The sequence below is a fragment of the Natrinema amylolyticum genome (genome assembly GCF_020515625.1).
Classification (GTDB): domain Archaea; phylum Halobacteriota; class Halobacteria; order Halobacteriales; family Natrialbaceae; genus Natrinema; species Natrinema amylolyticum.
This window is the reverse complement of record NZ_JAIWPJ010000002.1, coordinates 109,570-221,308: the sequence shown is the minus strand read 5'-3', so window position 1 is coordinate 221,308 and position 111,739 is coordinate 109,570. Positions and strand designations below refer to the sequence as shown.

The following is a 111,739-nucleotide window of genomic DNA, read 5'->3' as shown; positions in this document are numbered from 1 at the left end:
GCAGTGTGACGGACCCGCGATAGCTCATCGTCTCGGGACGGCTTACGTCTCTTCGACGTGGCGGATCTCACAGGCGATTCCGCGCGTGCTCTCGGCCATCTCGCGGCCGAACATCTCGGCGCGGCCGACGGCGAAGGCCTTCGGCCCCTCGACGACCACCTCGTCGCCGACGCGGATGTCCTCGTCGGCGTCGACGACGCCCGGCGCGAGCACGCTGCCGTGGGGGACGAAGCCGTCGATCTCGACGCGCTTCGTCGGCGCGTCGCTCTCGAGCCAGCGGCGCGCGCCCTCGAGCGTAAAGGACAGCGTCCCGTACTGGGGGACCATCGTCGCGAGCTGGATGTCCTCGGGGTCGCGAACCTGAATCTTCGGATAGCGGCTCGTGGTCTGGATGTCCTCGAAGAGGTCGTCGCCGGCACCGTCGCCGAGGAGGTAGTCCGCGAGCGCGCGGACGGTGTTGTGCTCGCGCTCGCGCTTGGAGTACTTCAGTTCGCCTGACAGGGCGCTCGAGAGGTTCGCGAGCGACTCGTCGTCGGTCGGATGTTCGGCGACGGTGTAGGTGATATCGAGGTCGAGTCGCTCCTCGACGCGCTCGACGATGTCGCGGTAGCCTTCGTCGGGAACGTGAGCGATGATTTCCGGATACTCGTTGCGCTCGAGGTAGCGCTGCAGGACCGTACTGACGAACTGCTTTTCGTCCTCGGACCACCGACCCGTGACGACGGTATCGTAGTGTTGTGCGGGGTAGGTCGTCTCGAGTTCCTGGGGGACGACGCCGATAGGGCTGGTCATCGAGACGAGGTGGGCTCGCCACTGGATGGCGTCGTGGAACTGACGGTGGCTCTGGGACTCGCTGTAGGGTTTGGCGGCCGAGCAGGGGACGAGCACGAGCGGGTTCCGGAACCGGTTGCGATACCGCGTCGTCACCCGGTCGGCGAAGCGCTGGATCTCCACGCGTCGCAGGGTATCGCTGCTCGCGGCGCTGATCTGGGCGTCGCGCAGAATCGGCGTCCGCTCCTCGAGGTAGCCCCACTGCGAGTCGAGTTCGCGCATCGCGGCGGTCAGCCACTGGTCGTGGCGGGCCTGGCCTTCGACGTAGTCCCGAAGTCGGCCGTCCCGGATCCGGCGGCGGACGATCGCCAGTTCCGACTCGAGGGCGTTGACGTTGTGTTCGGCGCAGTCCTCGCGGGTGAACTCCTCGCGCGGCTTCCGGCAGGCCGGACACGAGCAGGGTAATTCCTCCAAGTCCTCGAGGAAGTACGCCTCGTCGGTCGTGAGATAGCGGCCCTCGGTCCCCTTCACGACGGCGGCCGTTTCGTCGAACAGGTCGACGCCGGCGTAGGCCAACAGGGCGACGTTCCGCGGCGTCGCCACTCCGGAGAACAGGAGGGCGGTGTCGGCGGGGACGGTCTCGCGGACGTCGACGACGGCCTCGACGAGCGCCGCGCCGTGGCCCATCACGGACTGGACGTTCGAGAGAGCGTACGCGTCTGTCCCCTGGGACTCGACGCTCTCGCTCGAGACGACCGCGACGCTGGGGTAGTCGACGTCGGGAGCGTCGACGGCGAACGATTCCTGTACTTCGTCGGCGGTGCCGCCGGGGAACGCCCGATGGGGGAGCACGGTGAGCCGCGAGTCGTCACCCTCGGGGAGTTCCCGGTCTCCGCTCCAGAGCGAGCCCGCGTCCTCGAGGACGTCGTCGACGAGCGCGGGCGTCGTCAGCGGCGAGGAGAGGCGAAGTTCGCCCACGCGCGCGGCCCCGTCGCGCTCGTGTACTTCGAAATAGTCGGTCATACTCGATATGGCCGGGGCGAGCGAAAGAGGTTGTCGATAGCAGGTGATCGGGCGCTCGAGCCGAGTATCCCTCGTATATCGTGACTGTCTGACGCTGTATTCCTCAGCCCTCGATCGCGGATACATCGATCGATATTTTGGAAAATTAATCTTTATACGGTAGCAGTCGGAAGTTCGACTATGCCATCGGACCGAAAACCAGACTCGAGACGGCGCCTGAAGAACGGCACGAGAGCATTTCTCGTCGTTCTTCTCGTTGCAGCCGTCGGTGTAGCGACGATCGGACTGCCGGCCATCTACGGCGGTTCGACGACGACCGCCGAAGCGACGGAGGGATCTGTCGAATCGTACGAGACGATCTCGCAGGCCGAATCGGACCTCGATCCGGCTGACGAGGTCTACCTCAACGATGACGGCACTGCCGTCCTCCGCTATGACGATGAATCGGACGTCAACCAGCTCGACCTAGGCATGAACGCCAGTGAAGGACTGGTCTACATGCTGGTCGCCGACGATATCGAGGACGAGTTCGAAGGCGAAGAGTTCGAGGAGGGAAGCTTCTCGGCGATCCTCGACCAGCAGGGGTTCTCCGGTAACGGCTCCCTCGTCATGCAACAGCCGGACGAGGTCACGGACCTCTCCGTCGACGTCTCCGGTGAAGTCTCCGACGAGACGAACCAGTTCGATGCGACCGCGACCGGGACCTTCGAGAGCGATTCCGCGTCCACCGGTGAGGTCACCACCGACGGGCACGTGACCGCCTCGGCCGATAGGCTCGAGACGGCCGGCACCGTCTCCGCCGAGGACCCGACGATTGCGGCCGGTGACGGAACGTCTATGGAGATCTCCCTCGAGGACACGAGTGACGGCTATACCCTCGACATGGCCCAGGAACAGGACGTCTCCGACTGGGAGGCGGATCGGTGGGAAACTCGAGAAGCGGCCGAACAGACACTGCAAGAGCAGTACGGTATGATCGCGATGCAGATGGGTGGGACGAGCGACATCCAGATCTCCGAGTACGAGTTCGAGGAGCGATCCTCCGGTCAACACCGACTCACGCTCGACTTTACCGTCGAATACACCGGGATCGACGCCGGTATCGAACAGCAGCTCGCGGCCGCCCTGGCGAACGACCAGTCGACGGACATGAGTCAGGCGGAAGCTGAGGACGTTGCGGCGAGCGTCACTGAACTCGAGATCGAGACCTTCGAGTTCACGATGAGCGAGAGCGACGGTGCGGTCAATGTCGAGTGGGAGATCGCACTCGCGAACTACGACGAACTCACGCTCGCGATGCTCGACGTGGCCGAGTCGAGCGACATGAGCGGTGAGATCCCGCAGGAAGACATCGAGAACGCCCGCGCGGCGATCGAGGCACAGCAGGCGGCCGACCTCACGTGGGACATCCAGTGGGACGCCTCGGTCGAGCAGACGTCCTCCAACGAGCTCGAACTCGACGCCGAGCTCACGAGCGACACGGAAAACTGGGAAGCGTATATCGCCGAACTCGAGGCGAACGACATCGAGACGCCGAACGACGTTACGTTCAGTCTGACGGCCGAAACCGACGGTGACCAGCTCGCGGTCGACGGACAGTTCGAGATCGACGGCGAGGATCTGGCCGGACAGGCGATCGACGCGATGGCCCAGTCCGCCCAGAGCGGCCCGACGGGGTCGACGGACGCGGAGACCGAGCAGTTCCTCACGGCGCTCTCCGAATCCGACCTCGAGGTCGCCCGGATCGACGGCGATATCACCAGCGACTCGGTTCGAGTCGAAGCGGGAGCGAAGTTCGAGGACATGAGCAAGGTCACCGAAACGTTCAGCGACACCGTTGGCATTAGCGGCGTCGCGACCGAAACCACCGACAACACCACGTCCACGTACGTCTACGTCGACGACATGGGTGACGTCGATACCGCGTCGGCGAGCAAGTCCGATATCGAACACCTCAGCGTGGTCGATTCCGAGACGACCGTCCACGAGGCCGGCGACTGGGACGAAGAGTTCCCGGAGGTCGACACTGACGGCATGCGAAACTATCTCGGTCTCGACGCGGCAAGTGCGGAAGAAGAGGAGGGCGAGGACGACTCCGATAGCGTTCCCGGCTTCGGGCTCGGTGTCGGGCTCGCTGCGATCGCCGGACTGTTGACGACGCTCGTCCTCCGACGACGCGAGTAACGCACCAAACTCCGGTCGACTACCGTCGATCCGTTCGACGCGTTCCTTCTATTGACTGATGTGTAGCGCCGACTCACACCGTTCAGACGGTCTCGAGGTGCGTCGCCGTCGCCGACGTGTGGCCGCGATTGAAGGAGAGAATCTTGATTCGGATCACGTCGGTCACTTCGCAGGCCTCGGGGACGTCTTCGACGAAGACGACGAACCCTTCGACCTTGCCGACCGCTCGCCGCTCGCCGGAGTGATGGTCGGTGAACTCGCGAATCGCGACCTCCTCGACGTCGCCGATGTCGACCGGCGGGTCGCGTTCCGTTGCCTCTCTGTGGCGTTGCCGTGACTGCCGTTCGTCCGCGGAGCCGCCGCGAGCGCGTTTGAACACCCACGATCCGATCACGAGGGCGACGAGGACGCCACCGCCGACGACTGCTGGACCGAGCATACCGCAACCGGATGTCGCCTGGGTCTTCGATGTTCCGGTCCGGACGAGCGATCGGGACCCCGATCGCACAGAGCCACGACGACCGTCATCAGTTCGAGACCGGTACCGAGTAAGGGCGGTTACCAACTATCGGTGTCCTCGGCGGACGGCGGTCGCTCGAACGCAGCCGAGATAGTGAGCGAAAACGCGCTCTTCGACGGTAAATCTCGAAAACCAAACCAATATCGATAGTAGTTCGATATCTTCGATTCGGGCAGTAGTCTTTTATATACCCGAGCGTTGGAGTACGTCGTGAATAGTTCATTCAGCGGGTCGTTCGGCGACGGTGTCCACGAATCGGTGAGCGTTGCCGTCGTTACTGCGGTCGCGACACACGGGGACGCGGACCCGACTGAACTCCCGCCCCTCTACGAGTGGATCGATCCGGACGCGCTGGACGCCCTCTTCGCGCCGACCCGGAGCGGCGGCCCCCGCAGCGGTCGACTCGAGTTCACGTACGACGGCCACGCGGTCGCGGTGGACTGTACCGACGGCGTCTCGATCTCGGTCGACGGCTCGCCGGTCGCCGAGGCGATTTCGGCCGGCCTCGAGCAGGCGACCCGGACCGACGCGTAACGACGGCCTCGCTGCGTCCCCGATCGCTCACGGGACGATTTTTGACGTTTCGACACGAGAGCGAGAGAGCGACGGGTCCGATCAGTTCGCGGTGAGATTCACGAGCGCGACGTCGTCGGGGACGCGCTCGAGGACGGCCACCGGCCACCCCTCGTGAGCGAGGGTAAACGCCGTGTCGGGGTTCGTCGCGACGAGGCGAGCCACGCCGTCGGCCGCGGCCTCGCGGGCGGCCCGATCGGTCCGTTCGGGGACTTCCGCGGTGAGCGGGTAACTTTTCGAGAGCGCTCGCGGGAAGGGACCGAACGGCGGTTCGATTCGCCAGGAGTCGTCGAACTCGTCGCTCCGCGGAGCGTTCCCCTCCGTGAGAAGCAGGGAGTCCGGGACGGACAACCGCTCGAGACGCTGGTGGTGGCGAACGACTTCGGGTCGGCGAGCGCTCTCGTGGGAGGTATAGAAGAAGGAGCCCTTCGAGACGGGATCGCTCCGCTCGAGTTGGGCGGCGTGATCGAGCAGCGTGCGGTAGCCGTCGAGCATCGTCGGGTGGGCGCGGGCGCGTTGTTCGACGAGTTCGAGCAGGTCGCCCGCGCGGATCGCCTGCTTGATCCGGCGGATCTCGGCGAAGGTGACGTGGAGGTTGTGGGCGGCGAGTTCGGACTCGCGCTCGCCGTCGGGCAGGGCGCGAAGCTCGTCCGGCGAGTGGTCGGTACAGACGGCACAGGAACAGGGGAGGTACTCGAGGTCGTCGAGCGCACGGGTGCCCCGGACCGTCAGGTAGCGGTCGTCGCGGGCGTACAGCGCGTAGGCCGCGGAGTCGAACAGGTCACAGCCCATCGCGACGGCGAGGGCGAACATCATGGGGTGGCCGGCACCGAAGAGGTGGACGGGCGCGTCGGCACCCAGTCCGCGCTTGGCCGCGGCGACGACGTCGATCATGTCGTCGTATCGGTACTCGTTCATCAGCGGGACGACCGCGCCGACCGGGAAGACGTCGAGGTCGGTGCCGTCGGCGTGACGACCGGCCCGCTCGCGGAGTTCCGGATAGGTCGATCCCTGAACGGGCGCGCTGACGAGCATCTCACCCGTATCGGCGGCCTCGGCGACCGCGAGTCGTTCCTGGGTGGTCTCGAGATCCGACTCGGCACGTTCGCGGGAGACGTCCGGCGGGGTTGGAATGTCGATAGGGGTAGCGATATCGGAGCCGATCTCGCGCTGGAAGGTGAGGATTTCCTCCGTCGTGACGTCGATAGAGCCGTATTCCGACAGCTGAAACGAGCCGGAGTCGGTCATGATCGCACCGGGGAAATCGAGCAGTTCGTGGAGTCCGTCCGCGAGCGCACGCTCGCGGAGGTCGTCGTCGCCGTGAATGATATAGGAGTTCGTGATGAGGATCTCTGCACCGAACTCGTCGGCGAGTCGGCGAGGGCTGATCGTATCGAGATTCGGATTGATAACTGGCAGCAGGGCCGGGGTTTCGACGGTCGTCTCGGCGCGGGGCACGGTGAGTTCCCCGATGCGGCCGCCGGCGTCGGTGTCCCGGACTTCGAAGGACTCGCGCATTGCTCGAGGGTTGGACCGTCGGACGTAAGTCGTGACGGTTTTCGACCGGTGGCAGGTCGACCGTCCGGACACCGATAGCCGACGGAATCGCGAGCGAGCGGGGAACGATCCCGTCTCGGTCGACGATGTGCTCTCGGCGGTCGCGAACACGATAGCCGCCTCCCGCGACGGGCGATCACCCAGCGCAGAAATGAATTTTCATTGACTTCTGTGATCGTCATCGGTCTGGATAGATGAATCGGAGATTAGAGACCGTTGCGCGGTTCTAACACCGATTTTCTCCGAGGCAATTCTGTAACAGTCACATCGTTTTAGCCCGGTTCCGGGGGTAGACGAGAGCGCATGGTTTCACGACCGCAGAAAATCGGCGTCGTCTTCGTCGCGCTACTGGTCGCACTCTCGGGGGGTCCCGCCCTCGCCGGTGCGACAGGGGCCGCGGGCGACGACGCCGGAGACATGGGCGAATCGGAATCGAGCGCAACGCTCGAGAACGTACAGGTCAGCACACTCGAACTCGATAACGTCACCGTCGAGAACGCGACGATCGAGGAGCTGAACGTCGAGGAGTTCGACGCGGACGTGCAGGCGCTCCAGGACGAACTCGACGGCAACGAGTCCGCGACGGACACCGAGAGCGGTGTCGACGCCACCGAGGAGAACGAAACTGACACCGAGAGCACCGAGTCCAACGAGAGCAGCGAGGAAGTGACCCTCTCCGACATCCAACTCGAGGAGCTCGAGCTCGAGGGCGTCTCGCTCGAGGACCTCGAGCGTGACGGCGGAGACAACGCGTCGGACCACGTGGAGCGGACGGAGTCCCCCGGCGCGGAGATGAACGAGTCGGACGACGGTGAAAATGAGACGGAAACCGACATCGAGGTCGAAGACGGAGAGAACGACACTGCGACGGACAACGAGAGTACCAGCGACAACGAATCGCTGATCGACGAGAACGCCAGCGAGGTCACGATTCACAACCTGACCGTCGAGACGATGGACGTCCAGACGCTGACCATCGAAGAGCTGACCGCCGGTGAGGACGCTGGTGACTCCGAGATGGCCGACAACGAGTCGGCCGACAACGAGAGTGCCGACCTCGAGATCACTGACGAAGCGGACAACGAGACGGCCGAGGACGACGACCTCGAGGTCACCGAGAGCCAGGACAACGAGACGGACGACGGTGACGAGGTCGAGATCACCGACGAGGACAACGAGTCGACTGAGATGGCAGACAACGAGTCGACCGAGACCGAAAACGAGTCCCAGGAGATCGAGGAACTCACGATCGAACAGTTCGACGTCGACGAGGTCACGATCGAATCGATGAGCGTCGACTCGGTCGAGGAAGCGGATGACAGCGCCGGCATGGACGCCGACGAAAACGCGACCGAAAACGAGAGCACGGACCTCGAGATCACCGACGAAGAAGATGACGCGACGAACGAAAGCGACGATCTCGAGGTCACCGATTCGGACGACGAAACGGAATCGAACGTGACGGAAACCGACGAGATGGACTCCGAGAGCGATGCCGGCTCCGGTGAGACCATCTCCAACCTCTCCGCATCGTCGATCACCATCGAGAACGCGACCAGTGACACGCTCACGCTCGGTGACGCGAGCGAACTCGAGGACATCAGTAGCGAGAACGCGACGATGGAGTCGGACGACGAGATGACCGAAGCGAACGAGTCGGACGACGAGATAACCGAGTCGGACGAGGGTGACGACCTCGAGGTCACGACTGACGACAACGAGACCGACGCCTGACCTGCGTTCCGAGGCGACTGAACACTCCGTTTTTCGGCACGTGCGTATCGGAGCGGAGCGACTGGTGTTTCTACCGCGTGAGATCCGACTCCCTGTGACACCACACTGAGCGACGGCTTCGGGGCGGTCACAGACGAAGGCGCTTTACGCTCCGGGCCGCTTTCGTCCCCTAATGAGTAAACCCACGCCCGAGGTCTACGAGCAGGGCAAGGGCATGGACGCCCACAATCAGGCGATGCGGGAGATCCGCTCGCGAAAAGAGGCCAGTTACGATCCCCACGAGCCGACCCGCGTCTGGCTCGACGAGGACAACACTCCCGACGGCGTCAAGACGAGCCTGACGATCATCTTGAACACCGGCGGCTGCCGGTGGGCTCGCGCCGGCGGCTGTACGATGTGCGGCTACGTCGCCGAGAGCGTCGACGGCGGCTCCGTCTCCCACGACGCCCTGATGGACCAGATCGACGTCTGTCTGGCCCACGAGGCGGACAACGCCGACGACCCCGCCGATCTCATCAAGATCTACACCTCCGGATCGTTCCTCGACGAGCGCGAGGTCGGCGCGGAGAGCCGTCGAGCGATCGCCGACACCTTCGCCGACCGCGACCGGATCGTCGTCGAGTCCCTGCCCGATTTCGTCGACCGCGAGAAGATCGGCGACTTCACCGGCCACGGACTCGACACCGACGTCGCGATCGGTCTCGAGACGGCAACCGACCGGGTGCGCCACGACTGCGTGAACAAGTACTTCGACTTCGCTGACTTCGAGGACGCCTGCGCGGAAGCCGCCGCCGCAGACGCCGACGCCGGCAGCGACGCGAAGGCCGGTATCAAGGCCTATCTCCTGATGAAGCCGCCCTTCCTCACGGAATCCGAAGCCGTCGACGATATGATCTCGTCGGTCGAGCGCTGTGCCGATGTCGCGGGCTGTCACACCGTCTCGATGAACCCCTGTAACGTCCAGCGCTACACCATGGTCGACGACCTCTACTTCGAGGACGGCTACCGCCCGCCGTGGCTCTGGTCGGTCGCCCACGTTCTCGAGGAGACGGCCGACGTCGACGCCATCGTCGTCTCGGACCCCGTCGGCCACGGGTCCGACCGCGGCCCGCACAACTGTCAGGAGTGCGACGACCGCGTCCAGAAGGCGATCAAGGACTTCGACCTCCGACAGGATCCGTCGGTCTTCGAGCAGGTGTCCTGCGAGTGCGAGCTGACCTGGGAGACGATCATCGAGCGCGAGCGGAGCTTCAACCAGCCGCTGACCCGGTAACCCGGCTCGCCCGGCCGCCACTCACGCGGCGGGTTCAGGGCGACGTACTTTACTGCGAGGCACTGACGATTCTCTATGGCACTCCCGTCGTTCTCGAGCTATTGGAACGAACTCGAGCCAGCTGTATTGATCGTCGTCGGCTTCCTGTTGTTCGTCTTCCCCGAGCCCGCGACTTCCGCGCTGGGTGCGGGGCTCATGCTCTTGGGCGGTAGCTGGTGGTTCTACGAGTGGGGCCGCTGAGGCGGACTAATCGCCGGTCGCCGGTTCGTCCGACGCCGGCCCGATCGCCTCCGCGTCGGCGCGGGGGATCTCGAGGGTCACCACGGTGCCCCGCGGCTCGTTGTCTCGGAACGAGAGCCGACCCCCGGCCTGAGTGACGACCCAGTTGACCAGCCAGAGCCCGAGACCGCTCGCGTGGCGGAGTTGCGTGATCTCTCGCTCACCCTCGAGCAGTTCCTGCTCCTCCGGAGGGATGCCGGGGCCGTCGTCGGCGATCGACAGCGACAGTACCTGGTCGTCCGGCCGGTCTGATACCGCGACGTCGATGGTCGGCCGCGATCGGTCGTTGTGTTCGACGGCGTTCTCGAGTACCTGAAAGACGGCCGTCTGGAGATACTCGTCGGCGCGAGCGAAGACCCGGTCCGGCAGCGAGCAGGTGACCTCGACGTCGGGGTGGGCGCTCTCGAGGCGGTCGACCGCCCCCTCGACTGCCTCGGAGAGGTCGGTGGGGCCGGTCTCGACCGTCTCGCGGTCGAGGACGCGCTCGACAGCTCGGGTCTTCTCCGCGAGGCCGATGAGTTCGGTCGCTCGGTCGTGAATGGTTTCGACGTACTCGCCGTTCGCATCGTCGACGACGTCTGCGAGCATCTCCGCACAGCCGTCGATGATGTTCATCCCGTTTCGCAGGTCGTGGCGCAGGACGCGGTTGAGTATCTCGAGGCGTTTCTGTCGCTGCTTCTGGGCGGTAATATCGGTGTAGAGGGCGAAGGCGCGGTCCGACGAGCCGTCCGTCTCGATCGGCACGACCCGCAGCCTGAAATCGCGTAGTCCGTCTGCGGTCTGCCGTTTGACCTCTGCCTCGCCGATCTCACCGCAGCTCCCCCGTCGGTTGAGCGTCTCGGCGTTCGCCCGGCTGTCCGGCGGCACGATGATCTGATCGACCGGTTTTCCGACGAGTTCCACCTCGTCGGAGCCGAATATCCGTTCGAAGGCCGGATTGACTTCTTCGATGATCGGATCCTTCTCGAGCCCGGTGACGCTGACGACGGCGTCGGGGACGTTCTCGAACAGCGCCGCGAACCGGTCGCGTTCGGCCCGCAGTCGCTCCGCGAACGCGATCCGATCGAGCGCGTCGGTGACGTGAGACAGCAACAGTGCCGTCAGTTCCTCGTCGGCCGCGGTAAAGGCGTTCGGCTCCGCCGAAACGGCCTGAAACACGCCGTGGTCGCCGATCGGAACGCTCAGTACCGACCGGCAGTCGTCGATGGGGAGCGTGATGCCGTCGTCCGAATCGATCTCGTCGACGCGGTACGGGCGTTGCGTCCGATAGGACCGCCCGGCGATTCCCTTGTCGATCGGGCGTCGCTCTCCGCGATCGATCTCGAGGTCGGACGACGCGGCTTCCGTGACGAGAGACTCCCCGCTGACCCCGTCGACGAAACAGCCGTCGAAGTCGAGGACGTCTTCAGCCGCTTCGACGGCCACGTCGTAGATCGCCGCCCGACTCTCACAGCCCTCGAGCCGAGAGGCGACGGTGTGGAGCCCTTCGATCTTCGCCTTCCGATCGACCAGTTTCCGCTCCATTCGCTTGCGATCGCCGATGTCGCGGGCGATGCCGACCGTTCCCTCGACGTCGCCGTCGGATCGCAGCAGCGACGTGCTGACTTCGGCGGGGATCCGTTCGCCGTCGGCCCCGGTTAGCGTGACTTCGTACGTTGCGATCCGTCGCTCGTCGTCGGCCGCGAGTTCCCGGACGTGTCGTCGTCCGCGTTCGACGCTCTCGTCGGTGAGAACCCGCGAGACGTGCTCGCCGATGAGTTCGTCTCGATCGTAGCCGGTCTCGTCTTTCATCCCATCGTTGACCGTGACGAACCGGCCGTCGCGGTCGAGTCGGTAGACGCAGTCGCCGACCGTCTCGACGACGGTCTTCGTCCGCTCGAGTTCGCGCTCGCGTGCCGCTCGATCGAGCGCCGCTTCGGCGGTCGTCGCGAGGACGCGGATCAGGTGCATATCAGCGTCGTCGAACTCGTCCGTTCCGACCGACGCGACCGCTAACACGCCGTGGTCACCGAGCGGCTGGAGGACGGCGTCCCCGACGTCGACATCGATCTCGTACGGAACCCAGTCGGCCGCGGCGTTCTCGACGACGATCGGCTCGCCGTCGGTGTAGGCGTCCCAGAGAACGGTGTCGTCCGGCCCGATCGACGGGATATCGTCAGTGTTCGCGTCGAGCAACGACGTTACCCCGACGAGCTCGAGCGTCTCGCCGTCCTCGTCAGCGAACCTGATCGCGCCGAGCGCTCGGTCGATCACGTCCTCCGTCGCCGTCATCACGATGTCGGCGATCTCGTCGGCCGACTCGGCCCGAAGGAGCTCCCGCGTCGTCTGCTGTAGCGCCTCGAGCGCGTTCGCACGCTTGCGTTCGGCGGTGACGTCCCGTGCGAACGAGAGGATGCTGACGACCTCGCCCTCCTCGTCGACCAGCGGCGTGTTCAACCACTCGCAGGTGACCGTCGTCCCGTCCTCGCGGACGTTCGGGTCGATCCGATAGAACGAACCGCTGTCGAGTTCGCCGTCGGCGATCCGTTCTCGCAACTCGCGGACGGTGTCGCGATCCGATTCGGGGACGATCAGTCCGACGGCGGATTCGCCGATCGCCTCCTCTGCAGTGTAGCCGAACAGTTCGGTCGCCGCCGGATTCCAGTCTCGGACCTCGTACTCGAGCGTCCACTCGATGACCGCGAGCGGCGACTGTTCGATGAGTGACTCGAGGCGGTCCGCGGTGGCGTCCGCAGACGCCGGCGGTGCAGCGTCGATCGCGGTCGCGTCCGCAGAGCGGCCGCCGGGAACCGATCGATCGGCGAGTAACTCGTCGAGTCGTTCGATGAGCGTCTCGACTCCCTGCGAGCGGGGGACGTAGCCGTCGGCCCCTGCCGCGACGACCGCGCCCGCGAGCCGTTCGCTCCCGTCACGCGGAAAGACGACGATCGGGACCGCGGACCGGCGGTCCCGTATCGCCCTGCAGCAATCGACGAGATCGGCGTCCGGAAGCGGCCCCTCGATCACGACGCCGTCGGCACTCGAGAGCCGGTCGAGACAGGCGTCGGTCGTCCGAACCGTCTCGGTCGTGAGACCGCGCTCCGCGAGGGCGCGTTCGGTGACGGTTCCGGCGTCGGAACCGACGACGACGATTCGGGTATTCGGTCCGCTGTTCGTGCCCATCCCCTGTATTCCGAGCGGTACAACGCACCCCGGTACTATTAGTCTTCGACTCGGCTCACGGACTGAGTCGTCTCCGCGCTCGAGCGAACACTCCTCGAAAACAGCCGCCTGCGAACCTATGCGCCGTTTGCTGCCGATTCGAACCCGCGCAAAACGCCCTGTCCGTCGGTTGGGCCGATATCGGGCAGCGTCGCGCGTTCGGGGTGGGGCATCAACACCGCGACGGACGCGCGCTCGCCGAGGACGCCGGCGACGCTGTGTTTGGACCCGTTCGGGTTCGCCTCGGGAGTCGGTTCGCCGCTCTCATCGCAGTAGCGAAAGAGGACTCGACCCTCGTCCTCGAGTTCGGCGAGTTGGTCGTCGTCGATCTCGTAGCGCCCCTCGCCGTGGGCGATGGGGACTTCGATGACCTCGCCCTCCTCGTAGGCGGCGGTCCAGGGCGTGTCCGTGCGCTCGACGCGTAGATAGACGTGTTCGCACTGGAAGCGCGCACTCTCGTTGGTCGTGAACGCGCCCTCGGTCAGCCCGGACTCGCAGCCGATCTGGGCCCCGTTACAGACGCCGAGGACGGGAACGCCGTCGGCGGCGGCCTCGCGGACCTCGGCCATGATCGGCGAGCGGGCCGCCATCGCTCCCGCGCGGAGATAGTCGCCGTAGGAGAACCCGCCAGGGAGGATGACCCCCGTCGTGTCCTCGGGGAGGCCGTCCTCGTGCCAGACGATCTCGGCGTCGATGTCCAGGTGTGCCAGCGCGCGTTCGGCGTCACGGTCGCAGTTCGAGCCGCCGAAGCGGATGATCGAAACCGTCACAGTCGCCACCCCGTGGGGTTGCGACCGACGGTTTCGATCAGTGTGTATGCGACTGTCATCTACCGTTCGGCGACCTCCACGTCGTAATCGTGGATGGTCGGGTTCGCCAGCAGCCGTTCGGCCATCTCGTCTGCGCGCTCGCGCGCGTCGTCCGCGCCGTCGGCCTCGAGGTCGACCTCGAAGCGGTCGGCCGACCGCAGGTCCTCGAGTTCGAAGCCCAGTCGCTCGAGGGCTTGCTTCGTGGTCTCGGCCTCGGGGTCCAACACGCCCCGTTTGAGTCGAACCGTCACCGTCGCGGTGTAGGCGGTCATTACCTGTTACCCCGTAACCGTGCTCAAAAACGCTTTCGCCTTAACTCCGTAATGCACGTTCGTGGATACAGAAGGGGGCCACGCGGCGATCGGTCGCGGCGCGATCAGAGCGGGCAGTCGCCCGACGGCCGATCACGTCGCTCGCGCGACGACGATGTCGCCCGAGCAGCGATAATCGCGAGCGCTCGTCTCGGTCGGCGCGAACCGACCACTATCTTCATTGCGCTCTCCGTAGAATTTTTCCGATATCTATGTCGAACAACGAAGGGAGTGCGGGTAATTCGCACGCTTCACTCCGGAAAGCAGGACTTTTAGCCGCCCGTAGACTGCAATCCGTCGTGATGGATCGCAATTCGCTCGAGCGGAGGTGGCAGCGATGACGACCGACGTAACCGAAATCACGGTGATCGGGGACGACGACACCGGACTGGTCGCGAACGTGACCAGCCTCCTGTTCGAGCGCGGGGTCAACATCGAGGACCTCGATCAGGCGGTCCGCGACGGCGTCTTCCGGATGTATCTCGCCGTCGATACCTCCGAGATGGTCTGTACGGAGGAAACGCTCCGCGAGGACCTCCACGAACTCGGCGACGACCTCGGATTAGACGTTCAGGTCCGGTTCCCCGCCGACCGCGAAACGCAGCAGATCGCCGTCCTCGTCACGAAGGAGAGCCACTGTCTCGAGGCCCTGTTCGAGGCGTGGGCCAACGACGAACTCGGCGCGGACATCGGGGTCGTCATCGGGAACCACGACGACCTCCAGCCGCTGGCCGACCACTACGACGTGCCCTTCCACGATATCGGCGACGAGGGCGGGCAGCAAAACGAGGACGAACTGCTCGAACTCCTCGCGGAGTACGACGTCGACCTGATCGTCCTCGCGCGATACATGCGCATCCTCAGCCCTAATGTCGTCTTCCGCTACGAGGACCGCATCATCAACGTCCACCCGTCCCTGCTGCCGGCGTTCCCCGGCGCGGAGGCCTACCGACAGGCCGTCGAGGAGGGCGTTCGCGTCGCGGGCGTCACAGCCCACTACGTCACGACCGATCTCGATCAGGGGCCGATCATCACCCAGCGCGCGTTCGACGTCCCCGACGACGCCGACCTCGCGGAGATGAAACGCCGCGGCCAGCCCCTGGAGGCCGACGCCCTGCTCGAGGCCGTCCAGCTTCACTTGAACGGCGACGTCTCGGTCCACCGCGGTCGGACGTCGGTCCGAGAGAACGGCACGCAGTACCAGCTCGGACTGCCCGACGAGATCGAGGAGTTCACGCCGGACCGACCGGTCGACGGGATCGGCAGCGCGGTCGCCGACGATTCGTAAGGGTCGCTACCGACGATTAGGAGACCCATCGCCGAACGGTTCTGTTCCGTTTCGACACACGAAGAGCGCCGCGTTTTCCGCCCATTCGCTCACGTCCTCTTCGCGCAGTGAGCTGCGCGAATCGGCCGATACCGGTCGCCGCGGCGCTGCCGACGGTGTCCCGCTCACTCGAGGTGCGTCGTGAACCAGTCGGCGGCGTGGTCGGCGACCGCCTCGAGTTCGCCCTCGCCCTCGAAGAGATGGCCCGCGCCCTCGACGATTCGGAGGTCGCGTTCGACGGCGAGCGCCTCGTAGATCTCCCGGTTCAGTTTCCGAATCGACTCGTCCTCGCCGCCGACGACGAGCAGGGTCGGCGCGGTCACCTCGTCGACGACGTCGGCCGCCATGTCGACCCGGCCGCCGCGCGAGACCACCGCGTCGATCGTCGTCTCCGGTCGGGCAGCGCCGCGAAGCGCCGCCGCGGCTCCGGTACTGGCACCGAAGTAACCGATCGAGTGCGTACTCGTCGCCGGCCGTTCGCGGACCCACTCGGTCGTCGCGACGAGCCGGTCGGTCAACAGGGGGATGTCGAACCGGTTCTCCCGATGCCGGACTTCGGCCTCGGTCAGCAAATCGAACAGGAGCGTCCCGAGGCCCCGTTCTCGCAGCGTCTCCGCGACGAAGTTGTTTCGCGGACTGTGCCGACTGCTCCCGCTCCCGTGGGCGAAGACCACGAGCCCGCTCGATTCCGGCGGCACGACCAGTTCGCCCTCGAGCGTCACGTCCTCGAGAGCGATGTCGGTCTCTGTCTGGATTCCGTCGGACGCCATGCCCGGCGCTCCGCGTCGCGCGCGGTTGACTGTTCGGATCAGTAGCTCGGTTGATCGGTTCGGTCGACTCGAGAAGTAGGTCGCGGTCGTCACACGAGTCACGGACGACGCGATGCGAGGCGGTATGCCAGTCAGGCCGCGTTCGACGACTCCCACTGTTCGCGGCAGTCGTCGCTACAGAAGTGGCGGTAGACGGCCGTCCCGTCTTGGACACTCGTCACGACACGGTGTTCGGAAGACGGTCCGACGGGGCTCCCACACTGTCGACACTCGGGCGAATCTTCGTCCGGCGAATCAGTCATCGGTTGACAGGTGGGACGAGACCCACTTGAACGAATCCATTGCGGCGTATTCGGCCACGGTCGCCCGAACCGATTCGCGTAGCCGGGAGACGACGGCAAACGCGGCGAACGACGGCCGGTTTCGACTGGTCAGCAAAACCGATCCACCGTCGGTCCGCACGGACCGATCAAACGTTTTCCCGGTCGATCGTGACGCCCTCGAACAGCGGATCGAGCTCGTCGTCGAGCTGGGACTTCAGATCCTGTAGCTCGCCGTCGGTCAGCGCGACCGCGAGGGCGTCGGTGACCGCGTCGGCGTACTGCGACGCATCGTCGGGTTCGACGTCCGTGCCCCGAAGCTGATCGCCCACCCGTTCGACGAAGTCCTCCCGATCGTAGCCGGCACCGTCGTGGTCGGCGTCCTCGACGATCCCGGCTAGTTCGTCGGGGAGCTGTGCGGCGACGTTCTCGGCCTCGCCGCCGGTCAGCGTCTCGCCTAGCGTCTCGAGGACGGCCTCGGTCGCGGCCTGCGCGCGGTCCATCGTGTCGAGGTGGCCCGCTTCCTGTACCAGTCCGTAGAACTCGTCTTCTTGCATGTGCGGGGCTTTGCCGGTGAGCGGCATGCGGGTTGGGCCCTCAGTTGCAAGCCCCTACCGCGCTCCCTCGCCGTCGGCGAACAGCGCCTCGAGGTCGTCGGGAATCTGCGAGCGGAGCCCCCGCCGTTCCTCGCGGGGGATCGACCCCTCGAGCGCGTCGGTGACGGCGGCGACGCGGACATCGATCTCCGTCTCCAACTCGTCCTCGATGTTCCCGGCCGCGTACTCCCGTTCGCGCTCCCAGACGCGCTGCAGAAACTCCTCGCGGCCGAGGGACTCGACCTCACGGCTTCGCCGTTCGCTCTCCGAGACGCGGGGCGTCTCGCCCGCCCCATCGCTGCCGGTTCCGCCCGCCTCGGCAGCGGTCCGTTCGCCGCCCTCGCGCAGCGACTCGGCGCACTCGTCGGGCAGGTAGTCGGCGACGTCGTCCGCCTGCCCGCTCGAGAGCGCTTCGCCGAGCGTCTCGAGGGTCGCGTTCGTGATCGGTTCGTGGTCGTCGACCGGTCCCGCCTGCGTTACCCGGTCGTGGAACTCGGAGTCGCCCATGCGGAGTCACCTCCGGCGGTCGATAGGACGGCCACGAGGCTCCCTTCCGTGCCATCGACTGCAAGCGTCGGAATCGTGCCGCCGCCGCAGTGACCGACCACGTCGCTGCGGTGGCCGTCATGACTCGCCGACGCGACTCGCAGCCGCCGTTGAAGATTTTTTCGAGACGGGGCACCGCTCACGGTCGGTTCCGGGAGCAGTAGCCTTATCGCCGTCAGCGCCGTATCTTGGTATGTTATGGCACAGCGAGAAGTACAACAGGAGCTGTACGTCGACCGGTACACGCTCGGCCTCGTCGGGCCCGATCAGGAGTGGGCGGGCACCGTCGCGGACGGCGGCACGATCGAGACGTACACCCCACCGGGCTGTTGGGGACCGATGGTCACGCCCGAGTTCCGCGGCGGCCACGAGGTGACACGACCGATCCGCGTCGAGGGCGCCGAGGTCGGCGACGCCGTCGCGCTCCACATCCGGGACGTGGAGGTGACGAGCATGGCGACGAGCACGGGCTCGATGGCCGAGCGCGAGGACGCCTTCTACGACGATCCGTTCGTCGATCACCGCTGTCCCGAGTGCGGCACCGAGTGGCCCGAGACGGTCGTCGAAGGAACCGGCGAAGAGGCGATCAAATGCGCCGAGTGCGGCGCCAACGCCTCCTCGTTCGGCTTCGAGTACGGCTACACGGTCGCCTTCGACGACGACAACACCGTCGGGATCACGCTCGATGAAGACGGGGCGCACGAACTCGCGAAGGACGCCGACGAGGTGATGGACATCCCCGAGAACTCGCGGCAGCATCCCATCCTGCTGTACGAGCCCGGCGAGATGCCCGGCACGCTGGGGCGACTGCGACCGTTCATCGGAAACGTCGGAACGACGCCGCCGATCACGATGCCCGACTCCCACAACGCCGGCGACTTCGGCCAATACCTCATCGGGGCCGAACACGACTACGGCGTCGAGAGCGAGGAAGACCTCAAGGCCCGAACGGACGGCCACATGGACATCCCGCAGGTCCGACCGGGCGCGACCCTCATCTGTCCCGTCAAGGTCGACGGGGCCGGCGTCTACGTCGGCGACTTACACGCCAATCAGGGCGACGGCGAACTCTCCCTGCACACGACCGACGTGAGCGGCACCGTCCGGATGGACGTCGAGGTCATCGAGGACCTCGAGCTCGACGGACCCGTCCTGCTGCCGCCCGAGGAGGACCTGCCGTTCATCAGCGAACCGTACAGCGACGAGGAGCGCGAGGCGGGCCGCGAGCTCGGCTCGGAACACGGCGTCGACGTCGAGACGGAGATGGGCCCGATCCAGGTGATCGGTTCCGGCGCGACGGTCAACGACGCCACGCAGAACGCCTTCGACCGCGCGACGAAACTGCTGGACATGACCGAGGGCGAGGTCCGCTCCCGGTGTACGTTCACCGGCGGCGTCCAGATCGGCCGCCTGCCGGGCGTCGTCCAACTGGACATGCTCGCACCGCTGGACGTCCTCGAGGAGCGCGGTATCGACCGACTGGTGCGCGATCAGTACGATCTGTAGGCGCCGCCGCGTTTCTCCCTCCCCCTCGTCGGTGACCGAACGCTCGCGGGAGTCAGAGAGCCGCGGCCGACAGCGGCTCCCGTCCGGAGATCGCCGTCGCAGCGATACTGCTACCGACACCGATCGGCGCGCTATCGACAGCGTCGCCGACCTCGTCGCAGGGACGACTGTCTCCGCGATGACAGAGCGACCGCTGTCACGCGGCCCGAAAAACGAGTCGCCGTCGGCTCGATCGCTCCGGCCGACGCGTCGTCGGCCCTTACTCTTCGGCCTCCTCCTCTCGCTCGTCCAGGAACTCGTGGGCGTCCTCTAAGATCTCTCGAGGTCCGTCCTGCGTGACGGTGTTGATCGCCTGTTCGTAATCGCGCCACTGGAGGTCGCGATGTTCGTTTGAGAGTTCCGCACTGGCCTCGAACGACTTCGCGATGAAGAGGTGAACGGTCTTATGGATCGTCTTGCCGTTCGCCTCGAAGACGTAGTCGTAGTCCTTTCGGAAGCCGTCGAGTAGTCGGAACTGTTCGATACCTGCCTCTTCCGTTACTTCGCGGATCGCCGTCTGCTGTAGTTCTTCATCTCCTTCGACACCGCCCTTGGGAAACTCCCAATCGCCTGGGCGGCTCTTGAGTAGAAGATACTCGCGCCGGCCCCGCGTATCGCGGAAGAGGATCGCGCCTGCGCTCGTAGCTTCGACTGCCATTAAGTGAGCTAATAGGTGCGACGTTAAGAGAATATCGGACTGTTCGTCCAACGAACACTGATTTCGTATTCGAATGTCAGGCTCCTGGTAGCCGGTCGACTGCGCTCGTGGACCGACGAGTCGGCGGCGGCCCATCTCAGCAAGTTTTTACGCGCCCGCCGCGGACGTATTCGACAGCACCAGCCATGACCTTCGTCACCCGTCTCACCCTCCAAAGCGGCGATCGAGCCGCGCTCGATAGCATCGTCGATGACATCAAATCCAACGCGGAGCGAAAGGGAGCGGCGCTGAAAGGGCCCCACTCCCACCCGCCCGAGACGTTCTCGGTTCCCCAGCGCTGTCGACTCCACGCCGACGACGACCGCAGCTTCTCGTCGTGGGAGTACACCGTCTTCACCCGCGAACTCGAGATTCACGGCCACGACAGCCTCGCGCGCAACATCGCCTCGCAGAGCTTTCCCGACTCGGTCCACATCGAGGCCGAGGTCGAGCAGATCCACGGCGCGGGTCGCAGCAACTGACCGGATTCTATCGTCTCGCATCGAGAGCGTCGACAGGGCTTTTTACCGTTCCCGACGAGGACAGCGTATGACCGCGGACGACCTCGTCTCGCTGCGTCGAGACCTCCACCGGAGACCCGAACCCGCCTGGCGCGAATTCTATACGACCGCACGGATCGTCGACGAACTCGAGTCTCGACTCGGCGACGACCTCGCTGCCCTCCACGTCGGCCCCGATGCCGTCGCGGGCGACCACCGGATGGCGGTCCCCGACGATGCCGAACTGACCCATTGGTACGAGCGGGCCCGAGACGCGGGCGTCGACGAGGACGTCCTCGAGCGACTCGAGGGCGGGTACACGGGCGCGGTCGCCGTCCTCGAGCGCGGCGAGGGACCGACCGTCGGGCTGCGGGTCGACATCGACGGCCTCCCGCGCCGGGAGTCCGACGATCCGGAGCATCGGCCCGCCGCAACGGGCTTTCGCTCCGAGCACGAGGGCGCGATGCACGCCTGCGGCCACGACGCCCACGCGACGATCGGAATCGGCGCACTCGAGGCCGTCGCGGAGAGCGACTTCCGGGGCACGCTGAAGGTGTTCTTCCAGCCCGCCGAGGAGGTCGTCGGCGGCGGCAAGTCGATGGCCGAGAGCGAGCACATCCGGGATATCGACGCCCTGCTCGCGGTCCACATCGGACTCGACCATCCGACCGGTGAGATCGTCGCGGGGATCGACGGCTTTCTGGCAGTGAGTCACCTCGAGGCCGAGTTCACGGGCGAGTCGGCCCACGCGGGCGGTCACCCCGAACAGGGCCGTAACGCCGTCCAGGCGATGGCGACGGCCGTTCAGAACCTCTATGGGATTCCGCGACACAGCGAGGGGAAGACCCGCGTCAACGCGGGCGTCGTCGAGGGCGGGAGCGCCGCCAACGTCATCCCGGACGAGGCCCGGATCCTCGCCGAGGTCCGCGGCGAGACGACCGAGCTGATGGAGTACATGAAGGGGCGAACCCGGCAAGTAGTCCGGAGCGCCGCGCAAATGCACGACTGCGAGGTCTCGTTCGAGACCGGCGCGGAGGCCCCGAGCGCGACGAGCGATCAAGAACTCGTTTCGATCGTCACCGACGTCGCGGGCGACGCGGCGGGCGTCGATCGCGTCCTCGAGCGCGACGAACTCGGCGGCAGCGAGGACGCGACGTTCCTGATGCGGGCAGTGCAGGAAAACGGCGGACACGCCTGCTACGTCGGCGTCGGAACCGACCACCCAGGCGGCCACCACACCGCGACGTTCGACGTCGACGAAGACAGCATCCAGCACGGCATCGACGTGCTGGCGGGGGCGATCGAGCGGATCAGCCGCGAACGACCCTGATCGGTCGTCTGCACGGGGAGCAGCCGCTCAGTTGTCCATCACGACCTCGAGGTCGAAGGCCTCGTCGGCGGGGGCCGAGCCGGGCTCGAGGTAGCCGACGGCGAAGGCCGTGTAAACGCTCCCGCCCTCGGGCGCGACGTCGAAGGTGCCGACGATATCGCCGTCGTAATTCTCGGTCGCCGGTCGAACCTCGAGCGCGTACTCGTCGCCCGGGACCTCGGTCGTCGCCGCGTCGCCGAACTCCGCGCCCTCGAACAGCACCGTCTCACCGTCCCCGACCGTCACGTCGACAGCGGGGGCGTCCGGTGAGGCGTGGACCAGTCGCACCCGCGCGTCGTCGCCGGGATCGCTGACGTCGTCCTCGAGGACCGCCGGTTCGAAGGGCTGGTTCTCCTCGCTCAGTTCGCCCAGCGCGGCGATGGTGAACTCACCTTCCGGGATCTCGAGCTCTTCGTCGAAGACGACTGTATCGGCGTCGCCGGCGGCCGTGATCATCACCTCGTAGGTGTCCGGCTCGAGCTCGAGGTAGTCGCTGACGTCTCGGTAGGGAACGTCCTCGAGGACGGGGTCGCCGCCGACGTAGACGTCGACGTTCGGCGCGTCGGGCGAGAGGTGAGCGACGCGGACGTTCGCCATTGATTCCGCCATGTCGTCGTCCGTTTCGTCGCCTTCCATGCCGCCGTCGTCCGCTCCGCCGTCGCTCATCCCGTTGCCGGAATCGTCGCTCATTTCCTCGTCTTCGTCGCCGCCGCCACCCATGCAGCCGGCGAGTGCGATACCGCTTGCGGTGCCGATCGCTGCGAGTGCACGTCGTCGTGTGTGGTTCTGTACCATCATAACCCATTATTTGACGGCCAGAAAAGTCGAGATGCCCTAACAGCGTAGGGGTAAAATCACGAATATTGGTGTTTCACAGTCAGCTAGATAATACCGGAACCGGGTGGGAATCCTCGTTCGGACGCGAGTTACTCGCGTGCCAACTGGCCGGGAGCGGGCTCCGAGCATCGCGAGGAGCCCGCGACCCTACGGAAGAGCAAGCTCTTCCGAACATCGCGGAAGCGAACTTCCGCTCAGCGGGGGAGGGCAGGCAGTTCACCGACGTTCACCGCGAGCGAGTGAAACGAGCGAGCGGGCCGACGACTGACCCGCAGGGGAGGGAGGAGTGCTTTTCATCAAAGTTTTGCCGAGTGCGGTCGCGAAGCGACCGCACGCAGCGCAAAAGTTTGGTTCTAGTACTTCGGCTCCGCGCCCGTCGTCTCGTAGACCTTCTCCATCAGTTCGTCGCGGCGGTCCTGCCAGCCCGCCAGCCCCTCGGGACTGGTCGGGTAGTTCTCGTAGTGCGAGAGGAGTTCGTCGGCGCGGCGCTTGGTCTTGTAGAGGTTCCAGATCGTGTCCCAGTGCCCGCGGCTCTTGACCAGCGCCTCGAGTTTGAGTTTGAGCCCGATGTCCGTACTGCCGGAGTAGAGCGCTTCGGCGAGCTTGTCGCCGGGCATCGCGGCGAGCAGCCCCATCAGGTCGTCGACGTCGACGGCCGTCGAGAGGATGTTGTAGACGTCGAGGGCGGCGTAGCGCGCGCCGAAGTGGTCCATCACCTTCTCGTTGTACTCCCAGAAGGTCTCCTCGCTGTAGTCGCCGGTCTCGAGGGCTTCGATGGCCCGCTCGGCGGCGTACTTGCCGCCGTAGGCGGCCCCGGCGATGCCGCCGCCCGTGGTGGGGTTGACGTGGCCCGCGGCGTCGCCGATGGCCATGTAGCCCGGGTGGACCGCGGAGTCGTAGGGTCGCCGCGTCGGGAGCGCAGCGCCGAGTTTGTCCTCGACCTCGGCACCGTCGAACTCGGGGCGGTTCTCGAGGTCGCGTTTGAGGTCGTCGACCAGCTGCATCGGCTCCTCGGTCATCTGGAAGCCGAGGCCGGCGTTGATCTCGGTGTCGGTGCGCGGGAAGTACCAGAGGTAGCCCGCCGCGCGCTCGGTCGGCTTGAAGACGAGCGCGTCGTCCCACTCGACGGGCTCCTCGACGTGGACGATCTCGCGATAGGCCGAGCAGAAGTGGCTGTAGTCGACGTTGGTGTCGAACGTGGAGTCGGAGAAGTCGACGTTGTCCTGCAGCACCGACAGCGAGCCCGCGGCGTCGATGACGATGTCGGCCTCGTACGTGATCGGGTCGCCCTTCCGGATCGCCTCGACGCCCGTGACGCGACCGTCGTCGTTCTGGACGACGTTTTTGACGACCGTGTCGTAGTGGAAGTCGACGCCGGTGTCGCCCGCGCCGTCGATGATCCGCCGGCCGTACTCCCAGCGGTCGATGACGGCGAGTTCGCCCGGCACTGGAATCTCGAGGACCGTGTCCTCCTGGGGAATCTCGAAGCGGCCGTGATCGACGCCCGTGTTCGTGAAGGCGGGCTCGAGTTTCGACTTCGGGATCGCCTCGGGGAAGGCGTCGGCGCCCTTCAGGGCGTCGCCACAGGCGATGTGGCCCGCTTCCGCCTCGTCCTTTCGCTCGAGGACGACGACGTCGTACCCCTCCCGTGCGATGGTCGCTGCGGCGTAGCACCCTGCCGTTCCGGCCCCGACGACGACCGCGTCCGGCGACCGCGTCGTCGCGGCGGCGGCCGACTGCTCCTGCGTACTCATACCAACACTGTGGACACCGCGGCAAGAAAACGTTTTATGGTCGGTTCGCCGGAGTGTCGCTCGCGAAATCACGTGGCGGAACTGACAAGCGAATCGCCATGCGAGGCGGTGCGACGCGCCGAAAACGGCGCGCTTGTTTCCTCGCGATGAGATAAAGAGTTTTAGTGAGGTCTTCCGTACCGGGCCGTATGACTGAGTACACCATCGAGTTCGTCGGGACGGGTGAGACGATCACCTGTACCGACAAGGAGACGATCCTGAGTCGGTGCCTCGAGGCGGGCATCGCACAGGAGTACTCCTGCCGGGTGGGGATGTGTCTGGCCTGTTCGGCCGAGATCGTCGAGGGAGAAGTCACCCAGCCCGCCGCCCGCGGACTCACCGACGAGGAGGCCGAGAACTACGCGCTGACGTGTATGGCGCGCCCGCAGTCGGACCTGAAACTCGACCGCGGGAAGTACCCGCCGAGCATTGAGGGCGACCTCGAGGCCGACGGCGCGGACGAGGGTGCGGTCGCCGACGACTGAGACGGGCTGCTGTCGCCGGCACTACTTGACGACTGAGACGGGCTGCTGTCGCCGGCACTACTTGACGACTGACAGGGTCGTCTGCGTCAGTCGGCGACCGCGCAGTTGTTCGGCCCGAGTTCGAGTTCGAACGCCGTTTCTTCGTCAACCGTCTCGAGCCCGAGATTCGCCGCCACGATGCGCTCGTGGTTTGACGGCCGCGGCGGGAGGTCGCTCGTCGCGTGGGCGAGGAACTCGTCTTCATCCATCGAGAGCGCCGCGAGCCGGTCGCGCAGGGTCTCGAGTCGGGCGGCGTAGGTCCCGTTTTCGCCCGGGTCGGCGGCGTCGCTGTAGTGGCCCGGCGCGATCGTCGTCTCGCCCGGCAGCTCGAGGATGCGGTCCCGAAGCGTCTCGTACAACTGCTCGGCGGCGGCCGTCGCGCCGTCATCGCCGCGTTCCAGGTCCGGCCGGCCGACCCCCTCGAGAAAGAGCGTATCGCCGGTGAACAGGGTCTCGGCGTCGCCGCCCTCGAGACGGAGCGAGATCGATTCGGTCGTGTGGCCCGGCGTCGCCAGAACGGTCAGCGTCGCGTCACCGATTCGTAGTTTCGCGGCGTCCTGTTGCGCTTGCGAAGCAGGGTTCGCGGAACTGCGTTCCGCGGCGTCTCCGACGGTCATCGCGTCGAACGCGAGGCCGCGATCCGTCGCGCCCTCGGGGACGACCGCCGCCGCGTCGGTCCGCTCTGCGAGCGTGCGGACGCCGCTGACGTGGTCAGCGTGGACGTGGGTATCGACGACGTATCTGATTTCCGCGTCCCGCTCGGCGGCATCGTCGACGTACCGGTCGGTGAACGCCCGCAGCGGGTCGATCACCGCCGCCTCGCCGCCGCTGTAGATCGTGTAGGCGAGACAGCCACTCGAAGGGCGGTCGTACTGGACGACCGTCGCGGGCGCGTCGACCTCGAGTTCGCGGGCGACGTACAGGTCGGCCCAGGCGTCCATCCCGCCGGCGAGGTTGGCCGCGTCGACGCCCGCATCCCGGAGGAGGTCGACGGCGTGGGCGCTCGCTTCGCCGCGGCCACAGACCACGAGGATCGGTTCCTCGAGGTCGGCCGCGAGGTCGGCCACGTCGCCGGTCGCCTGTGCTTGGATGAACTTCATATGCGGGATCTGGACGGCCTCGACGCCCTCGCCCGTGAGATGCCAGCGTTCGAACTCGTCGCGGTCGCGGACGTCGAGGACGGTCAGCGGATCGCCGGCCCGCAGTCGCTCGGCCAGCGCCTCGGGAGCGATCGAAGGGGTCTCGTCGGCTGAGTCGTCGGCGTCGCTCCGGTCGGTCATGTCCGTCGATACGCGCTCGAGGCGGGTAACGGTCGCGGCCGGGCCGGACCGCCACCAACGTTCAACACGCTGCGCGGTGTCGTCCGGGTATGGACGCTGCCGAATTTCGGGAGTCGATCGAGGAGTCGATGAGCGTCGAACTCGATCGCCTCGGCTCGTCGAAACTCCTCGTCGCGCTCACCGACGCCGACCTGACGGAGGAACGGGTCCTCCGGACCGCCGCGGAGAGCGAGCGGGCCGCGACGGAGACCCTCGAGACGTGGGCCGACGACGAGGAGCACGAGGACGCGCGACGGGCCTTTCGCGAGTATCGCGAGCAGGAGCGCGACCACTACGATCGGATCACCGCCATGCTCGTGGACGACGAGTTCGACGCCGGGGACGCCGGACCGATGCACGCGGAGCTCCGCTCGCTCGAGACGACGACGGCTCGGCTGGGCGGGCTCGTCGGGCGAGCGCTGGTCGCCGATCGGACCCATCTGCAGCTGATCAGTTTCTTCGTCAACGAGGGCGACGAGGAGCGCGCCGACCGCTTCCGGGAGTTACGGAGCGAGACGGCCGCGCAGGGCGACCGAGCGGCCGAGTTGCTCGCGGACGTCTGCGAGGAGAGCGACGACTGGGAGCGCGCGCGGACGGTCGCCGAGGACGTGATCGACATTGCCTACGACGCGTACGCCGATTCACTGGACGAGCTCGGTCTCGATCCGAAGCCGATCTGTTGAGCGGGACCGATTCGAACGGCCGACCGACGCCGCGGCTGTCGGGTCGCTGTCGTCGACCGGAGAGAAACGAACGCGAACGAAACTGGGACTCGAATCGTCGACGCGGAGGCGGCTCGATTACTCGACGAAGTCGATGTCCTCGCCCTGCGCGGGGGCCTCGGGCTGGACCGGTTCCTCGCCGTCCGGTCGACCGTAGATCTGGGGCGATTCGACGCCCGTCACGACGATCATCGTCCGCATGCTGCCCTCGAGGCTCTCGTCGATCGAGGTCCCCCAGATGATGCGGGCGTCGGGGTCGATGCGGTCGTAGATCTCCTCGACGACGCCTTCGGCCTCCTCGATGGCCATGTCGTTGCCGCCGGTGACGTTGACGAGGGCGGAGCTCGCACCGGAGATGTCGACGTCCAACAGCGGCGAGCGCAGGGCGGTCTTGACCGAGTCCTCCGCCTTGGCTTCGGAGTCGGCTTCGCCGAGGCCGATCATGGCGACGCCACCGCGCTCCATGACGGTGCGAACGTCGGCGAAGTCCAGGTTGACGAGGCCGGGTTTCGTGATGAGTTCCGTGATGCCCTTGACGGAGCGCATCAGCACTTCGTCGGAGACTTTGAACGCCTGCCGGACGGGTAGCTTCCCGACGGAGTCGAGGAGGCGGTCGTTGGGAACGACGATCACGGTGTCGGACACGTCGCGCAGGCGCTCGAGGCCGGCTTCGGCGTTCGTCCGGCGGACCTCGCCCTCCGCGGTAAAGGGCGTCGTGACGATCGAGATCGTGAGCGCGCCGGCCTCGCGGGCGGCCTTGGCGACGACGGGCGCGGAACCGGTCCCGGTCCCGCCGCCGAGGCCGGCCGTGACGAAGACCATGTCGGAGCCGTCGATGGCGTCGTAGATGTCCTGCTGGCTCTCGAGGGCGGCTTCCTCACCCACTTGCGGGAGCGAACCGGCTCCGCGGCCGCCGGTCTTCTCCTCGCCCATGAGGATCTTGGTGTCGGCCTCGATCTCTACGAGGTGCTGGACGTCGGTGTTGGCGGCGACGAGTTTCGCGCCGTGGATGCCCTCCTCGTGCATGCGGTTGACCGTGTTCCCGCCGGCACCGCCGCAGCCGACGACCGTGATGTCGGTCTGGAGGTCTTGCAGAACGTCCTCGAGTTCGTCGTCGGTCATCGTCCCGGTCGTTCGGCCGTCCGACCCGTCGCCGCCGGACGGCTGTTCGTCCCGTGGCGCGCCGTCGTCGGGGACCGCGGCCTCCCCGTTTTCGGCCTCGTCGATTGCGTCGTCGATTAGAGAGTCCATTCTTGGTCCTGTCTAAACAATGGAGCATAATTACCTTTCCCCTACTCGTCAGCCACCTGTCTGACACGTTAATATATTTTTACGTGTGCGAGCGGGGAAAGCACCGCATTCACCGGATGAAGGCGAGTAATACCGTATTACTGTCATTCGCCGAGCCGATCAGAGCGGAAACCGGCGCGTCCGCTCGGTCCGAACCCTCTCGGGACTGACCGTTTCCCCGTCGACGGTGACCGGGTCGCCGTCGGCGAGCGCGCCGAACTTCGGCCCCTCCGGCACGCCGACCTGCCGCGCCAGCGCGGGATCGAAGGCCGTCTCTTCGGCGACGACGGCGTCGTCTTCGACCCGCACCGCGTCGTACTTCGCCTCGAGCACGGCGGCCAGTTCCTCGACGATCGTCCGTCGCGGCTCGCTCGCGTCGGCCGCTCTCTCGTCTCCGATATCGGGGATCGCCGCCCGCGAACCGACGCGGCTGCCGCCGTTTTCGGTCGTGAACGCCGCGGTATTCTCCTCGACGATCGTCCGGACGCGGTCGGGATCGATTCCCTGTGCGGTACGCACGAGATCCGCCGGGAAGTCGACGACGGTGAACGATTCTGCGAGCCGCTCGCCGAACCGGACGCCGTCGTCGACGGCTCCGAGGTCGGACTCGACCGCGTCGACGGCCTCGAGCGGCCGGTCGTCGACCTCGCGTAGCCAGGTCTCGGTGACGACCCGACAGTCCATCTCTTCGAGGGTCTCCTCGAGGACCGGCCACTCGCCGTCGAGCAGCGCGATATCGGCGTCGCTGGCGTCGAACGCCCGCGCTATGACGTCGCGATGCGCCGTCGGGTGGTCCATCGCCTCGAGCGCCCAGTCGGGGGCGACGTGGCCGACCGCCCACGACGTGTTGCGGACGATCCGCTCGAATCGCGGCGCGTAGTGGTTGCCGCCGAAGCCGACGACCTGTCTGTCGCGGTGCGGATCGGTGTTCCGCAGGTCGAGGATGGCGCGCGCGACGGCGTCGGCACCGGCGGGGTCGTCCCACTGTTCGTCGCCGCTGCCGAGTTCGGCGAAGAGCGACGGACGGCCGACATCGGTCGGGCCGTGGTGGGTCCCCTCCATGCCGATCTCGTACCCGTCGGGCGCGTACTCATCGAAGGCCGCGAGCAGGCGGGCCAGAGCGTTCGGGGCGGCCTCGGCCAGCGCGTCCGGCTCGCCGCCGAACTCGGCCGGACCGAAGTTCCCCGTGAAGTGACCCGTCAGCAGCGCGCCGGTGTCGCCCGAGTGTCGCGAGGCGAAGACGAGCAGATCGGGGTCGCAGTCGAACGCGTCGGCGGGCCGCTCGAGTTCGATGTGCAGATCGTCGAACGAGCGCAGTTCGGCCCCCTCGGTCCGATAGTAGGTGCCACCGCCGTCGGCGGCCGAGCGGGCGTCGTCGGTCCGTTCCGTCCAGTCCGCGCGCTCGCGGAGCCGGTCGCAGATGTGCTCCGAGGCGCGGTCGGCGCGACTCTCGACGATCGCGAGCGTGGTCATACCCGTGTTCGGACGGTGGGGCCGTTAACGTCGCCGGTTCGGACCGACGACCGTTCCCCTCGTTCGAACGCGGGCGTAAAAGACCGTGGCGAGAGCGACCCCCGCTTTTTCGAGTGTGGGCCGTGAACACATACCATCGTGGTTGGGTGGCCGAAATGAGCGACGATCCGGCTGATCGAACGGAATCGATGACCGAACCGAACCGTAACGCGACGAACGGCGAGCAGTCCGACGAGCGGAGCGACCGTCGCCTCGACATCCACGCGCTCAGCGCGCTCGCCGCCGACTACGCGATCGCGCGGTTTGGCCCCGACGGCCACGTTAGCGAGTGGAACGACGGCGCGCGTCGGCTCACGGGATACGACGCGGAGGGGATCGTGGGTTCTCACTACCGGACGTTCTTTCCACCGGACGCGCGTGACACTGACCGGCCGGAACAGGTTCTCGAGCGCGCGCGATCCGACGGGATGGCGGAGAACGAGGGGTGGCGCGTCCGGAACGACGGCGGTCGGATCCGGGTCCACGAGGTGATCGCGCCGATTCGCGGGGATGGCGAGATCGGCGTCCCCGTCGACCGGGCGGGCGATTTGACTGGGTACGTCTGGTTCGTCCACGACCGCACCGAAGTCCACGAGCGCGAGCGGGAACTCCGCGAGGAGAAGGCCTTCGCTGAGAGCGTCTTCGAGGCCCAACCCGACGTCGTCTACGCCTTCGATGCGGACGAGAACCACCTCGAGTGGAACGATCGCGTGCCGGCGGTGACGGGCTACACCGACGCGGAGTTGGCCGAAATGGCGCCTCTCGAGTTCATCGCCCCGGACCACCGAGAGCGAATCGCCGCGGCGATCCGACGGGTCCTCGAGGAGGACGAGTACGTCACCGTCGAAGCGGACCTCCTCACGAAAGGGGGCCGGCGAATCCCCTACGAGTTCAACAGTGCCCGGATCATCGACGACGACGGCACCGTCCTGGGATTCACCGGGATCGGCCGCGATATCAGCGATCGCAAGGCACGCGAGCGAGCGCTCCGCGAGGAGAAGGCGTTCACGGAGAGCGTTCTCGAGGCACAGCCGGACATCCTCTACGCGTACGATACCGAGGGGAACCTGATCGAGTGGAACGACCAGTTCCAGCGCATGACCGGCTACGAATCGGACGAACTCGTCGGCATGCATCCGCTCCGATTCATCGCACCGGAGGACCGGGACCACATCAGCGACGCGATCGATCGCATTCTCGAGGAGGGCGAGCGCGTGACCGCCGAGGGGCGGATCCTCACCGCGGACGGCTCCCGGATTCCCTACGAGTTCAACAGCGCCCGGATCACCGACGACGACGGCGCCGTCCTGGGATTCACCGGCGTCGGCCGCGACGTCAGCGATCGCAAGGCCCGCGAACGCGAACTCGAGCGCCTCGAACGGCTCAACGCGATCGTTCGGACGATCGACGAGACCGTGGTCGCGGCCGAAACTCGCGACGAGATCGAGACGGCGATCGTCGAGGAGTTCGCGGCCGACGACGCGTACCGGTTCGCGGTCATCGGACGGGCGGACCCCGACGCGACGACCGAGGGCTACTCGTGGGAGCCGACGGCCTGGGCGGGGATCGACGCGACCGCAGTCGAGGGCGTGCTCTCGTCGTTCGTCGATCCGCCGGCCGACGCGCCGGGCGCGTCGCCGTTCGAGACGCGGTCGGCCCAGCGGTACCGTCACCTCGGCGAGAGCGAGATCGACGAGTGGCGGGCCGACGCCCGCGAACGGGGCTACGGATCGGTCGCGGTCGTGCCGATCGTCGCGGCCGATCGCCCCTTCGGCGCACTCGTCGTGGCCGCCGACGAGCCGTCGGCGTTCGCCGACCGGGAACGGGGGGTCCTCCAAGAGTTCGGCGGCACGGTCGGCCACGCGATCAACGCGATGGCGGTTCGGCGACTCCTCTACCTGGACACCGCCGTCGAACTCGAGTTCGAATCGACCGACCGGGGGGACGTCTGCATCGACTTCTCGCGCGAAGCCGGCTGCGACCTCGCGATCGATCACGTGCTGCCGTTGACCGACGAGGAGTTCGTCTACTATCTCACTGTCTCCGATATCGATCCGGAGGCCGTCCGAGAGATCGCGCGGGACAATCGCTCGATCACGGAGTTCCGCCTTATCGACGCCGGCGACGACGAGAGCGACTGGGAAGTCGTCGTTCGCGGCTCGACGCTCACCGGACTGCTCGGGGAGTACGGCGCGCGGCTCCAGTCACAGGTCGTTCGCGACGGCGTCGCAGCGGTGACGGTCCACGTGAGTCCCGACACGAACCTGCGCGAACTCGTCGGGGCGATTACGTCGACGTTCCCCGACACCGAACTCGTCTCGAAGCGGACCGTCGATCGACCGGTCCAGACGCACGGCGACTTCCGACGAACCGTCGAATCGATGCTGACCGAGAAACAGCGCCTGGCCCTCGAAGCGGCCTACCACGGCGGTTATTTCGAGTGGCCGACGCGGAACAGCGACGCGACCGAAATTGCCGATCGGCTCGATATCGCCCGGCAGACGTTCCACCAGCACCTCCGAGTGGCGCAAGCGAAGCTGCTCTCGGCGTATTTCGGGACAGGGGAATAACATCATCACTCGGCGATACCAGAGCATGCTGGTACACTTCTTTCACCCACCCATCGTCTCTATCCGGCAATGAGTTCACCCTCGGACACCGAACTGACAACAACTGCCTTGGATGTCCTCGCGGAGCCGCGCCGGCGATACCTCCTCGCCGCGTTGCTCGATCGCGAGGACACGTCCACGGTTGACCCCCCGTCGACGGCAGCGTCGATGTCGCTCGCCGCGCTCGCGACCGAGGTCGCGACCAGCGAACACGGCTGTCCGATCGTCACCGACGATCAGTGCGAGCAGACACACATCGCCCTGGTTCACGCCCACGTCCCGCGACTGGTCGATATCGGCGTCCTGACTCGAATCGACGACGGCGACGCCGCAACGGTCGCGCTCGCCGACCACCCGCTCCTCGAGGCTGAGTGGGTCCGGACGCTCCTCGACGACCCGACGGGTGAGGCGTTCGCCGCAGACGAAGCGACGCTAAACCGGACGCTCGACGTGCTCCACAATCCGCGCCGTCGGGCCGTCTGTATGGCGCTCGCGATGCGCCGCGGCACCGTCTCCGTCTCCGATCTCGCCGCGGCGGTCGTCGCTCGAGAGGGGGACGACGGCACGCGATTGATCGACGTCACCGAAGACGAGTGTGCGTCCGTCATCACGGAACTCGCCCACGATCATCTCCCTGCGCTGTCCGACGCGGGGCTCGTCGAGTACGACGACGCGGCGACGAGAGCCGCGATCGCGACCGACGCACCGCAGTGGGAGAGCGATTGGGTGCTCGAGGGGCCGCTCGCCGACGTCGCTGAACTCGTCCGCGAGTTTCGGGGGCCGTCCGTCACGTCGTCCGCTACCGACGTCGTCTCGAACGCAACCGGGGACGAAACGCCCGAGAACGGTGGTCACGGCGGTGACCACGTTCTCATGGACACCTGCGAGACGATCGAGGGAGCGGAGACCGTCTTCGCTCGCGGCCACGAAATCGCCGACGGTGCCGACGAGGAACTGGTCGTGACGGTTCCGGACGGCGATCGGATCGGTCGGAAGTGTCTCGAGCGCTGGCGCGCCGCGGCCGAGCGGGGCGTCGACGTCTACGTCGGGTCGCGATCGCCGCGGGTCCGCGATACCGTTCGATCGGCGGTCCCGGGCGCCACCGTCTGCGAGCCCCAGTTCGACTGGCTCAACTTCCCGATCGAGGAGACAGATCACGGACACATCGTCTTCGCCGACCGCGAGCGAGCGCTGCTCGTGACGACCGAGGAGTCCGAGTCAGGCGGGGAGCGACGGATTGGTGCGCTCGCTGGCGACAGTCGTGGAAACGCGCTGGTCTCGATCCTCTGTGATCACCTCGGGCCGCGCCTCGACCGGCTCACGACTGTTCGCGAGGAACGCGACGTGCAGGACGGAACGCCGCTGCCGATGTGAAAACCGGCGCGGCGATCGTCGGCCCGCCGAACGAGACTCTCAGGGAACGAGGAGGAGGATGAATCCGACGTAGCCGGCGACGAGAATCGCGCCGTCGATCCGGGTGAGTCGACGGCCGTATCCCATCATGCCGACCAGTACGACAGTGAAGGCGACCATGATCGGAAGTTCGAATCGGAGCGTCGCCGGCTCGATCTCGATCGGGGTGATCAGCGCCACGATCCCGAGCACCGCGAAGATGTTGTAGATGTTCGAGCCGACCACGTTGCCGATCGCGAACTCCGTCTCGCCGCGGACCGCACCGACGACCGAGGCGGCCAGTTCCGGCAGCGACGTGCCGAGCGCGAGCACCGTCAGTCCGATGACGAGGTCCGATACCCCGAGCGCCGACAGGAGCCCGGTTCCGCCGGCCACGAGCCATCGGGACCCGACGACGAGCGCGACCAGCCCGCCGATCACGAGCGCGACGTCCCGCAACGAGATCCCGTCGCCGGCGTCGGGGTTCTCGGTCACCGGTGCGGGATCCGCGTTGACGTAGTACAGCAGAACGGCCGTGAATCCGGCGAGGACGAGCAGAAAGATCGCCCCCTCGAGGCGGCCGATCCGGCCGTTCGCACCGAGTCCGATCAGGAGGATCGCCGCAAGTACCATCGTGGGGACGTGTCGCCGCATGACCCGGTCCGCGATCGGGAGCGGTTTGATCAGCGCGGCGACCCCGAGCACCAACCCGATGTTCGCGATGTTCGAGCCGACGACCGCGCCCAGACCGATATCGGTCGAGACGTTCAGCGCGCCGATCGTCGAGACGAACAGTTCCGGCGCGGTCGTCGCGAACGCGATCACCGTCACGCCGACGGTCGTCGCTCGCAGCCCGATTCCGAGCGCCAGCCGGCCCGCGCCCGCGACCAGCAACTCGGCACCGCCGTACAGCGCGACGATACCGGCCGCCAACAGGAGAATAAAGAGTGGGGTTCCGGAGAGCATGGGGGCGGCTACTCAAGTCGGACCTAAAAGCGACCCGAAACGGACGCTCGTCCGCGAGACAACGCCCGCCGAAGCCAGACCCATTATATCCCCGCCGAGACGAGTGACGGAGAGAGCAATGGCTATGGACGTATACGGTCTGCTGGGCAACCCGGTCGGCCACTCCCTGTCGCCGCCGATGCACGAAGCGGCCTACGACGAACTGGGCCTCGAGGCGCGGTACGCGACCTTTGAGCCCGATCCCGACGACATCGACGACGCGATTCACGGGGCCGACGCGCTCGGAATCGCGGGGCTGAACGTGACGATCCCGTTCAAGCAGGCGGCCCTCGAGATCGTCGCGCCCGAAGATCTGGCGACCAGGATCGGCGCGGTCAACACGATCGACTTCTCCGGGTCGGGGCCGCCGACCGGGTACAACACCGACGCCGTCGGCGCGTTACGCGCGCTGCGCGACCACGACGTCGCGATCGACGGCGAACGGGCGGTCGTCGTGGGTGCGGGCGGTGCCGGCCGGGCGGTCGCCTTCGGCCTCGCCGACGCCGGTGCGACGGTCGCCATCGCCAACCGGACCGAGGCGACGGCCCGCGAGCTGGCCGACGAGGTCCCCCGCGCGACCGGTCACGGGCTCGCGGACCTCGAGCAACTGCTGCCGGACGCCGACGTGCTGGTCAACGCGACCAGCGTCGGGATGGAGGAGGACGCGACGCCGGTGCCAGCCGACGCGCTCCACGGCGATCTGGCCGTGCTCGACGCGGTCTACCGGCCGCTCGAGACGCGACTGCTTCGCGACGCGGCCGACGCCGGGGCGACGACCGTCGACGGCGCGTGGATGCTCCTCTATCAGGGCGTCGAGGCATTCGAGATCTGGACCGATCGGGACGCACCGGTCGACGTCATGAACGAGGCGCTGCGCTCGTGGCTGTAGGCGGACGACGCTCGCTGTCAGTATCAGGCGAATTTAAGTGGTGGAACCGACTACCACGAGATAATGGCAATCCTCCAAAAGCTGAAGTCCCTGTTGGGGTTCGACGAGTCGGACTCGGAGCGGGGAGGCGCTCGAGAGGTCGGGGTAACGGTCGAACGGGAAGGGTCGACGGACGACGCGCGCGACACCGATCGAGACGAGACGGCGGCCGACGGTGTGACCGCGGAACCGACCCCATCGGCGGCGACCGACTCGAGCGCGGCGGAGTCCTCGGAACCGGCGACGGAATCGACGGACGCCCCGGAGGAGGCCGACGTGCCGTCGGAGTCGCCCATCGAGGAGGCCGAACCCGACGCCGACGTCAACGCGACTGCGGAAACCGAACCCGCGGAGACGGACGTCGCTCCCGAGACCGAATCCGAGACGGAGCCGGAACCGGACGCGGACGCAGCCGCTGCCGAGGACACCGAGTCGGCTCCCCTCGAGTCCGACGCGTCCGATTCCGAACCGTCGGCCGCCGACACGACCGAAACCGAATCCGAACCCGACGAGACTGACGAAACCGACCGGGAACCAGTCGACGTGATCAAAGGGATCGGCCCGGCCTACGCCGACCGGCTCGCCGGTGCCGGCGTCGACACCGTCGGCGAACTCGCCGGCGCGGACGCCGCCGAGCTGGCCGAGCAGACCGACATCTCCGAGAAGCGCATTCAGGGCTGGATCGACCGCGCTGAAGTCAGATAACGCCCCACCACCGACTCGAGTCCGACTCGCAGACCCCAACACTTCTCGGTTCGCTCGTCTCTCGACGCCGAGCTCGGCGTTCGACTCGCCGTCTGCGGCGTCATCGTCACCCCGGAAATCGCAAGAGGATTACTCGCTCGCCTCGTCTCGAGAGCCATGAGCGACCCCCGCGTCGTGACGACGCTGGATTCGTTTCGCGCCGCCGTTCGCGACCGCGACAGGGACCCGTCCGAGACGGGCGAAACTGGGCCGACGCACACCGGACACCGCGTCCCCGTCGAAGTTCGCGTGACCGCGGACGACCCGTTTCTCGCCTATCGACGGGCGCGCGACGGCGCTGATGGGACCGTCTTCCTCGAGACGACCGGCGGCCAGCCGGGCTGGGGCTACTTCGGCGTCGACCCCGTCGACCGGCTCACCGTCGGCTCCGACGCGGTACGGCGAACGCGCGACGCCAACCGGTCGCCGACGCTGGCCGCGCTCGAGGGGCTGCTCGCGGGCGAGGCGATCGCCCGCGGAGACTGTGACGTGCCCTACCCCTGCGGTGCCGTCGGTTGGCTCTCCTACGACATCGCCCGCGAACTCGAGGCGTTACCCGACTCGGCCGTCGACGACCGGGAACTGCCTCGTCTCGAGGTCGCGGTCTACGACCGGCTCGTCGCCTGGGAGGAACCGACCGACGGCGAGGTGACGCTGCGGATCACGGCCTGTCCGCGGGTCGGTGTCGGTAACGAGGACCCCACTGACGCCGACCTCGAGGCGGCCTACGAGCGCGGCCGCGAGCGGGCGATCGATCTCGCGCGAGCCGTCCGCGACGGCGATCCCGAGATCGGCGAGCCGCCGGTCTCAAGCGCGGAGGCGACGTTCGAGAGCGACTGCGGCCGAGCGGCCTTCGCCGACCGCGTGCGCCGAGTCAAGGAGTACGTCCGCGACGGCGACACGTTTCAGGCGAACGTCTCCCAGCGGCTGGTCGCGCCCGCCGCGGTCCACCCCGTCGCCGCCTACGACGCCCTCCGGCGAGTCAATCCGGCGCCCTACTCCTGTCTGCTCGAGTTCCGATCGGCCGACCTGGTGAGCGCGAGTCCCGAGTTACTGCTCGAGCGCGAGGGGGAGTTCGTTCGGACGGAGCCTATCGCCGGCACCCGGCCGCGCGGCGACACGCCCGCGGACGACGACGCGCTCGAGGAAGATCTGCTGACCGACGAAAAGGAGCGCGCGGAGCACGCGATGCTGGTCGATCTGGAGCGAAACGACCTCGGGAAGGTCTGCGAGTACGGCTCCGTCGACGTCGACGAGTACCGCCGGATCGACCGCTACTCCGAGGTGATGCACCTCGTCTCGAACGTGACGGGGCGACTGCGCTCGGACGAGACGCTCGCCGACGCGGTCGCGGCGACCTTCCCCGGCGGCACGATCACCGGCGCGCCGAAGCCGCGGACGATGGAGATCATCGACGAACTCGAGGCGACTCGGCGCGGCCCCTACACCGGCAGCGTCGGACTCTTCGGCTTCGACGGCCGAGCCACCCTCAACATCGTCATTCGGACGTTGGTCCGGCACGCCGACGAGTACCACCTGCGGGTGGGCGCGGGCATCGTCCACGACTCTGATCCGACCCGCGAGTACGACGAGACCCTCGACAAGGCCCGCGCGCTCATCGCGGCGGTCGACGACGCGCTGGGCGAGCGGGCCGAACTGGGGCTCGAGGCGGAAAGCGGAGGTGATGAGTGTGAGTGACGAGCATAGCGTCCGCGAACGAGCGAACGCGAGTGAGCGGCCCAACGACCGACCGGAGGGAGGGAGGCAGGGTTTTCATCAACGTTTTGCCAGGGAACGAGCGTCAGCGAGTGACCGCAGCAAAAGGTTGCTCGTCGTCGACAACTACGATTCGTTCGCCTACAACCTCGTCCAGTACGTCGGCGAAGTCGCGGACGAGGTGCTCGTCCGGCGCAACGACGAGATCGATCTCGCGGGCGTTCGCGACCTCGAGCCGACCGGGATCGTCGTCTCGCCGGGGCCGGGAACGCCCGAGGAGGCCGGGATCTCGATTCCGCTGTTCGCCGAGACCGACTACCCGATTCTGGGCGTCTGTCTGGGCCATCAGGCCCTCTGTGCGGCCAACGGTGCGCCGGTGGTGCACGCTCCCGAGGTCGTCCACGGGAAGCCGTCGACGGTCGGCCACGATGGCGAGGGACTCTTCGACGGCCTGCCTGAGAGCTTTCAGGTCGGGCGCTACCACTCACTGGCAGTCGATCGCGCGGACCTGCCGGCCTCGCTCGAGGAGACCGCCTGGACAACTGACGAGCGCGGCGTCCTGATGGCGGTCCGCCACCGCGAGCGGCCCCACATCGGTGTGCAATTTCACCCTGAGAGCATCCTCACGCGCGGTCACGAGGACGCCGCGCGCGACGACGGTATCTCGCTCGAGCTGGGCAAGCGACTGATCGCGAACTTCTGTCGGTTCGCCGCGACTGCCGACCGGCGTCCCGACGGTCGCGACGAACGGAGCGGAGGGGCCCGGAATGAGTGACGACTTGCGCTACCACGTCGACGGCGACCTCGTGCCCGCCGGCGAGGCCACCGTCAGCGTCGACGATCGGGGCTTCCGGTACGGCGACGCCGCCTTCGAGACGCTCCGGGCCTACGGCGGGACAATCTTCGCGTGGGACGCCCACGTCGAGCGCCTTGAGCGAACCTGCGAGGCCCTCTCGCTCGAGCACGGACTCACCGCCGCAGATATCCGGGAGCGGATCGACGAGACGCTCGCGGCCAACGACCTCGCGGACGCCTACGTCCGCCTCTCGATCACGCGCGGCGTTCAGCCGGGGAAACTCACTCCGCAACCCGATGTCGATCCGACCGTCGTCGTCTACGTCAAACCGCTTCCGCGGGGCGGCCTCGAGAGCGACCCGGTCTGGGACGGTCCGGCGACGGTCGAGACGGTCGAAACGCGACGGGTCCCCGACGAGGCGATCCCGGCCGCGGCCAAGACGCACAACTACCTGAACGGAATTCTCGCTCGCGCGGAACTCGAGGACGAGGCGGACGAAGCGCTCATGTGCGACCTCGAGGGGCACGTTACGGAGGGGGCTACGAGCAACCTATGGTTCGTCCGCGACGACACGCTCCACACGCCGACGACCGACGGGCCCGTGCTGCCAGGGATCACCCGCGATATCGTGCTTGAAATAGCTCGCGACGCCGGATTCCCGGTCCGCGAGGGACGGTACGAGCCGGCCAACGTGCTCGAGGCCGACGAGGCATTTCTGACGAATCGAACGTGGGAGCTGCGTCCGATCGCGACGCTCGACGGGCGGGAAATCGGGGGCGGCCCCGTGACGGATCGACTGTCGCATCTGTACGACGAGCGCGTCGAGAAACGGTGCTACGAGTGACGGCTCCTCGGTCTCACCGCTTCCGTCCCAACAGCGACGACAGCGTCCAGCCGGCGATGGACGCCCCGCCGAAGGCGAGTACCCCGCGGTGGGTCGGATCGGCGAGCACCGTCCCGGCGAGCAGATAGCCACCGGCGAACAACCCGGTCGCGACGGCCGAGGCGGCAACGGTCCACGCCACGTCACGCGACCGGGACCGGTCCTGGGGCCGATGCGCTTCGTGTGCGGCGGGGACGAGCACGCCGATCGTCACGAGCAGGAGTACTCCGCTGGCGGACTCGCCCCAGTGCGATGCGCTCCCGAGCGCGACCGCCATCGCGATCGGCACTGCGGTGGGCAGGACCGGCAAGGAGCCGGAGTGCAAGTCGTCGCTGAACCGTTCACGAAGGGTCGGCCGATTGGAGGGCAGCTGTAGCTACGACGACCTGTTGGTTTAAAATGTCTTTCCAGTGTCTGGTCCCGTCAGTCGTCGGACTCGGCGACCGGTCGATTCATCTCGCCGGATTCCGCCGGCGCGTCTACGAGTTCCCGCTCCGTCCCCGAGAGCTCGAGGACGAACTCGCTCCCGAAGGCCGACGCGGGCGTCTGAAATCCGTTCGGGATCCGACCCACATCCCGGAGAACCCGTTGGGCGGCCGTCACCGCAGACTCGGCGGTGAGCGCGTAGGGGTTCGGCGTTCGGAGCCTGGCGCGCGCCCGTCGACCGGTGGCTTCGTCGATGACTTCCCCCCAGACGACGGCGCTGCCGGTCGCGAGCTCCCGTTCGTTCGGGCCGTCGAGGCGAGCGTCGATCAGTCGCTTCAGGACCCCCTCGACGGGCCGGCGCTCGAAGAGCCAGGCGAGGGAGTCGGCCGCCGAGAGGGCCCGGCTCGCCCACGACGGCGCGGCGGCGTAGACCTCGACCGATTCGATACCGGTGCTATGGGGGGCGGTGACGACGTCGCCCCATGGGATCGTAACGGCGTGTTCGGGGCCGTCGCCGAAGTCGACCTCACGGGTTCGGAACGCGGTCGGCACCTGGATGAGTCGTCCGTTTCGGCGAACGACGCCGCCGCTACCGAGTTGGTCGACGAGCGTTCGGGCAGTCCCCCGCGAGAGGCTACCGCCGCCTTTGATCCCGAGTGCCAATCGATCTGCGTCGGGAAGCTGGTCGGCGAGAAAGGCCGCCAGACAGTCGGAGGGCACGACGTCGAAGCCGACGCCGGGGAGCAGCGTGATCTCCGCCTCGCGAGCCGCGGGGCCGCGCTGGCGGAGCCGCTCGAAGACGGAGAACTCGCCCGTGATGTCCAGATAGTCCGTCTGCGTCTCGAGACAGGCCTCGACCAGTGGACCGACCGTCTCGGCGAACGGTCCGGCGCAGTTCAAAACCGCATCGAAGGGAGCGATAGACGCGTCGAGATCCGCCGACTCGAGGTCGAAGGTCTGCCCCTCGACGCCGAGGTCGTCGGCCTGCGCGGCGACCGCGCGGCCGTCGCGGCCGGCGACGACGGGAGAGCCGCCGCGCGCGACGGCCTCGCGCGCGATCAGCCGCCCCGTGTAGCCGTAGGAGCCATAGATGAGAAGCGAGTCCATAGGCGGCGTTTGGGAGAGAGGTGTTTAAAACTCAGTCAGACATTTGCTCGCCAGTGGTCGTAACGTTCAGGACGACCGACCGGTAAACGGTTGATAATGGACGCAGGACGGATCACGGCGCTCGCGGACGTTCCCGACGACTCGACGTTCCTCTTTCGCGTCGCCGACGAATCGGGCGAGGAACGGGAAGCGATTCTCGTCGTCGACGGGGTGGCAGCGACGGACGGCGGTAACCCGACGGATCCAGCACCGGACGGCGGCGACCAGACGGATCCGGCGGCGGACGCTGACGACAGGATCGCCTGTTGGCTGAACTACTGCCAGCATCTCACGCACATCAAACTGGACAAGGGCTCGGGTGCGCCGATGCGAGACGGCGAACTCATCTGTGCGAACCACGGCGCGTACTTCGAGGCCGACTCCGGACGCTGTACCTTCGGCCCCTGTGAGGGGGCGTACCTCACCGATCTCGAGATCACCGTCTCGGACGGCGACGTCTACCTGACCGACGAGGAGTACGAGTTCGTCGGTACCGGCCCCCTCGAGAGCGACGACCTCGATCGGGCCTCGACCTCGAACGTGGAGTTTTAGACTGCAGTCGGAGCGACCAGATCCCGCTCCTGATCGTACTCGAGCAGGCCGGCGTCGACGAGCCGCGGCAGGTGATCGTGATAGAGTGAGAGATACACCTCCCTGACCCGTTCGGCCGAGATGTTCGTCACGTTGTGTCCCGTTTCGCGAACGGCGACTTCCTCGGCCGCGTCCGGCAGCGTCAGTTCTTCGCCGTAGGTCCGCATGACTGCAAGCAGCAGTCGACGACGCTGGTCGGCGAGGAGGGCGAAGGCGTCGTCGAGCGACTCCGCCGACGCGTCGGCTCCGTCCTGTTCGTCGAGCCAGTCGAGGACTGTCTGTACGGACTCGACGCAGTCGCGCTCCGAGTGGGGTCTGGAAGTCATATGTGCTCCGTGGTCTCGAGTCGAACGGTCGCGACGGCGAGCGGACGGCAGTCGCCGTCGATCGGACGCGGAACCGCCGTTCGCTCGAGGGTTCGTATCGGGTTCTCGCTTGCACCGTAAATATTAGTATCGGATCGGAGTCGGAACGAGAGAGCGGGCTGACAGTCCGCCGTCGATGACTGTCAGTGCTCACTCGATGGTGAACGTCGGCTCGTCGATCGACTCGCTCTTACAGTCGGGACACCGCGAGGGGAGGTTCAGCAGGTCGTCGTAGTCGTCGAATCCGCAGTCCCGACAGGTCGGCGGCGCGACGAGCAGCCGTTCGTCCGTTCCGTCGACCGACTGCGAGACGTGTTCGACGTGGCGGACCACCGCGTGCGGCGTGAGATCGAACCGGGTCGCGAGCTCGCTCGGCGTCGCCGGCTCGGCGCGGAGCGCGTCGGCGAGCTTCTGTCGCGTCGTTTCGTCGGCCTCGCGCATACGTTGGCTCACGGGGGTCTCGCATTTATACTCCCGGCTGCGAGTCCGCCGGATCGAAGCCAGCCTCGTGACCGACGACCCGTCGAACCTCGGTTTCGGGTCCCCTGAAAGGGCAAGTAACTTACCGCCGCCAAGTGAAGTCCGGTTCATGAAGGCCGTCGTCCTTGCAGGCGGGTACGCGACGCGAATGTGGCCGATTACCAAACACCGGCCCAAGATGTTCCTCCCGATCGGTGAGTCGACCGTCATCGATCGCATCTTCGCGGAGCTCGAGGCTGACGAACGGATCGAGGAGGTCTACGTCAGCACTAACGAGCGGTTCGCACCCGACTTCGAGGCCCACCTCGCCGACAGCGAGTTCGACAAGCCAACGCTCTCGATCGAGGACACGACCGAGGAAGACGACAAGTTCGGCGTCGTCGGTGCGCTCGCCCAGCTGATCGACCGCGAGAACGTCGACGACGACCTGCTGATCATCGCCGGCGACAACCTGATCAGCTTCGACATCGCCGAGTTCCTCGACGACTTCCAGGAACGAGACGCGCCCACGCTCGCCGCCTACGACGTCGGCTCCCGCGAGAAAGCCACGTCCTACGGGTTGGTCGAACTCGAGGGGGACCGCGTCGTCGACTTTCAGGAGAAACCCGACGATCCGAAGAGCACGCTCGTCTCGATCGCCTGCTACGCGTTCCCACAGGACTCGCTCTCCCTCCTCCCGACCTACCTCGAAGACGGCAACAACCCCGACGAGCCGGGCTGGTTCGTCCAGTGGCTCCAGAACCGCGAAGCCACCTACGCCTACACCTTCGAGGGTGCGTGGTTCGATATCGGCACTCCCGAGAGCTACCTCGACGCCGTCGCCTGGCACCTGGACGGCGACTCGCTGGTCGCCGACTCGGCGACGCTGGAAGACGCTACGATCGGCGAGAATGTCCACGTCATGGACGGCGCAACCCTCGAGGGAACCGACCTCGAACACACGGTCATTTTCCCGGACGCGACGGTTCGAAACGGCGACATCCGCCGCTCGATCATCGATCAGGGGACCCACATCGAGGACCTGGACCTCGCGGGAGCGCTCATCGGTGCGCACACGACGATTACCAACGGCTCGGAGTAATCCCCGTCCCCGTCCGCTTCGACTCGGGCTCGAACTCCGGCAACGACGCGCACCGCCACCGTGACGGCGCGAATCGACCCCTGCCGTCTCGAATCGGTCGACACAGCTATCAGTCCTCGATATGATATCTTCGGACGACGCGCATGAATCCCGACCAGTCGGTACGGGCGGTCCTCGAGCGGTACGCAGACGGCGTTCCCTGTGAGGAACTCGCGGCCGAATACCGCGAGCACCGGCGCTGGACCGGTGACGAGCCGCTCTCGCTCCTCGCCGAGGCCGCCGCGTCGACGACCGGCCAGCGCTTTCTCGGCGGCATCGAGCCCGCCGTCGCCCGATTTCGCGACGCGTTCGTCGCGACCGGCCGCGTCGACTCGTTTCGGAACCTCGCCGCGCTCGACCGCGAGGACGACGAACTCGTGGCCGCATTCGGTGCCGAGCGAAAGCGCCGCGTTCTGCTCGAGGCCGCCCGCGTCCTCGCCGACCGGCCCGAGTCCGACGATCTGGTGTCGCTGATCGGCTGGGCGGAATCGGTCGACCACTACCGCTACGACGAGGACCCCATCGGCTCGATCGCCGGCGTCGGCCCCTCGACGGGCCAGTACCTGCGCCAGCTCGCTGGCGTCGAGGCGATCAGACCCGTGCCGGCGGTCGTGGACCTAATCGACGCTATCGACGAGGACCTCGCGTCGTCGCCGCTCGACACCGCGACGGCACTGCGGACGATCGCGTCCGTCGAGTGGCTGGCGATCGAATCGTCGTACACGCCGCTCGAGATCGACCGCCTCGCGTGGTGGCTCGGGACGGACGCGACCGACCGCGAGGCGACGAGCGACATCCACCGGCGGGGTATCGGTGCGGCGACTGCTCGGTTTCGACCGACCGACTCAGGCCGTTAGCTCCCTGACTTCCGCGAGCCCGTTCTCTGCCTCCGCCTTCGTCGTCTCGAGCGGGTCGACGATCGCGGCGGGCAGGTTCATCCGATCGGCGAGCGTCAGCAGCGTCTCGAGCTTCGTGATCTCGAGGCGTTCGATCCCCCGCCCCAGTTCGGTCTCGACGAGATCTCCCAGCACCGGATCGTTCAGATCGTTGACTATCTCCTCGCGGTCCGTTCGCAACCCCTCGAGCGCCGGGTTCTCGACCGGGGCGGGTTCGGCTTCGATCCCCTCGAAGATGGGCTCGAGACGACCGATCTGCTCCGTCGTAGCCTCGCTGTGCGCCATGAAGAACTCCTCGAGCTCCTCGTCGGTCGCGGCCTCGGCCAGCCCCGACTGGAGCTCCTCGAGTTCGCGCTCGATGTGGTAGAGCTCCCGCAGCTCCCGGACGAACAGGTCTCGATCGGTTTCGATCATAGCCGGACCGTCGACGCACGAGCGCATAGCGGTTGGCCCGTCACTCGAAACGTCCCGACGCCGACTCGAGTCGTGCATCCGTAGAGGGCGTCATCGAACGGATTTTGGTCCCTCTTGTGCCAGCTACTGAATCCCTCAGTAGTACGTGTCACGCCGAATCGGCCACTCGTCTGCGGTGGCGCGCGCTGTGCTGCGGTGAGTCAGAGACGAACCGCAGCTCGAAGCCATGCGAGGGATGAGCGAGCGGAGCGAGGCGCGAACACTGTGAGCGCCTCGGAACGCGAACGGTGACCGACGGGAACCGTGAGCAGCGAGCGAATCGGTTGGGGAGGGCGTGGCGATTCCCTGTTGCCACGGTAGCAGAATACTCTCCGCTACCAGTTTCATTTCCGGATCAGATCATTCCGGGACGTTGACTGTTACTCGAGCCGTGCGTCCGTGATCCGCAGTCGCCCACGCGTCCACTCCACTCGCGCTCGTACTCGAGATCGATCCGCCGGTCCATGTGCGGTCCGTCCACCACGAACGTCTCAGAATCACCTTTTTCCGCTCGGGTTCGGTCGCGTCGCTCCCTCACCCCTCGCGCAAAAATCTGTCTGGCGAGAGCCAAGCTCTCGCTGACCTTTGCTCACTTTGTTCGCAAAGAGATCAAAAAGCCGCTCGCTCACTGACTCGCGGCCGGGGCCGCTCGTCTTAACGCGGCGCGTAGCGCCGCGCTTCCGTTCGCTCGCGGTACACTGCCCTACACTAATTTCGCGTCCGTAATCCGCAGTCGCCCCCGCGTTCCCTCCCATTCAGTCTCGTACTCGAGGTCGATCCGCCGATCCATGTGCGGCCCGTCCACCACGAACGTCTCGAACTCGCCGCCCTCGCCCAGAATGTGGACGCCGTACTCCTCGTGGAGGGCCTCGAGGTCTTCGATCGCCGCCCGGTCGAGCGTTCGTCCGAGCCACGACTCGTCCAGCCCGTGGGCCGCGACCTGAATGATCGCGATTTCGAACCCGGCATCGAGCATCGCGTCGGCCAGTTCGCGGGGCTCTTCCTGCCAGAGCGGGGCGAAGAGGTCGCAGTCGAGGCGGTCACACATCCCCTGAATGCGGCTCGTCTGGTACTCGCTCTCGACGGCGCCTGCAGTGACGCCCGCGATGCCGCCGGGGAGTTCGCGATCGAGGTCCTCGAGCGCGGCCTCGAGGGGCTCGAGTTCGTCGTCGCCCTGCGCGCCCGAATCGGTGGCCGCGTCGGCCTCGAAGTCCTCGGGTTCGACGTCGAGCAGTTCGATCCCGATGCTCTCGGCCGCCAGCGCGGCCAACTCCGTCGCGGGGACGTGATACATGTACGAGTCGCCCGCGGGGTGGACGGTGACCAGTCGCTCGACGGGAAGGCCCTGCTCGAGGGCCCGATACAGCGCCCACGAGGAGTCCTTGCCGCCCGAAAAGAGGCTGACCCACGTGCCGTCTGCGTCGCTCATAGTCAGTGGTCGCTCGGCGCGGGTAAATGAATACCGAGTCGGGATCGAGTCAGGGGTCCCGATCGCCGGCGTCAGAACCCGGGTTCGGGTCGGAACTCGGGTTCGCGTTAGCGCCCCGGTTTGCATCGGCACCGCCGTCGGTGAGTTCGGGGTCGCGCCGGTCCGGCCCGGGCTCCGACTCGGGATTCTCGACCGCGTCGGACGGGGCTTCGGGGTCGGGGTCGACGCCCGCTTCGGCCGCCGTTCCGCCGTTAGTGAGCTCCGGCTCCGAACCGCCGTCGCTCCGTTGGGCGGCCTCGGCCGAACCGCTGAGCGAGGACGCGATCCGCGCTCCGACGAGGCTGATGACGATCGCGGTGACGACGAACAGGGCGAGGCGTTCGCCGGCGACCATCACGAACCGCTCGTTCGAGAAGATGAGGAACTCGTTTGCCGGGACGACAAACGGCTCGATCACGCCCTGTTGCTCGAGGAAGTACGCGGAGAACCCGCGAACGACCAGACTCACCGCGACGACAATAAACGGGAGGTTGAGAAAGGAGGTCCGGACCGGATCGTCACCGATCGCCTCGTCGAGCAGTCGGCCGGCACTGGCGGTCAGCGCGGCCATCGCCAGCCAGGGGATGCTGTCGAAGGCGAACCGCGTCGCCGGGATCACCACGCCCGGCGTCTCCCCGAGGTTCGAGACGCCGAGCGCGCCGACGAACAGGCCGACGAACGTCAGTCCCGCGGCGACCACGTAGGTGACGACCGACACCTGCCCGGAGTACAGCGATTCCTGCGTCTGGCGGGCCAACCGAGCCAGGCGCTCGTCGACGTTGAACCCTTTGTAGAGCAAGAAGAGGCCGATGACGGCGGTGATCGCGGCCGCACCCTGTGCGGGGCCGACCGTGGTCGCGAGCAGCGGGAAGACGAGCAGGGCCAACCCGATCGGGACGAGGACGGTCTGGCGCAACTCCTCGTCGGCGAGGAACTGCTTGAGCAGGTAGTAGGTCGACTCGATGTCGCGGGCCTGGCGAACGACGACCCGATCGACGGAGTCGACCTGAACGCGGCTCTCGACGATCGGAATCAGGCGTTCGTCCTCCGCACTGTCGGTCACCACGACCGCCGAATCCGGGTCGTACTCGGCGATGAGATCGTCCAGTTGCTCGGCGACCGCCCGATCGGCCGACACCATCGACTCGTGGTCCCCCGAGACGACCGCGACGACGACCTCCTCGTTCTCGTCGCGTAAGTTCTGGGCGACCCGCAGCGACTCGAGCAGCGTGTTCACTCCCGAGTCCTCCGGATCCGCGAGGCCGACGTCGGTCACGAGCGCGCGGACTGCCTCCCAGCCGACGACGGGCGACCGGAGACCGGTCTTGCGGCCCACGTCGTCGGTCCGATCGAGGCAGACGACCAGCGTTGTCACGGTAGGCGATGCATTCTGTGCAACGATAAAACCACTCACTCGTTCGAATACGTTCGCGCCGGTATCGGTTCCGGAAGCGTGTCGACCGCTGAGCGGGAGCCACCTGGCTACGCCGACGCGGCCGACGCGGTCGACGCGACCGACGCAGTCACTGCGAGCGCGGGAGCGCCGCGGTCAGCTCCGCAGTCGAAACCCGCGTCCGTCGCCGAGGCCGGCGATCCCGGCACCGAAGGCGTACGCGACCTGCTGGGCACCCGCGCCGACGCGAGCCATCAGCGGTCGCTCGGGTTCGAACTCCTCGACGGCCACCTCGTCGGTGTCGAGACGGTCGGCGAGTTCGTCCTCGATCTCCCGTCGCGTCCCGAGGTGGTCGACCAGATCCATGTCGTAGGCCTCCTCGCCGAGATAGATCCGCGCCTCGGTGTCGCGAACGAACTCCGGCTCGAGATCGCGGCCGTCGCTGACCCGCTCGACGAACGTCTCGTAGTAGTCGTCGATCAGTCCTTGCAGGTACTCGCGTTCCTCGTCCTCGAGTTCTTTCAGCGGGGTGCCGGCGTCCTTGAACTCCCCGGCGGCGAACCGTTCGTAGGAGAGGCCGACCTTCTCGGCGAGGTCGCTGGCGTTGACCCGCGAACCGATGACGCCGATCGAGCCGACGATCGATCCCTCGCGAGCCCAGAGTTCGTCACAGCCGCTGGCGATCCAGTAGCCGCCGCTGGCACAGACGTCGGTCGCGTAGGCGACGGTCGGGCCGTCGAAGCGCTCGGCCGCGAGACGGATGTCGTCGCTGGGGACGACCTCGCCGCCGGGCGTGTTCAGCTTCAGGAGGAGTGCTCGCACGTTCTCGTCGTCGTTCGCGCGATCGATCTGGTCGACGACGTCGTCGGCCGGCGTCGCGCCCGGACTCGTCGGGAGCGGGCCGCCACCGCCGTCTCGACTGATCGGCCCCTCGACGGCGACCTCGGCGACGTCGTAGGTCGGAAACAGCGAGTCGGCTGCGTTGCTCGCGAACCGCAGACCGACGAGGACGACCGCGAGCGCGACCAGCACGCCCAACAGATCCGCCAGCGTCTCCGGGTAGACGATGAAGAGGGCGATGGCGACCGCCGCGGACGCGAGTCCACCGAGCACGACCGTCAGGAGTCGATCCATCCCGCCGCTACTGACCACGGACAGCACCTCGATTCATATCGATACCTGGGAGCGGTTCCCGTTAAGCGTTGACGTTCCGAGACGACGAATCAGCGCCGTCGACCGATTTCAGGAGACACTCGGCGGGCCGTTCGCGCTCGGATCGGATGCCGATCTCACCGGGCGAGCGGGCGAAATGGCGACGGACGGGTACGCGGGTCCGGCGCGCTAGGGTCGCCGCGAGTCGGACGTCGACCCGCCGTCGGTCTGGGCCGACCGCGTCGGGTCCCCGTCCGCGACCGGCTCCGTCTCGGTCGATTCCGTCGCGTCGTCCGCGATTTCGGGCTCGATCTCGGTCTCGAGATTCGCGTCGGTCGCAGCGGCCTCCTCCTCGTCTTCGTCGGACCGACTGTCGAGCCACGCACGCACGAGGTTCACGCCGTCCTGGAAGAACGGCACCGGATCGTCGGCGACCGCGTAGTCGAATCGGGGATGGCGAACGAGCGACGTGGCGACCTCGCGGGCGGCCGCGCCGAACGACGGCCGCTCGACGAGCGGGTACTCCTGGGTCGCCACGCTGTGCAGGTAGCTGAGTTCGCCCCGCAGCAGATGGCCGCCCATCCCGACCTCGTAGGTCGGTTCAGACCTGATCGGCTCGTCCATCGCCAGCTGCCAGTAGTAGTAGGGGAAGTCGGCACCTGCCCGGACCGAGAACGGCAGGGACGACCAGAACCGCGGATTGATCTCCATCAGCTTGAACTCCCCGTCCGCGGGATCGCGCAGGAACTCCACCATCGCGAGCCCGTGCCACTCGAGTTCGCTCAGGAGCGCGCGACCGGCGGTCTCGAGCTCCGGAATGTGGACCGATTCTCGGTAGGCGCTGGGGCCGCCGCAGTACTCCCAGCCCCGACGCTGACAGTGCTGGAACGTCGCGACCGGCTCGCCGTGGTCGTAGAGCGCGAAGAAGCCGAACTCCCTCGAGTCGGGGATCCGCTCCTGGACGAGCGGGGTGTGGCCGCGTTTCTCGACGACCGTCTGCGGGTCCGGCCGCGTCCCCGGCCGCTGGTACTCGGTCGACCCGATCTCCGCGTCGTCGAACCGCGCTCCGAGATAGGTGGGCGACGCCACGGTGTAGCGCGGCTTCACGATCGTCTCGCGGTTCCAGTCGTCCCACTGATCGAGGAGTTCGGTCTCCGGAGCGCCGACGCCGGCCGTCTCGGCGGCCGCGAAGAGTTCGACGCGATCCTGGACGCGTCGAAGGGTCTCGAAGTCGGGCCACGGCGTCGCGATCTCGTCGGCGAACGCCGCCTTTCGCTTCGAGAGAACGTAGATGTCTTCCTCACGGACCGGAATGATCGTCCGAACGGCTGGGCGTTCGGCGAGCGAGAGCAGCGCATCCCCGTATGCAGCGAGATCCGTTTCCGGATCCGGTAACGTAACGAACTCGTCGCGGTAGGCCGAGCTGGCCGCCGGCGTCGACCGTGACTCGGAGCCCACGATGGTCCGGACGCCTCGCGGGTGCAGTGAGCGGAGACAGGCAACGGTGCTCGGTGCGTCGATCCCGGGCACGAGCACGCTCGCGTCGTCCCTGTGACGTTGCATGACCGATACCTGGGAGTCTTGTTGCATTGTTATAGATCGGATAACCCGAGACGTCGTTCGCGGCTCCGGTTTCGATCGGGATACGCCGTGTTAGGCATCGAATACCCGCTGCTCGAAGGCGGTATCCCTGTAGGCCGTACACCTCTGTATCCGTCCGTCTCGAGCCTCGAACACGTGAACGAACCCGATGTCGAAGTCCCGTCCGTCGATCGTTCCGACGTAGGCACCCGTTACGATCATCGTTTCACCCGCGTCGACGAACCGCTCGGGAAGCGCTTGGAGATGATCAGCGTGCCGACCGGGGGCCGTCACCGCGCTCTCGAGGACCGCGTCGATTCCCGTTTCCGTTCGCGCGGCGCGATCGCCGGTCGTAGCATCGGTCCAGGTGACGTCGCCTTCCAGTATCGCTGCCAGTTCGTCCGTTCCGCCCCGATCCGTGACGGCGCGATTGAACGCGGCGTAGAACTCGGTGAGGCGCTCCCGCACCGTCGTTTGTTCGACCGACCGTTGTCCGTTCGTTGTCATGACTGTGTTCGTTCCCGTCGAAAACGTGAACGGACAAAAGAGTCCGATCCGGTCACACGCGGTGAGAACGTCGCGGCGACAATCACCCCCGTTCGGCCGGAGACGGGAGCGAGCACTCGCCGACGTTCCGGACGATCTGCGGGAAGCCGTCGCTACGCGAGCGCTCGAGACCCCCGAAGACTCGGGGAGAAAAATCGCGGTAGACGGAATCGACTTAGAGCAGCCCCGTCTTCTGGAGCTTCATCAGGTCCTCGGTGTCGAGGGTTTCGCCTTCCTTGAACTTCTGATAGATTTCCTCGGCCTCCTCTTTGGCCTCTTCTTTCTTCTTGTCGCGTTCGGACTTGCGCTCCTCTTCTTCCTGCTTGTCCAGTTCGCGCAGGCGCTTCTGGACGCGGACGAAGTCCTCGTGGTGGCGGTCGGCCGCCTCCTGGGCCTCGACGAACTTCTCGTGCATCTCGTCGGCCTCGTCACGGATGTCGTCGGCCTCGCGATAGGCCTCGATCATCTGATTGTGATGTTCCTGGGCCTTGTCCGCGAGCTCCGTCACCTTCTGGTGGTGCTGGGAGGCTTCCGATCGCACTTCCTCGGCTTCCTCGACGAGCTCCTCGAGATCCTCGTTCTGATCGAGTTTCTGCTTGCGCTCCTCGTACTCCTCGCGCTTGCTCTCGATCTTTTCGATGAGTTCCTTCTCTTCCTCGCTCGAGAGGACCTCGGTCTGCTGTTTGAACTCGAGGTCCTCGATCTCTTCTTCGAGCTCCTCGAGGTCCTTGCCCTCGTCGAGCTCCATGTCCGACTTGAGCTGCTCGACCTTGTCGAACAGCTCGTTCGCTTCGGCGTTGAGCTCGTTACGGCTCTCCTTGTGTTCTTGGACCTGCTCGTTGAGCTCGTCGCGTTTCTCGCGGTGCTCTTGGGCTTCGTCGACTTTCTCGCGGGTCTTCGCGTTGAGATCGTCGCGCTTGGAGGCCCGATCGGAGGCCATCTGGTTCAGCTCGTTTCGCCGGTCCCGCAGTTGACCGGCCATCTTGATGAGCTGTCCTTTCGATTTGTTTTCTAAGTCGTCCTCTGTCAGTTCGATGTTCTTCGATTCGTCTACCATGTTAGTCAAACCTCTGTGCCATACCCGCACCGGAGGAACGGTCTGACGGCGGTCCGAGTCGTTTGCCGACCGCTGGGCGAGTGACTCGGGGATAGCCGTCTGACCGTTCGAAGCGGCTGCTCACGATCTGCGAAACCTCGGTGAATAAGATTTCCTGTCATCGATCGTCGAGCGATACGCGCCCCGGTGGCGTTCTGGTGACTGATACTACTGGCCGCTATAGTTTAAATGTACCGGTCACGATATCCCTGAAAACCGTTAGCAGGGACCTCGTTCCCCTGTGTTGGGAAGTACCATGGGCTGACGGACGTATATAAGTACCATCGTGGACGAGTCGTTCGGCGACCACGGCGGCGACTCGTCCCTCTGAGAGAGGCGTTTCGGCAGTTCGGTGCGACTAGAACAGGTTCTCGAGCCGATCGTCGGCGAACTCCTCGGCGTGGTCCGTTGCGCCCGCCTCCTGGGCATCTTTCGCCTCGCGAGCGCGTTCCATGAACGCCTCGATCCGGTCGGACCGTTCCGCGCCGCCGAGCAGGACGAGCGCGCCGAGTCGGTCGCTGTCCAGCGGGAAGTCACCGCCGCGGACCTGCATGCTCCCGGTCTCGTCCTCGAGCCAGCGGCGGGCCCGCTCGACGCCCTTGCGTGGGATCGCATCGGGTCGGCCCGCGATGACGAGCAGCGCCGAGTCGGCCGTCGTCGCGTCCGGCAGGCTCGTTCCCGTCAGCAGCGCCTGTCTCGAGACCGTCATCGCGGTGGTGATGTTCTCGCTGCTGTCCTCGCTGGCGACTTCGGTGGCGTAGCCCAACGTCGCGACGCCGCCCGAGCGAAGGGTGTTGATGACCTCGCTCGAGTCCACCACGCTTTCCCCGACCCCTTCGACGGCCTCACCGGAGGCGAAGAGCAGGCCGACCCGCTTGGCGATCCGTTCGTTGATCGTTTCGAATGCGCTCTCGATGCTCTCGCCCTGTTCGTGCCAGGCATCGTTATCGATCAGCAGCGTCGAATCGGCCTCCCGGAGGAGCGTCTTCAGGGAGCGACCGGCGTTGGCCTGATAGAGCGCCCCTTCGTTCCGTCCCGGCAGGACGCCGAGCGCGTAGACCGGGATATCGTAGATCTGTTGGAGGTGGTGGACGAGGACCGGCGCGCCGCCGCTGCCGGTGCCGCCGCCGAGGCCGGCGACCACGACGATGGCTTCCGATTTCGAGGTGATTCGACCGTCGAGACCGTCCAGCACTTGCTGGATGTCCGACTGCATCACTTCCGTACCGAGTTCGTTGTCGGCACCGACGCCGTGTCCGTTCACGCGGTCGGCACCGATCAACTGCGTCTCGACGAACTGGAGGGACTGGAGGTCGGCTTCCGCGGAGTTGACGGCCAGCGCGCCCTGTACGGCTCCGAAACCCATGTCCGCGTCGAACCGGGCGAGCCGTTCGGTGACGTTTCCGCCGGCCTGACCGACTCCGATCAGGGCTACCTTCATACCAGTTGCATCTCTGCCAATCCTGTTGAACGTTCCGGTGATTTGATACGCTGATCTCGGCTCAAGCGGGTCCGATCGCAGTTTCGACCGATGCGACACCGCCTGTCCGACGGTTGGCGAAGGTCACAATACATTTCAGCCGGATTCCCCTCCGTTCGAGTATGTTCTACGAACAGCGGATGACCGTCCCCGACTCGCCCGCCGACCTCCGGGCCGAGTACGAGGACGACCTCGCAACGATCGTCGAGCGACGCGGGACCGAGACCGTCGCGGCCGAGACCGACCTCGAGCGGGAGACGCTCGAGGCGCTGACCGCGGGCGAGTCGCCGGCGCTGACGCTCGAGCAAGCGGCCCAGATCCAGTCGCTCGGAGACGGGGAGCCGGACCCGGAGACGATAGTGACGATGGCGCTCGAACACCTGCTACTGGGGATGTCGACGGCGGTGCTCGACGTCGACGCGGTCGAGAGCGACCTCGAGATCGATCTGGATGCGAAGGAGGTCCACCAGAAGATCGAAGGGCGAGCGCCGATGTCGTTCGAGGAGTTCGTCCACGTCCAGTACGTGATCGCGGACGGCGCGCCGTAGGGACGACGCGTCGCGAATAGCCGAACGCACCCCCGACGTTTATGCGCCGCAGCGGTGTCCGTGTGCCATGTCAGATTCGGAGCGAAGCGAGAACCGGCGACGGGAGGTCGACGCCATTCTGGATCGCAAACCCGGCACTGCGTCCGTCACCGACCTCGAGGATCGATATCGGGTCGTCGGCGCCGACGACCGGGGCACCTACGCGAACTGGCTCACGCCCGTCGACGAGCACTACGTCTGTCACCGTAACGAGACGCTCGAGCCCGACGCCGACTCGTGGTCGGTCGCGCTCACCGGCGCGGTCGAGCGCGAGGGCGACCTCGGGATGGACGCGATTCGAGACGCGTATCCCACGGTCGCCGTCGCGCACACGATGGAGTGTGCGGGCAACGGCCGCGGCTACTTCGAGCCCGAAACGGGCAGCGTCCAGTGGGAGTACGGAGCCGTCAGCACCGCGTTCTGGACCGGCACGCCGCTGCGCTCGATCCTCGCCGATCACGGTGCGGCGACCGACGACGACATGTGGCTCACCGCGGTCGGCGGTGACCGCCCCGAGGTCGAGGGCGAGAACGACCTGTTCGCCCGCTCGATTCCGATGCACAAGATCCTCGAGGACTGTATCCTCGCCTACGAGATCAACGGACAGCCGCTGCCGCCCGAACACGGCTACCCGGTCCGGTTGCTCGTTCCCGGCTGGTACGGCGTCAACAGCGTCAAGTGGGTCACCGAACTCCGCGTGATGGAGAAGATGGTCCACGGGCCGGAGTGGACGGACCGCGACGGCGACGACTACACCCGGTGGCAACAGTCCTCCTACCGGATCCACCCCGAGGGCGTCGACCCCGAATCGAACGCGACGGTTTCGACGTACGACACCTGGGAGCAGTGGGAGTCCGACGAGATCGACTATCCGTACACGTACGACGAGAACGTCAAGTCCACCATCGGCTACCCCGACGACGGCGCGACCGTCTCCCCGCGGGAGGACGGCACGATCGAGGTCGTCGGCGTCGCCTGGGCCGGCGACGACGACGTGACGACGATCGAGGTCTCGACCGACGGCGGAGAGAACTGGGACGACGGCTCGTTCTTCGGGCCGAACTACGACTGCGCGTGGCGACTGTTTCGCTACCTGTGGGAGCCGTCGACCGGCTCGTACACCCTCGTCTCCCGAGCGACGGACGAGCACGGCCGCCGCCAGCCCGCCCGAATCTCGCGGCCCGGTGAGGGCAGCGAGGACTTCGCGGACGCGGCCGACGACTATCCGTGGAACGAGGGCGGCTACGCGGAGAACGCGTTCCGTCCCCACGCGGTCGAGGTCACCGTGGAGTGATCGCAGTGGCGCCCGACGCGGCACCTCTCCTCTCCCTCCCCATCCTTCCCACTCTCCCCGGTCGGTAGCTCCGCCGCTCGAGAAAGAGAGAGAAAGTGAGAGTTGACGATACTCGAAAAACCGCGGCGAACGGACTGCAAATCCGTCCTCGAGCGGTGAAATTATGTATAACCGACCGCGAGTACGGCCATGAACGTTGCAATTCTCGGCTGCGGACACGTCGGTATCGAACTCGGCCGACAGCTCGCGGCGCGAGGGCACGAGCCGATCGGCGTTCGCCGATCCGCGGAGGGAGTCGAACGGATCGAGGACGCCGGCTTCGACGGAGTGCGGGCGGACGTCACCGACCGCGAGGCGCTCACAGCGGTGCCGGACGTCGACGCCCTCGTCTTCGCGGCGAGCAGCGGCGGCCGGGGTGCCGAGGCCGCTCGCGACGTCTACGTGGAGGGGTTACGGACGGCGATAGAGGCGTTCGGCGAGCGCGAGAGCGCGCCCGACAGACTCGTGTACACCTCCTCGACGGGCGTCCACGGCGACCACGACGGCGACTGGGTCGACGAGGAGACGCCGCTCGAGCCCACCACGGAAAAGACCGAGGTGCTCGTCGAGGCCGAGCGGATCGCGCTCGAACTGCCCGACGAGTACGGCTTCGACGGCACCGTCGCGCGCTATGCGGGCCTGTACGGCCCCGGCCGTTATCGGCTCGAGCGCTACCTCGACGGGCCCGTGACGGAGGGGTATCTGAACATGGTCCACCGGGACGACGCCGCCGGTGCGGTCCGGTACCTGCTCGCGGAAGACCTCGCGCGCGGCGAGGTCGTTCAGGTGGTCGACGACGAACCGGCCTCGAAGTGGGAGTTCGCGGACTGGCTGGCCGACGAATGCGGCGTCGAGCGGCCGCCGAAACAAACGAAGGCCGAGCGCCTCGCGGACGACGACGTCTCCGAGGCGGGTCGGCGACGGATCCTGACGAGCAAGCGCTGCTCGAACGAGAAGCTCCGGGAACTCGGCTACGAGTTCGCCTATCCCACGTACCGCGAAGGATACCGCGACGCGATCGAGACCTACCGTAACGACTTCGACAGCTGACGATTCCCGCCGATATCGGGGTAAATCGGGGGAAATTTCTTGGTGGTTCGATTTGATCTCCTGATATGAGCTATCGGAGCGTCCCGACCGACGGTGCCGTCGTCGGGGCGGAGCCGCTGGTAACCGAGTCGCTCGGCGACTCGGTCCGATCCCTCGAGCCGCTCGTTCTCTCGCTTCTCGTTCTCGTCGTCGTCGGCCTCGTTCTCGGTGGGTGGTGGGTGATTCGCTGGTTCCGTCGACCGCCGGGCGCGCGCCTCCAGCGCATGCTCGCCAATCACGACGAAGTGACGGTGTTGATGCATCCGAACCCCGACCCCGACGCGATGTCGTGTGCGATGGGCGTCGCGCGGATCGCGGACTCGGTCGACACCGACGCGACCCTGCAGTACTCCGGCGAGATCCGTCATCAGGAGAACCGCGCGTTCCGCACCGTCCTCGATCTGGACATGGAATCCGTCGAGGCGAGCTCCCAGCTCGATTCCGACGCGGTGGTGCTGGTCGATCACAACACGCCGCGAGGCTTCACCGGCGCACAGACCGTCGAGCCGATCGCGGTCGTCGACCACCACCCCGGCAACGGGGCCGGGACGAAGTTCACCGACGTGCGGACCGACTACGGCGCGGCGTCGACGATCATCGTCGAGTACCTGAACGACATCGGGGCGTCGATAGCCGACGAGGACGGCTCGAGTGGCCTGCAGGTGTCGCCGGAGCTCGCGACGGGGCTGCTCTACGGCATCCAGTCGGACACGAACCACCTGACCAACGGCTGCTCGCGGGCCGAGTTCGACGCCTGCGCCGCGCTGTTCTCGGGGATCGACGAGGACCTGCTCGACCGGATCGCCAACCCGCAGGTCAGCGACGACGTATTGCAGGTCAAGGCGACGGCGATCACCGAGAAGCGGATCGAGGGTCCCTTCGCCGTCTGCGACGTCGGCGACATCGGGAACGTCGACGCGATTCCCCAGGCCGCGGACGAACTCATGCACCTCGAGGGGGTCACGGCGGTCGTCGTCTACGGCGAACACGACGGGACGCTCCACCTCTCCGGCCGGTCACGCGACGACCGGGTCCACATGGGCGAGACGCTGCGCCACGCCATCAGCGACATTCCGATGGCCAGCGCGGGCGGCCACGCGCGGATGGGCGGCGGCCAGCTCTCGGTCGATCACATGAACGGGATCGGCCCCTCCGACGGGATCAGCCGCGCCGAGTTCGAGGAGCGACTCTTTTCGGCGATGGCGGGCGAACGTTAGTCCGACTGCTCGAGCAGCGAGCGCACCGCCGCCGGATCGGCAGTCTCGCCGGTTCCGACGAAGCGCGCCGCACAGGCGTTCCCGAGCGCGAGCGCCGTCTCGAGGGGCCAGTCGCGGGCCAGCCCGCAGGCGAGCCCCGCCGAAAACCGGTCGCCGGCGCCCGTCGTCCGCTCCGGTTCGTCGAGGTCGAGCATCTCGACTGCGACGACACCGTCTCGCGTCGCCCCGACGGCCGCGTCGGACCCGTGGGAGACGACGCCGGTGACGTCGATCGCGGAGCGAAGCGCCGCAGTCCGATCTCGAGTGCGCTCTCGTGACGAGCCCGCGGTCGGGCCCTCGCTGTCGTCCGCTCCGTCGTCCGAGACGCCGATGGCCGCCGCGGCGGCCGCGAGCTCCGTCGGATTCACGCTCAGGAACGCCGCGAGCGGCGCGTCGGCGGAATCGGCCCGCGACAGCGCGTCGAACAGGTCCTCGAGCGCCGCCGGATCGACGGCGTCGATCGGCCCAGGATCGACGATCACCGGAAGCGCCGCCTCGGGCGGATCGGACGCCAACCGGTCGAAGACGGCCGTGAGACCGCGGACCGAGACCCAGTTCGTACAGCACAGCGCGTCCGCGCCGACGATCCGATCCCAGTCGACGACCGCGAGCAGGTCCCCGAGACCCCAGTTCTCGGCCGGTCCCGGTTCGGAGAACTGGAGTTCGTCCGCTCCGAAGTCGACGACGCGAACCGTCGCCGGCGTCCCCATCGAGTGCGTTTCGAAGGGGAACCCGGACAGCACCGGATGCTCGAGGTGGCCGACGAGCGTCGCCGCCTCGCCGAGCGCGTGAATTTGCCTGGCCGCGTTGACGGCCTGGCCGCCCGGCCGCGCGTCGATCGGTTCGAGCGAGAACGAGCGGCCGCCCGCTGCGAGCTGATCGGCGAACGCGTCGGCCGCCTCGAGGCGGTCACCGCCCGCCCCCGAGAGCGCGTACCAGCGGTCGACGCTCCCGTCGGGCAGCGCGACGAGACGGCGCGCGTCGTCGGTCTCGAGGTCACAGAGGCGGTCGCGGAGGTCGTCGTCGCTCACGGTCGAACTGCGTCGCTCGTCGGCAAAAAGGAACGGCTGGCACGACGACTCGAGCCGCGACCGCGCGAGGAGATACCGGCCGCCTAGCGAATCTCCTTCCACTCCGCCCCGCAGTCGGGGCAGATGCGGACCGTCTTGATCTCGTCCGGGTCGTTTTCGGTCTTCAGCGGCTTCTCGCACTCGCCACAAACGAGCCGATCGTAGGTGTCCTTCTCGAGGTCGCCGGCGCGGAGCGCCTTCCGGACTGATTTCATGTTCGCTCTGTAAGCAGGAGGGGAAGAAAAAGACCGGTGCTTTATCCGGTCCCGACTCGGCCTCCGCGTTCGGTCGCGACCGAGCCCCCTCGAGGCCGATCCGGACGACCGTCGGCGCGAGCGCGGCCGCCGTGGGCATCGGCGACCTCTCGCTCGTCACGCTCGCCCTCGCCGCTGCCGGCCGGCGACGGGCGCGAACGGCTGACGCCGCCGGCCGACAGTATATCTGGCCGCATCCGTGGCCGTTTTACCGGTCCGCTCGAAGACCCCACCGATGGAGTACGTCCAGGAGCGGATCGCCACGCTCCACGAGTTCGGTGACGGGGACGGGGGCGCGGGTGGCGACCTCGCCCGCGAAGCCGCCGCTGCGGTCGCCGAGACGGCCGTCATCGTCCCGATGACCGGCCGCGAGTACGAGAGCCCCGCCGCCGAACGCGTCCTCGCGGAACTCGAGCGCCTCGAGCCGGCACCCGCTGCAGTCTTCGTCCCCGTCCGAGCCGAATCCGACCGAATCGGGCCGTTTCGAGAGTGGCTCGGCTCGTTCGCACTGCCGACTCGGGTCCTCTGGTGTAACGCGCCCGGCGTCGACGACGTGCTCGCCGACGCGGGACTGGGCGGCGAGTTCGGGAAGGGACGCGATGTCTGGCTCGCGCTCGGTCCCGCCGCGGACGCCGCCGACGCGGTCGTCGTCCACGACGCCGACGCCCGCAGCTACGAGGCCGACCACGTCCGTCGCCTGCTCGCCCCCCTGACGATGGGCTTCGACTTCTCGAAGGGGTACTACGCGCGCGTCGAGCGCGGTCGCCTCTACGGACGCCTCTTCCGACTGTTCTACGAACCGTTACTCCGAGCCCTCGCGGACGCCCACGACGCACCGATCGTCGACTACCTCGGCGCGTTTCGGTACGCGCTGGCCGGCGAGTTCGCCGCGAGTTCCCGCCTCGCGCGGCGGCTTCGCGCACCCCGGGCGTGGGGGCTCGAGGTCGGGACGCTCGGCGACGCCTACGAGATCGCCGGCTTCGGCGGCTCCGCGCAGGTCGATCTCGGTCGTCACGAACACGACCACCGCGCGGTCGCCGGGGACGCGGGCCTCGAGGGGATGAGCCGGGAAGTCGCGGCCACGCTGTTGGGCGTGCTCGAGGAACGCGGCGTCGATCCCGCGTACGAGACTCTGTCCGAGCGGTATCGGGCCGCCGGCGAGGAGCTGATCGACCAGTATCGCGCGGACGCCGCGTTCAACGGACTGGAGTACGACCCCGCGAGCGAACGGGAGCAGGTGTCTCGCTACGCCGAGTCGATCGCACCGCCGGGTCCGGACGCGCGCCTGCCGCGGTGGACCGACGCCCCGTTCGCACCGGGCGACGTGCTCGCGGCGGCCCGACCCTGGCGAGAGCACCGCGTCGGCTCGCGCTCGCAAGACTAATCCCGCTATCGGCCGTTGGGCCGCGTATGGACGCGACCGCCGACGAACTGGCCGGCGTGGTCGACCTCTTCGGCGGGTTGACCCGCGGAGAACTCGAGCGGGCGCTCGCCGAGGCCGCCTACCGCGCCGACGGACGGTCCGTCGAGGACGCGGCCCTCGACGCGGCCGTCGACGCGGCCCTCGAGTCGTTCGCGCTCGTTCGGTACGCTCCCGCGGGCGCGGACGACCCGCCGACCGCGGACGACGAGGCGCTGCTGGTCGCCGGCCCGACGGCCTTTCCGACGGTGCCGGACCACGCGGAGGACGTGCCCCACATCTTGGACGTCGAGCGGCGGCGACTCGATCGCGAGGCGCTCGGCGAGACGGCCCGCGAACGCGTGCTCGAGGCCGCCGACGAGGCCGTCGCCGCGGCGGATGAAGACCGGATCCGGACCCTGATCGACGTCAGTTACGACGTCGAGGCGTGGGCCCCGGTCGATCTCACGGACGAACGGCGGCGACTGGAGGACGCCCTCGAGGAATGACGGGCCGGAGACTGACGCTCGAGCCGGTCGCGGACTACGAGCCGACCGAGATCGGCGACCAGGAGTACGACGCGGCGGTTCTCGCGCCGATCGTCGACCGCGACGGCGAGGACCACCTGCTGTTCACCCGACGAGCCGACCACCTCGGGGAGCATCCCGGACAGATGAGTTTTCCCGGGGGCGGAGCCGAGCCAGAAGACGAGACGATACTCGAGACCGCGCTCCGGGAGGCCAACGAGGAGATCGGCCTCGAGTCGAGTGAAGCCGAAATCGTCGGCCAGCTCGACGACATTCGGACGGTCACCGAGTACGCCGTCACGCCGTTCGTCGCCCACGTCCCCGATCGGGAGTACGTCCGCGACGAGAGCGAGGTCGCCGAGATCGTCGTCCTCCCGCTGTCGGGGCTGCTCGACCCGGCCAACTACGAGTACGAGCGCCGCTCCCATCCCTACTACGGCGAGATCGTCATCCACTACTTCCGCGTGAACGGCTACACCGTCTGGGGTGCGACCGGCCGAATTCTGGTGCAGTTGCTCGAGTTGGCGACGGATTTCGAAGCGCCCGAGAAGGTCGATCGGTCGGAGTTCTGAGCCGTCACGCAGACGACCACCGTTCGTTCAGTATATCGTCTCCGTTATACGCGGATCGGCCGGCTATACGCAGCGGCGCGCGCTGAGCCGCGGTAAGTGCGAGGCCCGACGGGAGCAATCGGTAGCGCGGGACCGTCGGTCCCGCGAACCATCCAAGCGGGTGCGTCGCATCCGTGCGGAGAAATCGGCTGGGAGGACGTGGCATTCCTCAGTGCCATGGAAGCAGGACGCTCACTGTCGGTGATTCTATCCAGTTCGAAACATGACTCGAGCGGGTCCCTCCGTTCGGAGAGCCACGAGAAACCGTCCGACAAACTACCGTTAGAGTCCCTCGAGCGACCGCAGCTTCTGCTCGACGTCCGGCGGCGCGGCGCTGGGGCCGTCGCGCACGCGGTGGTCGGGAATCAGGAGCGGGGCCGGATTCTCGTCGAGCGCGGTTCGGACCAGGATGATGTCGTCTTCGTCCCGGTGATCGAGCCCGGAGGTCATCCGGGCGAGCGTCTCGACGGTGACCTGATCGCCGTACGGGATCGACTGGACGCCCTCGAGGACCGCCCGTTGGTCGGTCGGCATCGTCATCGCGACCTGCACGTCGTCGAAGGTGATCTCCTCGAGGCCGTCGAGGTACTCGAAGATTCGATCGAGAATTGGATGGTCGTCCTCGGCGTTGTCGTCGGGGATCTCGGGGAACGAAACGCTCAGGACCCGTCCGCTGGCGGCTCCGAGCTGGACGTACCGGTCGAGATACGGCGATTCCCGTGCGTAGATTCCAGCGTCCGTAACGTCCTCCATAGACCGCCGTAAGTGGGCCGGGCTTGAATAGCCGCCGGTCCTCGTTTTCGAGTCCCGATCCACCGCACGCGAGCAGAGTTCGGCCGATATCCGCCGCCGTCGTCCCGTGTGACGCCATGACGCAAGCCTTATGTACATATGAGTACGTCGATGTACAATAATGAACTCCGATACGGAGCTCGCCCCCGCGGTGCAGTCGATACTCGAGGCCGCTCGGGAGCGCGCCGGCGGTGAGGGCGTCGTCGACGTGGACGCGCGCTCGCTGCCCGACGCGCTGGCCGACGCCGAGGCCGACGGGCGAGTCCCAGTGATCGCGGAGGTGAAACCGACCAGTCCGACGGCCGAGGGGACTCGAGACGACGACCCCGTCGAACTGGCGCGAGCGATGGTCGACGGCGGCGCGGCGGCGATCTCGGTGCTCACGGAGCCGACCCACTTCGGCGGCTCGCCCGAGGCGCTGACCCGCATTCGGGAGGCCGTCGACGTGCCGGTCCTGCGCAAGGACTTCGTCGTCGAGGAGGACGGGATGGACGTCGTCGAAGCGGACCTGTTACTGCTGATCGTCAGGTTCGTCGATGACCTCGAAAACCTCGTCGCGGCCGCCCGCGAGCGCGGCTTTCAGCCCCTCGTAGAGGTCCACGACCGCGCGGAACTCGAGACGGCGCTCGAGGCGGGCGCGGAGATCATCGGCGTGAACAACCGCGATCTGGCGAAGCTCGAGGTCGACCTCGAAACCTTCGAGTCGGTCGCGCCCGATGCTCCTGATGACGTGACGCTGATCGCCGAGAGCGGCGTCGGCTCGCCGGCGGACGTGCGACGGATGCGGGCGGCGGGCGCCGACGCCCTCCTGGTCGGCAGCGCCATCATGGACCACGGCGCGGGCGACAGCGACGTGACGGCGAACACGCGGCGACTCACGCGAGCGGAATCGGCGGACGCTGCGGACTCGACGGAGACTGAGACAACATGAGCGAGCACGACGGAGAGACCCAAACATGAGCACGGAACGCGAGCGCGACGGCGAGAGTGACTCCGGACGGACGGGCACGTTCGGAGAGTACGGCGGTCAGTACGTCCCCGAGGCGCTGATGCCGGCCGTCCAGGAACTCGAGGACGCCTACGAGCGCTACGTCCTGGAGAACGAGGACGGCTTCATGGACGAGTTTCGCGAGCGGATGCGCGATTTCGGCGGGCGGCCGACGCCGCTCCAGCGAGCGGATCGGCTGAGCGAGCGCTACGACCGCGAGATCTATCTCAAGCGCGAGGACCTCCTCCACGGCGGGGCCCACAAGCTCAATAACGCGCTCGGGCAGGTCCTGCTGGCCAAGTACATGGGCAAGGAGCGGATCATCGCCGAGACCGGCGCGGGCCAACACGGCACCGCGACGGCGATGGCCGCGGCCCACCTCGACATGCCCTGCGAGATCTACATGGGCCGAACGGACGTCAACCGCCAGCGTCCGAACGTCTACCGGATGCGGATGAACGGGGCCGAGGTGAACCCAGTCGAGGCCGGCAGCGGCACGCTGAAGGAGGCGATCAACGAGACGATGCGCGACTGGGCGACCACCGTCGAGCGGACCCACTACGTGATCGGCTCCGTCGTCGGCCCACATCCGTTCCCGAAGATGGTCCGGGACTTTCAGGCCGTCATCGGCGACGAAGCCCGGAAACAGATCCGAGAGAAGGCCGGACGACTGCCCGACAGCGTCGTCGCCTGCGCGGGCGGCGGCTCGAACACGATGGGGACGTTCCACGCGTTCGTTCCGGACGAAGCGGTCGACCTCTACGCCGTCGAGGCCGGCGGCTCGAGCCTCGAGATCGACGAAGACGAGGGCCTCGCGCCCAACTCCGCGACGCTCTCGACGGGCACCGACGGCGTCCTCCACGGCGCGATGACGAAGCTCCTCCAGAGCACCGACGGCCAGATCATGGAGTCCCACAGCGTCAGCGCGGGGCTGGACTACGCCGGCGTCGGCCCCGAACTCTCGCATCTCGTCGAGACCGGCCGGGTCACACCGGCGAGCGTCGACGACGAGGACGCGCTCAACGGCTTCCACCGGCTCTCGCGACTCGAGGGGATCATCCCGGCGCTCGAGTCGAGTCACGCGCTCGGGTATCTGGAGCGCGCGGCGGGAACCGCCGCGGATACGTCGAGCGGGCAAAGCCCGCGAGACGAGGCACACGAGGACCTCGGCGATCTCGTGGTCGTCAACGTCTCCGGCCGCGGGGATAAGGACTTGGAGACCGTGTTAGAGGAGACCGAGAAGCGCGATCTCGAGGCCGCGCCGGACGTCGAGGTGTTCGACTCGTGAGCGAGTACGACAGCGACGTCGAAGCGGCCATCCGCGAGAACCACCCCGCGCTGATCACCTACATCACGGCGGGCGACCCCTCGCTCGAGGACACGAAGGCGTACGTCGAGGCCCTCGACCGGGGCGGCTCGGACCTGATCGAACTCGGGCTTCCGTTCTCGGAGCCGATCGCGGAAGGGGCGACCATTCAGGCCGCAATCAACCGCGCACTCGCCGCCGGCACGACCCCCGAGGGCTTCTTCGAGTTGGTCGCCGACCTCGAGACAGAGGCGCCGCTGCTGGTGATGACGTATTATAACATGATATTGCAGTACGGTGACGAGCCCGACGTGAGGCCGTTCGTGGAGCGGGCCGCTGAAGCCGGCCTCTCGGGGATCATCGTCCCCGACCTCCCCGCCGAGGAGGCGGGCCCGCTGCGCCGCGCCTGCGACGACAACGGTCTCGACCTCGTCTTCATCATCGCGCCGACGACCGAGGGCGAGCGTCTGGACGCCATCATGTCCCAGGTCTCCGGCTTCGCCTACGTGCAGGCCCGCCTCGGGACGACCGGTGCGCGTGCGAACGTATCGGGTGCGACCCACGACAGCCTCGCGCGACTCTCGGAGTACGACGTCCCCAAAGCGGTCGGGTTCGGCGTCAGCGAGGGGGACCACGCGGCCGAGATCATCGAGGCCGGAGCCGACGGCGTCATCGTCGGTAGCGCACTCGTCGACATAATAGCCTCGAGCGACGATCCGAGCGACGCGGTCGACGCACTCGAGGCCAAAGCCCGAGAACTCAAACGCGGTGCGCGTCGCGGCGCGGATGCCGTCACGGACGATCCTGAAGAACGACCGGAACCAGAACAGCCATAACCGCAAGCTTGCTACACTCCCGCAATGACCACAGGAATTGACGCACGACTCGACCGAATCGGGACAGACGGATCGTACGTGATCGTCCCAATGGACCACGGCATCACGATGGGTGCCGTCCAGGGACTGAAAGATATCGAATCGACGATCGACGGCGTGACCAGCGGCGGGGCGGACGCGGTCCTCACGCAGAAGGGGATCGCACCGCGCGTCCACGACAACAAGAACGGCAAGGGCTACATCGTCCACCTCAACGGCTCGACCACGATCGGGCCGGACGAGGAGGACAAGCGGATGACCGGAACCGTCGAGGAGGCGATCCGCGTCGGTGCTGATGCGGTCTCCTTCCACATCAACGTCGGCTCGGATCACGAGCCCGACCAGATCAGCCAGCTCTCGGAGGTCACCGAACGGGCCCAGCGGTTCGGGATTCCGGTCCTCGCGATGGCCTACGCCCGCGGCCCCGGCGTCGACCCGGAGGATCCCGAAGCGCTCGGCCACGCGGTCCGCCTCGCCGAGGAGCTCGGTGCCGACATCGTCAAGACGGGCTACAGCGGCGACGCCGAGAGCTTTGCCCACGTCGTCGAGTCGACGCGGCTCCCGGTCGTCATCGCCGGCGGCTCGAAGGGAACCGACCGCGAGACGATCGAGATGGTTCGCGGCGTGATGGACGCCGGCGGCGCCGGTATCTCCATGGGCCGCTCGATCTTCCAGCACGAGGACCCGGAGGCCATCGCGCGAGCGGTCGCCGGCGTCGTTCACGAGGACCTCTCGACCGACGAGGCGCTGGCCGAAGCGGGACTGGCGCTCGAGGCTTGATTTCCCCTCTCAGCTCTTCTCTCTCACTCGCGGCGTTCGACCGCTCGCAGCACCGGCTCCGGGCGCTCGAGATGCGTCACCGCTCAGTGGCAGTGCGTATCGAGGTGGACGTCCCGATCGGCGTAGCGGGGGCTCAGTTCGACGGTGGCGTGATCGACGCCGTGGCAGTCGAGTTCGTCGTGGACGCGGCCGACGATCGACTCGGCCTCGGCCATCGTCTCGACGCCGGTCTCGACGTGGACCGTCGCGACCGTGATCTGACTGCAGATCTGCCACGCGTGGAAGTCGTCGACGCGGTCGACGCCCTCGATCTCGGTGAGATGGGCGCGGATCTCGTCGCTCTCGAGTGGGGTTCTGAGGAAGAAAATTTCGCCGCTGCCACGCAACACGGTGATCGCCGACCAGGTCACGACGGCGGCGATCAGTGCCGCGGTGATCGGGTCGACGACGCGGAAACCGGTCACCTCGATTGCGATGACGGAGACGATGACGGCGACCGAGCCGCCGGCGTCGCCAAGCAGGTGGTAGAACGCGCCCTTCTCGTTGAGGCTCATCGCGTCGCCGTGGAGGACGTAGACCGAGCCGAGGTTGACCAGCAGGCCGCCCGTCGCGATGGCGATCGTCGGCCCGGTGCCGATGGCGACGGGCTCGAGAAATCGGTGATAGGACTCCCAAAGGATGAAGCCGACCATCGGCAGGAGCAATAGGCCGTTGAGGAAGGCGGCGAACGGCTCGAGGCGGTGGAGGCCGTAGGACCAGCGGTCGCCGTCGCCGTAGCGTTCGGCGACGTGAGCGGCGGCGAAGGCCATCACGTACGCGAGCGCGTCGAACAGCATGTGGACGGCGTCGCTGATGAGCGCGACCGAGCCGAAGGCCAGCCCGCCCGCGAGTTCGACGAGGAAGCCGACGACGTTGATCAGCGAGACGGCGGCGAGCTTGCGGCTGCTCGTCGAACTCCCGCCGTGATCGTGCCCGTGCCCGTGACCGCGGCCGTCGTGCGAGTCGTCGTGAGCGTGCGCCGACTCGTTGTGACTCATCGTGCGTCGAATTCGGGGGTCCCGACTTATTAATTCGGCTGCTATGAAACGCCGTTTCATGCGCCAACCTTAGCAATATTTTGCGAGTGAGTTAGTAAGACTGCGCGTCGGATCGCTCGAGACGGGGTGACGAACGGGATCCGATCGGAAGCGTTTCCTCGGTCCCGGTCCGTCTCGAGGCCGTGACCGACGGCGAGGAACTCACGCTCGCGGACGAGATCGTCGCCCGCGCGCGGATTCACGCCCGCGAGGTCGTCGACGAGTACGATATCGCGGTCGACCTCGCGGCCCTCGAGTGGGAGGTGTCGGCGCGAGCGCGCCGGCGGGCGGGCGTCTGCCGCTGGGACGCCGACCGCGAGGTAGCGACGATCACTCTCGCACGGCGGGCGTACGAGCGCTACGACTGGTCCGAGTTCGCGGGCGTCGTCCGCCACGAACTCGTCCACGCCTGGGAGTTCCAGCGGTTCGGCGAGTCGGGCCACGGCGACCGGTTTCGCGAGCGGGCCGCGACGCTCGAGGCCCCGCGCTACTGCGAGGCCTTCGCGGAGCCGCGGTACGTCCTGCGGTGTCTCGCGGCCGACTGCGACTGGCGGGCGACGCGCCACCGCGCGTCGAAGCCGGTGAAATCGCCCGACCGGTACCGCTGTGGGGCCTGCGGCGGGACGTACGAGGTCGAACACGCGGACAGCGGCCGAACGTGGACGACCGCGAGCGGCTACGGCGGCGCGAAGGCGGCGCTCGGCGATTCGTGGTGAGGGACTGGGGCTCGACTCATCGGTTCGCCCGGGTGGGTACCGCCCGGACGAACGAACGAGGCAGTCGGCGCGTCGCCGTTTCCGGACGGACTCGGCTGCGATCGACTGTGCGAGCGCGGAAGGCTTATTCGCCTGACCATACCTGTTTCGGGTATGGGAATACTCGATTTAATGCTGGGCAACTCCGGTCCCGGCGAACAGGGCGTCGAGGGGAAGTCGTACACGCTCCCGAAGGACACCCACGATTTCGTCTACCCCGTCGCGATCCGCCGCGAGGAACTCGAGGCGTTCGCCGAGTTGCTCGCAGCGGAAGCGGAGGCACCGGCGATCGAGGCCGAGGTCGACGACCTGCAGGCGGCCTTCGAGGGACTAACCGGTACAGCGGACGCTGACGTGGATACCGACGAACTGGCCGAGCGGATGCGACGGCCGCGACGCGCGGCCGAACCGGTGATCGAGAGCTGGCGCGAGGACTTCGAGCGGGACATCGACGTGGTCTACGCCCGCGGGGGAACGTACGACGCGCTGGTGGCGTTCGTCAAGCTCTGCAAGCAACGTGCCGACGACGAGTCCGACGCGTTCGAACTGCCCGAGAGCTTCCCGGACGCGGCGGCCCTGCTTAAGCGAATCGAAGAGGGGACGGACACCCAGTATCGAGCCGTCGTTCACGCGGATCTGCTGCCGGACGAGGGGTAAGCTGACGCCGTTCAGACGATCGTCTCGAACGCCTCGAGCGACGCGAGTTCGTAGGTCGGCTCGTGCTCGCCGGGGCCGTCGTCGCGGCCGGTATCGAGCCAGGCCGAATCGAGTCCCATCGCGTTGGCACCCGCGATATCGGCGTGCAACGAATCGCCGACGTGGATCGCCGCATCGGGCGCGACCGCGAGTTCGCCGAGCGCGCGCTCGAACGGTACCGTGCTGGGTTTCGGATGAATCCCCGCGCTCGGATCGGTGAACACCCGCACGTCGAAGGCGTCCGCGATGCCCAGCGCCCGCAGTTTCTGCGTCTGCGTCTCCCGGCCCCCGTTCGTGATGAGGCCGAGTCCGACGCGGCTTCGGTCGCGAGCGTGCTCGAGCGCCGCTTTCGCTCCCGGGCGAAAGTCGACGGCGGTCGGGTCCTGGACCGCGAGATACTCCGCCGCGAGCGCCGGCGCGATATCGGGGTCGACGCCGGCGCGGTTCGCGACTTCGGTGAAGAGGTGCTCGTAGAACTCCCGGTCCGTCTCGGCGGTCGGTAGGGCCGGGACGGCGGCCCGCAGGTCCGCCGGCGTACAGAACGGTTCGCAGCCGGCGCGCTCGAAGGACGTCTCGAGCAGGGTCGCGGCGTCTTGGGTCGACTCGCAGAGGGTGGCATCGAGATCGAAACAGATCGCGTCGTAGGCGGCCATCTGACTCGGTGTACGAGCGGGGGCGTTCTCAACGTTTCGCCGACTATGGGTTCGAATACCGTCTCGTTCGCTCGTCACCGACCGTGGGACCGCTACCGTTCTGAAAGCCCCTTCCCGGTTCGGCTCCCGGGCCTCGCTGCGCTCCTCGTTCGCTCGCGACGCTCGCTCACTGCAGTGCTTGCGTCGTCCGGGTTCGCCGAACCGGGAAGCCCCTTTCATTCCCACCCGGCGGTGGGTCGATGGGGCTGGCGAAACTCGTCGGGCGGTCAAATTAGTCGCGACTCGAGTTCCACCGCCGATTCCGCAGCAGTTATTTTTGCTGACACGCCGCTTGGCGTATGGAGGTCGTCAAGCGAGTGCACGTCGTGCCGCTGGGCTACGAGTTCGATCGGATCCTCGAGCCGATCAGGAACCAGCGGGCGGACCTGGTCTATCTGCTCGAGGACGAGAGCGCGGGCGGGGGGCGACGGGGCGGAGAACAGGGCGAGACCGACGGTGGGACCGACGAGCGAAACGCGACGGCGACGGCCGACTACCACGACGAGTTGCGGGCGGAACTCGAGTCGATCGTCCCCGAGGTTCGGACCCGGGAGTGCGATCTGACGGACGTGTACGCGGTGCTCGGCGACGTGACGACGCTCGCCGACGTTCACGCCGACGATCAGGTGTACGTCAACGTCTCCGGGGCCGGGACGATCCCGGCGATCGGCGCGACGATCGCGTGCATGGACGTCTCGACGGACGCCCACGCCTACTACGTCGAGCCGTCGGAGTACGCCCACGACGGGACGACCGAGCCGATTTCCTTCGGTCTCGACGAGATGGAGGAGGTGCCAACCTACCCGATCGAGTCGCCGACGCGCGATCAGGTCGCGATCATGGAGTTCCTCGCCGACCCGGCCGCGTGGGAGGGCTACCACGAGGATCGGACGGCCCGGCCGAAAAAGAAGGATCTCATCGAGTACGCTCGAGACCGGGATCTCGACTTCATGGCCGATCGGCGCTCGCCCGACGAGCGCTCCGGCGAGGACAAGGGCGCGTTCCGCGTGCTCGATACGCACGTCCTCGAGCCGCTGGCCGAGGACGGCTACGTCACGATCGAGTCGGTCGGCCGCCGGCGCGTCGTCGAGTTGACCGAGCGGGGCGAAAACGCTTACCGGGCGTTCCGACACAAGCTCATGGACGACGCCGGCGAGCGACGGTAGGGATCATCGAGGGGCGTCGAGGGAGTCGACGCGGCTCAGTCCGCGTCGTGGACCAGGACGTACAGTTTCGTTCCCAGCCGAGCCAGCTCGAGGTCGGCCTCGAGGCGCTCGATGTGGTCTCGAAGCGCCGCCGCATCGAGCCCCGGGAACTCGCGATCGGTGCGGGAGTCGAGGTGACTGCTCGCGCGAGCGAGCAGGAAGGGCGCGGCGTCAGCGAGGCGCGAGCCCGGAAGCTCGGGGCCAGCGTTGCGACCGCGCTCGACCGCGGCCAGGACCTCCTGAGCCACGACGAGCGTCCGGCGCAGCGAGCGGATCTCGTCCGGATCGGCGGGCGGACTCAGATACGTCGCCAGCACCTCGTCGGCCGCGGCGACCCGCTCCGGATCGACGTCGAACGACGACTCGAGTCGCTCGGGAGCGGGTTCGCCGACGTCGGTGCGGCGAGCGGCGAGGCAAACGGCACCGAGTACGGCGGCAGGTCGGCCGCACTCGAGCGTCGCCATCTCGCCCGCGTGGTCGAACGCCGCTCGGGCGACGTCGACGGCGGACTCCACCCCGAGCCGACGGGCGGCGCAGTCGATAGTCGGTTCGGCGTCCGTCTCGAGGTGGCGCTGACCCATACGAGAACGATCGTCCGAACAGATATTATCAACTTCTGAGAAAGTGTGCTGACTATCGTTACTATCGTGAGTATCCGTACTATCTGGAGAGGTGAGACGATCGTAACGATCCGGATAATCGGGAGAACCGTCGGTTCGCGTCGGCCGGGCGTCAGACGGACGTCCGTCACACCCATCCGATTCGCCACGTTCAAGCCGGTTCCCTTCGACGGTCGATTCATGACGCGAGCTGTCTGGGTGAAAGCCGACGATACCGTCGGTGACTGGGACGACCGCCGGGCGCGGATCACTGCCGCGCTCGAGGCGGGTGCAGACTGGGTACTGGTCGACGAGGACGACGTCGAGCGCGTCCGCGAACTCGGCGACATCAACGTCGCCGCGTTTCGGACCGACGGGGACGTGACCCTGGTCGACGACATCGACGACGCCGAAGGCGAGGCGGAAGACGCCGCCACGCAGGCGGACGCCATCGTCGTCGGGAAGAACGGCGAGGGCGACGCGACCATCGACCTGCCCGAGGATCTCTCGGGGTCGGCGGACCTCTCGACGCTGCGCCGCGACGGCGACTTCGACCGAGGCGCGTACGTCCGCATCCTCGGCAAGGAGTACGAGCACTTCGCCGAGACCGCCGCCGAAGAGGCCGACCACACGATCGTCGTCGGCGAAGACTGGACGATCATCCCCCTCGAGAACCTGATCGCGCGAATCGGAGATGAGACGGACCTCGTCGCGGGCGTGACCAGCGCCGAGGAGGCCAAGACGGCCTTCGAAACCCTCGAGATCGGGTCCGACGCCGTCTTGCTGGACTCGGACGATCCCGACGAGATCCGGAAGACGGTCGAGGTGCGCGACGAGGCCGCGCGCGAGCGCCTCGATCTCGAGTACGCCGAAGTGCTCGACATCGAACGGGCCGGCAGCGCCGACCGGGTCTGCGTCGACACGGGCACCTTACTCGAGCACGACGAGGGAATGCTCGTGGGCTCGCTGGCCCGCGGGCTGGTCTTCGTCCACGGCGAGACCGCCGAATCGCCCTACGTCGCCTCCCGCCCCTTCCGGGTCAACGCCGGCGCGGTCCACGCCTACGTCCGCACGCCCGACGGCGGTACGAAGTACCTCTCGGAGCTCCAAAGCGGCGACGAGGTGCAGGTCGTCGACCTCGACGGCAACACCCGCGAGGCCATCGTCGGTCGCGTCAAGATCGAGCAGCGACCGATGTTCCGGATCGCTCTCGAGAGCGAGAGCGGGGATCGGGTCGAGACCCTGCTCCAGAACGCCGAGACCATCAAGGTCGCGTCGTCGGAGGGGCGCAAAGCGGTGACGGACATCGAATCGGGCGACGAGATCCTCCTGTACTACGAGGACACGGCCCGACACTTCGGCGAGGCCGTCGAAGAGAGCATCATCGAAAAGTAACGTCGCGGCCGCAGCGGATCGCTTCTAGACGTCGTTCGTCTCCGCATCGGGCTCGACCGGGTCGAGTCGGGCTGTACACCAGTGACAGAACTCGAGGTCCTCGTCGATTTCCTTTCCGCATTCGGGGCAGGTCAGCCCCTCCGTGTCACCGGTTCCGCCCGGCGAGTGGCCGAGCGCGCGAAAGGTCGCGTCGATCGCGGCGAACAGGGCGATAAAGGAGAGGAAGAACTGTGTCATCGCGTCGGTCTCTTCGGCCATGACGTCCGCGTAGGCGTTGATGTCGTCGACGCTCGTTATCGGACCGGCGGCGGCCAGCTGATCGATCGGGAGAAAGAGAGCGCTCACCGACAGGAAGAGACCGGCGAAGAGGGCGGCACGGAGCCAGTCCCTGACGAGGACGTGGCCCGCGCCGGGCATAATCACCGAAAGACCGGCGGCGAGAAGCGCACGGAGCCATGTCATTGTATGTGGGGATGGTAGGGGAGCCCCGCCCTTAACATTCCGATTTCGATTACTCTCGAGCGGAGCGACGGTACGAACTCGCGAAAACAGGGGTAGCCGTCCAATCCGTTACCTGTTGCAGGTGACGGCGGCGTCAACGGTCGTTTCTATCGTCGTTGACCCCGTCGTGGCACGTATCTCGATCGGGAGCCGCTCCGAAGGCCCTCCGTTCTCGCAGGAAACATCGCTCACTTCGATCGATGCGTTCGACCCGGGTTCGACCGACTCAGTGGTCGAGTCGACGCTCACGTTCGATCCCAAGTCGTCGCCCTGTGATTCGTCGACGATCGCTATCGTCAGTTCGCTGTCGGCTCGGTTCGTCACGTCGATCGTCGTCTCGTTCTCACCGCTCTCCCGCGCGTCGAACGCGACGAGTTGCTCCGACTCGTCGTCGGTGACCGCCACTTCGATCGATCGATCCATCGCGACCGAACTCACGCCACCGCTCGAGACGACGAGCGAGACGATCGCGACGACGACCATCGCGATCCCGATCCGCGAGGTCATCGCGGCGGCTCACCCCGTCCGATTCGGTTGCGATGAGCGTAACTCGTATGGACGAGCGCAGTGACGCCGAACATCGCGACGAAGATCGCTGCGAGTGCCGTTCCACCGAGTTCGACGAACGGGAAGATCGCGTACCGAGCGAGCAGGGTCAGTGTCACTCCGATCCCGGCCAGCCCCAGATAGACGTGACTCCAGGGAATGTCTTCCGCCGGAACGTACTCGAGATACATCTGGAGTTCTGCCGCTTCGTCGGTCAGTTCGACGACGCCACGAGTCTGATCGTACTCGATCGCTCCGACGTCATCGAGTTTCGGCAGGTGTGACTGCCGGAGCGCGGTGTAGACCCGTTTTCGTTTCTTCCACGGAAGTTCGTCCGCCGGGACATCGTACTCCCAGGCCGAGACCGAATCGACGAGCGTCCGCAGATCGACCCGCTCTTCGTCGGTCTGCTTGAGATAGTGGAGTACCCACCGTCGCCGCCGATTGCTCAGCATCGTGAATATTTCGTCGCGTGTCAGTTCGTCAGTTCGTGAGTCGCCTCTCGAAGAGAGGTTATCGGTCACCCCTTCATCCCCCGTCGATTCACTCACGGACATACATGTTAACTAATCGTAAACTAGAGTGATCGGACTTGTTACCAACAGCTGATTTCCGGACTCTCAATCACGCATCTGTTACTATTGGTACCATTCGAGGATACATAAACGAAATGAATAGATTTGGAGAGTGCTGCGAATTCGGCCGACGGCGCGAACGAGACCCTTACCGAGCGATAGTTCGGCTGCAGTCCTCGCCAGCAGTGGTGGAAACCAGCCCATAGCAAAACCGAACAGTCCCGTTCGGATGAACGACGCGAACCGACGCAACTCGTCGATACGTCGCCGCGTCAGTTGGAGCGCAGAATATGACACGAACTGGAACGGGAGGGGGGACGGTTCTTCGACGAGCGGCGGCGATCGGTATCGTCGTCCTCGTCGGGCTGCTCGCGATCGGGCACGTCCTCGGCATTCCGATCGGACTCGGATACGTCGAGACGGGAAGCATGGAGCCGACGATCGATGCCGGTGACGGTTTCGTCGCCGTTCCGTCGGCCGTCGCCGGCCCCGTCGAAGAAGGAGACGTGGTCGTCTACGACGCACAGGAGATCGAGGGTGGCGGGCTGACCACCCATCGGGTCGTCGAGGAAACGGAGCACGGGTACGTGACCCGCGGAGACGCGAACCCGTTCACCGATCAGGACGGCGGTGAGCCACACGTCACCGACGGGCAGATCGCCGCGACGGCGTTGCAGGTGAACGGCGAGGTGGTGACGATTCCCCACCTCGGAACGGTCGCCATGGCCGTCCAGGGGGGACTCGAGTCGGCCCAGTGGTGGCTCGCGTCGACGCTCGGGATCCGAGCGTTGGCCGGCAGTCAGGGGCTCTCATACCTCCTGCTCGGTTTCGGGTTGGTCGTGACCGGCCTGTCGATCGCGCTCGACGGCCGGGGTACCCCAGATCGCGAGCGCTCCCGAGCGCGCACGCGCAAAGACACGTTCGACGCGCAGCGACTGGTCATCGGAATAGGTGTGCTCGTCTTCGTGGTCGCGCTGGCGACCATGATCGCCATGTCTGGATCAGTCGAGATCGGGGTCGTGAGCGCGGAGTTCGACTCCGATCGGCCCAGCGTGGTCCCCACCGGTGAGACGGAGACGCATCCCTACGAGGTGCAAAACGGCGGCGTGCTGCCAGTCGTGTCTATTACCGAACCGGCCAGCGACGGGATCAGCGTCGACGATGAGCCGCGGGTGCTCACTCGAGGCGAGAGCGTCAACGCGAATGTCGCGTTGACCGCGCCGCCCGAGACGGGGTACTACCTGCGCTCGTTCACGGATCGGCGGTACTTCGCGGTGCTTCCACCGCCGATAATCGCCCGCTTGCACGCCATTCACCCTTGGATGGCGATGACAGCGACGGCGACCGTCGTCGCCGGGCTCGTCGTGCTCCCCTTCGCGCTGCTCGCGGGCACCGGGACGATCAGGACGCGCTCGAGGCAGCGATCCGAATCGACTGAGGGATTTCTGAGATGATAGCTATGCACACGAGAGATCCGAAATCGGGGAGGTATCGGCAGTGAACAGCGATAGATCGTTCGTCCGCGCGCGGGCCGCGCTCGACGAGTGGTTCGTTCCGGTCGTCGTCGTGTTGCTCGCGCTGGCGCTCGTCGGCGGCTGGGGAGTGTACACCTCCGTCGCCGGCTCCGCCGAGCAGACGGACCGCGAGACGGTCGAGCCGTGGTCGACGACGGGCGAGTTCGATCACAGTGCGGAGGTACGGACCGAAAACGAGGTGTTCCCGGTCGGGACGCAGCTCTCGGATCGGTCGGTCTACTTCACCGAAGTGACGCCCGTACTCGAGGGGACCTTCACCTACCGGTACGAGGCCGACGCCGGTGACGTGACCGCCGACGTCGAACTCGAGCGGGTGATACGCTCCGCCGACGACGAGCAGGAATACTGGGAGGTCAACGAGACGATCGCGGAGACGACAGCCGCTGGTCTCGAACCCGGCGAGGAAGCGACGGCCGACTTCGCGGTGGACGTTCCCGCGACGGTCAACGAGAGCGACCGCATCGAGGAGAGCCTCGGCGGTTCGCCGGGATCGATTGAGACGGCCGTCGTCGCGACCGTCACGGTCGACGGGACCGTCGACGGCGACCCCGTCGAGCGGACCGAGCGATACGAACTCGGAATCGCGCCGGACGGCTCCACGTACAGCGTCAACGCGCCGACGGCGGATCGGAGCATGCGGGATCGGCCCGACGAGCCCACGCCCACGACCGCGGACTCGGCCGGATTCGTCGGTCCGCTCGGCTCCGTTATCCTGCTGTTCGCGTCGCTCTGCGCCCTCGGCGCGCTGGTGGTCACGCGAGCCAACGGCACGCTCGCGCCGTCCGAAGCCGAGCTCGAGCGCCTCCGCGCCGAGCACGAGCGCGAGGAGTTCGACGACTGGATCTCCCAGGGCTCGCTGCCCGCTGACGTCCGGGGACGGTCGCGAATCGAGGTGTCGACGCTCGAGGACCTGGTGGACATCGCGATCGACTGCGACCGGCGCGTGCTCGAGGACGAGGCCGCGAGCGGGTACTATGTCGTCGACGGGGAGTCGCTGTACGCGTACGAACCGGATGGGCTCGAAGGGGACTCGAATAGCGATAATTCCAGTACCGATTCTGTCGAAGGGGGGCCGACCGGCGAGGCGAACGCTGGCGCTGACGAATCGGCGGCCGGCCGATAAACTATCGATAGGTCCGTAGTCCGTACCAATCGCTCGATTTTCGATCTGGGTCGCTATCGATCGTCCGGTGGGATAGCGACAACTTTCAGCAGCGATAGGTTCGGATCAGCGGCTGTTTCTATGATTTCTAACACCTATCCACTTGCTACTGTTTCTCGAGATACCGCATGCAGTCCTTGTCGATGAGACCGTCGTAGATCGGATCAGGCTAACTCGAGATAGCTCGAGAACGGGGCAAGAGAGCATCGATGTATCACTCGACTAGTCTCACTGCGGTCGACAATTGAACTCGAGGTCAGAGAGTGGGAGACGCGAATCCCGGACTGCAGGAATCGCGTGTCGAACCTCCTGTCAGTGTATACACAAGGAGTGGGACGGGCATGGGAGGAACGCATGCGTTCGGATACGACGCCACGCTGTCGGGTGATGATCGGCTGGAGATCCGAGCGTATACGGAGTGGTGAAACCTATGGAACGACGTAAATTCCTGATCGGTGCAGGGAGTACGGCAATCGGAGCAAGTGCACTCGTTGGCACGGGTGCGTTCAGCGGAGTCGTCTCGGAACGAACCGCGAGCGTCGAGATCGCTCACGACCGAAATGCGTATCTCGGCCTTCACGAAATTCCAGATAGCCCCAATGAGAGTTACGTTGACTACGACAGCCTTGACCACCTTCGGATTCAGATGGATCCAGACAATCCGAATGATACTGGGAATGGGGAGTCGACTGGACCCAATCAAGGTGTAGGTGTCAACTCTAACTCAGTTACATGGTTCAACGACCTTTTCCAGATCTGTAATCAAGGGAAGCAGGAGATAGGAGTCTATCTGTTCAAGGTCGGTGACAACGCAGATCGGGTCGTATTCTACAATGGCGACCGTGAGGGACCGTGTCATGGAACTACGCTCGGGGTAGGTGAGTGTACTGACATCGGGATGGCGACGGCAACGCACGGTCTCAGTTCTGACGACGATTTGCTCGATAATCTCCTCATCGTCGCTCTTGGAACGAAAGAGTACACCGATAAATCGACCGCAAGAGAGCAAATCAACGACGACAGCGCAGTCCACAACGACGAATACGATGAGCGGCTAGAACTCTGACGAACGTTATACTAAAATAAAAACAAATTGGGTCGGATTGGGATTCCTGAGAAAGCGCAAGTCGGCCAAGATAGCGGACATCTTCATTTATATTTTGGAACCGATAATTAGCTCGGATATTTCTGCATGAGTTTGCGTGCGATATTTAAATGGATATAACTAGTTCGGGGTCCTGTTCATCCTTCAATGGAGTCGGGCCCTCATGGCCGAATACGAGATCAATCAGCTTCCACTTCTCCTACCACCATCGTCGCGACGGGATTGCTGTGAGAGGCCGGCTGCTCCGCCGCTGCCAGAAGCGCGAGTCCGCTTCGATTCTGCAGTCTCCGCTAGCTTCGCGTCGTCGGCGTACTCGCCTGCCTCCGTCAGGGTTCGGACTATCGCTTTCCGGGCGAGACCTCTCGGAGTCGTGTGCCGACGCGACGATCGAGACGTCGCGGTCGCGAGCCGTCTCGAGCACGTCCTCTGCCCCTCTCTCAGAATCGACTCGAGTTCTATATCGATCGCGTCGATGGCAGCGAACGCGGTCGCCTCGGCGAGCGTCTCGATCTCGAGTCGTGTTATTGGCCCCGCGAGTGTCTCAAGGGAGATGTCCCGACGCGACCGCTTCCGCGAGATCGATAAGACGGGACGATTTTCGATTCGGTGACCGGAACTACGGCGGTGAACCGATAACGAGTCAGAAGAGAGACCGTTCGACGTATCGCCAGCGTTCGAGGGGCCGCTCACTCAGTCTGTGTGACTTCCTGTTGGGTCGGATACTCCTCGTTCAGATCGCGCAGCAACCGAGTGCTCTTCCCGCTCTCGCGAATCATGTCGACCAGCGAATCGAGTCGGTGCAGTGAGACCTGGCCCGGGGCGTAGTCGCTGGTATCCGATTCGAGCGGCGCGTAGCCGAGTTTCGCTCCGTAGAGGGGACCGATTATGCGCGTGTGACTGCCGAGTTCGCCCATCGCGATGCCGGTCGCGCGGATGCCGTTCTGGGTCGCCGTATCGATCGCCGTGAGGATTCGCAGGCAATCCGCTCGGTCTTCTGCGTACGTAGCCACTTTGGCGATATCGCCGTACCGATCGCACTCGGCGATGATCGCGTCGAGCGTCTCTTGATCGGGCGTCTCTTCGAATTCGTGAAAAGAGATGACCAGTTCGACGTCCTGTTCGCGGAATTCGTCGAGTACCCACTCCATTCCGCGTGCCGTCTCGAGTTCAATATCGACCCGTTCGACGACGTCGAACTCAGCGGCCGCCATCAACTGGTCCAGCCGGCCTCGGTCGGCCGCTTCGCCGCCGAACCATCGCGATCGGTTCGTCGCCAGAATAGGCAGTTCTCCGTCGTAGTCGCGTAGTTGTTCGATCGGTTCCTCCGCGCTGTCCATCCGAAACTCGATGAAATCCGCGTTCTCCCGGGCTTTCGGTTCCCGTGTAAGATCGTTTGTTGTCGCGGCGAGAGCGAACCCGTCGGCAGTCATGATACGACCTACCAATCCTCTCCATAAAAGCATTTCGAGAGGTGACCCTGCCGTATTCGATAAACTATCGTTCGGAATTTCGAGCGGGGGTGTGGAGACGACCGCTCAGAGCAGGGAGAGGCGACCGACATCCGAGAGCACTGCCGTTGCCGTTTCCGGACCGCCGGCACCGCGGCCGCTCGAGTGGAGCGAGCCGGCGTTTCGCGTCTCGATCTGGACGACATTTCGCGTGCCGGTCACGGCGAGGGCGCTGTTTTCGGGTACGAGTCGCGGTCCGACGCGAACGCCGTCTCGGGTCGCCTCACCGATGAGTCGGATCGTGCGACCGTCCTCCGCAGCGAGGTCGAGCGCGCTACCCGGAATATCCTGAATGCCCTCGACCGCCGCGTCCTCGAGCGAGAACCCGCCGTCGGCCAGCACGTTCGCAATGATGACGAACTTCAGTGCCGCGTCGGTGCCGCCGACGTCGAAACTGGGATCTGCTTCTACCACACCGAGGTCCTGTGCTTCCGCGAGGACGTGTTCGTAGTCGAGTCCCTCCACGGCCATCCGCGTGAGAATAAAGTTGACGGTCCCGTTGAGCACACCGCGTACCGCAGTGACGTTTCTCGGCATTTCGTCTTCGATCGTCGAGAGGACCGGGACCGCACCGCCGACGGTCGCTTCGAATCGGAGTGAGCCGTCGCTCTCGGCCTCGAGCGCACGGATTTCCTCGTAACGTTCGGCGACCGGACCCTTATTCGCCAGGACGACGTGTCGATCGGCCTCGAGCGCGCGCTGGGCGTGGGTAAAGCCGGGTTCGGCATCGCCGAGGGTCGTCGGTGTCGCCTCGACCAGGACGTCGTACTCGGTTTCGAAAACCGCTGACGGGTCGTCCGTTCCGACCGGTTCGGTATCCGCTTTCCGTTGGAGGACGCTCTCGACGTCGATACCGTTCGCATCGATCGCGGCGCTCGTCGAGTCGGCGAGCGCAACGACGTCGTGCCCGTACTCGCTAGCGAGGTCGGTGACCGATCGGCCGACGTCACCGGCACCGAGGATGGCGAGTCGCATCAGGCCTCACCTCCGAGCAGCGGTTCGATGATCGTCAGCTCCTTTTCGGTCCCGATCGAGCGGATCGTTTCGAAGACTTCGTCGGACCGACCGGAATCGATCGCCAGCCGAAATCGCGCACTCGAGATATCGCTCGTCCCCTCCGGTGCGGCCACCGAGACGTCGAGCACCGCAGCACTCGCTTTGTTTTCGATCTGCAGGATCGTATCCGATAGATCGGTTTCGATGAGGTGACCGACGAGCACGAGGGTAATCTCCTCGCCGTAGCGCTCGGAGCCGGCCTGAATGACGTTGACCCCGTTCTCGCGAAGTTTTTCGACGATATCGTCGAAGCGGTCCGGCGTACATCCCAGATCGATCTCGACGGGGATGTGACCTCGCGGCGTGATATTGCCGCGCTCGTGATGAATACTCATGAGATTCCCGCCGTTCTCGGCGATCGGTGCGAGGGCGTCGAGCAACTCACCCGGTTCGTCGACCAGTTCGAGGCGAACGGTGTACGTGCGAACACCGCCGTCCGTCTCGGTACTGATGTCACCCCAGCCGCTCGACCCGTTAGCCATTACTACCACCGCCGATCGTTGTGCGAACGTCCGCCATTGAGGGCATGGTAGTCGAATCCGTAGCGGTCACGTAAAAGGTTATAGATCCGCTCACCCGCGGTCGAACCGGCTCGAGAGGCTCGCTCGGAGAGGTATCGACGAGACTGTGCAGCGCCGATCAGGCCCGTTCAAAACGTCGCATTCTCGTTGGGAGCGTCGTATCGACCAGCCAGCGAAACGAGGCGACGATGTCGAATTCGAGGACTAGTGACCACTGGGAAAAATGTTGCTTCTATTTGTATTCCGCATTAGTATCATCTTTAGATAATAATCACCCACGTTGTTGTCTGATAGTCATTGTCAGAACACATTACACCCATAATCGCCCATATAAGACGTTTTAACGCTAAAATAGCTCTTCAAACCCGATCGGAGCGCATCATCCGACGGTGAAATTGATTGAGTTAGAAGGATCGCAGAATAAGCCCTAAAAACACCCTATATACGGCATACGCGTCATATACGTACTAGACCGAGTTTATCAGATGTATATCTTGACTTTCAAATTTTATCTGTTAAGACAGAATTCGTAGTAAAGATGGAATTTGATAAACCTGTAGACCACGACCTCGTGAACGACGACGGCTCAGCCGTCGCGCACCGATTTGCGTCTCGTCTCTCCGCTCGAAAACGGTCGATGCTGTGGTTCACTCTCTAGTGGATTTTCTCGAGCTACGGACGACGGTTCGGGATCGCCGTCTAGGACGTAACTCAGAACGTAGTCTCTCATCGCTGCCGGTTCAGGTGTGCGATCGACTCGGAGGTGGTTTCGATACTATCGAAATATGCTTCGGTTCGAACACTCGCTGGTATCGAATGCATCGACAGAACACCGTATCCGTTCGCGGCAACATCAACTTACATCTATATGGTTGTAAATCTTGGGAGGAAGTCGAACACGAACAGGTGTCGGATGAAACCGCCGGACTGAGGACATATTGCATGAAGCGGCCAGCTCGTTCGGTATCGGCGCAGTGCTGACGGTCATTCGTACTGTCGTATCTTTAGTTCGATGATGTTCTTCTTGTCGAGAATGGCGGGAGCGAGTTCGTTTTCGATCCGGTCAGTCCCCATTCGACTGAGCGGACCGCTGATGCTGATCGCACCGATGACATCGTCCGGTTTCGATATTATTGAAGTCGCGACGGCAGCGACGCCGGGAAAGTGTTCACCTCGATTGATCGAATAGTCCCGCTCTCGGATCTCCGCGAGTTCGTCCAGCAGGGCATCCCTGTCTGTGATCGTACTGCCAGTGGCCGCCGGAAGGCCCCGTTTCTCGATGATTGCGTCGATCTCCGACTCGGAGAGCTCCGAGAGTATCGCCTTGCCCGTCGCGGTCGAGTGGAGGTGGAGGTGCTTGCCGAGTTCCGCGTTATCGTCGATCGACTCCGAACTCTGGGACTTGTAGAGCTGCACCGAGTAGCCGTTCTGTTCGGCCGTAATGTTAGCGTGCTCGCTCGAGTCACGTCGCAGATCGTCGACCTCCGGCTTCGCCGCTTGGTAAAGCGCCATGCGGTCGCGCATTTCCCCGCCGGTATCGAGGAACCGGAAACTACAGCAGTATTCGCCGTCGTCTTTGATCACGTAACCGGTCTCGACGAGCGTCGCGAGGTGAATGTGGGCCGTACTCGCCGGCATCTCGAGGTCGTCCGCGATCGTAGAGAGCGTCGCCCCGCCGCCGTTCCGGAGATATTCGATAATTTTGAACGACTGATCTACGCTTTTCAGCTGCCGTGTGTTCGTCTCTTCGCTGTTACCCATATTGAAACATAGTTACACGGTCTATTAAGCCCTGTGGCGCATTTCGACTATATTGAAATAATTGGTCGACTATCAGGTCGGCTCCGGCCGTTCGAATCGCGATCGTCTTGCAGTCTCAAGCGGTGACCCGTCGGGACGAGTCGTTCGGAAAACGGGTGGTTCGAAGGCTGCCGGACCGAACGGTTACTGGATCGAGTCTTCCGGACCGACGACTTCCATCTCCTCGAACAGCTTGGCGTAGTTGTTGAGTTCGAAGAGGTACTCGCCCTCCACGAGCTCCTCGCGGACCTCGTCTTCGGACTCGAGTTTGTCGTACGAGCGTTCGAGGACCTCCTCGGCGCTCTCGCTCGGGACGACGGCGAGGCCGTCATCGTCGCCGACCACGACGTCGCCGGGCTCGACGGTGACGCCGCCACAGGAAATCGGGACGTTGATCGAACCCGGATCCTGCTTGAGCGGGCCCCGGGGATGCGTGCCGCGGCCGTAGACCGGGAACTCCATCTCGGTGATCTCCTCGCTGTCGCGATAGGCGCCGTCGATGACGATTCCACCGATCCCGTTCACTTGGCAGGATTTGCACATGAGTTCGCCGAAGTGACCCGTCTCGGTGAACCCCTCGGAGTCGATAACAAGAACGTCGCCCGGTTCCGCCATCGTGATCGCCTTGTGGATGATCAGGTTGTCTCCGGGCGAGGCGTTGACGGTGATCGCGGTTCCGCCCATCTCGATATCGCTGTAGGCGGGCCGGATCCCGGAATCCATAGTTAATCCGATGTTCCCCGTCACGTCCGAGACGATGGTACTCGGAATTCCTTCGAAGGCCGAAACGACGTCGCTGTCCGGTCGCTCTACATCGTGCTCTATCGTGTGCATAATCGTACCGAGACACAGCGAATCACCTTAATCTACCGGTTCACCGCTCCGATCGAAGGAGCGGTGCCGAACCCATCGGAACCGGCATTGTGCAGCGCGCAGCCGGTTTCGAGATGGATGTTCGCTACACTGCGACAGAACGGAAACCGGACCGCGAGGAGGAACTCGCTACGGTCGGCGTCGACACCATACACGTCGACCTGCCTATGCTACTCCGGGAGTGCGACTTCGTTTCGTTGTACGTCCCGCTCGTCGAGTCGATGCACCACCTCATCCGACGATGAACTCCGACAGATGAAAGAGAGCGCCGTCCTGCTCGACGCGAGTCGCGGACTGATCGTCGCGATACCGGCGCGCTGGAGTCCGCGCTCGAGCGCAACTGGAGCGAGCGGGGCTCGACGTCACCGATCCGGAACCCTTGCCGGCCGATCATCCGTTGCTCCGCCGCTCACCTGAAACGGTCGTCGTCACGTCCCACGTCGGCAGCGCGAGCATTCAGACGCGCGATCGAATGGCCGAGACGGCGGCTGCAAACGTCGGCGCGGGCCTCGATGGCGAGGACCTGCTGAATTCGGTGCTCCGCGACGCAGGACCGGAATGAGCGAGCGACGCGCCGCCCGCGTCAGTTACAGGTCGCTGGGAATTCAGCTCCCCGTTTATATCAGCGCGCATCGATCGCTCGAATGAAATGACGGTACGAGAACTCTCCGACGGTATCCACGCTATCGAGTTCGACCACGTCCGAGTCTTCGTTCTCGAGGACCGACCCGAGGGCACCGTGACGCTCGTCGACGCATCGTTTCCAGACGACGGCGAGGAACTCGCCAACATCCTCGAGGCGGAGTTCGGGGGCCTCGATCGGCTCCTCATCACTCACGGGGACGAGGGCCACTTCGGCGGCGCCCCGGCACTACTGAAGCGGTTCGAGCCGGAACTAGCCGTTCCTGCGGGTGCGAAGGGGTTCTATGAAGTGCTGGATGTCGAGCCTGACATCGAGTTCGTCGATGAGGACCTGCTGGCCGGCGGTATCCGCGCGATCGAGATTCCGGGACACACGGTGGCGGCAACCGCGTTTCTCCTCGAGGCCGACCGGACGCTGATCGCCGGCGATACGCTCGAGGGGTCGGATCGGCGCGGCCTGCCGCCGGGCTATCTCGTGCCGCCAGCCGAGCAGTTCAACGATGACAGCCACGCCGCCGCCGAACGGAATCTTGTCAAACTGTTCGACTACGAGATTGATACGGTGCTGGTCCACCACGGGACGAGCGTCCGCGAGGAGCCCCTCGAAAAGCTCAACGACTGGTTGCTCGATCGAGAGTGGACGCTCACGTACTCGTAACGCTCCAAAAAAGAACCGTCGTCGAATTCGATCGGATACGTTATGCGCTGATGTCCAGTTCCTCGACGAGGTTGCCGTAGTACTCGTACTGCTCGTCGAGGAACTGGCTGAACTCGTCGGGACCGCGCTGTACGCGCATGAAGTCGTTGTTCTCCATGAACTCGACGAATTGGTCGTCCTCGTAGACCGACTCGTAGACGTCGACGATTGCATCTCGAGTTTCGTCGTCAATATCAGCCGGCGCGAAGTGACCCAGCCAGGAGCCGATCTCGATGTCGAGTCCCTGTTCAGTCATCGTCTGCGTGTCCGGCAGCGAGTCGACCTGCTCGCTGAACGCGACGCCGAGGGCCTCGAGATCGCCGTCACGGACTTGCGGTGCCACTTCGGCGGCACCGACGGCCGTACAGTCGGCCTCGCCGTTTATGACGGCCTGCATCGCGGGGCTGGCACCGTCGTACGAGACGTGCTCGACGTCGATTCCCGCCTCATCGGCGATACCGGCTGCGGCCATGTGCCATGATGATCCGTTACCAGAGTTTGCCATCTGGAGTTCGCCCGGGTTGTTCTCGCCGTAGGAGATCCACTCGTCGAGCGAGGAGAACTCCGCGTCTTGGTGGACGACGAGCGCGGCCGGGAACTCGGTGTACTGCATGATCGGTGTGATGTCGTCGGGCCCGAGTTCGGCGATGCCGAGGTGCTGGAACAGAGCGATTTCCGGTGCGGTACAGCCCAAGGTATGGCCGTCCGGCTCGGAGTTCGCGGCTGCGTTCATCCCGACCGAGCCGGAGCCACCGGTCTGGTTGCTAACGTTCCAGGAGACGTCGGTGTGGTTTTCGGCCGCATCAGCGACTGCACGGCTCGTTCGGTCCGCACCGCCACCGGCTGCCCACGGGGAGACGATCTCGACCTGTCGCGACGGCCACTCGCCGTCCCCGTTCAGGTCCCCGATACAGCCGGCCGTCATCGCGAGGCCCGTCACACCGAGGGACTTTATCGCGTTGCGTCGATTCAGCACAGTCTTGCCACCGCTGCCACCATTGGTATCAGATGCCATTCTACTCCTATCGAGTGGGACCTTCATATTTAAACATTCCGGATAAGGCGACCAGAATATTGGTCCATGGGGTAACCATACGAAACCATATCGAAACGGCAATTCTCGCTCTGATCAGACACGAGCGGCTTCCGGAAACAGGGAGATCGGGGACAGGTACGAACCCGTCGGAACCGGACCGTTACGGCCGCACATATCCGTACGGACCGAAGTCGTCCAGGGGTAGCAACGCGTTCCTGAAGATCCGTCCGATCCGTAAGTTTATAGCCTGGCAGCAGCGAAGGGGAAGTATATGAGAGGTTTAGCCAAGACCGGTCGGAGCGCCGGGAGTATGGAACTCGTCGACGTCGAGCAACCGGTACCGGAACCGAACGAGGCCCTGATTGAAGTCGAATACGCGGGGCTCTGTGGCAGCGATGCCGGTATCTACGCGTTCAAGTCGGCGTTCGAACGGATGAACGTCCCAACCATCATCGGCCACGAGTACACCGGTCGTATCGTCGAGATCGGCGACGAGGTCACGAAGTTCGCCGTGGGCGATCGCGTCGTCGAACGACCGATTCGGAGCTGCGGCGACTGCTACCAGTGTGAGATGGGGCAGGCGAACGTCTGCCCGAACAAGCAGATCACCGGCGTCGATCACGACGGCGCATACGCGGGATACATCGCCGTTCCCGAGGAAGACCTCCATCCGGTTCCCGACGACGTTGAGCCCCGACACGCCGCGCTCGTAGAACCGACCGCGATCGCGACTCGCGCAGTTATCCGAAACTCACGGGTCAAACCTGGCGACCGGGTCCTTGTTGCGGGCCCCGGACCGATGGGCGTCCTCGCCGCACAGGTCGCGGATGCACAGGGTGCCGAGGTCGTGGTCGCCGGCGTCGGCCAGGACACCGCGTATCGCCTGCCGCTCGCAGAGGAGTTGGGGTTCCCGACGCTCAACGTCGAGGCCGACGACCTTGAGACCGCCCGCGAGGAGATAACTGATGACGTCGGCTATGACGTCGTATTCGATACGACCGGACATCCGTCGGGGCTATCGATGTCCATCGACGAGGTCCGCACGGGCGGTCAGATCGTCCTCGTCGGTCAGACCGGCGACGCGATGGCGGACTTCACATCGCTGGTCCGGTCAGAGATCGACCTCCAGTGTACCTACAGCGCGATGTACGAGGACTTCGAACGCGCGCTCCGCCTGATCGGTTCAGGCGACGTCGATCACGAGACGTTCCTCGACGACCGATTCAGTCTGCTCGACGCCGAGGAGGCCTTCGAGACGTTCCTCGAGGGCGAGACCTGCAAACCCGTCTTCGACGTCTCGGTACTGCGTGAGTAACGCCATCAGTACGTCCGCGTGAGCTTCCGGACCAGCGACCGCAGAGAAGTAGCATCGATCCGCTCTCTTCGAACGCCGATCCGATTCCGCCGTGGCCTCGAGCGCGTCCGGCACGTCGACCTGCTGATCGAAGCCGTAATAGAGTGGGTCGGGTTCGTCGTCCGCCTCGCTCAGGATGTCGAGTGCCGCGGCCGCGCCGTCGCCGACCGAGCTGCCTGTCGTTTCCGGCACGGACCATGGTCACCGCCGGGTGGGCGTCGTCGACGCTAGTCCCCATGTGCATGTCGCCGTGGACTCGGCCCTCGTCGGCCGCGTCGCAGCCGAACGGTTCCGCCGGCGAGAGGTCGCAACCGATCTCCAACACGACGTACTCGCCGTCCTCTGTCTCGAGTCGAACCCGTCGGACTCCCCCTCGACTGCCGCACGTTCTCCGATTCGAGAGCGCCGACGGAAGCAGCCATGGAACGAAACCACAAAACGGTCACGACGAACGCGATTCGACCGGCCGTAATTCACTCGTCCGTGCGGGGATCCCACTCGTTCCACTCCCGTTCCACGAGGAAATCGTCGAGTTTCTGCTTGGGGTTCTCGAAGACGTGCGAGCCGTGGAAGACCAGCACCGTCTCGAAGTCGTACCCGAGCAGGTCGTAGAGGTTGAGTTCGGCGGCCTCGTGATCGATGTTGAACAGCGCCGGCGGCGGGAGGAGATACCCCGCTGGCATCCCGCCGCGGTCGGCCCCGTCCAGCGCGTCGCCGGAGATCAGGATGCCTCGGTCCTCGAGCAGCAGGGCCGACGTCGCCTCGGTGTGACCGGGCACCTGAATCACGCGGATGTCGCCCTTGAGCAGGTCGCCGTCCTCGTAGGCGACATCGGGTTCGATGTCGAGCCCCGCGTCCTCGAGGTGGTCGTAGAGTTTCGTCTCGTCGGCCGGCATGACGAGTTTCGGGTCGAAGGCCTCCATCACGTGGGAGAGTCCGCCGTGGTGGCCGTGGTCTCCATGCGTGAGAATCACGCGGTCGATGTCACCGTACTCCGCTTCGAGGGTCTCGACGAGTTCTGCCCCGTTCTCGTCGAACGCGGTATCGATCAACGTCGTTTGTCCCTCCGGAACGTCCTCCAGCACTAGCACTCGGACGTGATCGAATTGAACCTGACCGATACCGTCGGTCACGCTACTGTGGGTCATAGCTAGTTACTGGTTGTAGCGGACTCCTAATTAAACCCATTGATCAGTCTAACTGGACGTGTGAGTACGGCCGAAGCACGTCGCAATCGGATCGGGTGGTCCGCCCACTCTGAGCGAGGACGAGCGTGATAAATCCTCGCGAACGAGGACGCTCGATAGATCGCTGTGAGCCTGGCTGCGGCGAACGCCGATCAGGAGGATATCGATCAGGTATACGTTGCAACCGACCCGACTAACCGCCGACAGTCCCGTCACCACAAACCATCGAGACCACCGAAAAACGAGACGAAACGCAAAGCAACGGGTCGCCGTTCTGGAATCCGTAGACCAATAAATTTATGCGCGTCTGTGGTAGCCAGTGTACTACGAGGACCGGAGATTAATGGTTATAAAAAAAGTAACAAGGAACATTCGCGAAATCGACGCGGACAGCGTGAAATCGAATCCGCTTTCGATACTATTCATACTGTTCTCTCTCATAGTCATCTACTCTGCGAATCAATTCCCCGACCGCGGAGAACTCGGTGCAGGATTTTTCCCGATTATCCTGTCTGCCGCAATTATCGTTTTCTCGATCATCGATATTATCACTGACGACGATACGGAACTCGAGATGAGTACGTACGACCTGCTTCCCCCTGCGATCATCATCGGCCTCTTGGTGGGATACGTGCTTCTGATGTCAGTCGCAGGGTTTCTGCTCGCGACGATGGCGATCCTGCCAGTCGTCCTCTACTACTCCGGCGTGCGCTCGAAACTCAAGATTGGATTCATCTCAGTTGTCTTCCCGATCGTGCTGTTTTACGTTTTCAGTAGAATCTTCATGGTCAGGCTGCCTGAGGGGACTATCCCTGTCTCGAGGCTCCTTCCACACCTGCCGCTCGGGGTGATATAATGGTAGTCGAACATATTCTTCAGGGATTCGCTAATGTGATGGATCCGATCATACTCATCCTGATGATCGCAGGGATTCTCCTCGGGATCCTCATGGGATCGATCCCAGGGATGACTGCAACGATGACCATCGCGGTCATGCTCTCGTTTACGTTCACAATGGAGCCCGCGAACGGGATGATGCTCCTCTTGGGAATCTACGGTGGTGCGGTCTACGCGGGCTCTATCCCGGCGATCCTGATCCGAACGCCGGGGACGCCGTCCGCGGCGGCGACGATCTTCGACGGGTATCCGCTCTCACAGAACGGGGAGGCCGGACGGGCGATCAGGGTCAGCACGGTCGCATCCTTCGTCGGCGGGATCATCAGCGTTCTTGTGCTCATGCTCTTCTCACCCATCGTCGCGGACGCCGCACTCCGATTCCGGTCACCCGAATTCTTCGCGTTGGCGGTCTTCGGACTGACCATTATTGCCAACGTAAGCGGCGATTCGCTCCCGAAGGGGATGATATCCGGGTTGCTTGGGATGCTCATCGCGACGGTCGGTATCGATCCCGTGACGAGCCATCAGCGGTTTACGTTCGGCATTCCGGAACTCCTCACCGGTGTCGAATTTATCGCCGTGATGATCGGCCTGTTCGGTATCGCCGAGGGACTACGGAAGTACTCCAAGGGGATCGGCGACGAACAGGATCGAGTCAATCAGGAGATTGAGGGGGTCTTTCCGTCGATAGCCGACCTGAAATCTATCGCACCGGTCTCGATCGGATCCGGAATCCTCGGCTCGCTCATCGGCTCCATTCCGGGCGCGGGGGGCGATATTGCGGCCTTCATCACGTACAACGAAGCCACGCGGTGGCTCAAAGACGCAGTCCCGGCGTTCGGCGAGGGGAACATCCGCGGCGTCGCCGCAGCGGAGTCCGGGAACAATGCAAGTACCGGCGGCGCGCTGATCCCGACGTTCACGCTCGGCATCCCGGGCGATTCCGTCTCGGCCATCCTCATCGGCGCGCTGCTGGTCCACAACGTGCAGCCGGGTCCGGAACTCTATCAAGAGGAGACCGGTCTCCTGTACACGATCTTCGTCGGGTTCCTCTTGATTTACGTGTTCATCCTCATATTCGGGCTCCTCGGAGCGAACTACTGGGCACGACTGATCAACATTCCGGAGTCGCTCATCTGGCCCGTGATATTCGTCCTCTGCATGATCGGGGCGGTTGCGCTCCGCGGAAACGTCTTTGACGTGTGGATCATGCTCGCCGCGGGTGGCCTAGGATACGTAATGCGGCTACGCGGGTACCCGCTGGCACCGATGGTGCTCGGGCTGATCCTCGCTCCGATCGCAGAAGAGAACCTCCGCCGGTCGCTCGTCCTCTCTAACGGATCGCTGGACATCTTCTACACTAGCCCGATCGTGGTCATCGTCCTTCTGTTGAGCGCGGCGACGATCATCACGCCAGCGGTACGGGCAGTTCGAGAGTAACACCAATACGAGCCGTCTATTCTTCCGCTTTGTTCACCCCCAGCGGAGCGGTGAGGTCGGCTACGAGGGTCCCGGTTTCGCGCGGAACAGTCTCGGATAGTCGGCTCCGGTCTCCGCGGTCGGAACCGCCGCAACTCAGTCCTCGGTTCCCGCCGCTCATCGAAGACGATTCGATATCCTCGAAACGCCGTTCGTTCTCCGATCCGGTCTCGGATTTCGGCTTGCTCTCCTCCGTCTCAAGAGGCCCGCGATCGGGAAACTCAGTGCTAATCTCGGTCGGCTGGTGGACGCTGGACGCGGTCGGTGAGGGGGCGTTCCAGGGAGAGTTGCATTTCCGTGTTCAGTGCCGATTGATCGACCGTCTCGAAGCCGATGTTCTCGTAGACGGAGATCGCTCGCTGGTTCTCGTTTGCGACGGTGAGTCGGAGTGCTTCGTGGCCGCCGGCGTCGGCGTACGCGACGAGTTGTTTGAGTAACTCCTCGCCGATACCCCTGTTCTGGAAGTCAGTGTGGACGAAGACGACGAACTCGGGATCGAGGGCGCTGGCGGGAGTGACGGCGAGATGTCCGACGATGCGATCGCTCGATACGGCCACTAGATTCCAGCCGTCACTCGTTAGTTCCGTTATCCAGTCCTCGATTCGGGACCGCGTGAACGGGGGAAGTCCCATTGTCGCGACCGACTCGTCGAAGTCCTCGTACATCGCTGCGAGCGCCTCGAAATCGTCCGTCCGGTACGGTCGAACCAACGACGGAACGCCCCGCTCGTCCGTAAACCGGGGGCACCGCGGCGGGCAGCGTGCCGTTCCCACGCACTCGTCGTTGTCCCAGTAGGAACAACGATCCGGCTCGCGTCGGGAAGTCATACCGAACGCTAAGTCAAGAACGGACGTAAACGTTCTCGGGAACGTCTTCGACGCGCTGTGGTTCGATCCCGGCGGTCCATCGCCGAGCCGAAGATGATCGGAAACGTAGATTTTTGTGATGAGCGATTCAACTGTGACTATGCACCGCGCATTAGTCGTGCTAACCGACGGAGACACGGACGAAAGACTGCTAGACGCTGCGAATCGGTACGCGACCGGTACCGACACCGAACTCGTCGTCTGCAAGTTCATCGATCGGGACCAGTACCAGCGAGAGGTGCGCAACGACGCGCGAGAGGGGAATCAGGCACCGACCATCGAGATGATCGAGGCGGAAGCGAAGTCCGAAGCGGAAGAAATCGCAGACCGCGCGTTCGGTGGCGACATGACCGTCAGGACGCTCGGTGCGGCGGGAAGTTTGCCGAAGAAAATTCTGGAAGTCGCGGCTGAGGAGGACTGCGACCACGTGTTCGTCTCGGGGCGAAAGCGGTCGCCGACGGGCAAAGCCCTGTTCGGCGACATCGCGCAGTCGGTCCTGCTCCGATTCGACGGCCCGGTAACGATAACGACGAAATCCGAGTGATCAAGAGGGACGCGCGACGCCGATCCCGTTCGGGTCGAACTCGACGGCAATCGTGCGAGTGATGGTCGCGTGGTCGTCTTCGATCGCTCGTCGTTCACTCGCCTTCGAACTAGTACTCGCGTTACCACCGGAACTAGTACTCGCGTCACCGCGGCCTCGTGCTCTCACCGACCCCGTGGTGTAATAGACTGATTACTCGTCGTCACGGGCCGGTGGACCCTCCCACTCCGAGGCGTCATCCCGCGGCTCGTACCCAAGAACGGCCTTCGCGTGTTCGATGCCGAACCAGCGAGCGGCGTTCCCGCTGACCGCGTAGAACGTGTCGTAGGTCACCGACTCGTCCTCGAGACAACAGTCGAGGAGGTGTGCGAAGTCTCGCTGGGAGGTCCAGGAGGCCTTCAGCCGCTTGACCATCTTCTCGTACTCCTCGCTGCCGCGCTCCCACGAGCCGGTCTGAGACTGGTCCCAGACCTCGTCGTCGTCGCCGAGCTGGTGTTCCTCGCCGCGGTCGACGCCGCGTTCGGCGTCGCCGTAGGGGTGGTCGTACTTCTCCGTTCGGACGCTAGAGATGCGAAGCGAGTACACCTGTTTCGGAGCGCCGTCGCGTCGGGCGTGAGTCCGACAGATGTGCTCTCCGAACATCTTCGTCGCGCCGTAGTAGCCGTCGGGCTTCGGGAGCGTCTCGTGGGTGAGTCTGAACGGATCGAACTCGCTCGGGTAGTCCTCCTCGTAGAGCTCGGGCGCGTGGTCCTCCTCATAGAGCCCCATGACACGCTGAGAGGACGCGAAGATGAGCGTCTCGACGCCCGCGTCCGCCATCGCCTTGAGGACGTTGTACGTACCGATAATGTTCGGGTCGACGACGTCCTCGAACTCGGCACCGGCGTCGGACTGTGCGGCAAGGTGGATGACGGCATCCTGTCCCTCGAACGCCGGACGGATCGCCTCGTAGTCGGCGATGTCGGCGACGTGAGTCTCGTACTCCGGATGGTCGCTTCGGTTGAGGAACGTGAATTCGTACCGGTCGTCGTCCAGCAGGTGATTGAGGATCGCTTCCCCGGCTTCGCCATACGGTCCCGTAACGAGAACGCGTTGCTTATCCATCGATAAAGGGACGTACGAAAGAGATGTATATAAGTTTTTCTCGAGCCTGTGTCGCGATCTCGTGTTCGTCGCGCTTGAGCGCGGTGCATCGGCTCGACGGGACCGGATCCGCTTGAGAGTCCGTTCACGACCACATCTCTGTTTCAATATTATCGAAATCGGTTGGTACGCGGTGACACTGGTATTACTGACATAGGAGTGTAAAACAGGGGAAAGTGCGTCCGTCTTTCCGGATTCGATTTCAATATTATCGAATCGTCGGTCACAACGAGTGTCGGAACCGGGTCCGAGACCGCACCAGAGGACAGACCGCGAGACCGGACCGAACCGATCGCGGCGGGACCGACGCCAGCAGTCGGAGACGCGGATCGAATACGGTACCTGCCGTCGCCATTTCCCTTCGAAGAGAGGAGACCGCAGTCCGGACGGACGACGGCTCAGTAGTCGAGACCAAACAGTCGATTGGCGGCGAGCAGTCCGCAGACGAGGCCGAGGAGGACGGTCAGGAATCCGAAGGCGACGCCCCACCCGAACAGATCCGCGAGGAGTCCGACGGCAACCGAGCCGCTGGCCGCGACGGTCATGTATACCGTTCGGAAGAGACCGAACCCGACGGCCCGCTCGTTGTCCGAGAGCTGGTCCATGAATCTCGGAAAGACCGCCGCTCCCCACCCCATCCCTAGGCCGAGGAGGAGGGTCCCGGCCGCGATCAGGGCGAGTTTGGATCCGGTGACGAGCAACAGGAACCCGACGATACCGGTAAGCATGCAGCCACCCGTCGCGAGGTCTCGGCCGAACCGATCGGCAACGATCCCCACGCCGATCTGCAACACCCCCTGAACGAGGAAATACGCGCCGAAGAGGACTCCCGCTACCGTCGTCGAGTAGCCGTGGTACTGGGTGAAAAACGTTGGAAGGAACGACGCCATCGCCTGCCACGTGAACTCTGCGACGATCGCAATGACGCCGGTGAAGACGACCGTCGGACGGGAAAGCACTCGCAGGATCGGTTCCGGGGCGAACTGCTCGCGTAGCGATCGCTCGGGGCGACGGGGCTCGGTCGGGCGGACGCGCCGGAGAGCGAGGGCAACGATCGGAAGCGCGACGATGAGGGTGAGCGAGACGGCGAGGCGCCATCCGTGACGGACGGCGACCCACGAGACGGCGACCGGCGTGACCAGGCCGGCCAACGGCGCACCGGCGTTGTGAACACCGATCGCGGTTCCGATATCGTCGTAGATCCGCGTCAGTAGGGCCGTCGCGACGCTGTAATGGAGTCCGGCGACGGCCCCGAGCAGCACGGTTCCGAGCACGAAGACGCCGAACCCGGGCGCGCCCGCGATCACGAGCGCGGTGAGTCCGGTTCCACAGATCGACGTGAGAATGATCACGCGCTCGCCGTACCGATCGGCGAGAACACCGCTCGGGAACTGAGTGAGCGCGTAGGCCAACCACATTCCCGTCAGTGCGGCACCGATCAGCGCGTTCGAGAGCCCGAACTCGGCTGCGATCTCGGGAACGACCGGGCTAACCGCTACTCGACCGAACACCGTTACGAAGAGCGCGAACGTACAGACGGCTAACACCGTCTCGCGGTACTGCCAATCCATCACCGGGACTCACGGTTCACCGAGCGATCATCTAAACACTTCGGAACGGATCTGAGACCCCGACTCGACGGGGAGACATTTCCGAACCCTGCGACCAGGCCGCGGGATGCGAGGGACAACTCGAGACCGGCGAAGGACAATGTTAATTGCTCCTCTCTCACGCATCAGTTGGACGAACGGACGGGGATCGACGTGTTCGACCTCTGAACGCATCTTGATCCGAGGGTCAGTTACGAATCCGTCGCGCCCGCGGGCACGTTGCCGCAGTGTTCAGGGCGCGGCCGAAGGTGCGTTCCAGGGAGTCGATCACGTCGCGTTAGGCCATCTCTCCCCCGATCGAGAGGGGGAAAATCCGCGGACTAGATAAGAAAGTAGATAATAGATGGAATAATATGTTTTAGCCAAGCATATCGAACTACAGGTTAGAACGTCCATTTAACATCCCGTATGGCGACTCTTCTCGGAAATATATAGCCGATTATCTAGTCATTTAGTATTAAAATGGCATTTTTGTAAACGAGTGTGTTTTTATTATAGTAAAAATATTAGAAATTTATGTGGTGTCGAGAGTCAGACATCCGCTTTAGTCCCTAAACGACGTATCTACTCGGAGTGGTAGATCTCCCGTTCTCGATATCGCACTGTAACTAAATGAGATATATATGAGTATACCAGGGATATACCAGATATAGTATCTATTATTTCGGCAGTGAAAATCCGTCGCTCGCGACGAGAGAACGGTCTCCCCATCCAAGGTGTCGGAACGAGTCACGCATCGGTCGCTCTCTGACAGCCAGCGATGACGCCGAATCCGACTCGCGAGTAGCCGTGGCTGCCACAACACCGATCGTGAGACCGACTACACGGAGACTCGGTCGGTCGTAACGCGAGAACGGAAACGACGAGTATCGGCCTGATGTCGATCGAACGGCGGAAAACAGCGAGCGGTCGCGGTCCGAGACGCGTTCGTTACGCCATCCCGATGGTCTCCTCGGCCTCGAGGAGCTCGTGGTAGCGGTTTCGGATGGTGACTTCGGAGATGTCGGCGACGTCGGAGACGGCGGCCTGCGTGGTCTTCTCGTTGGTCAGCAGTGCGGCGGCGTAGACCGCGGCGGCCGCGAGGCCGACCGGGGACTTGCCGGAGTGGACGCCCTTCTCCTTGGCGTTCTGGAGCAGGCTTCGCGCGCGGTGCTCGGCCTCGTCGGAGAGCTCGAGTCCGGAGGCGAAGCGGGGGACGTAGCTCTCGGGGTCGGCGGGCTGGACCTCGAGGCCGAGTTCGCGGACCACGTAGCGGTAGGTGCGTGCGATCTCGTTCTTCTCGACGCGGGAGACGTCCGCGATCTCGTCGAGACTTCGGGGGACGCCGGCCTGACGGGCGGCGGCGTAGACGCAGGCCGTCGAGACGCCCTCAATGGAACGGCCCGGGAGGAGGTCCTCGTCGAGCGCGCGCCGGTAGATGACGCTGGCGGTCTCGCGGACGTTCGTCGGGAGGCCCAGCGCGGAGGCCATCCGGTCGATCTCGCCGAGCGCTTGCTTCAGGTTCCGCTCCTTGGAGTCACGGGTTCGGAAGCGCTCGTTCCACTTGCGCAGGCGCTGCATCTTCTCGCGCTGGCGCGATCCGAGGGAGTTCCCGTAGGCGTCCTTGTTGCGCCAGTCGATGTTGGTCGAGAGTCCCTTGTCGTGCATCGTGTTCGTCGTGGGTGCGCCCACGCGGGACTTCTCGTTCTTCTCGGCGGCGTCGAACGCGCGCCACTCTGGGCCGCGGTCGACCGAGTCCTCTTCGACGACCAGTCCGCAGTCCTCACAGACGGTCTCGCCGTGCTCGTCGTCGACGACGAGGTTGCCGGCACACTCGGGACAGGCCAGATCCTGCTCCTCGCTTTCGGTCTCCTGTTCGTTCGTTTCGGGTTCGCTACGTCGTACTCTCGTGTTCGATGGTGCGTTAGTCATACGATGGCGATTGCTGCCCGGCCGAACCGATCGCAAAAGCCCGGACGGTTCCGTTACCTCCCACGTTCAGAGACTCGAGGGTTAAGGGTTTCGGAATCTCGGTCACACATCCCGCGAAAACCGGTAATTCGGGCGAAAGGGCATGATAGATAGAAACATTAAAGCTGGGGAGTCAGTCGGAAACACAGCCACCAAACCGGTCCCGATCGAACGGCCGCTATGGACCTCGCAGTCGGTAGTACGAACCCGGCCAAGATCGCCGCCGTCGAACGCACGCTCGACCGCTACGAACCGACCGTGACTGCCGTCGACGTCGACTCCGGCGTCGACGAACAACCGCGGTCGATCGAGGAGACCGTCACCGGTGCGGAGAACCGCGCCCGGCGGGCGCTCGCGGCGACCGACGCGGAGTACGGCGTCGGCCTCGAGGGCGGGGTCGCTCGACTCGAGGGGACGACGGGCCTCTCCCTGATCATGTGGTGCGCCGTGACCGACGGCGATCGGATAGAGCGCGGCGGCGGGCCGACGCTTCGGCTCCCCGAGGCCGTCGCGGAGCGGCTCGCGGACGGAGCGGAGCTGGGATCGGTGATGGACGGTCTCCTCGGGACCGAGGACCTCGCCGAGGCACAGGGCGCGGTGGGCGTGTTCACGAACGGACTGACCGATCGACCGAGAGCGCTCGGCGAGGCGGTTGCCTGTTCGTTCGGTCCCTTCCTAACAGAGTATTACGACATCGATGAGTGACTGTCGATCACGGCGACGGATCGCCGTCGTCCGAACCCGGCGACCGAATCCCCTCGGCCGGAAACGATCACGAACAAACGATACTCACGAAACGATATATATTAACCGGGCGTACCAACGAAACCTTTCCGGTCGGTTATTGGTCTCTTACTCTCGGATCAAACCGCACGACGGCAGCGGGTTAACCGCGCGTACCAAACCCCCTAAGGGCGTTCCTGTCATCCGGTCGTGTATGAGCACTGCAATGGCCCCCGACCTCACGAGCAAACAACAGCGGATTCTGGAGTACCTCCGAAACAACGCGGCGACGAAGACGTACTTCAAATCCCGCCTCATCGGCAAGGAGCTCGGCATGACGGCGAAGGAGGTCGGCTCGAACATCACCGCACTCCAGGACGGTGACTACGACGTCGAGATCGAAAAATGGGGTTACTCCTCGAGTACGACCTGGAAAGTCGATATTTAGGCTCACGACGGCGACTCAGTGCGTTCTTTTCGTATTTTACCGATCGTCACGAGCGACCAGCGACGGCCGTCGCGACGCCGAACCCTCTTTTGGGACGAGCGCCCAGTATCGGGACATGACGACGGTACTGTTCGACATGGACGGGGTCATTCTCGAGGGGCCGCGGACCGACCCGCAGGTGTACGCCGACGCCGCCGACGCGGCGCTCGCCGATCTGGGAGCCGAGCCGACGCCAAATCAACGTCGCGATTTCAACGATCACGATCGGGAACGGATCAGGGAGCACTGTCGCGCGCTCGGGGTCGATCCCGCGCGGTTCTGGGAACTGAAGGAGACCTACGCCTCGAGCGGCACTCACGACCGGCTCCGATCGGGAGAGCGCGGCACCTACGACGATATCGACGCGATTCGCGACCTCGGCGAGCGGACGACGATCGGCCTCGTGACTAACAACAGGCACGAAACGGCCGAGTTCGTCGCCGACTACGTCGGGTTCGACTTCGACGTCGTTCGCGGGCGAGACCCCACGTTCGAGGGCTACGAGCGACGCAAGCCCGACCCGTATTACATCGACGACGTGCTCGACCGCCTCGGCGTTACCGACGGTCTCTACGTCGGCGACTCCCCGAAAGACGTGACGGCCGGGCGAGCGGCCGGCCTCGAGACCGCCTTCCTCCGACGGCCGCACAACCGCGATCTGGAGCGGCCGCCGAATGCGACGCACGAACTCGAGTCGCTGACCGAATTGCCGTCGCTCGTCGCGTCGACCGACTCGTCGTGACGGAGTAATACGTACTTACTGCCGAGTAATAGTCTCTTAGCCCTGGTACGTGAGGAACTGATCCGCGTCTCGAGCGAGCGCTCGGGCCCGATCGCCGAAGGAATCCGCGTGGCGGACCACGAGGACCAGCACCGTCTCGGGCCGTTCGACCGCGTAGCCATCCGTCCGCGAGAGTAGTCCGGCCTCCTCGAGTTCGCCGGCGTACTTGCTCACCGTCGGCGGCGAGACGTCGAGCGCGTCGGCGAGATCGCCGGCGGTGGCCTCGGAGTTCAGGAGGAGTTCGATCAGCATGCCGCGAGGCGTCTCCCGACGGAGGTACCCCAGGGCTCGCTTCTCGAACTCGTCGAAGCGGCCGGCGGTGACGAATCGCTTGTAGTCGCCGTCGCGATAGCGCTCGATCGCGTCGACGTCCTCGAGTCGACGCAAGTGGTGTTGGGTCTCGCCAGTCCCGAGTTGCAGGTCATCCCGGATCTTCGAGAAGTGTGCGCCGGGCGTCGTCGAGAGATAGCCCGCGATGGCGTCTCGCGCGTCGCTTTCGCCCGTATCAGCCGCCGCTGCGTCGGCGCGTCCGACCAGCGGGGAGGCAGCACCGAGGGCGGCGAATCGGCGCAGGGTCGCTCGTTTGTCGTCGTCGACCCCGTCGGGCTTTGTCATAACTACCTACCGCCCACAAGGGGGCCACCCGTAAAACAGGTTTCGCTCCGCTTTGTTCACCGAATATTACTGGTTAGTAATACAATAACTAGCACCGAGTCCGAGCAGCTACTGGCCGTCGTTCAGAAAAACAAATTCGGACGACGGTGCGATGGACGACGGGACGTCCCCTGACGACCGATCAGTCGCTCGTGGAGGGTTCGTCCTCGTCGACCGACATCTCGGTGCCGCCGTCGGCCTGGCTCTGGAAGTCCTGATCCATCTCCTCGATGACTTCGTCGGGATCCGAGATCTCCGCCGGGTCCTTCCCTTCCTTGATCGCCTGGGCCTCCTGCTCCATCGCTTCGACGTCCATGTCCGCTTCCTGATCGATCTCGCCGATGATCTCGGCGATGTCGTCTAGTCCGATCAGTTCGCGCGTCTCGTCGTCGAAGTCGCGGCTCTCGAGTTCGTGACCGTTCTCCTTGACGTCGCTACCAGAGAGGTGCTTGCCGTAGCGCCCGACCAGCGAGGTGAGCTCTTGGGGCATGACGAACGTCGTCGACTCGCCCTGGCCGATATCGGCCAGCGTCTCCATGCCCTTGTCGATGACGGCGCGTTCGCCCATCGATTCCGCGGAGCGCGCGCGCAGGACGGTCGAGATCGCGTCACCCTGCGCTTCCAGGATCTGGCTCTGCTTTTCACCCTGTGCGCGGATGATCTCGCTCTGTTTGTCACCTTCCGCCTTCTCGACGGCGCTGCGGCGTTCACCTTGGGCCTCGAGAATCATGGCACGGCGTTTCCGCTCGGCGGAGGTCTGTTGCTCCATCGCGCGCTGGACGTCCTTCGAGGGGTTGACCTCGCGGACCTCGACGCTCTCGACGCGGATCCCCCACTCGTCGGTGGGTTCGTCGAGTTCCTCGCGGATGCGTGCGTTGATCTCCTGGCGCTTGTTCAGTGTGTCGTCGAGTTCCATGTCGCCCAGCACGGCGCGCAGGGTCGTCTGGGCGAGGTTCGAGACGGCCTTCTTGTAGTCGTCGACCTGCAGGAACGCCTTCTTGGCGTCCATCACCTTGATGTAGACGACGGCGTCAGCGGTCACCGGCGAGTTGTCGCGGGTGATCGCTTCCTGCCGGGGGACGTCTAGCGTCTGCGTCCGCATATCGAACGCGTACGTGTTCGAGACGAACGGCGGGACGAAGTTGATCCCCGGCTCGAGGAGTTTGCGGTACTCCCCGAAGACGGTCAGGGCGCGTTTCTCGTAGGCGTCGACGATCTCGATCGCGCTGAGGAGCGCGGCGACGACCACGACGAGGACGAGCGCACCGACGAGTAGCAGAGCACCGCCGGTGGTTTGCATCGGGAACAGTTGGGCGATCATATTTCGAGGTTACGGCGGCGGGGAGAAAAGCGTTCCCTTATTTCATCAACATGTGAGGAGGGATCGCACGGTTCAGCCAGATTTCTCGGTTTCCGTTTCGGTCTCCGACTCGGATTCGGTTTCGGGCATCGATTCACCGCCGTCCGCGGCCTCTCGATCGTCCTGCTCGGACGACGAAGCCTCGTCACGCGCGAGCGCGCGATCGATTTCGTCCTCGCCGATCGCACCGACGGATTCGACCGTGAGGACGTTCCCGCCGCCGGGATCGATGACGATGACCTCCTCGCCCTCCTCGATCGTTCCGCTGGTCGTCCGCGCGCTGTAGTACGGGGCGAAGCCGCCCTCGTCGAGTTTGACTTCGCCGCTACGGGTAGTGACCGTCTCGGTGACGTAGCCCGTCGCGCCGGACAGCGAGTCCGAGTCCGTCGTGCGGGCGGTCCCCTTCCCGCCGTAGAAGTCGAACTCGCGGTAGACGTAGGCTGCAGCGGCACCGATCGCGAGCGTCAGCCCTGCCAGCACGAGCACGTTCGCCGCCGGCGGGAAGAGCACGCCGATCAACCCCGCACCGACCAGGGCGATCCCGATGACGATGAGGTGCGCTCCCGGCGAGATGGCCTCGAGTACCATTAACACGAGACCTACTACCAAGAGCAAGAGCGGCACGTTCCCTACGAGGGATTCGACCATACGTAGAGCTATAGTCTCGCGCGAATTAAATGTTTGTCAGCGCCACTGCGCGGTTCGATCGGGAACCCGAAGACGACTGGTCCGCCACTCTTCCCCGTCCCGCGGAGTCTCCGGCGGCAGTAACCGGGGTCGATCGACCGAAAGTCGTCGACAGCGGCGCTCGAGGGCGACGAACGACTGTGGCCGAACTGTGACCGAAACTCGATACCAGACCGAAACGTTCGGGGAAAATTTTTGGTCCCAGAGACGAGAATTCGACTGAGCGCCCTCCATGAACCTTCGCCTGCGGATCGGTGCCGTCCTCGGCGTGTTCGTCGCGATCACGGCCGCGTTCGTCCTCGCGCTGCTGTGGGCCTACGGCGTCCTGTTACCGGGAGTCGTCGGCGGCACGATCGTCTACCTCCGGCACGGAGCCGCCGAGTTCGACCTCGTCCGGTTGCCGGTATCGCGCCTCACAGCGCTGGCGTTGATCGGCGGCTTCCTCGTGGCACAGACGTATTACGGCTATCAACGCGTTCTCGCCGGAACCCACGGCAGTACCGGTGACGAGGACCACGCCGTCGCTCGAACGGTGCGACAGCTGGCGATGCGAACCGACATCCCGGAGCCCGACGTCCGCGTCGTCGCCGACGAGACGGCAAGCTGTTACACCGTCGGCCGGCTCACCGACGCGACGATCGTCGTCACGACGGGGTTGGTCGAGTCCCTCGACGCCGACGAGCTCGAGGCGGTACTGGCCCACGAGATCGCCCACGTCGCCAACCGGGACGTGACGCTGATGACGATCACGACGCTGTTCCTCGAGGTCGCCGATCGAGCGTATCACGCGGCGCGGCTCGCGCGGCGCGCGCTGGTCGATCCCCGCGAGCTATCGGACGGCGGTCGGGTCGCGCTGTACTGGTTTCTCCCGCTGGTCGCGCTGACCTACGTCTTCGTCGCGCCCATCCTGTGGGTGTTCCCCGCCATCGCCGACTGGGCGACGCGAACGCTCTCGCAGACCCGGGAGTTCGCCGCGGACGCCGCGGCCGCCCGGATCACCGGAAACCCGATGGCCCTCGCGAGCGCGCTGGTGACCCTCGCCGAGACGGCCGGGACGCCGGAGACGGACCTCCGGACGGCCAAGACCCGCGCCCTGTGTATCGTCCCGAACGATCCCGTGACGGGCGAGGACACGACGTCATTACCTCGGATCCGACGGCCGACGACCGACGCGCGTCGCCGGGAGCGGGTGACCTCGTGGCTCGAGGCCACCACGCCGTCGGGACCGGTCGGCGGCGACGGCTCCGCGACCCACCCGCCCGTCGACGCCCGCGTGCAACGACTGTACGAGACGGCGGCCGAACTGGAGGGGCGAGCGTGACCGGAACGCGTCGGCTCCTGTTCGTGATCGGTTGCCTGTGCTGTCTGCTCGCGATCGCGAGCGCCCTTCCCGCGGCGGATCCGCGACTCGACGGTCCCGGTGACGGCGGCGGGGAGCCGGTCGCCGGCGACTGGGAGTCGATCGACGACCGGCCGGAGTTCAACGCGACGCCGGCGGAAGTCGACGACGAGACGACTGATTCGCCGCCGACGGACGATCACGATATCGAAATCGAGGGAGCGATCGAGCCAGGGAACGAGGTGACCGTCGATATCGGCCCTATCGGCCACTTCAGTACCAAAACGATCGCAGTGAACGGCGAAAACGTCACGGAAGCCGGAACGTTCGGCAGGAGCGAGATCACTGTCCCGTACGCCGAGGAGATGACCGTCGCGATCCACGAAGTGAACCGCTCGCGGACGTTCGACGTGCCGACCGGCGCGACGATCGAGACCAGCGGCGGGGCGGCACCGGCCCGAGATCTCGACATCTCGGCGACGGTCGGAGAGTCGCCGGTGACCGACGCGACGGTGACCCTCGACGGGGAGGCCGTCGCGACGACGGACGAAGACGGCGAAGCGGCGGTGACGATGCCGGAGACCGCCGGCCCGGTCGAGCTACACGTCGAGCGCGGCCCAGTGACTGGCGACCGGACCGTCGACGTCGCCGAACCGACGGTCGAGTTCATCTCACCGCTCTTGTTCCCCGGCTCGCCCGCTCCCGTCCAGGTCTCCGCTGGCGGAGAGGGAGTTTCGGACGCGACGGTCTCCCTCGAGAGCGGCGGGACGAAGACGACCGGCGACGAGGGGCGGACCCACATCTGGCTGCCGATCGGCGACGAGGCGACCGTCACGGTCGAGGTCGGCGAAGAGCGCGCGTCGGCGACCGTCGGAAACCTCTATCTCCGGCTGACGGCGGTCGTCGTGTTCGTGCCCGGCTTCGTCATCGGCGGCGTCGCGACATACCTCCGGCTGGTCGCGAACCGCGAGCGACGGCGCGGAACCGGAGCGACCGGTCTGTTCGTCGCGCTCGCGGACGTCCTCGAGGCCCTCGCCGACGCGCTCGGCGGGCTCTTCGGCGGGATCGGCGAGTTCAGTTGGCCGTCGATACAGCTCCCGACGATCTCGCTGCCGCGCCTCGAATTCGGCGGGGCCGGTCGCGGATTCCCGTCGCTCGGTCTGTCCCTCCCCTCGGTCGGCCGCGCGTTCGTGACCCTCCCGTCGCTGGGCTCGCTGGGTTCGCTCGGCCGGTCGTCGAGCGGCAGCGACGGATCGGTGCTCGCGGCCGTGTTCGGAACGGGCGACGACGAGTCCGACGAGCCGAGCGATTCCGTGGACGACGGCCCCGACCTCGCGGCCGAACCGCTCACTCCCCGCGGGCCTCGCGCGGAGATCCGCGCGGCGTGGCACGCGTTCCTCGACCGACTCGAGGTGGACGACCGCGAGACGGTGACTCCCGGCGAGGTGGCTCGCGACGCGCTCGCCGCCGGGTTCCCGGCGGAGAACGTGCGACGGTTGGTCGCGATCGTTCGCGACGTCGAGTACGGCGGCCGCGAGGCCTCCCCGGACCGAGTGGCGGCGGCGCGAGCGACGGTTCGGGACCTGCTCGACCACGATCCGGACGAGGAGGGTTCGGAATGAGTCGCCGCTCGTCACCGGGACCGTGGCAGCGACTGATGCGGCGACTCGAGGCCCTCGATTCGGAGGGAGTCGCGACGGCAGTGGTCGGTGCCGGTGCCCTCCTGGCGATCGGAGCGGTGATCCTCGGCGGCTTCCTGCCGTCCGTGCGACCGCTTACCGTGATACTGTATCCGTTCGCGACGCTGTTTCCGGTACTCGGAGCCGCGATCGCCGTGGGCGCGTGCTGGTGGGCGTGGACCGCCGACCGATCGGACGGCTCGCAGTTGCTCGAGGGGCCGCCGCCTGAAGCGGGAGACACCGACGCAGAGCAGTCGGTCGGCCGCGAGACGGAGTGGGACCTCCTCGCCGCCGGGGGCGGCCGGTATCGCTGTCGTCGGAACGAGTCGGCCGCGGCCGTTCGCCGACGGCTCGTCGACGGTGCGGTCCGCGTCGTCACGACGAAACGCGGACTCGCGACCGACGCGGCCCGCGAGGCCATTCTGGCGGGGACGTGGACCGACGATCCGGTCGCCGCCGCGTTCCTCGCCGAGGACCTCACGCAGCCGCCCCGCGAACGGCTGCGCGCCGCGGTCGACCCCGGGGCGGCGTATCACCGCCGCGTCCGTCGCACGCTCGCGGCGATCGAGGCGCTCGACGACGGCACGGCCCGGAGCGAGGGGGTGGACCGATGACCGGACGGACCGTCGAACGGGTCGCGGACAGCGACTGGGCCGTCGCCGCGACGCTCGCCTTCGCTGGACTGGGCATCGCCGTGGGGAGTCAACTCCTCGTCGCCGCCGCCACCCTCCCGCTGTGGTACGTCGCCGCGGCTGTCCTGGGAAGCGATCAGTCGGCGATGGTGCGCGTCCACCGCCGCGTTGTGGTTCACGACGCCTCGAGCGAGGCAGTCGGTACTGACGAGACGTCTCGATCCGACGCAGGGGCGATAGCCGGCGACCCCGGGGACACCGCGACCGTGCGGACGACCGTCCGAAACGCTGGCTCGGAGACGCTCGTCGATCTGCGCGTCGTCGACGGCGTTCCCGACGCGCTGCCGGTCGTCTCCGGCTCGCCGCGCGCCTGCGAGACGCTCGAGCCCCTCGCGGAGACGACTCTCGAGTACGAGGTCGAACTCCGGCGCGGCGAGCACGCGTTCGGCGACGCAACGGTGCGAACGCGCGATATCACGGGCACGGTCGCCGAGACCTGGACGGCGAGCGTCGACGGCGACGACGCGATCCGCTGTTCGTCCGCCGTCGAGACGGTGGGGCTCGGCGACGGGACGAACGACTACGCGGGCGAGGTCCCGACCGACGAGGGCGGCAGCGGCCTCGAGTTCTACGCCGTCCGCGAGTATGAGCCGGGCGATCCGGTGCGCTCGATCGACTGGCGGCGGTACGCCGGCACGCGAGAGCTGGCGACCGTCGAGTACCGCGCCGAGCGAGCGACGCGGATCGTCTGTATCGTCGACGCGCGGCCGAATCAGTTCCACGCGGCGACGACCGACGGGGTGCCCGCGCTCGAGCGCTCGGCCGACGCCGCCGAGCGGACGTTCGAGACGCTGGTAGCCGCGGGCCATCCGACCGGCATCGTCGGTATCCACGACCAGCGGCTGACGAGCGTCGCGCCGGGAACCGGTCCCGCGACGAGGCGGGAAGCGACGGCGCTGCTGGACGCGATGCAGACGCAGACGGACTCCGATCACGGGTCGTACACCCGGACGCAGACGGACGATCCGACCGCGGCGCTCTCCCGGACGCTTCCCGGCGAGGCGCAGGTGTACCTCTTCTCCTCGTTCGTCGACGACGAGCCCCTCGAGCTCGTCGAGGCGCTCCGGGCGCGAGGGTACGCCGTTCGCGTCGTCTCTCCCGACGTCACCGCCGACGCCGACGACGTCGCGACGCGACTGACGGCCCTCGAGCGGGGGACGCGCCTCGCTCGCGCCCGTGCGACCGGGGCTCGCGTCCTGGATTGGAATCGAGAGCGATCGCTCGGCGTGTTACTCCGCGACGCCGTCGGGGAGGTGGCGACCCGATGAGCGTCCCGGACGACCGGGTTCCGACGACCGTCGGATGGGGGATCGCGATCGCCGCTCTGGTCGGCGCGACCGCGTTGGCCGTCCGCGAGCCGATGGTCGCAGTCGGCGTCCCCGTCGGATTCGGTCTCGCGGCGGCAATCGGAGCCGTCGGCGGGTCGTACCGGCGCGTCGCGATCGGGGCCGCGCTGTTGCCGGTCGCCGTCCTCGCCGGCGTCGCGGTCGTCGGCCTCGCGGGCGCGCCGGTGGCGAGTCTCTCGGCCGCCATCGGAGTGGGTCTCGGTGTCGCCGTCTGCGGTGCCGTCCTCGGTCAGCCGACGCCGACGGCGCTCATGCGAACGGGCGGGGCCGCACTCTGTTCGGCGGTCCTCGCCGGCGGGGGTACACTACTCGCGCTCGGCATCGATTCGGCGGGCGGGACGCGGGCGGTACTTGTCGCGGCCCTGTGGCTCACCGGCGACGGCGTCTCCGGACTGCTCGTCGCACTCGTCGTCACCCCCGTCGCGGTCGCGTGTGCCCTCTTCGTGGTCCCGCCCGCGGCGATTACCGTCCCCTCGAGGTACGACTCGTACGTCGCGAGCAGAACCGCGCTCGCGAAGCTCGCCGGGTTCGCGGCCGCGCTCGCGGTCGTCGGGCTGTCGGTACTGCTGGTGCTCTCCTCGCTCGTCCCGGCGCTCGAGCCCGTCCTCGAAGCGGTTACCGACAGCGTCGCGGTCCGCGGACTGCTCGCGGCCGTGACCGGGGCGGCTCTCGTCGTCGCCGCGGTGGCGGTCGCCGTCCGAGGCGCGTGGGTACAGCGAAGCAACCGACGGAACGCCGCCGTCGCGGTCGTCGCAGGCTCGATTCCGGGAGTGGGACTGCCGTTCGCGATAGCGATCGGCGTCGGGGGGACCGAGACGATGCTCGTCGCGACGCTGTTCGGTGCGACGGCCGTCGTGCTCGGCATCGGCTGGCTGGCGGCCTGGCTCTACGAGGGCGCAGTCGGACGGGACGAGGCGCCGAGTCCCGCCACCGCGGTCGCCGCCGCGCTCGCCGCGGGCGGTATCGTCAGCGGTGCGAGCGTCGATACCGTGACGCTCGGCCTCGAGACGGTCCGGGCGGGCGCGGCGACGTTCGTCCCGATCGCGGCCGCGCTGTTCGCGTACGACGTCGGTCGCTACGGGCGGACGCTGGCCAGCGAGATCGGCGCCGAGGCGTCCCGCCGGCCACAGCTCGTGCGACTCGGCTGGAGCGGCGGCGTCGCGGCCGTCGGCGTCCCCGTCGCGGCGCTCGGGCTGGCGGGGGCGACGGTGCTCGCGCCGACGCTGTCAGTGCCGGCGACCGCGGGCGTGGTCGTTGCCGTGGCCGCAGTCGTCGTCGGAACGTGGGCGTTAGTCCGCTGACGGCGGCTCCATTGCCGGGACGTCACACGTCTCGAGGACGGCGTCGATGACCGCGCGCCGGGAGACCCCGTCGACGCTCGCTTCCGGGGTCAACACGAGCCGATGGGCGAGCGCGGGGCCGGCGATCCGTTTGACGTCTTCCGGGACGACGTACTCGCGGCCCTCGAGGGCGGCACGGGCGCGGCTGACCTCGAACAGTCGCTGGACGCCGCGGGGCGAGACGCCGACGTCGACGCGGCCGTCGGTCCGAGTGGTCCGACAGAGCTCGCCGATGTAGTCGCGGACCGGGCCCTCGACGGTGATCTCTTCGGGAACGGCCTGAAGTTCGAGCACTCGCTCGCGATCGACGACCGGTTCGACGGTCGGGTCCGGGCGATCGCGGTCCGCCCGGCGGTCGATCAACTCGCGCGTTCCCTCGGCGTCGGGATAGCCGAGCGACGTCTTCACCATGAATCGGTCGCGCTGGGCTTCCGGCAGTTCGAAGGTACCCTCCTGCTCGACCGGGTTCTGCGTCGCGATGACGACGAAGGGGTCGGGGAGGTCGTGGGTCTCGCCGTCGACGGTCACCTGTCCCTCTTCCATCGCTTCCAGCAGCGCGGACTGGGTCTTCGGCGGCGCGCGGTTGATCTCGTCGGCGAGCACGACGTTCGCGAACACCGGGCCCGGGGTGAAGTGGAACTCGCCGGTCTCCTCCTCGAAGACGTACGAGCCGGTGATATCGGCGGGCATCAGGTCCGGCGTGAACTGGATCCGGGAGAACTCGAGGCCGAGCGCGGTCGCGAACGAGCGCGCGGTGAGCGTCTTGCCCGTTCCGGGCACGTCCTCGAGCAACACGTGTCCGCGGGCGAGCACGCCGGCGGTGACTTCCTCGAGGACGGTTCGATCGGCCACGACTGCGGAGAGGATCTCGTCGACGACGGCCTCCGTCGTCGCCGCGGCGTCGGGGACTGACATACCGATAGCGGCCCCTCCGTGAACTTATATCTCACGACGTCCGACACGATCGAGAGGGAGCGCAGCGCTCGAGCGGGCGAGCTAGTCGTCCGATTCGGTATCGAACCCGTCGCTCGTCGGTCCGCTCCGGTAGACCGCATAGAGGACGATCACCGCGATCAGGAAGTCGAAGCCATGCTCGACGAGATGGTGGACCGTCATCGGGACGAGTCCGAGGACGGTTCCCAGCCCGGTCACCGAGCGGACGACGAGCACGCCGAGGACGACCGTGATCAGCAGATAACGGAGCGTCCGACGCCGGGAGTAAGCGACGACGCCGGCGACGAACAACACCGTCGTTCCCAGCACTGCGAGAGCGATCACGCAGACGAGAACGGGCGCGAGTTGGGGATCCAGCCACTCGCCGGCGATCGACAGTGCGAGCACCATGCAATCGATACCCGTACTCGGGCGGACGTCCACCTATTCGCTTCGGTGTCTCCCGGCGGGAGACGACTCGGATCGCCATCGCACCGACGCCCCGTCCGGATCGACCGACGCTGACCGCTCGGCAAATTCGTCTCGAGACGGGGGAATAACAGGGTCAGAACCGCTAATACCGGACGTCCCGACAGGTGCAGGCACGCTCGTTTTACTCGAAAGGGGGCTATCGTGACGTGAGGAAAACATGAGTGACACACCGAATACCGAAACCGGCCGGAACGCTCGGACCGACTACGATGCCCTGAACACGGACGCGATGCAGTGGGTGAGTGCCCTCGTCGCGCTAATCGGGCTCTACATCGTCGCCTCGCCGTTCATCCTCGAGTCCACGGACGCGGCGATCTGGAACGACACGCTCGTCGGGACGGCGATCTTCCTGACCGCCGGCTACAACTTCTACCGGCTGTCGAAGGATCGGCTGGCGAGCGTCGGCGTCGCATCGCTGGCCGTCCTGCTCGGCCTGTGGGCGCTCGTTTCACCCAGTTTCATCGAAATGGGGAGCAACGAACTCGCGACCGGGACCGCGATCTCCGGGCTGGCCGTCGCCGCCCTCTCGGCCTACAACGCCTACGCGAACAGGAAGGCGGACACGCCCGAACAGACCCGGGCTCGAGCCTGAACCGAACGGTCGCTTTTTTCGATGCGAGCGGGTCGAGTCGACTCTGAACGGGACAGAGATATATCCAGCCACGGTATGCCGAGACTGTAACTCCCACTCACCGTTTATATCGTACTCGAGCGTAGGCGACCGTGCATGACGGAAGTCACGATCACGACGACGGACGGTCTCGAGGGACGAGAGGTAACGGCGTATCGCGGAGTGATTTCGGGCGAAGCGGTCATCGGTGCGAACGTCGTCAGCGACATCGCCGCCGGCATCCGGGACGTCGTCGGCGGACGGAGCGGCTCCTACGAGAAGAAGATCGAAAAGGGGCGAACGGAAGCGATCGCCGACCTCGAGGCCGAGGCGGCGGAGCTGGGTGCCGACGCCGTCGTCGGCGCGACGTTCGATTACGAGGAGATGGGAGAGGGAATGCTGTGGGTCAACCTCTCGGGAACCGCCGTCGAGACGCGCCGCTCGGACGAGTAGCGACGGGTCATTTTCACCGCTGCGTTCGCGACGGCGACCGGGATCGCTGGAGCCGTATGCGTCGTACCAGTATCGGTTTCGGGACGATCGCCGCTCGCGAACCCGGGGCTCACACTCGAGCGA

111 protein-coding genes and 2 pseudogenes are annotated in these 111,739 nt (G+C 65.8%); 56 read left to right on the top strand and 57 right to left on the bottom strand.

Annotation, left to right across the window (positions count from 1 at the left end; genetic code table 11):
• Positions 1-42 precede the first annotated feature (42 nt).
• Positions 43-1,794 carry an archaeosine synthase subunit alpha gene (gene arcS, locus LDH66_RS11295; protein ID WP_226481180.1) on the bottom strand — a complete coding sequence of 584 codons (1,752 nt, stop codon included), beginning with the start codon at positions 1,792-1,794 and terminating at the stop codon, positions 43-45.
• A gap of 180 nt (positions 1,795-1,974) precedes the next feature.
• On the opposite strand from arcS, the gene LDH66_RS11290 reads away from it, so the two are divergent.
• A complete protein-coding gene (locus LDH66_RS11290) occupies positions 1,975-3,978 on the top strand; it encodes a hypothetical protein (protein WP_226481179.1) in 2,004 nt (667 codons plus the stop codon).
• A gap of 82 nt (positions 3,979-4,060) precedes the next feature.
• On the opposite strand, the gene LDH66_RS11285 is transcribed toward LDH66_RS11290, so the two are convergent.
• Positions 4,061-4,417 (bottom strand): TRAM domain-containing protein, encoded by a 357-nt coding sequence (locus tag LDH66_RS11285; RefSeq protein ID WP_226481178.1) that lies wholly within the window; start codon positions 4,415-4,417, stop codon positions 4,061-4,063.
• 291 nt (positions 4,418-4,708) lie between these two features.
• Here LDH66_RS11285 and ddfA point away from each other — a divergent pair, with 291 nt between their 5' ends.
• On the top strand, positions 4,709-5,032 hold the full coding sequence (gene ddfA / locus LDH66_RS11280; protein WP_226481177.1) for a DdfA family disk-determining factor: 324 nt from the start codon (positions 4,709-4,711) through the stop codon (positions 5,030-5,032).
• Positions 5,033-5,113: 81 nt separating this feature from the next.
• On the opposite strand, the gene tgtA is transcribed toward ddfA, so the two are convergent.
• Positions 5,114-6,589 carry a tRNA guanosine(15) transglycosylase TgtA gene (gene tgtA / locus LDH66_RS11275; RefSeq protein WP_226481176.1) on the bottom strand — a complete coding sequence of 492 codons (1,476 nt, stop codon included), beginning with the start codon at positions 6,587-6,589 and terminating at the stop codon, positions 5,114-5,116.
• A gap of 342 nt (positions 6,590-6,931) precedes the next feature.
• Here tgtA and LDH66_RS11270 point away from each other — a divergent pair, with 342 nt between their 5' ends.
• The 3 genes from LDH66_RS11270 to LDH66_RS11260 all read left to right on the top strand — a co-directional run bounded on the left by LDH66_RS11270 (position 6,932) and on the right by LDH66_RS11260 (position 9,875).
• The gene (locus LDH66_RS11270) at positions 6,932-8,362 is read left to right on the top strand and encodes a midas domain-containing protein (protein ID WP_226481175.1); all 1,431 of its coding nucleotides are present in this window, start codon (positions 6,932-6,934) and stop codon (positions 8,360-8,362) included.
• A gap of 172 nt (positions 8,363-8,534) precedes the next feature.
• Complete coding sequence (locus LDH66_RS11265) at positions 8,535-9,635, top strand: archaeosine biosynthesis radical SAM protein RaSEA (protein ID WP_226481174.1); 1,101 nt, start codon at positions 8,535-8,537, stop codon at positions 9,633-9,635.
• A 75-nt stretch (positions 9,636-9,710) separates the two neighbouring features.
• Positions 9,711-9,875 carry a hypothetical protein gene (locus tag LDH66_RS11260; RefSeq protein WP_222919887.1) on the top strand — a complete coding sequence of 55 codons (165 nt, stop codon included), beginning with the start codon at positions 9,711-9,713 and terminating at the stop codon, positions 9,873-9,875.
• Between the two features lie 6 nt (positions 9,876-9,881).
• Here the strand turns inward: LDH66_RS11260 and LDH66_RS11255 are convergent, their stop codons facing one another.
• The 3 genes from LDH66_RS11255 to purS all read right to left on the bottom strand — a co-directional run bounded on the left by LDH66_RS11255 (position 9,882) and on the right by purS (position 14,196).
• Complete coding sequence (locus LDH66_RS11255) at positions 9,882-13,076, bottom strand: PAS domain S-box protein (protein ID WP_226481173.1); 3,195 nt, start codon at positions 13,074-13,076, stop codon at positions 9,882-9,884.
• Positions 13,077-13,192: 116 nt separating this feature from the next.
• Positions 13,193-13,885 (bottom strand): phosphoribosylformylglycinamidine synthase I, encoded by a 693-nt coding sequence (gene purQ / locus LDH66_RS11250; protein WP_226481172.1) that lies wholly within the window; start codon positions 13,883-13,885, stop codon positions 13,193-13,195.
• 59 nt (positions 13,886-13,944) lie between these two features.
• On the bottom strand, positions 13,945-14,196 hold the full coding sequence (gene purS, locus LDH66_RS11245; protein WP_226481171.1) for a phosphoribosylformylglycinamidine synthase subunit PurS: 252 nt from the start codon (positions 14,194-14,196) through the stop codon (positions 13,945-13,947).
• A gap of 376 nt (positions 14,197-14,572) precedes the next feature.
• On the opposite strand from purS, the gene LDH66_RS11240 reads away from it, so the two are divergent.
• Positions 14,573-15,523: a formyltetrahydrofolate deformylase gene (locus tag LDH66_RS11240; RefSeq protein ID WP_226481170.1), complete on the top strand. Its 951-nt coding sequence runs from the start codon at positions 14,573-14,575 to the stop codon at positions 15,521-15,523.
• 164 nt (positions 15,524-15,687) lie between these two features.
• Here LDH66_RS11240 and LDH66_RS11235 read toward each other — a convergent pair whose 3' ends face one another.
• From LDH66_RS11235 to LDH66_RS11225, 4 genes are all read right to left on the bottom strand, one after another.
• The gene (locus tag LDH66_RS11235) at positions 15,688-16,332 is read right to left on the bottom strand and encodes a dienelactone hydrolase family protein (protein WP_226481169.1); all 645 of its coding nucleotides are present in this window, start codon (positions 16,330-16,332) and stop codon (positions 15,688-15,690) included.
• A gap of 131 nt (positions 16,333-16,463) precedes the next feature.
• A complete protein-coding gene (locus tag LDH66_RS23300; protein WP_425492916.1) occupies positions 16,464-16,634 on the bottom strand; it encodes a DUF7576 family protein in 171 nt (56 codons plus the stop codon).
• Between the two features lie 167 nt (positions 16,635-16,801).
• Complete coding sequence (locus LDH66_RS11230) at positions 16,802-17,209, bottom strand: DUF2267 domain-containing protein (RefSeq protein ID WP_226481168.1); 408 nt, start codon at positions 17,207-17,209, stop codon at positions 16,802-16,804.
• A 54-nt stretch (positions 17,210-17,263) separates the two neighbouring features.
• A complete protein-coding gene (locus LDH66_RS11225) occupies positions 17,264-17,755 on the bottom strand; it encodes a DUF2267 domain-containing protein (RefSeq protein ID WP_226481167.1) in 492 nt (163 codons plus the stop codon).
• Between the two features lie 237 nt (positions 17,756-17,992).
• Here LDH66_RS11225 and LDH66_RS11220 point away from each other — a divergent pair, with 237 nt between their 5' ends.
• A complete protein-coding gene (locus LDH66_RS11220; RefSeq protein WP_226481166.1) occupies positions 17,993-19,300 on the top strand; it encodes an acetamidase/formamidase family protein in 1,308 nt (435 codons plus the stop codon).
• Positions 19,301-19,559: 259 nt separating this feature from the next.
• On the opposite strand, the gene LDH66_RS11215 is transcribed toward LDH66_RS11220, so the two are convergent.
• Entirely contained in the window at positions 19,560-19,997 is a 438-nt protein-coding gene (locus LDH66_RS11215) for a bis(5'-nucleosyl)-tetraphosphatase (protein ID WP_226481165.1), read from the bottom strand.
• Positions 19,998-20,182: 185 nt separating this feature from the next.
• Between LDH66_RS11215 and LDH66_RS11210 the strand changes: the two genes are divergently transcribed.
• Both LDH66_RS11210 and LDH66_RS11205 read left to right on the top strand, forming a co-directional pair.
• Positions 20,183-20,518, top strand: coding sequence for an uS10/mL48 family ribosomal protein (locus LDH66_RS11210; protein ID WP_226481164.1), 336 nt, complete (start codon positions 20,183-20,185; stop codon positions 20,516-20,518).
• Between the two features lie 67 nt (positions 20,519-20,585).
• On the top strand, positions 20,586-21,866 hold the full coding sequence (locus LDH66_RS11205) for an amidohydrolase (protein ID WP_226481163.1): 1,281 nt from the start codon (positions 20,586-20,588) through the stop codon (positions 21,864-21,866).
• A gap of 27 nt (positions 21,867-21,893) precedes the next feature.
• Here the strand turns inward: LDH66_RS11205 and LDH66_RS11200 are convergent, their stop codons facing one another.
• Positions 21,894-22,700 (bottom strand): DUF4397 domain-containing protein, encoded by an 807-nt coding sequence (locus LDH66_RS11200; protein WP_226481162.1) that lies wholly within the window; start codon positions 22,698-22,700, stop codon positions 21,894-21,896.
• A gap of 395 nt (positions 22,701-23,095) precedes the next feature.
• Positions 23,096-24,496 (bottom strand): geranylgeranyl reductase family protein, encoded by a 1,401-nt coding sequence (locus LDH66_RS11195; protein ID WP_226481161.1) that lies wholly within the window; start codon positions 24,494-24,496, stop codon positions 23,096-23,098.
• Between the two features lie 188 nt (positions 24,497-24,684).
• Here LDH66_RS11195 and LDH66_RS11190 point away from each other — a divergent pair, with 188 nt between their 5' ends.
• Positions 24,685-25,020: a 2Fe-2S iron-sulfur cluster-binding protein gene (locus LDH66_RS11190; RefSeq protein WP_226481160.1), complete on the top strand. Its 336-nt coding sequence runs from the start codon at positions 24,685-24,687 to the stop codon at positions 25,018-25,020.
• A gap of 86 nt (positions 25,021-25,106) precedes the next feature.
• Here LDH66_RS11190 and LDH66_RS11185 read toward each other — a convergent pair whose 3' ends face one another.
• Positions 25,107-26,339, bottom strand: coding sequence for an MBL fold metallo-hydrolase (locus tag LDH66_RS11185; RefSeq protein WP_226481159.1), 1,233 nt, complete (start codon positions 26,337-26,339; stop codon positions 25,107-25,109).
• An 89-nt stretch (positions 26,340-26,428) separates the two neighbouring features.
• Here LDH66_RS11185 and LDH66_RS11180 point away from each other — a divergent pair, with 89 nt between their 5' ends.
• Positions 26,429-27,061 (top strand): rubrerythrin family protein, encoded by a 633-nt coding sequence (locus LDH66_RS11180; protein WP_226481158.1) that lies wholly within the window; start codon positions 26,429-26,431, stop codon positions 27,059-27,061.
• 117 nt (positions 27,062-27,178) lie between these two features.
• Here LDH66_RS11180 and ftsZ read toward each other — a convergent pair whose 3' ends face one another.
• Together ftsZ and LDH66_RS11170 are read right to left on the bottom strand one after the other, a co-directional pair.
• Positions 27,179-28,351: a cell division protein FtsZ gene (gene ftsZ / locus LDH66_RS11175; RefSeq protein ID WP_226481157.1), complete on the bottom strand. Its 1,173-nt coding sequence runs from the start codon at positions 28,349-28,351 to the stop codon at positions 27,179-27,181.
• A 159-nt stretch (positions 28,352-28,510) separates the two neighbouring features.
• Positions 28,511-29,863: a D-aminoacyl-tRNA deacylase gene (locus LDH66_RS11170; RefSeq protein ID WP_226481156.1), complete on the bottom strand. Its 1,353-nt coding sequence runs from the start codon at positions 29,861-29,863 to the stop codon at positions 28,511-28,513.
• Positions 29,864-30,018: 155 nt separating this feature from the next.
• Between LDH66_RS11170 and LDH66_RS11165 the strand changes: the two genes are divergently transcribed.
• Positions 30,019-32,472: a PAS domain S-box protein gene (locus LDH66_RS11165; protein ID WP_226481155.1), complete on the top strand. Its 2,454-nt coding sequence runs from the start codon at positions 30,019-30,021 to the stop codon at positions 32,470-32,472.
• 69 nt (positions 32,473-32,541) lie between these two features.
• Positions 32,542-33,885, top strand: a complete 1,344-nt coding sequence (locus LDH66_RS11160) for a DUF7344 domain-containing protein (protein WP_226481154.1) — start codon at positions 32,542-32,544, stop codon at positions 33,883-33,885.
• A gap of 39 nt (positions 33,886-33,924) precedes the next feature.
• Here LDH66_RS11160 and LDH66_RS11155 read toward each other — a convergent pair whose 3' ends face one another.
• Positions 33,925-34,869, bottom strand: coding sequence for a calcium/sodium antiporter (locus tag LDH66_RS11155; protein ID WP_226481153.1), 945 nt, complete (start codon positions 34,867-34,869; stop codon positions 33,925-33,927).
• 124 nt (positions 34,870-34,993) lie between these two features.
• Between LDH66_RS11155 and LDH66_RS11150 the strand changes: the two genes are divergently transcribed.
• From LDH66_RS11150 to LDH66_RS11130, 5 genes are all read left to right on the top strand, one after another.
• Positions 34,994-35,797 (top strand): shikimate dehydrogenase, encoded by an 804-nt coding sequence (locus LDH66_RS11150; RefSeq protein ID WP_226482005.1) that lies wholly within the window; start codon positions 34,994-34,996, stop codon positions 35,795-35,797.
• Positions 35,798-35,860: 63 nt separating this feature from the next.
• Positions 35,861-36,541 carry a helix-hairpin-helix domain-containing protein gene (locus LDH66_RS11145; protein ID WP_226481152.1) on the top strand — a complete coding sequence of 227 codons (681 nt, stop codon included), beginning with the start codon at positions 35,861-35,863 and terminating at the stop codon, positions 36,539-36,541.
• 156 nt (positions 36,542-36,697) lie between these two features.
• The gene (gene pabB, locus LDH66_RS11140; RefSeq protein WP_226481151.1) at positions 36,698-38,278 is read left to right on the top strand and encodes an aminodeoxychorismate synthase, component I; all 1,581 of its coding nucleotides are present in this window, start codon (positions 36,698-36,700) and stop codon (positions 38,276-38,278) included.
• A 127-nt stretch (positions 38,279-38,405) separates the two neighbouring features.
• Positions 38,406-39,071: an anthranilate synthase component II gene (locus LDH66_RS11135; protein ID WP_226481150.1), complete on the top strand. Its 666-nt coding sequence runs from the start codon at positions 38,406-38,408 to the stop codon at positions 39,069-39,071.
• Complete coding sequence (locus LDH66_RS11130; RefSeq protein WP_226481149.1) at positions 39,064-39,936, top strand: aminotransferase class IV; 873 nt, start codon at positions 39,064-39,066, stop codon at positions 39,934-39,936. Before LDH66_RS11135 ends, LDH66_RS11130 begins: the two co-directional genes overlap by 8 nt.
• Before the next feature lie 13 nt (positions 39,937-39,949).
• Here the strand turns inward: LDH66_RS11130 and LDH66_RS11125 are convergent, their stop codons facing one another.
• Both LDH66_RS11125 and LDH66_RS11120 read right to left on the bottom strand, forming a co-directional pair.
• On the bottom strand, positions 39,950-40,285 hold the full coding sequence (locus LDH66_RS11125; RefSeq protein ID WP_226481148.1) for a hypothetical protein: 336 nt from the start codon (positions 40,283-40,285) through the stop codon (positions 39,950-39,952).
• A 113-nt stretch (positions 40,286-40,398) separates the two neighbouring features.
• Positions 40,399-41,508: a saccharopine dehydrogenase family protein gene (locus LDH66_RS11120; RefSeq protein WP_226481147.1), complete on the bottom strand. Its 1,110-nt coding sequence runs from the start codon at positions 41,506-41,508 to the stop codon at positions 40,399-40,401.
• A 96-nt stretch (positions 41,509-41,604) separates the two neighbouring features.
• Here LDH66_RS11120 and LDH66_RS11115 point away from each other — a divergent pair, with 96 nt between their 5' ends.
• The gene (locus LDH66_RS11115; protein ID WP_226481146.1) at positions 41,605-42,099 is read left to right on the top strand and encodes a Rieske (2Fe-2S) protein; all 495 of its coding nucleotides are present in this window, start codon (positions 41,605-41,607) and stop codon (positions 42,097-42,099) included.
• Here LDH66_RS11115 and LDH66_RS11110 read toward each other — a convergent pair.
• Together LDH66_RS11110 and LDH66_RS11105 are read right to left on the bottom strand one after the other, a co-directional pair.
• Complete coding sequence (locus LDH66_RS11110; protein ID WP_226481145.1) at positions 42,096-42,464, bottom strand: DUF7344 domain-containing protein; 369 nt, start codon at positions 42,462-42,464, stop codon at positions 42,096-42,098. The two genes, LDH66_RS11115 and LDH66_RS11110, sit on opposite strands and share 4 nt — an antisense overlap.
• A 189-nt stretch (positions 42,465-42,653) precedes the next feature.
• Positions 42,654-42,944: a transcriptional regulator gene (locus tag LDH66_RS11105; RefSeq protein WP_226481144.1), complete on the bottom strand. Its 291-nt coding sequence runs from the start codon at positions 42,942-42,944 to the stop codon at positions 42,654-42,656.
• A gap of 148 nt (positions 42,945-43,092) precedes the next feature.
• Between LDH66_RS11105 and LDH66_RS11100 the strand changes: the two genes are divergently transcribed.
• Together LDH66_RS11100 and LDH66_RS11095 are read left to right on the top strand one after the other, a co-directional pair.
• A complete protein-coding gene (locus tag LDH66_RS11100; RefSeq protein ID WP_226481143.1) occupies positions 43,093-44,064 on the top strand; it encodes a nucleotidyltransferase family protein in 972 nt (323 codons plus the stop codon).
• 143 nt (positions 44,065-44,207) lie between these two features.
• A complete protein-coding gene (locus LDH66_RS11095) occupies positions 44,208-44,960 on the top strand; it encodes a hypothetical protein (protein ID WP_226481142.1) in 753 nt (250 codons plus the stop codon).
• Here LDH66_RS11095 and LDH66_RS11090 read toward each other — a convergent pair.
• The 9 genes and pseudogenes from LDH66_RS11090 to LDH66_RS11050 form a co-directional block, all read right to left on the bottom strand.
• Positions 44,949-45,413, bottom strand: a complete 465-nt coding sequence (locus LDH66_RS11090; RefSeq protein WP_226481141.1) for a YciE/YciF ferroxidase family protein — start codon at positions 45,411-45,413, stop codon at positions 44,949-44,951. The genes LDH66_RS11095 and LDH66_RS11090 overlap by 12 nt on opposite strands.
• 419 nt (positions 45,414-45,832) lie before the next feature.
• A pseudogene (locus tag LDH66_RS11085) lies at positions 45,833-45,960 on the bottom strand (diphthine--ammonia ligase); the annotation flags it as partial.
• 195 nt (positions 45,961-46,155) lie between these two features.
• On the bottom strand, positions 46,156-46,881 hold the full coding sequence (locus LDH66_RS11080; RefSeq protein WP_226481140.1) for a diphthine--ammonia ligase: 726 nt from the start codon (positions 46,879-46,881) through the stop codon (positions 46,156-46,158).
• A 49-nt stretch (positions 46,882-46,930) separates the two neighbouring features.
• Positions 46,931-48,295, bottom strand: a complete 1,365-nt coding sequence (locus LDH66_RS11075; RefSeq protein ID WP_226481139.1) for a DUF373 family protein — start codon at positions 48,293-48,295, stop codon at positions 46,931-46,933.
• Positions 48,296-48,469: 174 nt separating this feature from the next.
• Positions 48,470-49,465 carry a signal peptide peptidase SppA gene (gene sppA, locus LDH66_RS11070; protein WP_226481138.1) on the bottom strand — a complete coding sequence of 332 codons (996 nt, stop codon included), beginning with the start codon at positions 49,463-49,465 and terminating at the stop codon, positions 48,470-48,472.
• 189 nt (positions 49,466-49,654) lie between these two features.
• Positions 49,655-51,028 carry a carboxylate--amine ligase gene (locus tag LDH66_RS11065; protein ID WP_226482004.1) on the bottom strand — a complete coding sequence of 458 codons (1,374 nt, stop codon included), beginning with the start codon at positions 51,026-51,028 and terminating at the stop codon, positions 49,655-49,657.
• 90 nt (positions 51,029-51,118) lie between these two features.
• Positions 51,119-51,553 carry a nuclear transport factor 2 family protein gene (locus LDH66_RS11060; protein WP_226481137.1) on the bottom strand — a complete coding sequence of 145 codons (435 nt, stop codon included), beginning with the start codon at positions 51,551-51,553 and terminating at the stop codon, positions 51,119-51,121.
• A gap of 214 nt (positions 51,554-51,767) precedes the next feature.
• Positions 51,768-52,649 (bottom strand): coiled-coil protein, encoded by an 882-nt coding sequence (locus LDH66_RS11055; RefSeq protein WP_226481136.1) that lies wholly within the window; start codon positions 52,647-52,649, stop codon positions 51,768-51,770.
• A gap of 397 nt (positions 52,650-53,046) precedes the next feature.
• Complete coding sequence (locus LDH66_RS11050; RefSeq protein ID WP_226481135.1) at positions 53,047-54,129, bottom strand: tubulin/FtsZ family protein; 1,083 nt, start codon at positions 54,127-54,129, stop codon at positions 53,047-53,049.
• Between the two features lie 161 nt (positions 54,130-54,290).
• Between LDH66_RS11050 and LDH66_RS11045 the strand changes: the two genes are divergently transcribed.
• From LDH66_RS11045 to LDH66_RS11030, 4 genes are all read left to right on the top strand, one after another.
• The gene (locus LDH66_RS11045) at positions 54,291-54,716 is read left to right on the top strand and encodes a DUF5791 family protein (protein ID WP_226481134.1); all 426 of its coding nucleotides are present in this window, start codon (positions 54,291-54,293) and stop codon (positions 54,714-54,716) included.
• A 67-nt stretch (positions 54,717-54,783) separates the two neighbouring features.
• Positions 54,784-56,049: a molybdopterin-dependent oxidoreductase gene (locus tag LDH66_RS11040; protein ID WP_226481133.1), complete on the top strand. Its 1,266-nt coding sequence runs from the start codon at positions 54,784-54,786 to the stop codon at positions 56,047-56,049.
• A gap of 189 nt (positions 56,050-56,238) precedes the next feature.
• Positions 56,239-57,138 carry an SDR family oxidoreductase gene (locus LDH66_RS11035; RefSeq protein ID WP_226481132.1) on the top strand — a complete coding sequence of 300 codons (900 nt, stop codon included), beginning with the start codon at positions 56,239-56,241 and terminating at the stop codon, positions 57,136-57,138.
• A gap of 65 nt (positions 57,139-57,203) precedes the next feature.
• On the top strand, positions 57,204-58,394 hold the full coding sequence (locus LDH66_RS11030) for a DHH family phosphoesterase (RefSeq protein ID WP_226481131.1): 1,191 nt from the start codon (positions 57,204-57,206) through the stop codon (positions 58,392-58,394).
• Here the strand turns inward: LDH66_RS11030 and LDH66_RS11025 are convergent.
• From LDH66_RS11025 to LDH66_RS11015, 3 genes are all read right to left on the bottom strand, one after another.
• Positions 58,391-59,464, bottom strand: coding sequence for a PfkB family carbohydrate kinase (locus LDH66_RS11025; protein ID WP_226481130.1), 1,074 nt, complete (start codon positions 59,462-59,464; stop codon positions 58,391-58,393). The two genes, LDH66_RS11030 and LDH66_RS11025, sit on opposite strands and share 4 nt — an antisense overlap.
• An 83-nt stretch (positions 59,465-59,547) precedes the next feature.
• Entirely contained in the window at positions 59,548-59,718 is a 171-nt protein-coding gene (locus tag LDH66_RS11020) for an HVO_0758 family zinc finger protein (protein WP_226481129.1), read from the bottom strand.
• Positions 59,719-59,759: 41 nt separating this feature from the next.
• Positions 59,760-59,954: a hypothetical protein gene (locus LDH66_RS11015; RefSeq protein ID WP_226481128.1), complete on the bottom strand. Its 195-nt coding sequence runs from the start codon at positions 59,952-59,954 to the stop codon at positions 59,760-59,762.
• A 38-nt stretch (positions 59,955-59,992) separates the two neighbouring features.
• Between LDH66_RS11015 and LDH66_RS11010 the strand changes: the two genes are divergently transcribed.
• From LDH66_RS11010 to LDH66_RS11000, 3 genes are read left to right on the top strand one after another with little or no spacing between them, the layout of a single operon-like run.
• Positions 59,993-61,141 carry a glycosyltransferase family protein gene (locus LDH66_RS11010; protein WP_226481127.1) on the top strand — a complete coding sequence of 383 codons (1,149 nt, stop codon included), beginning with the start codon at positions 59,993-59,995 and terminating at the stop codon, positions 61,139-61,141.
• Positions 61,142-61,167: 26 nt separating this feature from the next.
• Positions 61,168-61,665, top strand: coding sequence for a DUF7109 family protein (locus LDH66_RS11005; protein WP_226481126.1), 498 nt, complete (start codon positions 61,168-61,170; stop codon positions 61,663-61,665).
• A complete protein-coding gene (locus LDH66_RS11000) occupies positions 61,662-62,255 on the top strand; it encodes an NUDIX hydrolase (RefSeq protein WP_226481125.1) in 594 nt (197 codons plus the stop codon). The genes LDH66_RS11005 and LDH66_RS11000 overlap by 4 nt, the downstream gene beginning before the upstream one ends.
• A 321-nt stretch (positions 62,256-62,576) precedes the next feature.
• On the opposite strand, the gene LDH66_RS10995 is transcribed toward LDH66_RS11000, so the two are convergent.
• On the bottom strand, positions 62,577-63,047 hold the full coding sequence (locus LDH66_RS10995) for an MGMT family protein (RefSeq protein ID WP_226481124.1): 471 nt from the start codon (positions 63,045-63,047) through the stop codon (positions 62,577-62,579).
• A gap of 160 nt (positions 63,048-63,207) precedes the next feature.
• On the opposite strand from LDH66_RS10995, the gene trpC reads away from it, so the two are divergent.
• The 4 genes from trpC to LDH66_RS10975 are packed head-to-tail and all read left to right on the top strand — an operon-like array spanning position 63,208 to position 67,035.
• Positions 63,208-64,017, top strand: coding sequence for an indole-3-glycerol phosphate synthase (trpC, locus tag LDH66_RS10990; RefSeq protein WP_226481123.1), 810 nt, complete (start codon positions 63,208-63,210; stop codon positions 64,015-64,017).
• A 25-nt stretch (positions 64,018-64,042) separates the two neighbouring features.
• Positions 64,043-65,362: a tryptophan synthase subunit beta gene (gene trpB / locus LDH66_RS10985; protein WP_226481122.1), complete on the top strand. Its 1,320-nt coding sequence runs from the start codon at positions 64,043-64,045 to the stop codon at positions 65,360-65,362.
• Positions 65,359-66,216 carry a tryptophan synthase subunit alpha gene (gene trpA / locus LDH66_RS10980; RefSeq protein ID WP_226481121.1) on the top strand — a complete coding sequence of 286 codons (858 nt, stop codon included), beginning with the start codon at positions 65,359-65,361 and terminating at the stop codon, positions 66,214-66,216. The genes trpB and trpA overlap by 4 nt, the downstream gene beginning before the upstream one ends.
• 24 nt (positions 66,217-66,240) lie before the next feature.
• On the top strand, positions 66,241-67,035 hold the full coding sequence (locus LDH66_RS10975) for a 2-amino-3,7-dideoxy-D-threo-hept-6-ulosonate synthase (protein WP_226481120.1): 795 nt from the start codon (positions 66,241-66,243) through the stop codon (positions 67,033-67,035).
• An 83-nt stretch (positions 67,036-67,118) separates the two neighbouring features.
• On the opposite strand, the gene LDH66_RS10970 is transcribed toward LDH66_RS10975, so the two are convergent.
• Positions 67,119-68,072: a cation diffusion facilitator family transporter gene (locus tag LDH66_RS10970; protein WP_226481119.1), complete on the bottom strand. Its 954-nt coding sequence runs from the start codon at positions 68,070-68,072 to the stop codon at positions 67,119-67,121.
• A gap of 182 nt (positions 68,073-68,254) precedes the next feature.
• On the opposite strand from LDH66_RS10970, the gene LDH66_RS10965 reads away from it, so the two are divergent.
• On the top strand, positions 68,255-68,827 hold the full coding sequence (locus LDH66_RS10965) for a SprT family zinc-dependent metalloprotease (RefSeq protein ID WP_226481118.1): 573 nt from the start codon (positions 68,255-68,257) through the stop codon (positions 68,825-68,827).
• Positions 68,828-68,980: 153 nt separating this feature from the next.
• A complete protein-coding gene (locus tag LDH66_RS10960; RefSeq protein ID WP_226481117.1) occupies positions 68,981-69,523 on the top strand; it encodes a hypothetical protein in 543 nt (180 codons plus the stop codon).
• Between the two features lie 11 nt (positions 69,524-69,534).
• Here the strand turns inward: LDH66_RS10960 and LDH66_RS10955 are convergent, their stop codons facing one another.
• The gene (locus LDH66_RS10955) at positions 69,535-70,215 is read right to left on the bottom strand and encodes an HAD family hydrolase (RefSeq protein ID WP_226481116.1); all 681 of its coding nucleotides are present in this window, start codon (positions 70,213-70,215) and stop codon (positions 69,535-69,537) included.
• A gap of 338 nt (positions 70,216-70,553) precedes the next feature.
• Here LDH66_RS10955 and LDH66_RS10950 point away from each other — a divergent pair, with 338 nt between their 5' ends.
• On the top strand, positions 70,554-71,420 hold the full coding sequence (locus tag LDH66_RS10950) for an HFX_2341 family transcriptional regulator domain-containing protein (protein ID WP_226481115.1): 867 nt from the start codon (positions 70,554-70,556) through the stop codon (positions 71,418-71,420).
• 35 nt (positions 71,421-71,455) lie between these two features.
• Here the strand turns inward: LDH66_RS10950 and LDH66_RS10945 are convergent, their stop codons facing one another.
• The gene (locus LDH66_RS10945) at positions 71,456-72,040 is read right to left on the bottom strand and encodes a hypothetical protein (protein ID WP_226481114.1); all 585 of its coding nucleotides are present in this window, start codon (positions 72,038-72,040) and stop codon (positions 71,456-71,458) included.
• Positions 72,041-72,259: 219 nt separating this feature from the next.
• On the opposite strand from LDH66_RS10945, the gene LDH66_RS10940 reads away from it, so the two are divergent.
• Entirely contained in the window at positions 72,260-73,453 is a 1,194-nt protein-coding gene (locus LDH66_RS10940) for a 3-dehydroquinate synthase II (protein ID WP_226481113.1), read from the top strand.
• Between the two features lie 24 nt (positions 73,454-73,477).
• On the opposite strand, the gene LDH66_RS10935 is transcribed toward LDH66_RS10940, so the two are convergent.
• The 3 genes from LDH66_RS10935 to LDH66_RS10925 form a co-directional block, all read right to left on the bottom strand.
• Positions 73,478-73,915, bottom strand: coding sequence for a zinc ribbon domain-containing protein (locus LDH66_RS10935; RefSeq protein WP_226481112.1), 438 nt, complete (start codon positions 73,913-73,915; stop codon positions 73,478-73,480).
• A gap of 108 nt (positions 73,916-74,023) precedes the next feature.
• Entirely contained in the window at positions 74,024-74,461 is a 438-nt protein-coding gene (locus LDH66_RS10930) for a hypothetical protein (RefSeq protein WP_226481111.1), read from the bottom strand.
• Positions 74,458-74,955, bottom strand: a complete 498-nt coding sequence (locus LDH66_RS10925) for a DUF7344 domain-containing protein (protein ID WP_226481110.1) — start codon at positions 74,953-74,955, stop codon at positions 74,458-74,460. Before LDH66_RS10925 ends, LDH66_RS10930 begins: the two co-directional genes overlap by 4 nt.
• A gap of 410 nt (positions 74,956-75,365) precedes the next feature.
• Here LDH66_RS10925 and LDH66_RS10920 point away from each other — a divergent pair, with 410 nt between their 5' ends.
• The 3 genes from LDH66_RS10920 to LDH66_RS10910 all read left to right on the top strand — a co-directional run bounded on the left by LDH66_RS10920 (position 75,366) and on the right by LDH66_RS10910 (position 78,838).
• Positions 75,366-76,529, top strand: coding sequence for a signal peptidase I (locus LDH66_RS10920; protein ID WP_226481109.1), 1,164 nt, complete (start codon positions 75,366-75,368; stop codon positions 76,527-76,529).
• Between the two features lie 43 nt (positions 76,530-76,572).
• Positions 76,573-77,733 carry a DUF5305 domain-containing protein gene (locus LDH66_RS10915; RefSeq protein ID WP_226481108.1) on the top strand — a complete coding sequence of 387 codons (1,161 nt, stop codon included), beginning with the start codon at positions 76,573-76,575 and terminating at the stop codon, positions 77,731-77,733.
• A 469-nt stretch (positions 77,734-78,202) separates the two neighbouring features.
• Positions 78,203-78,838 (top strand): DUF1102 domain-containing protein, encoded by a 636-nt coding sequence (locus LDH66_RS10910; protein ID WP_226481107.1) that lies wholly within the window; start codon positions 78,203-78,205, stop codon positions 78,836-78,838.
• Between the two features lie 230 nt (positions 78,839-79,068).
• Here LDH66_RS10910 and LDH66_RS10905 read toward each other — a convergent pair.
• The 6 genes and pseudogenes from LDH66_RS10905 to LDH66_RS10880 form a co-directional block, all read right to left on the bottom strand.
• Positions 79,069-79,387: pseudogene (locus tag LDH66_RS10905) on the bottom strand (type I 3-dehydroquinate dehydratase); the annotation flags it as partial.
• Between the two features lie 176 nt (positions 79,388-79,563).
• Complete coding sequence (locus LDH66_RS10900) at positions 79,564-80,307, bottom strand: type I 3-dehydroquinate dehydratase (protein ID WP_226481106.1); 744 nt, start codon at positions 80,305-80,307, stop codon at positions 79,564-79,566.
• Positions 80,308-80,412: 105 nt separating this feature from the next.
• Positions 80,413-81,360: a homoserine dehydrogenase gene (locus tag LDH66_RS10895; protein WP_226481105.1), complete on the bottom strand. Its 948-nt coding sequence runs from the start codon at positions 81,358-81,360 to the stop codon at positions 80,413-80,415.
• Entirely contained in the window at positions 81,360-81,923 is a 564-nt protein-coding gene (locus LDH66_RS10890; protein WP_226481104.1) for an amino acid-binding protein, read from the bottom strand. Before LDH66_RS10890 ends, LDH66_RS10895 begins: the two co-directional genes overlap by 1 nt.
• A 1,023-nt stretch (positions 81,924-82,946) precedes the next feature.
• Complete coding sequence (locus LDH66_RS10885) at positions 82,947-83,723, bottom strand: IclR family transcriptional regulator (RefSeq protein ID WP_226481103.1); 777 nt, start codon at positions 83,721-83,723, stop codon at positions 82,947-82,949.
• A gap of 183 nt (positions 83,724-83,906) precedes the next feature.
• Positions 83,907-84,596: a 4-carboxy-4-hydroxy-2-oxoadipate aldolase/oxaloacetate decarboxylase gene (locus LDH66_RS10880; RefSeq protein ID WP_226481102.1), complete on the bottom strand. Its 690-nt coding sequence runs from the start codon at positions 84,594-84,596 to the stop codon at positions 83,907-83,909.
• A gap of 74 nt (positions 84,597-84,670) precedes the next feature.
• On the opposite strand from LDH66_RS10880, the gene LDH66_RS22945 reads away from it, so the two are divergent.
• The 3 genes from LDH66_RS22945 (at position 84,671) to LDH66_RS10870 (ending at position 85,935) form a co-directional block, all read left to right on the top strand.
• Positions 84,671-84,880 (top strand): NAD(P)-dependent oxidoreductase, encoded by a 210-nt coding sequence (locus tag LDH66_RS22945; protein ID WP_319004362.1) that lies wholly within the window; start codon positions 84,671-84,673, stop codon positions 84,878-84,880.
• Positions 84,881-84,975: 95 nt separating this feature from the next.
• On the top strand, positions 84,976-85,197 hold the full coding sequence (locus LDH66_RS22940; protein WP_425492949.1) for an NAD(P)-dependent oxidoreductase: 222 nt from the start codon (positions 84,976-84,978) through the stop codon (positions 85,195-85,197).
• Between the two features lie 87 nt (positions 85,198-85,284).
• Positions 85,285-85,935: an MBL fold metallo-hydrolase gene (locus tag LDH66_RS10870; protein ID WP_226481101.1), complete on the top strand. Its 651-nt coding sequence runs from the start codon at positions 85,285-85,287 to the stop codon at positions 85,933-85,935.
• A gap of 40 nt (positions 85,936-85,975) precedes the next feature.
• On the opposite strand, the gene LDH66_RS10865 is transcribed toward LDH66_RS10870, so the two are convergent.
• Positions 85,976-86,989: a Bug family tripartite tricarboxylate transporter substrate binding protein gene (locus LDH66_RS10865; RefSeq protein ID WP_226481100.1), complete on the bottom strand. Its 1,014-nt coding sequence runs from the start codon at positions 86,987-86,989 to the stop codon at positions 85,976-85,978.
• Positions 86,990-87,281: 292 nt separating this feature from the next.
• Here LDH66_RS10865 and LDH66_RS10860 point away from each other — a divergent pair, with 292 nt between their 5' ends.
• Positions 87,282-88,325 carry a zinc-dependent alcohol dehydrogenase gene (locus tag LDH66_RS10860; RefSeq protein WP_226481099.1) on the top strand — a complete coding sequence of 348 codons (1,044 nt, stop codon included), beginning with the start codon at positions 87,282-87,284 and terminating at the stop codon, positions 88,323-88,325.
• Positions 88,326-88,837: 512 nt separating this feature from the next.
• On the opposite strand, the gene LDH66_RS10855 is transcribed toward LDH66_RS10860, so the two are convergent.
• Positions 88,838-89,512: an MBL fold metallo-hydrolase gene (locus LDH66_RS10855; RefSeq protein WP_226481098.1), complete on the bottom strand. Its 675-nt coding sequence runs from the start codon at positions 89,510-89,512 to the stop codon at positions 88,838-88,840.
• Between the two features lie 358 nt (positions 89,513-89,870).
• On the opposite strand from LDH66_RS10855, the gene LDH66_RS10850 reads away from it, so the two are divergent.
• Together LDH66_RS10850 and LDH66_RS10845 are read left to right on the top strand one after the other, a co-directional pair.
• Positions 89,871-90,407, top strand: coding sequence for a tripartite tricarboxylate transporter TctB family protein (locus LDH66_RS10850; protein WP_226481097.1), 537 nt, complete (start codon positions 89,871-89,873; stop codon positions 90,405-90,407).
• Entirely contained in the window at positions 90,407-91,888 is a 1,482-nt protein-coding gene (locus tag LDH66_RS10845) for a tripartite tricarboxylate transporter permease (protein ID WP_425492915.1), read from the top strand. The genes LDH66_RS10850 and LDH66_RS10845 overlap by 1 nt, the downstream gene beginning before the upstream one ends.
• A gap of 266 nt (positions 91,889-92,154) precedes the next feature.
• Here LDH66_RS10845 and LDH66_RS10840 read toward each other — a convergent pair whose 3' ends face one another.
• Positions 92,155-92,754 (bottom strand): GNAT family N-acetyltransferase, encoded by a 600-nt coding sequence (locus LDH66_RS10840; RefSeq protein WP_226481095.1) that lies wholly within the window; start codon positions 92,752-92,754, stop codon positions 92,155-92,157.
• A gap of 139 nt (positions 92,755-92,893) precedes the next feature.
• Between LDH66_RS10840 and LDH66_RS10835 the strand changes: the two genes are divergently transcribed.
• Positions 92,894-93,337, top strand: coding sequence for a universal stress protein (locus LDH66_RS10835; RefSeq protein WP_226481094.1), 444 nt, complete (start codon positions 92,894-92,896; stop codon positions 93,335-93,337).
• Positions 93,338-93,529: 192 nt separating this feature from the next.
• On the opposite strand, the gene LDH66_RS10830 is transcribed toward LDH66_RS10835, so the two are convergent.
• From LDH66_RS10830 to LDH66_RS10820, 3 genes are all read right to left on the bottom strand, one after another.
• Positions 93,530-94,441 carry an NAD-dependent epimerase/dehydratase family protein gene (locus LDH66_RS10830; protein ID WP_226481093.1) on the bottom strand — a complete coding sequence of 304 codons (912 nt, stop codon included), beginning with the start codon at positions 94,439-94,441 and terminating at the stop codon, positions 93,530-93,532.
• A 437-nt stretch (positions 94,442-94,878) separates the two neighbouring features.
• Positions 94,879-96,051 carry an MFS transporter gene (locus LDH66_RS10825; protein ID WP_226481092.1) on the bottom strand — a complete coding sequence of 391 codons (1,173 nt, stop codon included), beginning with the start codon at positions 96,049-96,051 and terminating at the stop codon, positions 94,879-94,881.
• Between the two features lie 969 nt (positions 96,052-97,020).
• Positions 97,021-98,001: a transcription initiation factor IIB gene (locus LDH66_RS10820; RefSeq protein ID WP_006186429.1), complete on the bottom strand. Its 981-nt coding sequence runs from the start codon at positions 97,999-98,001 to the stop codon at positions 97,021-97,023.
• Positions 98,002-98,220: 219 nt separating this feature from the next.
• Between LDH66_RS10820 and yjjX the strand changes: the two genes are divergently transcribed.
• From yjjX to LDH66_RS10805, 3 genes are all read left to right on the top strand, one after another.
• Positions 98,221-98,745 carry an inosine/xanthosine triphosphatase gene (gene yjjX / locus LDH66_RS10815; protein WP_226481091.1) on the top strand — a complete coding sequence of 175 codons (525 nt, stop codon included), beginning with the start codon at positions 98,221-98,223 and terminating at the stop codon, positions 98,743-98,745.
• Between the two features lie 244 nt (positions 98,746-98,989).
• Complete coding sequence (locus tag LDH66_RS10810) at positions 98,990-99,211, top strand: DUF7123 family protein (protein ID WP_226007934.1); 222 nt, start codon at positions 98,990-98,992, stop codon at positions 99,209-99,211.
• A gap of 115 nt (positions 99,212-99,326) precedes the next feature.
• A complete protein-coding gene (locus tag LDH66_RS10805; RefSeq protein WP_226481090.1) occupies positions 99,327-99,992 on the top strand; it encodes an HAD family hydrolase in 666 nt (221 codons plus the stop codon).
• A gap of 36 nt (positions 99,993-100,028) precedes the next feature.
• Here the strand turns inward: LDH66_RS10805 and LDH66_RS10800 are convergent, their stop codons facing one another.
• The 3 genes from LDH66_RS10800 to LDH66_RS10790 all read right to left on the bottom strand — a co-directional run bounded on the left by LDH66_RS10800 (position 100,029) and on the right by LDH66_RS10790 (position 102,693).
• Positions 100,029-100,646, bottom strand: coding sequence for a winged helix-turn-helix transcriptional regulator (locus LDH66_RS10800; RefSeq protein WP_226481089.1), 618 nt, complete (start codon positions 100,644-100,646; stop codon positions 100,029-100,031).
• Between the two features lie 181 nt (positions 100,647-100,827).
• A complete protein-coding gene (locus tag LDH66_RS10795; protein ID WP_226481088.1) occupies positions 100,828-102,006 on the bottom strand; it encodes an SPFH domain-containing protein in 1,179 nt (392 codons plus the stop codon).
• 72 nt (positions 102,007-102,078) lie between these two features.
• Positions 102,079-102,693: an NfeD family protein gene (locus LDH66_RS10790; RefSeq protein ID WP_226481087.1), complete on the bottom strand. Its 615-nt coding sequence runs from the start codon at positions 102,691-102,693 to the stop codon at positions 102,079-102,081.
• Positions 102,694-102,964: 271 nt separating this feature from the next.
• Between LDH66_RS10790 and LDH66_RS10785 the strand changes: the two genes are divergently transcribed.
• The 5 genes from LDH66_RS10785 to LDH66_RS10765 are packed head-to-tail and all read left to right on the top strand — an operon-like array spanning position 102,965 to position 109,089.
• Positions 102,965-104,053 carry a M48 family metalloprotease gene (locus LDH66_RS10785; protein ID WP_226481086.1) on the top strand — a complete coding sequence of 363 codons (1,089 nt, stop codon included), beginning with the start codon at positions 102,965-102,967 and terminating at the stop codon, positions 104,051-104,053.
• On the top strand, positions 104,050-105,693 hold the full coding sequence (locus LDH66_RS10780; RefSeq protein ID WP_226481085.1) for a DUF4129 domain-containing protein: 1,644 nt from the start codon (positions 104,050-104,052) through the stop codon (positions 105,691-105,693). Before LDH66_RS10785 ends, LDH66_RS10780 begins: the two co-directional genes overlap by 4 nt.
• Positions 105,690-106,364, top strand: a complete 675-nt coding sequence (locus tag LDH66_RS10775; protein ID WP_226481084.1) for a DUF7269 family protein — start codon at positions 105,690-105,692, stop codon at positions 106,362-106,364. Before LDH66_RS10780 ends, LDH66_RS10775 begins: the two co-directional genes overlap by 4 nt.
• The gene (locus LDH66_RS10770) at positions 106,361-107,710 is read left to right on the top strand and encodes a DUF58 domain-containing protein (protein ID WP_226481083.1); all 1,350 of its coding nucleotides are present in this window, start codon (positions 106,361-106,363) and stop codon (positions 107,708-107,710) included. Before LDH66_RS10775 ends, LDH66_RS10770 begins: the two co-directional genes overlap by 4 nt.
• Positions 107,707-109,089 carry a hypothetical protein gene (locus LDH66_RS10765; RefSeq protein ID WP_226481082.1) on the top strand — a complete coding sequence of 461 codons (1,383 nt, stop codon included), beginning with the start codon at positions 107,707-107,709 and terminating at the stop codon, positions 109,087-109,089. The genes LDH66_RS10770 and LDH66_RS10765 overlap by 4 nt, the downstream gene beginning before the upstream one ends.
• Here LDH66_RS10765 and LDH66_RS10760 read toward each other — a convergent pair.
• The gene (locus LDH66_RS10760; RefSeq protein ID WP_226481081.1) at positions 109,078-110,043 is read right to left on the bottom strand and encodes an AAA family ATPase; all 966 of its coding nucleotides are present in this window, start codon (positions 110,041-110,043) and stop codon (positions 109,078-109,080) included. The two genes, LDH66_RS10765 and LDH66_RS10760, sit on opposite strands and share 12 nt — an antisense overlap.
• Positions 110,044-110,124: 81 nt before the next feature.
• The gene (locus LDH66_RS10755) at positions 110,125-110,472 is read right to left on the bottom strand and encodes a DUF7471 family protein (protein WP_226482003.1); all 348 of its coding nucleotides are present in this window, start codon (positions 110,470-110,472) and stop codon (positions 110,125-110,127) included.
• 238 nt (positions 110,473-110,710) lie between these two features.
• Between LDH66_RS10755 and LDH66_RS10750 the strand changes: the two genes are divergently transcribed.
• The gene (locus tag LDH66_RS10750) at positions 110,711-111,145 is read left to right on the top strand and encodes an SPW repeat domain-containing protein (protein ID WP_226481080.1); all 435 of its coding nucleotides are present in this window, start codon (positions 110,711-110,713) and stop codon (positions 111,143-111,145) included.
• Between the two features lie 135 nt (positions 111,146-111,280).
• Positions 111,281-111,616: a YbjQ family protein gene (locus LDH66_RS10745; RefSeq protein ID WP_226481079.1), complete on the top strand. Its 336-nt coding sequence runs from the start codon at positions 111,281-111,283 to the stop codon at positions 111,614-111,616.
• The last annotated feature ends 123 nt before the right edge of the window (positions 111,617-111,739 follow it).

Coding starts and splice junctions, on each gene's coding strand:
- arcS (WP_226481180.1), bottom strand. CDS start 1,794: ATGACCGACTATTTCGAAGTACACGAGCGCGACGGGGCCGCGCGCGTG.
- LDH66_RS11290 (WP_226481179.1), top strand. CDS start 1,975: ATGCCATCGGACCGAAAACCAGACTCGAGACGGCGCCTGAAGAACGGC.
- LDH66_RS11285 (WP_226481178.1), bottom strand. CDS start 4,417: ATGCTCGGTCCAGCAGTCGTCGGCGGTGGCGTCCTCGTCGCCCTCGTG.
- tgtA (WP_226481176.1), bottom strand. CDS start 6,589: ATGCGCGAGTCCTTCGAAGTCCGGGACACCGACGCCGGCGGCCGCATC.
- LDH66_RS11270 (WP_226481175.1), top strand. CDS start 6,932: ATGGTTTCACGACCGCAGAAAATCGGCGTCGTCTTCGTCGCGCTACTG.
- LDH66_RS11265 (WP_226481174.1), top strand. CDS start 8,535: ATGAGTAAACCCACGCCCGAGGTCTACGAGCAGGGCAAGGGCATGGAC.
- LDH66_RS11260 (WP_222919887.1), top strand. CDS start 9,711: ATGGCACTCCCGTCGTTCTCGAGCTATTGGAACGAACTCGAGCCAGCT.
- LDH66_RS11255 (WP_226481173.1), bottom strand. CDS start 13,076: ATGGGCACGAACAGCGGACCGAATACCCGAATCGTCGTCGTCGGTTCC.
- purS (WP_226481171.1), bottom strand. CDS start 14,196: ATGACCGCCTACACCGCGACGGTGACGGTTCGACTCAAACGGGGCGTG.
- LDH66_RS11240 (WP_226481170.1), top strand. CDS start 14,573: ATGACGACCGACGTAACCGAAATCACGGTGATCGGGGACGACGACACC.
- LDH66_RS11235 (WP_226481169.1), bottom strand. CDS start 16,332: ATGGCGTCCGACGGAATCCAGACAGAGACCGACATCGCTCTCGAGGAC.
- LDH66_RS23300 (WP_425492916.1), bottom strand. CDS start 16,634: ATGACTGATTCGCCGGACGAAGATTCGCCCGAGTGTCGACAGTGTGGG.
- LDH66_RS11230 (WP_226481168.1), bottom strand. CDS start 17,209: ATGCAAGAAGACGAGTTCTACGGACTGGTACAGGAAGCGGGCCACCTC.
- LDH66_RS11225 (WP_226481167.1), bottom strand. CDS start 17,755: ATGGGCGACTCCGAGTTCCACGACCGGGTAACGCAGGCGGGACCGGTC.
- LDH66_RS11220 (WP_226481166.1), top strand. CDS start 17,993: ATGGCACAGCGAGAAGTACAACAGGAGCTGTACGTCGACCGGTACACG.
- LDH66_RS11215 (WP_226481165.1), bottom strand. CDS start 19,997: ATGGCAGTCGAAGCTACGAGCGCAGGCGCGATCCTCTTCCGCGATACG.
- LDH66_RS11210 (WP_226481164.1), top strand. CDS start 20,183: ATGACCTTCGTCACCCGTCTCACCCTCCAAAGCGGCGATCGAGCCGCG.
- LDH66_RS11205 (WP_226481163.1), top strand. CDS start 20,586: ATGACCGCGGACGACCTCGTCTCGCTGCGTCGAGACCTCCACCGGAGA.
- LDH66_RS11200 (WP_226481162.1), bottom strand. CDS start 22,700: ATGGTACAGAACCACACACGACGACGTGCACTCGCAGCGATCGGCACC.
- LDH66_RS11195 (WP_226481161.1), bottom strand. CDS start 24,496: ATGAGTACGCAGGAGCAGTCGGCCGCCGCCGCGACGACGCGGTCGCCG.
- LDH66_RS11190 (WP_226481160.1), top strand. CDS start 24,685: ATGACTGAGTACACCATCGAGTTCGTCGGGACGGGTGAGACGATCACC.
- LDH66_RS11185 (WP_226481159.1), bottom strand. CDS start 26,339: ATGACCGACCGGAGCGACGCCGACGACTCAGCCGACGAGACCCCTTCG.
- LDH66_RS11180 (WP_226481158.1), top strand. CDS start 26,429: ATGGACGCTGCCGAATTTCGGGAGTCGATCGAGGAGTCGATGAGCGTC.
- ftsZ (WP_226481157.1), bottom strand. CDS start 28,351: ATGGACTCTCTAATCGACGACGCAATCGACGAGGCCGAAAACGGGGAG.
- LDH66_RS11170 (WP_226481156.1), bottom strand. CDS start 29,863: ATGACCACGCTCGCGATCGTCGAGAGTCGCGCCGACCGCGCCTCGGAG.
- LDH66_RS11165 (WP_226481155.1), top strand. CDS start 30,019: ATGAGCGACGATCCGGCTGATCGAACGGAATCGATGACCGAACCGAAC.
- LDH66_RS11160 (WP_226481154.1), top strand. CDS start 32,542: ATGAGTTCACCCTCGGACACCGAACTGACAACAACTGCCTTGGATGTC.
- LDH66_RS11155 (WP_226481153.1), bottom strand. CDS start 34,869: ATGCTCTCCGGAACCCCACTCTTTATTCTCCTGTTGGCGGCCGGTATC.
- LDH66_RS11150 (WP_226482005.1), top strand. CDS start 34,994: ATGGACGTATACGGTCTGCTGGGCAACCCGGTCGGCCACTCCCTGTCG.
- LDH66_RS11145 (WP_226481152.1), top strand. CDS start 35,861: ATGGCAATCCTCCAAAAGCTGAAGTCCCTGTTGGGGTTCGACGAGTCG.
- pabB (WP_226481151.1), top strand. CDS start 36,698: ATGAGCGACCCCCGCGTCGTGACGACGCTGGATTCGTTTCGCGCCGCC.
- LDH66_RS11130 (WP_226481149.1), top strand. CDS start 39,064: ATGAGTGACGACTTGCGCTACCACGTCGACGGCGACCTCGTGCCCGCC.
- LDH66_RS11120 (WP_226481147.1), bottom strand. CDS start 41,508: ATGGACTCGCTTCTCATCTATGGCTCCTACGGCTACACGGGGCGGCTG.
- LDH66_RS11115 (WP_226481146.1), top strand. CDS start 41,605: ATGGACGCAGGACGGATCACGGCGCTCGCGGACGTTCCCGACGACTCG.
- LDH66_RS11110 (WP_226481145.1), bottom strand. CDS start 42,464: ATGACTTCCAGACCCCACTCGGAGCGCGACTGCGTCGAGTCCGTACAG.
- LDH66_RS11105 (WP_226481144.1), bottom strand. CDS start 42,944: ATGCGCGAGGCCGACGAAACGACGCGACAGAAGCTCGCCGACGCGCTC.
- LDH66_RS11100 (WP_226481143.1), top strand. CDS start 43,093: ATGAAGGCCGTCGTCCTTGCAGGCGGGTACGCGACGCGAATGTGGCCG.
- LDH66_RS11095 (WP_226481142.1), top strand. CDS start 44,208: ATGAATCCCGACCAGTCGGTACGGGCGGTCCTCGAGCGGTACGCAGAC.
- LDH66_RS11090 (WP_226481141.1), bottom strand. CDS start 45,413: ATGATCGAAACCGATCGAGACCTGTTCGTCCGGGAGCTGCGGGAGCTC.
- LDH66_RS11080 (WP_226481140.1), bottom strand. CDS start 46,881: ATGAGCGACGCAGACGGCACGTGGGTCAGCCTCTTTTCGGGCGGCAAG.
- LDH66_RS11065 (WP_226482004.1), bottom strand. CDS start 51,028: ATGCAACGTCACAGGGACGACGCGAGCGTGCTCGTGCCCGGGATCGAC.
- LDH66_RS11060 (WP_226481137.1), bottom strand. CDS start 51,553: ATGACAACGAACGGACAACGGTCGGTCGAACAAACGACGGTGCGGGAG.
- LDH66_RS11055 (WP_226481136.1), bottom strand. CDS start 52,649: ATGGTAGACGAATCGAAGAACATCGAACTGACAGAGGACGACTTAGAA.
- LDH66_RS11050 (WP_226481135.1), bottom strand. CDS start 54,129: ATGAAGGTAGCCCTGATCGGAGTCGGTCAGGCCGGCGGAAACGTCACC.
- LDH66_RS11045 (WP_226481134.1), top strand. CDS start 54,291: ATGTTCTACGAACAGCGGATGACCGTCCCCGACTCGCCCGCCGACCTC.
- LDH66_RS11040 (WP_226481133.1), top strand. CDS start 54,784: ATGTCAGATTCGGAGCGAAGCGAGAACCGGCGACGGGAGGTCGACGCC.
- LDH66_RS11035 (WP_226481132.1), top strand. CDS start 56,239: ATGAACGTTGCAATTCTCGGCTGCGGACACGTCGGTATCGAACTCGGC.
- LDH66_RS11030 (WP_226481131.1), top strand. CDS start 57,204: ATGAGCTATCGGAGCGTCCCGACCGACGGTGCCGTCGTCGGGGCGGAG.
- LDH66_RS11020 (WP_226481129.1), bottom strand. CDS start 59,718: ATGAAATCAGTCCGGAAGGCGCTCCGCGCCGGCGACCTCGAGAAGGAC.
- LDH66_RS11015 (WP_226481128.1), bottom strand. CDS start 59,954: ATGCGGCCAGATATACTGTCGGCCGGCGGCGTCAGCCGTTCGCGCCCG.
- LDH66_RS11010 (WP_226481127.1), top strand. CDS start 59,993: ATGGAGTACGTCCAGGAGCGGATCGCCACGCTCCACGAGTTCGGTGAC.
- LDH66_RS11005 (WP_226481126.1), top strand. CDS start 61,168: ATGGACGCGACCGCCGACGAACTGGCCGGCGTGGTCGACCTCTTCGGC.
- LDH66_RS11000 (WP_226481125.1), top strand. CDS start 61,662: ATGACGGGCCGGAGACTGACGCTCGAGCCGGTCGCGGACTACGAGCCG.
- LDH66_RS10995 (WP_226481124.1), bottom strand. CDS start 63,047: ATGGAGGACGTTACGGACGCTGGAATCTACGCACGGGAATCGCCGTAT.
- trpC (WP_226481123.1), top strand. CDS start 63,208: ATGAACTCCGATACGGAGCTCGCCCCCGCGGTGCAGTCGATACTCGAG.
- trpB (WP_226481122.1), top strand. CDS start 64,043: ATGAGCACGGAACGCGAGCGCGACGGCGAGAGTGACTCCGGACGGACG.
- LDH66_RS10975 (WP_226481120.1), top strand. CDS start 66,241: ATGACCACAGGAATTGACGCACGACTCGACCGAATCGGGACAGACGGA.
- LDH66_RS10970 (WP_226481119.1), bottom strand. CDS start 68,072: ATGAGTCACAACGAGTCGGCGCACGCTCACGACGACTCGCACGACGGC.
- LDH66_RS10960 (WP_226481117.1), top strand. CDS start 68,981: ATGGGAATACTCGATTTAATGCTGGGCAACTCCGGTCCCGGCGAACAG.
- LDH66_RS10955 (WP_226481116.1), bottom strand. CDS start 70,215: ATGGCCGCCTACGACGCGATCTGTTTCGATCTCGATGCCACCCTCTGC.
- LDH66_RS10950 (WP_226481115.1), top strand. CDS start 70,554: ATGGAGGTCGTCAAGCGAGTGCACGTCGTGCCGCTGGGCTACGAGTTC.
- LDH66_RS10945 (WP_226481114.1), bottom strand. CDS start 72,040: ATGGGTCAGCGCCACCTCGAGACGGACGCCGAACCGACTATCGACTGC.
- LDH66_RS10940 (WP_226481113.1), top strand. CDS start 72,260: ATGACGCGAGCTGTCTGGGTGAAAGCCGACGATACCGTCGGTGACTGG.
- LDH66_RS10935 (WP_226481112.1), bottom strand. CDS start 73,915: ATGACATGGCTCCGTGCGCTTCTCGCCGCCGGTCTTTCGGTGATTATG.
- LDH66_RS10930 (WP_226481111.1), bottom strand. CDS start 74,461: ATGACCTCGCGGATCGGGATCGCGATGGTCGTCGTCGCGATCGTCTCG.
- LDH66_RS10925 (WP_226481110.1), bottom strand. CDS start 74,955: ATGCTGAGCAATCGGCGGCGACGGTGGGTACTCCACTATCTCAAGCAG.
- LDH66_RS10920 (WP_226481109.1), top strand. CDS start 75,366: ATGACACGAACTGGAACGGGAGGGGGGACGGTTCTTCGACGAGCGGCG.
- LDH66_RS10910 (WP_226481107.1), top strand. CDS start 78,203: ATGGAACGACGTAAATTCCTGATCGGTGCAGGGAGTACGGCAATCGGA.
- LDH66_RS10900 (WP_226481106.1), bottom strand. CDS start 80,307: ATGACTGCCGACGGGTTCGCTCTCGCCGCGACAACAAACGATCTTACA.
- LDH66_RS10895 (WP_226481105.1), bottom strand. CDS start 81,360: ATGCGACTCGCCATCCTCGGTGCCGGTGACGTCGGCCGATCGGTCACC.
- LDH66_RS10890 (WP_226481104.1), bottom strand. CDS start 81,923: ATGGCTAACGGGTCGAGCGGCTGGGGTGACATCAGTACCGAGACGGAC.
- LDH66_RS10885 (WP_226481103.1), bottom strand. CDS start 83,723: ATGGGTAACAGCGAAGAGACGAACACACGGCAGCTGAAAAGCGTAGAT.
- LDH66_RS10880 (WP_226481102.1), bottom strand. CDS start 84,596: ATGCACACGATAGAGCACGATGTAGAGCGACCGGACAGCGACGTCGTT.
- LDH66_RS10870 (WP_226481101.1), top strand. CDS start 85,285: ATGACGGTACGAGAACTCTCCGACGGTATCCACGCTATCGAGTTCGAC.
- LDH66_RS10865 (WP_226481100.1), bottom strand. CDS start 86,989: ATGGCATCTGATACCAATGGTGGCAGCGGTGGCAAGACTGTGCTGAAT.
- LDH66_RS10860 (WP_226481099.1), top strand. CDS start 87,282: ATGAGAGGTTTAGCCAAGACCGGTCGGAGCGCCGGGAGTATGGAACTC.
- LDH66_RS10855 (WP_226481098.1), bottom strand. CDS start 89,512: ATGACCCACAGTAGCGTGACCGACGGTATCGGTCAGGTTCAATTCGAT.
- LDH66_RS10845 (WP_425492915.1), top strand. CDS start 90,407: ATGGTAGTCGAACATATTCTTCAGGGATTCGCTAATGTGATGGATCCG.
- LDH66_RS10840 (WP_226481095.1), bottom strand. CDS start 92,754: ATGACTTCCCGACGCGAGCCGGATCGTTGTTCCTACTGGGACAACGAC.
- LDH66_RS10835 (WP_226481094.1), top strand. CDS start 92,894: ATGCACCGCGCATTAGTCGTGCTAACCGACGGAGACACGGACGAAAGA.
- LDH66_RS10830 (WP_226481093.1), bottom strand. CDS start 94,441: ATGGATAAGCAACGCGTTCTCGTTACGGGACCGTATGGCGAAGCCGGG.
- LDH66_RS10825 (WP_226481092.1), bottom strand. CDS start 96,051: ATGGATTGGCAGTACCGCGAGACGGTGTTAGCCGTCTGTACGTTCGCG.
- LDH66_RS10820 (WP_006186429.1), bottom strand. CDS start 98,001: ATGACTAACGCACCATCGAACACGAGAGTACGACGTAGCGAACCCGAA.
- yjjX (WP_226481091.1), top strand. CDS start 98,221: ATGGACCTCGCAGTCGGTAGTACGAACCCGGCCAAGATCGCCGCCGTC.
- LDH66_RS10810 (WP_226007934.1), top strand. CDS start 98,990: ATGGCCCCCGACCTCACGAGCAAACAACAGCGGATTCTGGAGTACCTC.
- LDH66_RS10805 (WP_226481090.1), top strand. CDS start 99,327: ATGACGACGGTACTGTTCGACATGGACGGGGTCATTCTCGAGGGGCCG.
- LDH66_RS10800 (WP_226481089.1), bottom strand. CDS start 100,646: ATGACAAAGCCCGACGGGGTCGACGACGACAAACGAGCGACCCTGCGC.
- LDH66_RS10795 (WP_226481088.1), bottom strand. CDS start 102,006: ATGATCGCCCAACTGTTCCCGATGCAAACCACCGGCGGTGCTCTGCTA.
- LDH66_RS10790 (WP_226481087.1), bottom strand. CDS start 102,693: ATGGTCGAATCCCTCGTAGGGAACGTGCCGCTCTTGCTCTTGGTAGTA.
- LDH66_RS10785 (WP_226481086.1), top strand. CDS start 102,965: ATGAACCTTCGCCTGCGGATCGGTGCCGTCCTCGGCGTGTTCGTCGCG.
- LDH66_RS10775 (WP_226481084.1), top strand. CDS start 105,690: ATGAGTCGCCGCTCGTCACCGGGACCGTGGCAGCGACTGATGCGGCGA.
- LDH66_RS10770 (WP_226481083.1), top strand. CDS start 106,361: ATGACCGGACGGACCGTCGAACGGGTCGCGGACAGCGACTGGGCCGTC.
- LDH66_RS10765 (WP_226481082.1), top strand. CDS start 107,707: ATGAGCGTCCCGGACGACCGGGTTCCGACGACCGTCGGATGGGGGATC.
- LDH66_RS10760 (WP_226481081.1), bottom strand. CDS start 110,043: ATGTCAGTCCCCGACGCCGCGGCGACGACGGAGGCCGTCGTCGACGAG.
- LDH66_RS10755 (WP_226482003.1), bottom strand. CDS start 110,472: ATGGTGCTCGCACTGTCGATCGCCGGCGAGTGGCTGGATCCCCAACTC.
- LDH66_RS10750 (WP_226481080.1), top strand. CDS start 110,711: ATGAGTGACACACCGAATACCGAAACCGGCCGGAACGCTCGGACCGAC.
- LDH66_RS10745 (WP_226481079.1), top strand. CDS start 111,281: ATGACGGAAGTCACGATCACGACGACGGACGGTCTCGAGGGACGAGAG.